85 protein-coding genes and 5 tRNA genes (1 of these 90 cut by a window edge) are annotated in these 99,130 nt (G+C 66.0%); 70 read left to right on the top strand and 20 right to left on the bottom strand.

What is annotated here, in order from left to right; translation table 11 throughout:
- On the top strand, positions 1–1,335 hold a 1,335-nt coding region (locus BSZ40_RS03320), incomplete at its 5' end, for an RNA polymerase sigma factor (RefSeq protein ID WP_073823333.1).
- Positions 1,336–1,417: 82 nt separating this feature from the next.
- Here BSZ40_RS03320 and BSZ40_RS03315 read toward each other — a convergent pair.
- Entirely contained in the window at positions 1,418–1,621 is a 204-nt protein-coding gene (locus tag BSZ40_RS03315) for a DUF7455 domain-containing protein (protein WP_124850926.1), read from the bottom strand.
- Positions 1,622–1,782: 161 nt separating this feature from the next.
- Between BSZ40_RS03315 and BSZ40_RS03310 the strand changes: the two genes are divergently transcribed.
- From BSZ40_RS03310 to BSZ40_RS03300, 3 genes are read left to right on the top strand one after another with little or no spacing between them, the layout of a single operon-like run.
- The gene (locus BSZ40_RS03310) at positions 1,783–4,101 is read left to right on the top strand and encodes a DNA gyrase/topoisomerase IV subunit B (protein ID WP_245793799.1); all 2,319 of its coding nucleotides are present in this window, start codon (positions 1,783–1,785) and stop codon (positions 4,099–4,101) included.
- A gap of 21 nt (positions 4,102–4,122) precedes the next feature.
- Positions 4,123–5,148: a GNAT family N-acetyltransferase gene (locus BSZ40_RS03305; protein ID WP_084542581.1), complete on the top strand. Its 1,026-nt coding sequence runs from the start codon at positions 4,123–4,125 to the stop codon at positions 5,146–5,148.
- Complete coding sequence (locus tag BSZ40_RS03300; protein WP_124850922.1) at positions 5,145–6,131, top strand: GNAT family N-acetyltransferase; 987 nt, start codon at positions 5,145–5,147, stop codon at positions 6,129–6,131. Before BSZ40_RS03305 ends, BSZ40_RS03300 begins: the two co-directional genes overlap by 4 nt.
- 18 nt (positions 6,132–6,149) lie before the next feature.
- Here the strand turns inward: BSZ40_RS03300 and BSZ40_RS03295 are convergent, their stop codons facing one another.
- Positions 6,150–8,579: a DNA gyrase/topoisomerase IV subunit A gene (locus tag BSZ40_RS03295; RefSeq protein WP_245793796.1), complete on the bottom strand. Its 2,430-nt coding sequence runs from the start codon at positions 8,577–8,579 to the stop codon at positions 6,150–6,152.
- A 67-nt stretch (positions 8,580–8,646) separates the two neighbouring features.
- Between BSZ40_RS03295 and BSZ40_RS03290 the strand changes: the two genes are divergently transcribed.
- Positions 8,647–9,198, top strand: coding sequence for a DUF5998 family protein (locus BSZ40_RS03290; protein ID WP_073823251.1), 552 nt, complete (start codon positions 8,647–8,649; stop codon positions 9,196–9,198).
- On the top strand, positions 9,195–10,364 hold the full coding sequence (locus tag BSZ40_RS03285; RefSeq protein WP_084542580.1) for an alkaline phosphatase family protein: 1,170 nt from the start codon (positions 9,195–9,197) through the stop codon (positions 10,362–10,364). The genes BSZ40_RS03290 and BSZ40_RS03285 overlap by 4 nt, the downstream gene beginning before the upstream one ends.
- A 9-nt stretch (positions 10,365–10,373) precedes the next feature.
- Here the strand turns inward: BSZ40_RS03285 and sepH are convergent, their stop codons facing one another.
- A complete protein-coding gene (gene sepH / locus BSZ40_RS03280) occupies positions 10,374–11,318 on the bottom strand; it encodes a septation protein SepH (protein WP_073823250.1) in 945 nt (314 codons plus the stop codon).
- Positions 11,319–11,496: 178 nt separating this feature from the next.
- Between sepH and BSZ40_RS03275 the strand changes: the two genes are divergently transcribed.
- The 4 genes from BSZ40_RS03275 to BSZ40_RS03260 are packed head-to-tail and all read left to right on the top strand — an operon-like array spanning position 11,497 to position 13,564.
- A complete protein-coding gene (locus BSZ40_RS03275; protein ID WP_073823248.1) occupies positions 11,497–11,796 on the top strand; it encodes a DUF4193 domain-containing protein in 300 nt (99 codons plus the stop codon).
- 48 nt (positions 11,797–11,844) lie between these two features.
- Positions 11,845–12,543, top strand: a complete 699-nt coding sequence (locus tag BSZ40_RS03270; protein WP_073823246.1) for a DUF3710 domain-containing protein — start codon at positions 11,845–11,847, stop codon at positions 12,541–12,543.
- A complete protein-coding gene (locus BSZ40_RS11825; protein ID WP_073823244.1) occupies positions 12,540–12,899 on the top strand; it encodes an OB-fold nucleic acid binding domain-containing protein in 360 nt (119 codons plus the stop codon). Before BSZ40_RS03270 ends, BSZ40_RS11825 begins: the two co-directional genes overlap by 4 nt.
- Positions 12,896–13,564 (top strand): DUF3159 domain-containing protein, encoded by a 669-nt coding sequence (locus BSZ40_RS03260; protein WP_073823242.1) that lies wholly within the window; start codon positions 12,896–12,898, stop codon positions 13,562–13,564. The genes BSZ40_RS11825 and BSZ40_RS03260 overlap by 4 nt, the downstream gene beginning before the upstream one ends.
- Here BSZ40_RS03260 and BSZ40_RS03255 read toward each other — a convergent pair.
- Together BSZ40_RS03255 and BSZ40_RS03250 are read right to left on the bottom strand one after the other, a co-directional pair.
- Positions 13,517–14,203 carry a potassium channel family protein gene (locus BSZ40_RS03255; protein ID WP_073823240.1) on the bottom strand — a complete coding sequence of 229 codons (687 nt, stop codon included), beginning with the start codon at positions 14,201–14,203 and terminating at the stop codon, positions 13,517–13,519. The two genes, BSZ40_RS03260 and BSZ40_RS03255, sit on opposite strands and share 48 nt — an antisense overlap.
- Positions 14,203–14,868: a potassium channel family protein gene (locus tag BSZ40_RS03250; RefSeq protein ID WP_073823238.1), complete on the bottom strand. Its 666-nt coding sequence runs from the start codon at positions 14,866–14,868 to the stop codon at positions 14,203–14,205. Before BSZ40_RS03250 ends, BSZ40_RS03255 begins: the two co-directional genes overlap by 1 nt.
- Before the next feature lie 65 nt (positions 14,869–14,933).
- Here BSZ40_RS03250 and BSZ40_RS03245 point away from each other — a divergent pair, with 65 nt between their 5' ends.
- The 6 genes from BSZ40_RS03245 (at position 14,934) to BSZ40_RS03220 (ending at position 23,804) form a co-directional block, all read left to right on the top strand.
- Positions 14,934–17,741, top strand: a complete 2,808-nt coding sequence (locus BSZ40_RS03245; protein ID WP_143180863.1) for an APC family permease — start codon at positions 14,934–14,936, stop codon at positions 17,739–17,741.
- Positions 17,738–18,988 carry a class I SAM-dependent RNA methyltransferase gene (locus BSZ40_RS03240; protein ID WP_073823234.1) on the top strand — a complete coding sequence of 417 codons (1,251 nt, stop codon included), beginning with the start codon at positions 17,738–17,740 and terminating at the stop codon, positions 18,986–18,988. Before BSZ40_RS03245 ends, BSZ40_RS03240 begins: the two co-directional genes overlap by 4 nt.
- 87 nt (positions 18,989–19,075) lie before the next feature.
- Positions 19,076–21,757, top strand: coding sequence for an aconitate hydratase AcnA (gene acnA / locus BSZ40_RS03235; RefSeq protein WP_073823232.1), 2,682 nt, complete (start codon positions 19,076–19,078; stop codon positions 21,755–21,757).
- Between the two features lie 105 nt (positions 21,758–21,862).
- A complete protein-coding gene (locus BSZ40_RS03230) occupies positions 21,863–22,726 on the top strand; it encodes an ABC transporter ATP-binding protein (protein ID WP_073823230.1) in 864 nt (287 codons plus the stop codon).
- Positions 22,723–23,577: an ABC transporter permease gene (locus tag BSZ40_RS03225; RefSeq protein WP_073823228.1), complete on the top strand. Its 855-nt coding sequence runs from the start codon at positions 22,723–22,725 to the stop codon at positions 23,575–23,577. The genes BSZ40_RS03230 and BSZ40_RS03225 overlap by 4 nt, the downstream gene beginning before the upstream one ends.
- Positions 23,574–23,804, top strand: coding sequence for a helix-turn-helix transcriptional regulator (locus BSZ40_RS03220; protein WP_073823226.1), 231 nt, complete (start codon positions 23,574–23,576; stop codon positions 23,802–23,804). The genes BSZ40_RS03225 and BSZ40_RS03220 overlap by 4 nt, the downstream gene beginning before the upstream one ends.
- A 51-nt stretch (positions 23,805–23,855) precedes the next feature.
- On the opposite strand, the gene BSZ40_RS03215 is transcribed toward BSZ40_RS03220, so the two are convergent.
- On the bottom strand, positions 23,856–24,587 hold the full coding sequence (locus tag BSZ40_RS03215) for a winged helix-turn-helix transcriptional regulator (RefSeq protein WP_073823224.1): 732 nt from the start codon (positions 24,585–24,587) through the stop codon (positions 23,856–23,858).
- A gap of 54 nt (positions 24,588–24,641) precedes the next feature.
- On the opposite strand from BSZ40_RS03215, the gene BSZ40_RS03210 reads away from it, so the two are divergent.
- Positions 24,642–25,343, top strand: coding sequence for a maleylpyruvate isomerase family mycothiol-dependent enzyme (locus BSZ40_RS03210; protein WP_222842734.1), 702 nt, complete (start codon positions 24,642–24,644; stop codon positions 25,341–25,343).
- Between the two features lie 98 nt (positions 25,344–25,441).
- Here the strand turns inward: BSZ40_RS03210 and BSZ40_RS03205 are convergent, their stop codons facing one another.
- From BSZ40_RS03205 to BSZ40_RS03195, 3 genes are all read right to left on the bottom strand, one after another.
- Positions 25,442–26,329: a hypothetical protein gene (locus BSZ40_RS03205; RefSeq protein ID WP_073823222.1), complete on the bottom strand. Its 888-nt coding sequence runs from the start codon at positions 26,327–26,329 to the stop codon at positions 25,442–25,444.
- Positions 26,330–26,468: 139 nt separating this feature from the next.
- On the bottom strand, positions 26,469–27,317 hold the full coding sequence (locus BSZ40_RS03200; protein WP_084542578.1) for a MerR family transcriptional regulator: 849 nt from the start codon (positions 27,315–27,317) through the stop codon (positions 26,469–26,471).
- A 124-nt stretch (positions 27,318–27,441) separates the two neighbouring features.
- Positions 27,442–29,433 (bottom strand): alpha/beta hydrolase family protein, encoded by a 1,992-nt coding sequence (locus BSZ40_RS03195; RefSeq protein ID WP_073823220.1) that lies wholly within the window; start codon positions 29,431–29,433, stop codon positions 27,442–27,444.
- Positions 29,434–29,573: 140 nt separating this feature from the next.
- On the opposite strand from BSZ40_RS03195, the gene dxs reads away from it, so the two are divergent.
- The 5 genes from dxs (at position 29,574) to BSZ40_RS03170 (ending at position 35,721) form a co-directional block, all read left to right on the top strand.
- On the top strand, positions 29,574–31,457 hold the full coding sequence (gene dxs, locus BSZ40_RS03190; RefSeq protein ID WP_073823218.1) for a 1-deoxy-D-xylulose-5-phosphate synthase: 1,884 nt from the start codon (positions 29,574–29,576) through the stop codon (positions 31,455–31,457).
- Between the two features lie 184 nt (positions 31,458–31,641).
- Positions 31,642–33,732, top strand: coding sequence for a pyruvate formate lyase family protein (locus BSZ40_RS03185; protein WP_073823216.1), 2,091 nt, complete (start codon positions 31,642–31,644; stop codon positions 33,730–33,732).
- Between the two features lie 28 nt (positions 33,733–33,760).
- Entirely contained in the window at positions 33,761–34,012 is a 252-nt protein-coding gene (gene grcA2, locus BSZ40_RS03180; RefSeq protein WP_073823214.1) for an autonomous glycyl radical cofactor GrcA2, read from the top strand.
- A 116-nt stretch (positions 34,013–34,128) separates the two neighbouring features.
- Positions 34,129–34,962, top strand: a complete 834-nt coding sequence (gene pflA / locus BSZ40_RS03175) for a pyruvate formate-lyase-activating protein (RefSeq protein WP_425425637.1) — start codon at positions 34,129–34,131, stop codon at positions 34,960–34,962.
- Positions 34,963–34,989: 27 nt separating this feature from the next.
- Complete coding sequence (locus tag BSZ40_RS03170; RefSeq protein WP_143180862.1) at positions 34,990–35,721, top strand: hypothetical protein; 732 nt, start codon at positions 34,990–34,992, stop codon at positions 35,719–35,721.
- Here BSZ40_RS03170 and BSZ40_RS03165 read toward each other — a convergent pair.
- The 3 genes from BSZ40_RS03165 to glgX all read right to left on the bottom strand — a co-directional run bounded on the left by BSZ40_RS03165 (position 35,718) and on the right by glgX (position 39,733).
- Complete coding sequence (locus tag BSZ40_RS03165; RefSeq protein ID WP_084542576.1) at positions 35,718–36,983, bottom strand: HRDC domain-containing protein; 1,266 nt, start codon at positions 36,981–36,983, stop codon at positions 35,718–35,720. The two genes, BSZ40_RS03170 and BSZ40_RS03165, sit on opposite strands and share 4 nt — an antisense overlap.
- Positions 36,984–37,004: 21 nt before the next feature.
- Positions 37,005–37,550 (bottom strand): DUF3000 family protein, encoded by a 546-nt coding sequence (locus tag BSZ40_RS03160; protein WP_073823206.1) that lies wholly within the window; start codon positions 37,548–37,550, stop codon positions 37,005–37,007.
- A 74-nt stretch (positions 37,551–37,624) separates the two neighbouring features.
- On the bottom strand, positions 37,625–39,733 hold the full coding sequence (glgX, locus tag BSZ40_RS03155; protein WP_073823204.1) for a glycogen debranching protein GlgX: 2,109 nt from the start codon (positions 39,731–39,733) through the stop codon (positions 37,625–37,627).
- Between the two features lie 116 nt (positions 39,734–39,849).
- Between glgX and BSZ40_RS03150 the strand changes: the two genes are divergently transcribed.
- Together BSZ40_RS03150 and BSZ40_RS03145 are read left to right on the top strand one after the other, a co-directional pair.
- Complete coding sequence (locus BSZ40_RS03150) at positions 39,850–41,091, top strand: carboxylate--amine ligase (protein WP_073823202.1); 1,242 nt, start codon at positions 39,850–39,852, stop codon at positions 41,089–41,091.
- A 9-nt stretch (positions 41,092–41,100) separates the two neighbouring features.
- A complete protein-coding gene (locus tag BSZ40_RS03145; protein WP_073823199.1) occupies positions 41,101–42,129 on the top strand; it encodes a lipid II:glycine glycyltransferase FemX in 1,029 nt (342 codons plus the stop codon).
- Positions 42,130–42,272: 143 nt separating this feature from the next.
- On the opposite strand, the gene BSZ40_RS03140 is transcribed toward BSZ40_RS03145, so the two are convergent.
- Together BSZ40_RS03140 and BSZ40_RS03135 are read right to left on the bottom strand one after the other, a co-directional pair.
- Positions 42,273–42,343: transfer RNA gene (locus BSZ40_RS03140), tRNA-Cys, on the bottom strand.
- 17 nt (positions 42,344–42,360) lie between these two features.
- Positions 42,361–42,436: transfer RNA gene (locus BSZ40_RS03135), tRNA-Gly, on the bottom strand.
- A gap of 97 nt (positions 42,437–42,533) precedes the next feature.
- Here BSZ40_RS03135 and BSZ40_RS03130 point away from each other — a divergent pair.
- Positions 42,534–42,605, top strand: a tRNA-Val gene (locus tag BSZ40_RS03130).
- A 301-nt stretch (positions 42,606–42,906) separates the two neighbouring features.
- Here the strand turns inward: BSZ40_RS03130 and BSZ40_RS03125 are convergent.
- Positions 42,907–43,464 carry an NADPH-dependent FMN reductase gene (locus BSZ40_RS03125; protein ID WP_073823197.1) on the bottom strand — a complete coding sequence of 186 codons (558 nt, stop codon included), beginning with the start codon at positions 43,462–43,464 and terminating at the stop codon, positions 42,907–42,909.
- Positions 43,465–43,989: 525 nt separating this feature from the next.
- On the opposite strand from BSZ40_RS03125, the gene BSZ40_RS03120 reads away from it, so the two are divergent.
- The 25 genes from BSZ40_RS03120 to BSZ40_RS03000 all read left to right on the top strand — a co-directional run bounded on the left by BSZ40_RS03120 (position 43,990) and on the right by BSZ40_RS03000 (position 67,750).
- The gene (locus BSZ40_RS03120; RefSeq protein WP_124850882.1) at positions 43,990–44,220 is read left to right on the top strand and encodes a hypothetical protein; all 231 of its coding nucleotides are present in this window, start codon (positions 43,990–43,992) and stop codon (positions 44,218–44,220) included.
- A 217-nt stretch (positions 44,221–44,437) separates the two neighbouring features.
- Positions 44,438–44,510 (top strand) — tRNA-Gly (locus BSZ40_RS03115).
- A 1-nt stretch (position 44,511) separates the two neighbouring features.
- Positions 44,512–44,583 (top strand) — tRNA-Val (locus tag BSZ40_RS03110).
- Positions 44,584–44,635: 52 nt separating this feature from the next.
- The gene (locus BSZ40_RS03105; RefSeq protein ID WP_073823193.1) at positions 44,636–45,238 is read left to right on the top strand and encodes a hypothetical protein; all 603 of its coding nucleotides are present in this window, start codon (positions 44,636–44,638) and stop codon (positions 45,236–45,238) included.
- A gap of 166 nt (positions 45,239–45,404) precedes the next feature.
- Complete coding sequence (thrS, locus tag BSZ40_RS03100) at positions 45,405–47,387, top strand: threonine--tRNA ligase (RefSeq protein ID WP_187343205.1); 1,983 nt, start codon at positions 45,405–45,407, stop codon at positions 47,385–47,387.
- Positions 47,384–47,929, top strand: coding sequence for an HIT family protein (locus BSZ40_RS03095; RefSeq protein ID WP_073823190.1), 546 nt, complete (start codon positions 47,384–47,386; stop codon positions 47,927–47,929). The genes thrS and BSZ40_RS03095 overlap by 4 nt, the downstream gene beginning before the upstream one ends.
- On the top strand, positions 47,929–48,561 hold the full coding sequence (pgsA, locus tag BSZ40_RS03090) for a phosphatidylinositol phosphate synthase (protein WP_073823189.1): 633 nt from the start codon (positions 47,929–47,931) through the stop codon (positions 48,559–48,561). Before BSZ40_RS03095 ends, pgsA begins: the two co-directional genes overlap by 1 nt.
- Positions 48,562–48,563: 2 nt before the next feature.
- Positions 48,564–49,508, top strand: a complete 945-nt coding sequence (locus BSZ40_RS03085; protein WP_073823188.1) for a phosphatidylinositol mannoside acyltransferase — start codon at positions 48,564–48,566, stop codon at positions 49,506–49,508.
- Positions 49,505–50,683, top strand: coding sequence for a glycosyltransferase family 4 protein (locus BSZ40_RS03080; protein ID WP_073823187.1), 1,179 nt, complete (start codon positions 49,505–49,507; stop codon positions 50,681–50,683). The genes BSZ40_RS03085 and BSZ40_RS03080 overlap by 4 nt, the downstream gene beginning before the upstream one ends.
- Positions 50,680–51,231 carry a hypothetical protein gene (locus BSZ40_RS03075; protein WP_073823185.1) on the top strand — a complete coding sequence of 184 codons (552 nt, stop codon included), beginning with the start codon at positions 50,680–50,682 and terminating at the stop codon, positions 51,229–51,231. The genes BSZ40_RS03080 and BSZ40_RS03075 overlap by 4 nt, the downstream gene beginning before the upstream one ends.
- Positions 51,232–51,233: 2 nt before the next feature.
- Entirely contained in the window at positions 51,234–52,421 is a 1,188-nt protein-coding gene (locus tag BSZ40_RS03070) for a PrsW family intramembrane metalloprotease (protein WP_084542574.1), read from the top strand.
- An 86-nt stretch (positions 52,422–52,507) separates the two neighbouring features.
- Positions 52,508–53,590, top strand: a complete 1,083-nt coding sequence (locus BSZ40_RS03065; protein WP_084542573.1) for a PASTA domain-containing protein — start codon at positions 52,508–52,510, stop codon at positions 53,588–53,590.
- Positions 53,587–56,040 (top strand): VWA domain-containing protein, encoded by a 2,454-nt coding sequence (locus BSZ40_RS03060; RefSeq protein WP_084542572.1) that lies wholly within the window; start codon positions 53,587–53,589, stop codon positions 56,038–56,040. The genes BSZ40_RS03065 and BSZ40_RS03060 overlap by 4 nt, the downstream gene beginning before the upstream one ends.
- Before the next feature lie 36 nt (positions 56,041–56,076).
- A complete protein-coding gene (gene pdxS, locus BSZ40_RS03055) occupies positions 56,077–56,973 on the top strand; it encodes a pyridoxal 5'-phosphate synthase lyase subunit PdxS (protein WP_073823179.1) in 897 nt (298 codons plus the stop codon).
- On the top strand, positions 56,967–57,620 hold the full coding sequence (locus BSZ40_RS03050; protein ID WP_245793793.1) for an NUDIX hydrolase: 654 nt from the start codon (positions 56,967–56,969) through the stop codon (positions 57,618–57,620). Before pdxS ends, BSZ40_RS03050 begins: the two co-directional genes overlap by 7 nt.
- A gap of 38 nt (positions 57,621–57,658) precedes the next feature.
- Positions 57,659–58,282, top strand: a complete 624-nt coding sequence (gene pdxT, locus BSZ40_RS03045; protein ID WP_073823177.1) for a pyridoxal 5'-phosphate synthase glutaminase subunit PdxT — start codon at positions 57,659–57,661, stop codon at positions 58,280–58,282.
- A 53-nt stretch (positions 58,283–58,335) separates the two neighbouring features.
- On the top strand, positions 58,336–59,094 hold the full coding sequence (locus BSZ40_RS03040) for a YebC/PmpR family DNA-binding transcriptional regulator (RefSeq protein WP_073823175.1): 759 nt from the start codon (positions 58,336–58,338) through the stop codon (positions 59,092–59,094).
- Between the two features lie 2 nt (positions 59,095–59,096).
- Positions 59,097–59,729: a crossover junction endodeoxyribonuclease RuvC gene (gene ruvC, locus BSZ40_RS03035; RefSeq protein WP_073823173.1), complete on the top strand. Its 633-nt coding sequence runs from the start codon at positions 59,097–59,099 to the stop codon at positions 59,727–59,729.
- Positions 59,730–59,759: 30 nt separating this feature from the next.
- Positions 59,760–60,362, top strand: coding sequence for a Holliday junction branch migration protein RuvA (ruvA, locus tag BSZ40_RS03030; protein ID WP_073823171.1), 603 nt, complete (start codon positions 59,760–59,762; stop codon positions 60,360–60,362).
- On the top strand, positions 60,355–61,392 hold the full coding sequence (gene ruvB / locus BSZ40_RS03025) for a Holliday junction branch migration DNA helicase RuvB (RefSeq protein ID WP_245793791.1): 1,038 nt from the start codon (positions 60,355–60,357) through the stop codon (positions 61,390–61,392). The genes ruvA and ruvB overlap by 8 nt, the downstream gene beginning before the upstream one ends.
- A 9-nt stretch (positions 61,393–61,401) precedes the next feature.
- On the top strand, positions 61,402–61,800 hold the full coding sequence (locus tag BSZ40_RS03020) for a preprotein translocase subunit YajC (RefSeq protein WP_245793789.1): 399 nt from the start codon (positions 61,402–61,404) through the stop codon (positions 61,798–61,800).
- A gap of 24 nt (positions 61,801–61,824) precedes the next feature.
- The gene (gene secD / locus BSZ40_RS03015) at positions 61,825–63,540 is read left to right on the top strand and encodes a protein translocase subunit SecD (protein ID WP_073823167.1); all 1,716 of its coding nucleotides are present in this window, start codon (positions 61,825–61,827) and stop codon (positions 63,538–63,540) included.
- Entirely contained in the window at positions 63,540–64,751 is a 1,212-nt protein-coding gene (secF, locus tag BSZ40_RS03010; RefSeq protein ID WP_073823165.1) for a protein translocase subunit SecF, read from the top strand. The genes secD and secF overlap by 1 nt, the downstream gene beginning before the upstream one ends.
- The gene (locus BSZ40_RS03005) at positions 64,748–65,299 is read left to right on the top strand and encodes an adenine phosphoribosyltransferase (RefSeq protein WP_425425635.1); all 552 of its coding nucleotides are present in this window, start codon (positions 64,748–64,750) and stop codon (positions 65,297–65,299) included. The genes secF and BSZ40_RS03005 overlap by 4 nt, the downstream gene beginning before the upstream one ends.
- Before the next feature lie 102 nt (positions 65,300–65,401).
- Positions 65,402–67,750: a RelA/SpoT family protein gene (locus BSZ40_RS03000; protein ID WP_073823163.1), complete on the top strand. Its 2,349-nt coding sequence runs from the start codon at positions 65,402–65,404 to the stop codon at positions 67,748–67,750.
- On the opposite strand, the gene BSZ40_RS02995 is transcribed toward BSZ40_RS03000, so the two are convergent.
- Both BSZ40_RS02995 and BSZ40_RS02990 read right to left on the bottom strand, forming a co-directional pair.
- Entirely contained in the window at positions 67,747–68,259 is a 513-nt protein-coding gene (locus BSZ40_RS02995; RefSeq protein WP_073823161.1) for a hypothetical protein, read from the bottom strand. The two genes, BSZ40_RS03000 and BSZ40_RS02995, sit on opposite strands and share 4 nt — an antisense overlap.
- Positions 68,260–68,325: 66 nt before the next feature.
- Entirely contained in the window at positions 68,326–69,879 is a 1,554-nt protein-coding gene (locus tag BSZ40_RS02990) for a DUF349 domain-containing protein (protein WP_073823158.1), read from the bottom strand.
- Positions 69,880–70,021: 142 nt separating this feature from the next.
- On the opposite strand from BSZ40_RS02990, the gene BSZ40_RS02985 reads away from it, so the two are divergent.
- The 4 genes from BSZ40_RS02985 (at position 70,022) to BSZ40_RS02970 (ending at position 75,742) form a co-directional block, all read left to right on the top strand.
- A complete protein-coding gene (locus tag BSZ40_RS02985; RefSeq protein ID WP_073823155.1) occupies positions 70,022–70,744 on the top strand; it encodes an MBL fold metallo-hydrolase in 723 nt (240 codons plus the stop codon).
- 77 nt (positions 70,745–70,821) lie between these two features.
- Entirely contained in the window at positions 70,822–72,162 is a 1,341-nt protein-coding gene (gene hisS, locus BSZ40_RS02980) for a histidine--tRNA ligase (RefSeq protein WP_073823153.1), read from the top strand.
- Positions 72,159–74,141, top strand: a complete 1,983-nt coding sequence (locus BSZ40_RS02975) for a GTPase family protein (RefSeq protein ID WP_158020856.1) — start codon at positions 72,159–72,161, stop codon at positions 74,139–74,141. Before hisS ends, BSZ40_RS02975 begins: the two co-directional genes overlap by 4 nt.
- Positions 74,138–75,742, top strand: coding sequence for a GTPase (locus BSZ40_RS02970; protein ID WP_073823149.1), 1,605 nt, complete (start codon positions 74,138–74,140; stop codon positions 75,740–75,742). Before BSZ40_RS02975 ends, BSZ40_RS02970 begins: the two co-directional genes overlap by 4 nt.
- A gap of 60 nt (positions 75,743–75,802) precedes the next feature.
- On the opposite strand, the gene BSZ40_RS02965 is transcribed toward BSZ40_RS02970, so the two are convergent.
- Entirely contained in the window at positions 75,803–77,677 is a 1,875-nt protein-coding gene (locus tag BSZ40_RS02965) for a DEAD/DEAH box helicase (RefSeq protein ID WP_073823147.1), read from the bottom strand.
- Positions 77,678–77,859: 182 nt separating this feature from the next.
- On the opposite strand from BSZ40_RS02965, the gene BSZ40_RS02960 reads away from it, so the two are divergent.
- Both BSZ40_RS02960 and BSZ40_RS02955 read left to right on the top strand, forming a co-directional pair.
- The gene (locus BSZ40_RS02960) at positions 77,860–78,480 is read left to right on the top strand and encodes a DUF3885 domain-containing protein (protein WP_073823145.1); all 621 of its coding nucleotides are present in this window, start codon (positions 77,860–77,862) and stop codon (positions 78,478–78,480) included.
- A 327-nt stretch (positions 78,481–78,807) separates the two neighbouring features.
- Positions 78,808–79,788, top strand: coding sequence for a LacI family DNA-binding transcriptional regulator (locus tag BSZ40_RS02955; RefSeq protein ID WP_073823143.1), 981 nt, complete (start codon positions 78,808–78,810; stop codon positions 79,786–79,788).
- Between the two features lie 13 nt (positions 79,789–79,801).
- On the opposite strand, the gene BSZ40_RS02950 is transcribed toward BSZ40_RS02955, so the two are convergent.
- Positions 79,802–81,292, bottom strand: coding sequence for an MFS transporter (locus BSZ40_RS02950; RefSeq protein WP_158020855.1), 1,491 nt, complete (start codon positions 81,290–81,292; stop codon positions 79,802–79,804).
- 81 nt (positions 81,293–81,373) lie between these two features.
- Between BSZ40_RS02950 and aspS the strand changes: the two genes are divergently transcribed.
- Together aspS and BSZ40_RS02940 are read left to right on the top strand one after the other, a co-directional pair.
- Positions 81,374–83,149 (top strand): aspartate--tRNA ligase, encoded by a 1,776-nt coding sequence (gene aspS, locus BSZ40_RS02945; RefSeq protein ID WP_073823139.1) that lies wholly within the window; start codon positions 81,374–81,376, stop codon positions 83,147–83,149.
- A gap of 111 nt (positions 83,150–83,260) precedes the next feature.
- Positions 83,261–83,884: an L-threonylcarbamoyladenylate synthase gene (locus BSZ40_RS02940; protein ID WP_073823137.1), complete on the top strand. Its 624-nt coding sequence runs from the start codon at positions 83,261–83,263 to the stop codon at positions 83,882–83,884.
- A 51-nt stretch (positions 83,885–83,935) separates the two neighbouring features.
- Here the strand turns inward: BSZ40_RS02940 and BSZ40_RS02935 are convergent, their stop codons facing one another.
- Positions 83,936–86,206, bottom strand: coding sequence for an MMPL family transporter (locus BSZ40_RS02935; RefSeq protein WP_222842733.1), 2,271 nt, complete (start codon positions 86,204–86,206; stop codon positions 83,936–83,938).
- Between the two features lie 121 nt (positions 86,207–86,327).
- Between BSZ40_RS02935 and BSZ40_RS02930 the strand changes: the two genes are divergently transcribed.
- The 12 genes from BSZ40_RS02930 to nusB form a co-directional block, all read left to right on the top strand.
- On the top strand, positions 86,328–87,725 hold the full coding sequence (locus BSZ40_RS02930) for a replication-associated recombination protein A (RefSeq protein WP_073823133.1): 1,398 nt from the start codon (positions 86,328–86,330) through the stop codon (positions 87,723–87,725).
- A 109-nt stretch (positions 87,726–87,834) separates the two neighbouring features.
- Positions 87,835–88,458 carry a 30S ribosomal protein S4 gene (rpsD, locus tag BSZ40_RS02925; RefSeq protein WP_073823131.1) on the top strand — a complete coding sequence of 208 codons (624 nt, stop codon included), beginning with the start codon at positions 87,835–87,837 and terminating at the stop codon, positions 88,456–88,458.
- Between the two features lie 121 nt (positions 88,459–88,579).
- Positions 88,580–91,273, top strand: a complete 2,694-nt coding sequence (gene alaS / locus BSZ40_RS02920; RefSeq protein WP_073823129.1) for an alanine--tRNA ligase — start codon at positions 88,580–88,582, stop codon at positions 91,271–91,273.
- 25 nt (positions 91,274–91,298) lie between these two features.
- On the top strand, positions 91,299–91,757 hold the full coding sequence (ruvX, locus tag BSZ40_RS02915; protein ID WP_245793787.1) for a Holliday junction resolvase RuvX: 459 nt from the start codon (positions 91,299–91,301) through the stop codon (positions 91,755–91,757).
- Positions 91,754–93,352, top strand: coding sequence for an endolytic transglycosylase MltG (gene mltG, locus BSZ40_RS02910; protein WP_143180860.1), 1,599 nt, complete (start codon positions 91,754–91,756; stop codon positions 93,350–93,352). The genes ruvX and mltG overlap by 4 nt, the downstream gene beginning before the upstream one ends.
- A 9-nt stretch (positions 93,353–93,361) precedes the next feature.
- Positions 93,362–94,261 (top strand): shikimate dehydrogenase, encoded by a 900-nt coding sequence (locus BSZ40_RS02905; RefSeq protein ID WP_084542568.1) that lies wholly within the window; start codon positions 93,362–93,364, stop codon positions 94,259–94,261.
- Complete coding sequence (gene aroC, locus BSZ40_RS02900) at positions 94,239–95,447, top strand: chorismate synthase (RefSeq protein ID WP_073823123.1); 1,209 nt, start codon at positions 94,239–94,241, stop codon at positions 95,445–95,447. The genes BSZ40_RS02905 and aroC overlap by 23 nt, the downstream gene beginning before the upstream one ends.
- A gap of 2 nt (positions 95,448–95,449) precedes the next feature.
- Entirely contained in the window at positions 95,450–97,078 is a 1,629-nt protein-coding gene (aroB, locus tag BSZ40_RS02895) for a 3-dehydroquinate synthase (RefSeq protein WP_073823121.1), read from the top strand.
- On the top strand, positions 97,075–97,602 hold the full coding sequence (locus tag BSZ40_RS02890; protein ID WP_073823120.1) for a shikimate kinase: 528 nt from the start codon (positions 97,075–97,077) through the stop codon (positions 97,600–97,602). Before aroB ends, BSZ40_RS02890 begins: the two co-directional genes overlap by 4 nt.
- Before the next feature lie 65 nt (positions 97,603–97,667).
- On the top strand, positions 97,668–98,300 hold the full coding sequence (locus BSZ40_RS02885) for a hypothetical protein (RefSeq protein ID WP_143180859.1): 633 nt from the start codon (positions 97,668–97,670) through the stop codon (positions 98,298–98,300).
- A gap of 86 nt (positions 98,301–98,386) precedes the next feature.
- Positions 98,387–98,950 carry an elongation factor P gene (gene efp, locus BSZ40_RS02880; protein ID WP_073823309.1) on the top strand — a complete coding sequence of 188 codons (564 nt, stop codon included), beginning with the start codon at positions 98,387–98,389 and terminating at the stop codon, positions 98,948–98,950.
- A gap of 1 nt (position 98,951) precedes the next feature.
- Positions 98,952–99,130, top strand: the start of a protein-coding gene (gene nusB, locus BSZ40_RS02875) for a transcription antitermination factor NusB (RefSeq protein ID WP_073823118.1). The gene runs 250 nt beyond the window's last position; only the first 179 of its 429 coding nucleotides appear in the window; it begins with the start codon at positions 98,952–98,954; its stop codon lies beyond the right edge, outside the window.

The following is a 99,130-nucleotide window of genomic DNA, read 5'->3' as shown; positions in this document are numbered from 1 at the left end:
GAGGCGGCGGTGGAGGGTGAGGACAAGCCCGCCAAGAAAACGACCAAGCGTGCCACCAAGAAGACCGAGGCGGCGGTGGAGGGTGAGGACAAGCCCGCCAAGAAGACCACCAAGCGTGCCACCAAGAAGGCCGAGGCGGCGGCTCCCGTGGAGGCGGAAGACCAAGACGAAGAACTCACCGGTGAGGTGGACGACGAGGACATCGACATAGATGACCTCGACGTCGACGACCTCGAAGACGAAGACATCGACAAGGACGAGGCGGAACCCGAAGAGGAAGAACCCGAGACCGAGGAACCCAGCCCGGGCAAGGCCCGCCTGCGGCTGTCGAAGGAAGACCACGAGAAGGACGAATCCAAGACCGGTTTCGTGCTGTCGGACTCTGAGAGCGACGAGCCAGTGCAAACCGTGGTGACGGCGGGAGCTACCGCCGATCCCGTTAAGGACTACCTCAAGCAAATCGGCAAGGTCGCGCTGCTGACGGCTGAGCAAGAGGTCGAGCTGGCCAAGCGCATTGAGGCCGGACTGTTCGCCGAGGAAAAGCTCAACAACGAGTCCGATGAACTGCCCCGCCTGCTGCGGCGGGAGCTGCACATGATCATGTTGGACGGCAAGCAGGCCAAAGACCACCTGCTGGAAGCCAACCTCCGTCTGGTGGTGTCGCTGGCTAAGCGCTACACCGGCCGAGGCATGTTGTTCCTGGACCTGATCCAGGAAGGCAACCTGGGGCTGATCCGGGCAGTGGAGAAGTTCGATTACACCAAGGGATACAAGTTCTCCACCTACGCCACGTGGTGGATCCGGCAGGCCATCACCCGCGCCATGGCAGATCAAGCCCGCACCATCCGCATCCCGGTGCACATGGTGGAGGTCATCAACAAGTTGGCGCGCGTGCAGCGGCAGATGTTGCAGGATTTGGGCCGTGAGCCCACCCCAGAAGAGCTGGCACGTGAGCTAGACATGACCCCTGAGAAGGTGGTCGAGGTGCAGAAGTATGGGCGGGAGCCCATCTCGCTGCACACCCCGCTGGGGGAGGACGGCGACAGCGAGTTCGGTGACCTCATTGAGGACTCCGAGGCGGTAGTGCCTGCGGACGCGGTCAGCTTCACCCTCCTGCAGGAGCAGCTGACGCAGGTGCTGGAGACGCTGTCAGAACGCGAATCTGGCGTGGTCTCGATGCGGTTCGGGTTGCTGGATGGTCAGCCCAAGACGCTCGACGAAATCGGCAAGGTCTACGGGGTCACCCGGGAGCGGATCCGGCAGATCGAGTCGAAGACGATGAGCAAGTTGCGCCACCCGTCGCGTTCGCAAGTTTTGCGCGACTATCTCGACTAGTTCGTCGTCGGTTCGCGCGAACAGGCAGTAAGAGGGGCGGGATGCGTTCGAGCATCCCGCCCCTCTTACTGCCTGTTAGGGGTTAAGACACGGGGGTCAACTGTGCCGTCAGTTGGGCCCGCTCATCGATCTCCAGCGTCCCTACCTCCGCCAAGCGGGACTCGTGGCGCCGCGCGTGGTGCGCACAGAAGAACAGCTCTCCTTGCCCGATCCGGAACCGGACATACGCCTGCGCCCCGCAGGCGTCACAACGATCTGCGTTGGTCAACTTTTCCATCTCTGCCATGGCTCCATGTCACCACACTTCGCGCGGCGCCGACGCCAAAATCTGCCTACTTCGCCCCAGGCGCAAAGCGCTGCGAGCTGTGGCACAGGCTAGGCCTGCGATTAGGGGCCCGTGCGGCGGTGCTGATTGGCCTGCGGCGTGCCTGCCCGTACCATGCTCGGGTGCCACAGACATCTGACTACTCCGCCCGCCACCTGCAAGTCCTCGAAGGACTAGAGGCGGTGCGTAAGCGTCCCGCGATGTACATCGGGTCCACCGATGAACGGGGAGTTATGCACTGCGTGTGGGAGATCATCGACAACTCGGTCGATGAAGCACTCGAGGGGCACGCCACCACCATCCGTGTCACGGTGCATCGCGACGGCTCGGTCGAGGTCATCGACGACGGCCGCGGCATTCCCGTTGACATTGTGCCGTCTGTGGGGCTAACCGGCGTAGAGGTGGTTTACACCAAGCTGCACGCCGGGGGAAAATTCGGCGGCTCATCCTATGGCTCAGCCGGCGGTTTGCACGGAGTGGGGGCCTCGGTCGTCAATGCCCTCTCGCAGCGGGTCGACGTGGAGGTCACCCGCGCCGGAAAAGTGCACGCCATGTCTTTCCGACGCGGGGAGCCAGGCATCTTCGCTGATAGCGGCGCGCCGCAGCCAGATGCCCCCTTCACGCCGTTTGAGGAGCGTTCGGAACTGCGCATCATCGGCAAGGCCAAACGCGGTGTCAGCGGCACCAGAGTGCGGTTTTGGCCGGACCCACAGATTTTCCCGCAGGCCGACGCCATTGATCTGCAGCGGCTAGTGGACCGGGCGCGACAAACCTCGTTCCTGGTTCCCGGCTTGACCATCGTGGTGCGCGACGAACGCCCAGGCGCGGCAGCCACCATGCAGCCCTCCCCGACCACAGCAACACCGTCTGCGATGGCTGTGGATAGCGCGCGAGCGGACGCGGGCATAGCGGAAGACTCGCCCGTCCCCACCGACCTCACTGACTACCCATTTGACGCCGCAGCAGACGACCTTTTTACTGACCTCGCCCCCGGGGAAGGCGTGGCCCTAGCGGCGAGCGCGCAGACGGTGCCGCTGGCCGACGACGCCTACGAAGAAACCTTCCGCAACGACGGTGGCGTGGTGGACTTCGTCGACTATCTCGCCCCCGACGCGGCAGTCAGTGACACCTGGCATGTGGTGGGACAGGCCACGTTCACGGAGAGTGTCCAGCAGCTGGGGGCCGACGGAAAACTGCGTGCCGTCGACGTCGAACGCACTTGCCGCGTCGATTGCGCCGTGCGGTGGGGAGTCGGATACGACACCACTGTTCGCTCTTTCGTCAACATCATTGCCACCCCGAAGGGCGGCACCCACCTGACTGGTTTTGAGCAGGGGCTGGTCAAAGCGGTGCGATCCCAGCTGGAGGCCCAGCCCCGACGTTTTGGGATTAAGCCGAAGGATCCGCGCATCGAGAAGGACGACATGCTGGCAGGCTTGACCGCCGTGGTCACTGTTCGTCTCGCGGAGCCGCAATTCGAGGGGCAGACCAAGGAGGTCTTGGGCACTCCGCAGGTCCGTGCCATCGTGGCCAAGGTGGTGACGACCGCCCTGGGCGAGTATCTCGGAGCCACCAAGGGGCAGCAAAAGACCCAGGCGGGGGCCGTCCTGGAGAAGATCGTTGGGGAGATGCGGGCGCGTGTTTCTGCCCGCACGCAAAAAGAGATCTCCCGCCGCAAGAATGCCTTGGAAAATTCGTCGCTGCCGACGAAACTGGCTGATTGTCGAGCCAACGATGTGGAGGGCACCGAGCTCTTCATCGTCGAAGGTGACTCGGCGTTGGGCACCGCCAAGCTTGCGCGGTCGTCAGACTTCCAGGCGCTGCTGCCCATTCGCGGCAAGATACTGAACGTACAGAAGTCCAGCCAAGCAGACATGTTGGCAAACGCCGAATGTGCGGCCATCATCCAGGTGATCGGCGCCGGGGCGGGCCGGTCCTTTGACCTGAGCGCGGCCCGCTACGGCAAGGTGATTTTGATGACCGACGCCGATGTGGACGGCGCCCACATCCGGACCCTGCTGTTGACACTGTTCTTCCGCTACATGCGTCCCCTGATAGAGGCGGGCCGGGTCTATGCCGCCGTGCCGCCGCTGCACCGGTTGGAGGTGCCAGGTGCCGGGCGGCGCAAGACCGAGTACATCTACACCTATTCCGAGGCGGAACTACACCAGCAAATCGCCCGGCTCAAGCGCCTGGGACGGGCTTTCAAAGAACCCATTCAGCGCTACAAGGGTTTGGGAGAGATGGACGCCCACCAGTTGGCCGAGACCACAATGGATCCGGCACATCGGACATTGCGGCGTATCACCATCGCCGACGAGGCGGCCCTTATCGCCGCCGAACGCACCTTCGATCTGTTGATGGGATCGGTGGTGCCCCCCCGGCGTGAGTTCATCATCGAAGGGGCGGCCAGCCTGGATTATGAGCGCATCGATGCCTGAGCTGCCCCTAAACTGGCTGCCATGAGCGACCTTGTTGGGCGTCTTGCCGCGCCCTCGACTTGCCAGGTGCCGTCGCCGCACCTGGGCCTGACCTGGCGGCAGGTACAGGACAGCGACCGCACGCAACTAACCCGGCTAGTGGTGGAGTGCGAGCGGTTCGACAAGTCATTGCACCCCCTCGGCCCGGAGGCTGTGCACGGCCTGCTAGCGGAGCTGCACGACGGCACCGCCGAGGCACTGGCGGGCTTTGACATGGTAGGCACGTTGCGGGCCTTCGGTAGTTGCTCGCTGTCCCCTGCGGTTGGTGAGGTCTTGGTGGCCAATCTGGCCGCCCACATCACCCCGAGCTGGCGCGGGCGCGGCATCGGCAAGGAACTTTTCGCCTGGCAGGACGCGCGGGTGCGCCAGCTGTTGGCCGCGGCCGCCCAGGCCGCCCCCAGCGTCACGGCGGCTTTAGTGACTTCCTTGGTTGACGAGCACTTGACGGACCGACGGCGACTGTACGCTGCGGCGGGTTTCGCCCCCGTGCGCACTTTTCGGGACATGCGACGCTCCCTGGCCGAGCCGCCGCCCGTCGCGCCGATGCCGACCGGGGTGCGGATAGTGCCCTGGGAGCCAGCGCGCCTGCCAGATGCCCGGGCCGCCCACCTGGTCGCTTTCGCTGATCACTTCGGCAATCCTGCCCTGTACGAACAGTGGTGGCGCGAGGCCACCGAGGCCCTGGAGCCCGCCTGGAGCTTCCTGGCGGTGCAGGACGACGAGACGGCGGCAGTATGCGGCTACGTCCTTTCGTCGGCCCGCCCGTGGAGCTGGAGCGCCCGGTCGTTGGAGGGATATACCGAACTTATTGGCGTCACGCCCGCTGGGCGGGGCAACGGGACCGCCCGGGCCCTGATCGTGGCCAGCCTGGCGGCGATGCGACAGGCTGGCATGGAGTACGCCGCCCTTGACGTGGACACCGCCAACCAGTCAGGCGCTGGGGCGTTTTACGCCCGGCTGGGGTACGTGCCAGAACAGTCCCAGATCCTGTACGCCCTCGAACTATGAGCTGGGCGGGACAAGCACAGTTAGCGCCGGGCAGCCGGGTGGCGGACCTAACCTGGCGCGACCTGGCGGCGGGGGACGTCGAGCAAGTGGCGGCCCTGATCGCCGTGTGCGAGGAGACAGACAATCCGGCCTACCGAACGTCGCCCGCTGAGGTGCACCGCATGTTTGCCCAGCCCGCCGACGTCGTGTCCTTGGGCGGCTTCGATGCGCGGGGGCAACTGCGGGCCTTTGGGCACGTCAGGTTGCGCGGCGGAGACGACCTGGAGGCGTTGACCAAGGGAGCGGTACATCCGCAGTGGCGGCAGCGGGGGATCGGGCTGGCCAACCTTCGTTGGCAGGTGCAGGCCGCTCGTGCCGCCCTGCTGGCCCGGCCAGCCACCAGCCGCCGCATCTCCATTCACGTGGAAGACGATCGCGTAAACATGATCCGTCACCTGGAGGAGTTCGGATACAAACGCACCGCCTCGTTCGTGGAATGGCGCCGCTCACTCAACCAGGCAATCCCGACGGTCGCCACCGGCCAGTATTTGACGATCGAACCGTGGACCGACAAGCTCGACATTTTGGCCCACTCCGCCTATAACGAGATGCAAGCCGATGCCGGGGCCTCAGCGCTTGACCAGACAGAGTGGGAACAGGTGCGGGGGGAATTCATGCCCGCTTGGTCTTTTGTGGCCTTGGATCGGTCACGTGACCGCACGCGCGTGGCGGGCTTCGTGCTCGTCTCCCGCTACGAACAAGACTGGGACGCCCTGGGCTGGACCGAGGGCTACATCGACTTCCTGGTGGTTTTCTCGGCGTGGCGACGCACCGAGGTGGGCACCGCCCTGGTGTGTGCGGCGATGCAAGCCTGCGCCGATGACGGCATGGATGGCATCGCGCTAGATGTCGAGGAAGGCACCACGGAGACCCTCACCGATGAACTGCACGATCTAGGTTTCCGGGCCGGGGCCGCCAGCTCGGTCTACACGATGTACTTATAGCCCCGGCCGACGCGTCCCTCAGCCGACGGCCGCCACGGGGGTGTCGATAGCCACCCCGGAGGCATCGCGGCGCTCGTCGACCGGCGGCAACTCGACCGGCTGGCCGCCCGCACCCACCGCCCGGGCCGGCCCCAGTCCCGTCCAGCCAAGGACCAAGGAATCCTGGCCGCGCAGGAGGCGCTGCACCCGCACCCCACCGGTGGCCCGCCCCTTGACGGGGTAGCGATCCAGCGGCGTCACCTTGAGGGCGGCAGGCCCGGACTCCGGCAAAGCCCCGGCTGCGCCCGCGCCAGTGACCACCACGGCGGCGGACACCAGTTCGCTGGCCACGATCCCACCGCCCAGCACGTGCGCACTGTCCTTCACCGCGATCCCCGCCATGCCCGCCGCGCTGCGTCCCTGCACCCGCACCCGCGCCGCGTCGAAGCGCAGCAACTGCGCATCGGAGGTAATGGCGACAAACTGGGAGTCGTCCGGGGCACTGGCGGCCACCACCACCGCGTCGCCCTCCTCCAAGGTGATGACCTCGTAGCGGTCGCTGCGCGCCGGCCCGTCGGCCCCCACCCGCTTGACCCGTCCGGAGCGCGTCAGCAGTCCGAGCGGCGCTGCCGCCGCAGTGAGTTCGGCTAAACCGACCGGTTCGGCGGGCGACTGCCCGCTGGGCAGCAGGAGGCGAGCCGGGGTCCCCCCGGCCAGGGAGACGGCCCCCTCGGTGCGGGGTAGCGCCGGAATCTCCACCACGTCGATGCGTGCGACAGTGCCGTCGTCCAGGACGATGCCGACCTTGCCGCGGGTGGTAGCCGCCACGTCGCCGAGGAGGGCGTCGTGGGCGGCTCGGGGCCCCTCCCGGGTCATGACGTCTGTTCCCGCCACGCGCGCCAACAAACCGGTGGCGCTTAGCAACACTCGGCAGGGCTCGTCGGCCACCTCCAGCGGGGCCGCCGCGTTGGCCTGACTGCCCACCGGTGCCGCTCCTTCGTCCTCCAACAGCACCGTGCGACGGGGGGTGGCAAATTGTTCGGCGGTGGCCGCCATCTCGCCGCTCACTACCTCCCGCAGGACGGCTGGGTCAGCCAATATGCGCTCCAGCTCAGCAATTTCCCGTGCCAGCTCGTCCCGCTCGGCCTCCAGCTCCAAGCGGGAGAACTTCGTCAGGCGACGCAGCCGCAGGGCCAGGATGTACTCCGCCTGCACTTCCGTGATGTCGAAAACAGTTTGCAGGCGCGCTCGCGCGGCCGCCGCGTCGTCTGAGGTACGGATGACGGCGATCGCTTCATCAATGTCGGCTAGCACCAGCAGCAAGCCTTCGATCAGGTGCATGCGTTCCGCGCGTTTGGCCAAGCGGAACTCGCTGCGGCGCCGCACCACTTCCAACCGGTGGTCGACGAATACCTGCAGCAGCTCCAGTAGCCCCAGGGTGCGCGGTTGGCCCTCGACCAAGGCCACGTTGTTGATCGCAAAATTGTCTTCCAACGGGGTGTGCTTGTAGAGCTGGGCCAGGACCGCCTCCGGGTTGAAGCCTGCCTTGACCTCTATCACTAGCCGCATGCCCTTTGTGCGGTCCGTGTGGTCCTCGACCTTGGAGATACCAGAGAGCTTTCGGGCGTTGACCCCGTCCTTGATTTTTTCAATGACCCGCTCGGTTCCGACCAGGTACGGCAGCTCGGTGACCACGATGCCCTGCTTGCGGGCCGTCAGCCGTTCAATGCGGGCCGTGGCCCGGGTCTTGAAAGCCCCGCGGCCGGTGCGGGCAGCCTCCCGTATCCCTGCCAGCCCGACGATCATGCCGCCTCCCGGCAGATCCGGCCCCGGAATGAACCGCTCCAAATCCTCGACGGTGGCCTGCGGATGGGCGAGCAAGTAGCGGGCGCCGGCTAACACCTCTCCCAGGTTGTGGGGTGCCATGTTGGTGGCCATGCCGACGGCGATCCCTGCGGCACCGTTGACCAGCAGCGCGGGAATAGCGGCAGGCAGCACGGCGGGCTGCAGCAGCTGATTGTCGTAGTTCGGCACCAGATCAACGACGTTTTCGTCGAGATCGGCGATCATCGCCATCGCCGCCGGGGCTAGGCGAGCTTCCGTGTAACGGGGGGCTGCCGGGCCGTCGTCGAGCGACCCGAAGTTGCCGTGTCCATCGATGAACGGCAGCCGCAGGGAGAACGGTTGGGCCATGCGCACCATGGCGTCGTAGATTGGGGCATCGCCGTGCGGGTGCAGCTTACCCATCACGTCGCCCACCACCCGGGCGGACTTCACGTGCCCGCGGTCGGGGGTCAGATTCATTACCCCCATCTGATGCAAAATGCGCCGCTGCACCGGCTTTAGCCCATCGCGGGCGTCGGGCAGGGCCCGGGCGTAAATGACGGAGTAGGCGTACTCCAAGAAGGAAGATTCCATCTCTCGCGAGACGTCGATCTCCACAATTTCGCTGTCTTCGGGCGTGCGCATGAGCGACATTCTCACCGATCACCGGGCAGGGGAGAAAACGTCCACGCCGGGGTGAGACAATAGCCGGATGAATCAGCGGTTGCTAAGCGAGCTGGCGAACTTCGACTACTACCCGCGGGCGGCGGCCCGCATGCTGGACCTGGCTTTGGCGGGGGAAAGCGTCGCAGACATGCTCGTACAGCAAAGCACCTCCATCGACGACGAAGCGGTGCGCCGCCACCTCAACGCCATGGTGCTTACCCCCACCCGGTTGCTGCTGTTACACGTCGACGACCTCGATGACGAAGCCGGGGCGATCGTCGTCAGCACTGACGCGGTGGCCCTCAGCGAGATCTCGGCGCTGCGGGTTTCGCACGGCCTGCGCGATCCGGAAGGGCCACACGGTGGCGAGTTGACTGAGGTGACGCTGTCGATCGGATGGCGCAGCACTCGCCAGATCGAAGTGCAACCGAAGTCCTGCGGCGATCCGGAGTGCGTCGCCGAACACGGCTGGGGCGGGGTTCTGCTGAACGAGGACGTCATGGTGCGGGTGACCGCCGCCGCCGACGGAGCGGCGCAGGTGCGTCGCACTAGCGAGTTCGCCGCCCAGCTGGCACGCGCCACGGCAGGCAAACGATGAGCGAGCTCTTTGCCCGGCAGGCACAGCCCGCGGCGGCCCCGCCCAGCGCACAGTGGGTGGCGCCCAGTGCCACCCTCGGACAGATCCTGCCCGCCGCGGCGCATGCGGTCGGGCTGCCGGTGGGTGACCCGGGGGACTTGCGGTTCCCGGCGGCGCGGGCGGCGGTCGTGGTGCTGCTCGACGGTTTGGGCGACCAGCTGCTGCAGCAGCGAGCCGGGCACGCCCCCCACCTGCGGGCGCTGCGGCAGCAACCGACCGCCCAGGTGCTGACCACCTGCGCTCCTTCGACGACGGCCGCCGGCATTAGTCTGCTGGGCACCGGCCACCAGGGGGGCGCCACCGGCATGCTCGGTTACAGCGTGCGCATGGTGGATGGTCCCTTGGTGAGCTTGTTGACCTTTGCCGACAGCCCGATCGCGCCTCAGGATTTCCAGACGGTCCCCACTTTCGCGGAGCACTACTTGGCCACGACGGGGCAGGCCTTGCCTGCTATCGGTCTGGCTCACTTCGCGGGCTCCGGCCTCACCGAGGCAGCTTTGCGAGGCAGTGCCCACCACAGCGGGCAGACCATCGCCGCGCGCGTGACCGAGGCACTGCGGTTGATCAGTTCCGGCCACCGTGTCGTCTACCTCTACATCGGGGAGATCGATAAAGCCGGGCACGCCCACGGTTGGGGGTCGCCGCCCTGGTTGGCGGCCCTAGAAGAAGCAGATCAAGCGATCGGGCGATTACTTAGCGACCTGCCTTCGCACACCCTAGTGACGATGACGGCCGACCACGGCATGGTCAACCCGGATCCCGCCCAACGGGTGTGGGTGGAAGCGGAGGGGCTCGCCGACGGGGTGGCCGCCCTGGGGGGTGAGCCGCGGGCCACCCACGTCTACGCCGAGCCGGGGGCGGCCGCCCAGGTGGCAGCCTGCTGGAAGGAGACGTTGGGAGAGCGGGCTTGGGTATTTACCCGCGCTGAGGCAATAGCGGCGGGCCTTTTCGGCCCGGTGCACCCTGCCAACGAGGCCATCATTGGGGACGTGGTGGCGTTCGCGCGGGACGCGGTGACCATTGTTGACCCGCGGTTTCACAGCGCGGCCTTCATCGAACTGCCTGGCGTGCACGGTTCGCTGACCGCGGCCGAGATGGAGATTCCGCTGCTGACGGCGCGCACGTAGGTCCAGGAGCTACTTAGAGCGCGAGCCGAAGACGATTTCCTCCCAGGTGGGCATAGTGCGGCGGGCCTTTTTCGCGGGCTTAGTCTCCGGGGTGTGGCCGGGCTCCTCCGCGGCCGCGGCAGGGGCCTGCGGCGCCGTGTCCACCGCCGCGCTCTCGTCCGGGTGCTCCTGCGGTCCGTCGTCCACCGGAGGGGTGCTGTTTGGTGCGTCTTCCTCGCCGTCTTCTTCCACTGGGTCGGGCGCCGGGGCCAACACCGGGCGCACCGGTGGGGTGGCGGTGTCGGCTTGCCGCCGCGCGAGGCGCTGATGCCGCTGGCGATCCAGATCGTCCAATATCGCCTCAGTAATACTGACGGCGGGCGTGATCTCTGGGCGGCGCGGCCGCGGCGGGGCCGGGGTGGACATCTCGGTCAGCCAGCGGGCCTGCTCGTCGAGACCCCGCACCGTCCCCGCCGCGACATCTACGGCCCAGCGGGCCTCCCGTTCCTCGGCACTTTGCACAAACGTGACTACGACCTCCCACGGCTCACCGGGACGCCGTACCGCATCCCAAGTCAACGACTCCGGGTCCACCCCCCGAGCCGCCAACCGGTCGACCACGAGGTCGCCCAATGTGGGGGAGTCCCCCTCGTGCCCCACCCGGCAGGCTTGGGCTCGTTCTACCGTCCACCGCCGCTCGCCGAGCACCGGACTTTCAAACTTGCGGACGTGCTCCAGCGACAACCCCGCCGCCTCCGCGACCTCCGCCGCCGACGCCCCGGCCCGAATGAGGGCCTGCAGATCTTTCGGACGCAATTCGCCGAGCACCTCTTTGGTTTCGAGCTTGGGGCGATCGCGCCGCACGGCCCCGCGCAGGGAGTCGTCTATCTGCAGCGTGAACCGCTCTCCGCCCTCGGAGACCAGAACCAACCGTTCACCCGTGCTGTCCACTCCGAGGAGCTCAAGCTCGATCATCGATAGTCCTCCCTCGCCCTGTGATGCCCCCAGGTTGCCACGCGCACCTGGCAGGGGCCTGGAATGACGCGCCCATCCGGCATTTCCGGGTGCCGACGCGACGTTGACGCCTTTCGGGTGGTAGTATCCCCGCGCCATACGCCGGACATTTGGGAACGCGGCCCGTGAGGAGAAACTAATGGCTACCGATTACGACGCCCCCCGCAAGACCGACGACGAAGTTGCTGAGGACTCCCTGGAGGAGTTGAAGGCCCGCCGCAACGAGGCGGGTTCGTCCTCAGTCGATGAGGACGAGACCGAGGCAGCGGAAGGATTTGAACTTCCCGGGGCGGACTTGTCCGGGGAAGAACTGACAGTACGAGTATTGCCCCGCCAGGTGGACGAGTTCACCTGCTCGGAGTGTTTCCTGGTGCATCATCGCTCGCTGCTGGCCTATGAGCAGGATGGCCAGCCGGTGTGCGTGGAGTGCGCCGAATAAGGTCCAGCCGATAAGCTGGCGGCCACGGAGCGAAAGTAAGGAAGTTCGATGGGGTTGTTTTCCAGAAGGCAAACCGACACCACCACACCGGCTCGGCCACAGCCCACGCCGCGGCCGCCGAAAAAGCACGGCCCCTACGATATTTCCGAGCGCAAAGTGCGGCCCGGTTATCTTGACTTGGGGGCGTTGAAGCTGCCCCAGATTCCCGGGATCGGCATCCAAATGAACGTCACCCCCGATAGGCGGTCGATCCTGGGGGTGACCTATCAGCTGGGCAACTCCGTGATGAGCGTGGCGGTATTCGCCGCCCCGCGCTCGCGGGGACTGTGGGAAGAGATTCGGGGCGAGATTGCCGCGTCCATCGAGAAGGACGGCGGCCGGGTAGCCGTCGGGCAGGGGCCGTTTGGTCCCGAGGTGCAGGCCACCGTGATGGTGCCCGGGCCAGATGGGCGACAGGGCGTGTTGCCGGTGCGGGTGCTGGGGATCGATGGGCCACGGTGGTTTGTGCGGGCCATGCTCCGGGGCCCCTTGGCCGCGCAGGCCCCTAACCCCGACAAGTTGAATGCGGCGGAAAACATCCTATCCGCCATCATCGTCGAGCGCGGGAAGGATCCGATGCCGCCCCGCGCCCCCCTGGAGTTGCGGCCGGTGGGACTGGAGGGAGAAGGCGTGAATGTGGATGCCTCCGCCTCGCCCCTCTTGGACCCCAACGCTAGCCGGGGCCCGTCGATGACGGAGACCCGATGAAGGAAAAACGAGTCGACCTGGAGTACTCCTACCGCGACGCTCTCCAGACCGCCCAAATTGAGGAGCTGCGCCGGGACTTTGGGGCCAGCCGCATCAGCGATTTGGTGCCGCGGCAGCCCGCGGTCACCTTCGGGGTGGTGCGGTCGGTGACCTACCCGGGCCACGGCAGTGCCCGCCTGTTCAAGGTGGCCTTGGGGGATGGCACGGCGGTCGTCGAGCTGATCTGGCCCGGCCGCACCGAGGTACCCGGCCTGGAACCGGGTCGCCTGTTGTTGGCCGGTGGACTAGTGGCCGAGACGGCCGACGGGCTGGCCATCATGAGTCCGGAGTATCAGATCGTGGAGGACGACGCGTGAAGCCAACGCCACGCGGTAAGGCTGGCTGGTTGGGCCAGGTGGGGTCCTCGGAATTTTCGGTACAGCAGGCCGTCGGTGGCTGGCGCGGGGTGGTGGACAGTCTGGCGCCGACCTTGGCGTTTGTGGTGCTGTTCCTAGTGTGGCGTGACCTGCGCCTGGCGCTAGTAGTGGCTGGTGTGGTGTGCGCGGTGCTGGTGGCGGCCCGGCTGGTGACTCGCTCTCCCCTAACCCAGGCATTCTCCGGTGTGGTGGGGCTCGGCATTGGCGTGGTTTGGGCCTGGCGCAGCGGCCAAGGCACCGATGTTTTCCTGCCCGGCATTTTGATCAACGCCGCCTACGGGGGTGTCATCGCCTTGCTAGCGCTCGCGCGGCTACCGGTGGCAGGCGTCGTCCTGGGGGTAGTGCACGGCCGGTCGCCACTGTGGTTCCGCTCCGCTAGCGCGGGGCTGCAACGCGCCTGCAAGCAGGTGACGTGGCTGTGGGTCGGGGTGTTCGCGTTGCGCATCGTGGTCAAATTGCCGCTGTACCTGGCGGGCGCGGTGGGCCCCCTCGGGGTGGCCCACCTAGCCCTCGGGCTGCCACTGATGGCGCTCGCCAGTTGGTTTACCTGGGTGTGGCTACGCGTCTGGGCGCAGGAGGCGACGCAACCCGGCCAAGCGGTCTGAGGCTTCATTCGTTCCGGCCTCGAAGGAGGTCAGCACGATGATGGCGTCACCTGCCTCCAGCGTGCGGTCAGGCCCCGGCTCGAACGGTTGCGAGTCACGCACGACCGCGGTGATGACGACGCCGTCCGGCAGGTCGACCGCGTCACAACGCACCCCGGCGAGGGCCGCGCCGGGGGCGATAGTGCCCTCGTAAAGGCCGGCTCCGGTCATCGGGAAGGCCATCACCCGGACGAGGTCGCCCACCGAGACTGCCTCCTCGATGATCGCCGTCATCAGCCGCGGCGTGGAGACCGACACGTCCACGCCCCAGGTGGAGTCAAAAAGCCATTCATTGCGGGGCTCGTTCACGCGGGCCACGACGCGCGGCACGCCGAACTCGGTCTTCGCCAGGAAGGAGATGACCAGGTTGGCTTTGTCGTCCCCGGTGGCGGCCACCAAGACGTCGCACTCGGCAGTGCCTGCGGCCTCTAACGCGTCCGGGGAGGCGGCGTCGGCCTGCACCCAGTCGGCCTGCGGTACGGTGGCCACCTTCATCTTGGCGGGGCGGTTTTCGATCAACGTGACCTCGTGCCCCGAGGCCACGAGCCCCGCGGCGATGGTGCGGCCCACTGAGCCTGCGCCCACGATTACTGCCCGCATTAGTCCTCCTGTTGTGGGATCTGGCCCAATATGCGTGAAACTTGCTCCACCCGTTTGACTGGCACCAGGAGGTGGAGGTCGTCTCCCTCCTGGAACACTTCGTGGCCCGCCGGCAAGTGCGCGACTGAAGCCCGCGTTACGAACGCGATCCGGACGCCGGTGGCCGCCTCCAGCTGGCTGAGGGGAGTGCCGATCCACGAACGGTGCACCGACGGGTTGCACAGCGAGATACTGCCGGTGTCGTCCCGATAGACCTCACCAGCAACGTGCGGCAGGAGCCGGTGCAATATCCGATCCGCACTCCACCGCACGGTACCCACGGTGGGGATGCCGAGCTTGGCGTATAGGTCCGCGCGCCGTGGGTCGTAGATCCGGGCCACCACCTGTTGGACCCCAAAAGTCTCCCGGGCCACGCGGGCGGCGAGAATGTTGGAGTTGTCCCCGGACGTGACCGCAGCTAGCCCGTGGGCCTGTTCGATACCCGCCCGAATCAGGGTGTCGCGGTCGAAAGCCATGCCGGTGATACAGGAGCCGGAGAAGTCATCCGGTAGCCGTTCAAACGCCTCCGGCGACCGGTCGATGATCGCCACGGAGTGACCTATTGCCTCAAGAGTTACGGCCAGAGTGGCGCCTACGCGCCCGGAGCCGACAATCACGATGTGCACCTGGCAGACACTACTCCTATTGCAGCGGCGGTGCCGAGAACGCGCTGAGGCGCTACCATCGCCAGGTGCGATCCGTGATAGAGCGTAGTAGGCGCCTGCTGTTAGGTAACCCGGTTCCCGAACGACGCCAGGGGGAGCAGCTCCTTCCCAAGTCGCTGGCGTTGCCTACGTATGCGGCCGATGCGCTGTCATCGGTTGCCTACGCGCCGGACGAAATATTGCTGACGTTGGCGATTGCTGGACCGTTGCTCCTGGGACTGAGCGGCTGGGTGGCGCTCGCCGTCATCTTGGTGCTGCTCGTCGTGGTGATTTCCTACCGGCAGGTGGTAAAGGCCTACCCGCAGGGGGGAGGCGCCTACGCGGCCGCCACCCACAACCTGGGGCCGGTGGCTGGGCAAACGGTGGCCTCGGCGCTACTGGTGGACTACATCCTGACGGTGGCCGTCTCGACATCAGCCGGGTCTGCCTACCTCGCTGCCGCGATTCCTGCCTTGAAGTCGCACGCGGTGCTGGTGGCAGTCGGGCTGATCGTGCTTCTCATGCTGGTGAACCTGCGCGGCGTGCGGGAAAGCGCCCGTCTGATGGCGTTGCCGGTCTACCTCTATATGGGGGCAGTGGGTGGCATGGTGATCAGCGGGGTGCTGCAGTATTTCGCTGGGCGCCTGCCGCAGGCCGCCTCGGCGGGCCTGGAGTTTGCCGCCACGGACGCCGAACACGCTGTGACCGGGCTGGGGGCGGCCTTCCTGGTGCTGCGGGCCTTCTCCTCCGGGGCTGCGGCCCTCACTGGGGTGGAGGCCATCGCCAACGGGGTTCCCAACTTCGCCCGCCCCAAGGCCCGCAATGCCGCGCGCACCCTCAGCGTGTTGGGCGCAATCTCCGTATCGATGCTGGCGGGCGTGGTGTGGTTGGCAAACCGCACGGGGGTGAAATACGTCGAACACCCGGAGGCGCTGCTGGCGCAGGGACGCCCCGTCGGGGAGGAGTATCACCAGTTACCGGTCATCGGGCAGCTGGCCGAAGTGGTCTTTGCCAACCAGTGGTACGCCCGCCTGGGGGTGACGGTGCTCACCGGTTTCATCCTAGTGTTGGCCGCCCACACGGCGTTCTCTGGCTTCCCGGTGTTGGCGGCCCGCCTCGGCAAGGACAGCCTGCTGCCGCGGCAGTTGAAGCGGGTGGGTGACCGCTTGGTGTACTCCAACGGGGTCCTGTTGTTGGCCCTGCTGGCCGGGATACTGGTGGTGGCCTTTTCGGCGTCGGTTACGCGCCTAATCCAGCTGTACGTGGTGGGAGTGTTCACCTCGTTCTCCCTGGGGCAGTTGGCGATGGTGCGGCACTTTAACCGAGTGTTGTCGGTTTCCGGCGACCCCCGAGAACGGCGCCAAGCCTCGATTGCCCGCGTGGTAAACATCGCGGGGGCGACGTGCACCACGGTGGTGCTGCTTGTGGTGCTAATCACGAAGTTCACCCACGGAGCGTGGCTGTCGGTGCTGTTCATGGTGCTGGCGTTTGTGCTGATGCGCTGGACGTGGACCTCCTATCGGCGAGCAGATGCGGAGCTGGAGATTCACGACATTGAAGAAGAACGTCTGCTCCCGCCGCGTGTGCACGCAGTGGTGCTCGTCTCGCGTCTCAATCGCCCAACAATGCGCGCCATCTCGTATGCGCGGTCGACTAGACCGTCGTCGATAACGGCCCTGCATGTGGGAATCGAAACTGAGGCCGCGCGGCAACTGCACCGCACCTGGCAAGCCAACAAGGTGGCTATCCCATTGACGGTCCTGTATTCGCCTTTCCGGGACCTGGTGGGGCCGGTCGAGCGCCATATTCGGACTATTCGGCGTGCCAGCCCCCGGGACCTCGTAGTGGTGTACCTGCCGGAGTTCATTGTGCGAAACAGCGCCGAGAACGTGTTGCACAACCATTCGGCATTTCTGCTGCGACGGGTCCTGGCCACCACCCCTGACATCGTGGTGGCGTCGGTGCCATGGCAGCTGGGGCAGGAAGATGACGAACCGTCGACGGATGCGCCATCCGTCGTTGAGGCAGACGACTCAGTTCCGGCCGCAGTAGCCCCGGCGGTTGGCGGCGTGGCGGCGGTACCCAGCGCACGGGAACCTGCGCCGTCGCCGCACCCCGCCCCTGCTGCCCCGGGGCCGCAGGACACGGCTGCGGCCGTCGAGCCCGGCCTGGCGGTGCCTGCCGCCCAAGCGGAGCCGCAGCTCGGCCAGGTGCCCGCTTTGCCAGCGGTGGCCGGGCAGGAACCATCCGCCGCTCCGGAAGAGAGCGCCGAGCTGCCACCGCCTCCCGCACAAACGCAGTTCGAGGAAGTACCTGCCCCGGCGGCCGACGTTGCACCAGACCTACCCGTACGAGCGGTCGCGGACTTGCTCGCCGAGGAGCCCAGCGTTCAGCCTGCGACCCCGACCGGGCTGCCCGAGCCCGACCCGGTGACGGACGCGGAGGCGCTTGTCGCGCAGGCTGCCCCGATGGTGGCGGACGAGCCGGAGGCTTCCGGCGAACCAGGGGGCGCCGCCCCGGCAGCGAGCGAGGTGCCGGTGTCCAGTGCTACGGCATTGGCGGACGGGGCCCTGCCGGAGGAGACACCGGAGGAGGAGACACCGCAGGATGCCCAGTTAACGGTGGCGGCAACGCCAGCGCTGGTGGAGCGCGCCAAGACACCGGCCCCCGCGGACGAAGCGAGTGCACCCGTGTCGCCCGCGGCCGAGCCGCAGGCGACAGCGGTGCCCTCCCGCGCGGCCGCCGAGCCGCTCCCGGCGCTGGAGGAACCGACAGAGAGCCCACAGTCCCCGCAGGGAGAAGAAGACGTGGAGGCGGTGGAGCGGCCGCGACCTGACTCGGAGTCGGGCTCGTGAAGCTGACGCTCGACATCGGGCCGCTGGCACACGGCGGGCACTGCGTCGCCCGCACCGAGGTCGACGGCAAGCGGCGCACGGTGCTGGTGCGCCACACCGCGCCTGGCGAGAAAGTAACCGCGCGTGTCACCGCTCGTCGCTCCAAGGTTTGGTACGCCGATGCCGAGGAGGTGTGGGAGCCCAGCCCGCACCGCGTGGCCAGCAGCTGGCCGGAGGCCGGACCCGGTGGGGTGGGCGGCGGCGAGCTTGCCCACCTGACACTGGCGTATCAGCGCCAGCTGAAGGCGGAGGTAGTGCGAGACGCCTTGCGGCGGGTGGGCAGCGCAGCCTTGGCCGAAGCGGTGGCCGAGCAGGCAGCCGCTTTCACCGTCCGGCCGGTTGGCGACGGGCAGGCGCGCCGCACGCGCCTCGAGTTGACGGTAGCCCCGCACGGGCGGGCGGGCATGCATCGTTATCGGTCGCATGAAGTGCTGGCGTTGACGGAAATGCCGCTGGCAGATCCGCGGATAACGGCGCTGGGACTGTTAGGGGACTCTGCCTGGCAGGCGCATTTTGCGCCGGGGCAGCGGGTGCGCGCCGTGGCCCCCAGCGTGGGCAGCGCCTTGGTGGGCATTGCGGGACAGTGGTTTAGCGCCCCGGGGCAGCGGGCGGCACCGTTGGTGCACGAGGTAGTCGCTGCGGCGAGCGGCAGCTGGCGCTACCAGGTAGCGGCGGACGGCTTCTGGCAGGTGCAACGCGGGGCCCCGGCCGCCCTGGTGGATGCGGTACTGGCCGCGGCCCAGCTGCAGGCGGGGGAGAAGGTCCTGGAACTGTTCGCGGGGGCTGGGCTTTTCTCCGCCCCGCTGGGCACCCGCGTGGGGGCAGGTGGGCAAGTCGTCACCCTAGAGGGGGCGCGCTCCGCGGTGGACAATGCCGCCCACAACGTGGCAGGGCTGCCAGTGCGGACTTTGGCGGGCACCGTTGATCCGGCGGGGGTGGAGGCTGCCGGACAGCTGTTGCCGAGGGTGGACGTCGTCGTCCTCGACCCGCCACGTGCCGGAGCGCACCCGGCCACTATGGCGGCGGTGGCGGCGTTGCATCCGCGTTGCATCGTGCTGGTGGCGTGCGATCCGGCGGCCCTTGCCCGCGACTTGGAAGCGGCGCGCACGGCGGGCTACGACGTGGAGTCGCTGGTGGGGCTGGATCTTTTTGCGCACACGCATCATGTGGAAGTCGTGGCAAGCTTGGTCCCGCGCAGCGCGCAGTAGCGGCCGGTTTGCAACGTTTGGTGGCCCGGCGCTCCAACTCTGGTATATATCTCGACATCAAGATATCTCCCTGTGAATAGGAGCGCCGTGAGCACTGTCAACTCCTTCGACGCTCGGGCCACCCTGCCCGTCGGCGACCAGACCTACACCATCTTTCGGCTGGCAGCGGTGCCGGGCCTGGATAAGCTGCCCTACAGCTTGAAGGTGCTCGCGGAAAACCTCCTGCGCACCGAGGACGGCGCCAATGTGACTGCCGCCCACATCCAGGCGCTAGCCAATTGGGATCCCACCGCCGAGCCGGACACCGAAATCCAGTTCACGCCCGCCCGCGTCGTCATGCAGGACTTCACCGGGGTGCCCTGCGTGGTGGACCTGGCCACCATGCGCGAAGCGGTGGCGGAGCTCGGTGGCGACCCGACCCGCATTAACCCGTTAGCGCCCGCGGAGATGGTCATCGACCACTCGGTGCAGATCGACGTGGCCGGCCGCCCGGATGCCTTCCAACGCAACGTGGAGCGCGAGTACGAGCGCAACAACGAGCGCTACCAGTTCCTGCGCTGGGGGCAGGGGGCTTTCGACAACTTCCGGGTAGTGCCGCCCGGCACCGGCATCGTCCACCAGGTCAACATCGAGTACCTGGCCCGCACCGTCTTCGCCAAGACCGAGGCCGACGGCTCCCTGACCGCCTACCCCGACACCTGCGTGGGCACCGACTCCCACACCACCATGGTCAACGGTTTGGGGGTCCTCGGATGGGGAGTCGGGGGCATCGAGGCCGAGGCGGCGATGCTCGGCCAGCCGGTGTCCATGCTGATTCCCCGCGTGGTTGGTTTCAAGCTGACCGGTGAAATTCCGGCCGGGGCCACGGCCACCGACGTCGTGCTCACTATTACCCAGCTGCTACGCCAGCACGGAGTGGTGGGCAAGTTTGTCGAGTTCTACGGCGAGGGCGTGGGGAAGGTGCCGTTGGCCAACCGGGCCACCATCGGCAACATGAGTCCCGAGTTCGGTTCAACGGCGGCGATGTTCCCGATCGACGACATCACGTTGGACTACCTGCGGTTGACCGGCCGCTCCGCGGAGTCCATCGCCCTCGTGGAGGCCTATGCCAAGGAACAGGGGCTGTGGCACGACCCAAGTCGCGAGGTGGCGTACTCGGAGTACCTTGAGCTCGACCTGTCCACGGTCGTCCCCTCGATTGCCGGGCCCAAGCGGCCGCAGGATCGGGTGGAACTGGCCGCGGCGAAGGAAGAGTTCGCCAAGGTCATCGGCACCTACGCCCCGGCCGGGCCGCGCCCGGACGTGCCGCTCACCCTGGCCGACGGCACCGCCACCCGCCTGAACCACGGGGATGTGGCGATCGCGTCGATTACCTCGTGCACCAACACTTCCAATCCGTCGGTGATGCTTGCTGCGGGGCTGTTGGCCCGCAACGCGGTGGCGCGAGGCTTGACGGCTAAACCGTGGGTGAAGACCTCGATGGCGCCTGGCTCCCAGGTGGTGACCGACTACTACGCCAAGGCTGGACTCTGGCCCGCGCTGGAAGCGCTCGGCTTCCACTTGGTGGGGTACGGCTGTGCCACCTGCATCGGCAACTCCGGGCCTTTGCCGCCGGAGGTCTCGGCGGCGGTCAACGAGCATGACCTGGCGGTGGCCGCCGTGCTGTCCGGCAACCGGAACTTCGAGGGGCGGATTAACCCGGACGTGAAGATGAACTACCTGGCCTCCCCGCCGCTTGTGATCGCTTACGCGCTGGCGGGAACGATGGATTTTGACTTCGCCACGGAGCCGTTGGGGCAGGATCCGCAGGGTAACGACGTGTTCCTGGCGGATATTTGGCCCGCGGCCGACCAGGTGCAGCAGGTCATTGACTCCACGCTGGATCGGTCCATGTTTGAAAAGGACTATGCCGACGTCTTTGCGGGGGACGAGCGGTGGCGCGGGCTGGAAACCCCGCAGGGGGAGACCTTCACGTGGGATCCCCAGTCCACCTACGTGCGCCGGCCGCCGTACTTCGAGGACATGCCCGCCCAGCCGACGCCGGTGGAGGACATTGTGGGGGCACGGGTGTTGCTGAAGCTCGGCGACTCGGTGACCACGGACCACATCTCACCGGCAGGCTCCTTTAAGCCGGAGACGCCCGCCGGGCAGTACCTGCTGGCCAACGGGGTGGAGCCGCGCGACTTCAACTCCTACGGTTCACGGCGCGGCAACCACGAGGTGATGATTCGCGGTACTTTTGCCAACATTCGGATCCGCAACGAGATGGTGCCCGGGGTGGAGGGCGGCTTCACCCGCGACTTCACGCAGGCCGCTGCGCCGGTGACGACGGTCTACGACGCCGCGCAGCACTATCTGGCGGCCGGGGTGCCCCTGGTGGTGCTTGGGGGCAAGGAGTACGGTTCCGGTTCGTCGCGCGACTGGGCGGCCAAGGGGACAAGCCTGCTGGGCGTGCGGGCAGTCATCACCGAGAGCTTCGAGCGCATCCACCGCTCCAATTTGATCGGGATGGGGGTGCTGCCCTTGCAGTTCCCAGCGGGCCAGGATCGCGACTCGCTGGGGCTGACCGGGGAGGAGACGTTCGACATTACGGGTATCACCGCCCTTAATGACGGGGTCGTGCCCGCCACCGTCCAGGTGGTGGCGCGTCGGGAGGGGGCCGAGCCGATCGAGTTTGCCGCCGTGGTGCGGATCGATACCCCGGGGGAGGCGGACTACTACCGGCACGGGGGCATCCTGCAGTACGTGCTACGGCAGTTGGCTAACTGATTCCCGGGGGCGGGCGGGCGCGCAGTGCCCGCCCGCCCCTCTCGCCCCAACATGTAGTACATGTGCTATCTTCTGTAGTGTTAGCGATACGGAGAAGGAGGGGGAGTGGGAACTGCACCGGTCATCGACGTGACAGGGCTTAACAAGTCCTACGGCAGCACGCCTGTGTTGCGCGACCTGCATTTGCAGGTGCAACCGGGAGAGGTGCTGGCGCTGCTCGGGCCGAATGGGGCGGGGAAAACCACCCTGATTGAGATAGTGCTCGGCCTAGTGCGGGGCGACAGCGGCTCGGTGCGGCTGCTGGGGGAGGTGCCGGGCCCGCGGGCAGGCCGCGACTGGCAGCGGCAGCTGGGCGTGGTGCTGCAGTTCGGGCATGACCGGGCCAAGTGGCGGGTGGCGGAAATGGTCGCCTGGGTGGCTAGCCACTATCCCCACCCACGCAACGGTGAAGAGCTGTTAGCCCGGTTTGGGCTGTCTGCCCATGCCCGCAAGCCGCTCGGCAAGCTCTCGGGCGGGTTACGGCGCCGCCTCGACCTGGTACTGGCCCTCCTCGGCCGCCCCGGGGTGCTGATCCTGGACGAGCCCACTACCGGCCTGGACCCGGCGGCCAAGCGCGCGGTGCACGACCTGCTGGCCGACGAAGTGGACGCGGGCACCACGATGCTCCTCAGCACCCACGATCTGGCGGAGGCCGAGCGGCTGGCCAGCCGCGTGGCGATCCTGGCGGGCGGGCGCATCGTGGCCGACGGCTCCCCGGCAAGCCTGCGCCACGCCATCGCCTCCACCGTGGAGATCACCTGGCAGGTGCACGGCAAGCATTTCGTCCACGCCACTGACCAAGCCGAAGACTACGTGCGGCAACTGTTGCGCGACTCGGCAGTGACCAACTTAGAAGTCCGCCGCACCACCCTGGAAGATGCCTACCTCCAGCTGGTGGGGGTCGGAGCCGAACAAGGAGCAACGAAATGACACAGCAACTCCGTGCTGCCTGGCGGGCAGGGCGTCGGCAGGCCCGGGCTGAGCTGCGGGTGTACTTTCTCACTCCCGCCTTTGTGGCCACTCTGGCCGCCCCACTCGTGCTGGTGGCGTGTGTGTGGTTCTTCCTGCGGGACAAGGCCTTGGCCGACTCCGTGGTCCAGCTATCGGCCTTCGGACTCGCGGGTTGTCTGGGCGCTATCGGGCTGCTCGGGGCCTTCCAGCTCCTCAGCGAGCAGTGGGCTGAGCGAAACGACGGCACCCTGTTGCGGCTGCGCACCCTGCCGGACGGAGTGGGAGGCTGGGTGACGGGCAAGACCCTGTCGGTGGGGCTCTTTACCGTGTTCACGTTCGCAACGGTGCTGGTCTCCTCCCTGCTGGTCGTGCCCTCCCTCGCGCCCGCGTCCACCGTCCGTCTCCTGGCCCTCCTGGCCACCGGGGTGCTGTCCTTCTTTGTCTTCCTTCCCCTCGGCGTGATCATGGGGTCCTACGTGCGCTCAACTTGGGGCATGCTGTTAACCATGCTTGGGTGCTATTTGTTGTTGGGGCTAACCGGGTCCGTTGTTCCCGTTACCTGGCTTCCCAGTGCCGCACAATGGCTGGCCGCCCTGACCCCGTGCTACTGGACTTCCCACCTGGCCCGCTGGGCCCTGCTGCCCGAGGCCGCCGGGCAGGTGGAACTGGCCGGGCGCTTCCAGCCGCTGGTAGCCCTGGGGGTGCTGGCGTTGTGGGCGATCGTTGGCTACGTGCTGGCGCCGCGGGTGCTGCGCCGCCGCATCGGGCGGGAAACCGCCCACTCCTTGGCGAAGATTCGCAGCAACATCTCCACGCGAGGCTACGCGTGAGCGGAAAGGATGAGCAGCTCTACAACCGGCTGGCGGTGCTGCGCGCCGACCGTGGACTCAGTCGGCGGCAGCTGGCCGACGCCCTCGGCATTCACTACCAGACCATGGGCTATCTGGAGCGCGGTGAGTACGCCCCGTCGCTGCAACTGGCGTTGCGTATCGCCCGCTATTTTGCGGTGCCCGTTGAATCAGTCTTTAGTCTGGAGGAGTTCGCGCCGCTGCAGTAGCGCTCCATGACCCTAGGCAGGGTGGCGGAAGTGCGGGGACAGGGAAGCTAGCTATGCAATTTCTTGGTTGGTTGGTGCGGGGGCCGATGATAGATGGGCGTCCTGGTTGCCTGCGAGATTAGTTGTCGCTATCAGTGCTTCAACGGCGAAACCGCTTCCCGTTACCCGTATATCTTCTAAATCGTCTAGCTTCACCCCGCCTATTAGGCAGGACTTCCAGGCTGCTGTCGTGGCGTGCACTTGGGCAGCGGCGCTGGGCGGTGTTGGTGCTTTCTCAATGAGCGTGTCCTGCCTAGTCATGATTGCCGAGTAAGCAACGGGCTCCGGATCTGGCCTGCGCGAGTCGCACAAGTGCAGATTGACGCGCACAGGTGAGCGCAGGGAGGTGTTGGCGCGGGCGTGGGCGCGCATTGCCAGCACCAGTGCATCTGGGCTCATATCGGCCTCCCAGGGAAAGTTGGGGGAGGCAACCGCCCACATGGAGAGGGCCTTGTTGACAGCTTCTAGGCGCAGCCCCCACGGAGTGAGTTCGTACACCTCGACTTTTGCCGGGGCAGGCAGCGTCGACCGAACAACGATCCCGCGTGATTCCAGGTCCCGCAATCGACGGGACAATAACGTGGGACTGATCCCGAGCACGTCACGTTGCAGCTCGGCAAATCGCTTCGGGCCCAGGAGGAGTTCGCGCACCACAATCAGCGACCAGCGCTCTCCGATGATGTCCAGGGCATGGGCGGCAGCGCAGCCATCGTTGTAGGAGCTGTAGGAGCGTCTTGAGCTCATGCCGCCATGTTACTCCTTGCTACTTGAAGGCAAGTGTGCGCTACAGTTAGTGTAGTGACAACTACTGCATTGAAAGTAGAGGTGCTGGCTGTGTCGCTCTCCAAAACCGAGGTTTGGGCGCTTGTGCACGCCGAACGGCGTCGCCTACTGGAAGACCTCACTACCCTGCGCGACGAGCATTGGAACACTCCGTCACTGTGTCGCAACTGGACGGTGCACGACGTATTAGCACATATCGTCGACACTGCTAAGACAGGAAAACTTGCTTTTATTTGGAGCATGTTGCGTGCGTGCGGAGATTTTGATCGGGCTAATGAGCGCGGTGTGCAACGATGCAAGCGCGGCAATCCGCGCGACACCTTGGCCGACTTTCGGCGAGCGTTAGCCTTAAGAAGAATCCCGACCGCGCACCGAGCGACCCGCCTGGTGGAAGCGATTGTCCACGGAGAGGACATCCGTCGGCCTTTAGGAATCGCAAGTAGCTACCCTAGCGTCGCTGTGCACGAAGCCATCGCCTATCAACTCCGCACCCCGGCAGCGATCGGGGGTAGTCGTGAGCAGGCCGCAGGGTGCCGACTCGTCGATGTAGACACCGGAGAGAGCTGGGGAGAGGGGATGGAAGTGTCTGGCAAGGCCATCGATCTCCTCCTGGCTCTAACGGGTAGGAACCTCGCTCCGCGTCTGCTATCCGGACCGGGGGCGCAGCGTCTGCTTAAAATCGCCGCGGATACGCCGGAGCGGAGTCGCGACACCTGACCACGCCGACGCGGTCAATCGCGACGCATTTACGTTGCCCGGGGTGCCGGGCGAGTGTTCCTGCGTCTGCCTTAGTCGGCAGCAACAGGGGGCGGCGGCTACTGGGGGGAGACATACCGGGCCATTGTTGGCGGCACGTACAGCAGCTGCAGGTCGGGGCGGGCCCGGCCTAGCTCGTGCACCTCGGCCGCGGTCAGGCGCGTGCCCCGGAGAACGAGGCGGGTGAGTCGGCGTCCGGCGGAGGAAGATAACAAGCGGCGAAAGTCGGTGACAGCGGTGTAACGCTCGGCCAGCTCGGCCTCGTCCAGATCCGCCGCATCCGCCAGGCATAGCTCGGCGTAGTCCAGGGTGGTGAGGGCCTCGAAGCGGTCGCTGGCCGCCAGATTGGTGATGAAGTCCGCGTGCGTCAGCCCGGACTGCAGTTGTAAGTGCGTCAGCGGGTGGAGCGGACCGGCGAAGAAGGCCGCGGTGGGGGCGGAGGGAGCCTGCAACACCCGCAGCTGCGGCATCTTGGCTAGCAGCGCCCCCAACGTACCGTCCTCGCAAAACTCATCCGTCGGCCCCGCGACGACACTGGTGTTGTGTGCCGCCGGGTCGGTCAGCTCGACGGCGAACGTGTGCAGACGCGGGAAAGTCACGGGCGCGGCCACCAACCGGGCGAACTGCCAGGCCCGCAACCCGTTGGCCCCCTCGTCGGGCCCGGTAAACCGCAGCGACCGCACGCAGGCGGCCGCCGCGGGACGGGCCAACCACTCCAGGAAGGCAAGGAACGGGTAGTTGCTGTCCTCGTCCGTCGGGTCGGCGGGCGCGAGCGGATCGTCGTCGTAGGCCTCGCCCCAAAAGGTCACGTCCACGCCGTCGGCGGCCAGGGAGAACTCCACCCGCGGCCCGGGGGCGGCAAGAACCTTGGGCTCGGACCCGCAGACCAACCGTTCGTGCTCCGCGAGGCGGCGCTGCAGCGCCAGCAGGCTCTCGACGACGTCCACGCTTCCTCTCCCTCCTGGCGCGGCGCACCAACACTGTGCGCCCGGTTGCTTCCCGCTGCGGGCAGTTTAGAGACCGCGCGGTGGCGGCGTCGCCGCAACGACACCGCCACCGGTTGAAACAGGTTCCGGACCTGGGGCGCTAGGCCCACTGCGCCTGCGCGGGATCGATACCCTGCGCCCGCGCGTTGGCGTTAATGACCTCCACCAGCCAGGCCGCCAACCCGGGTGCCACCTGCTCGTAGTGGGCGGCAAATCGCGGATCGGCCGTGTAACCGCGCGCAATCAGCACCTGCTTGGCGACGGTCACGTCGAACCAGCGCGCCAGTTCCTGCCGGTGCGCCTCCGCCAGGCCGTTCGCCTCCGCCGAACCGGGCACCACGCCGCGGGCGAGCGCGTCGGCCAGGCGCGCCTCCAGCGCGGTCACCTCCTCCTTGGCGCGCCTCCAGTCCGCCGCCGTCATACGCGCCTGGCGGCGCTGGGCCTCCGCCCAATCGGGGGTATTGCCCCAGTGTTGCTCCGCCTCCACCTCGTACTCGGCCGACCAGGCCTCGCCGAACAGGGCGGCCTTCTCCTCCGTGGTCAACGGCGTTTCGCTCATTGTCATCTCCTCTAGCAGGGTGTGGACACATTCCATGAGCGAATGCAGGTGCGCGGCCTTGTCCCGCAATAGCGCTAGCTGCGCTCGCAGGTGCGAGCGGGCGTCGCCCGGGCGTTCCAGCACCTGCCGGATCCGCTCCAGACTCATGCCGGTCTCCCGGTACACCAAAACGTCACGCACCCGATCCACGTCGGCATCGGTATAGATCCGATGCCCCGCCCAGGTTCGTGCTGATGGACTGGCCAGCCCGATGGCATCCCAGTGGTGCAGTGTGCGCACCGTGAGGCCGTATAGGCGGGCCACCTCGCCGCTGGTGTAGGTACGCCCGGACGCAGGCCGCGTTCCATCTGGCGCCTCGACAGGCAGCTGGGGGCCGTGCTTTTCGCTCATGTCCGCTACCCTCCTGCCTCACGTCGCGTCAGGTGCAAGCGCCCAAGCCACCCGCCTGCCTGTGGGGTTAGTCACAGGCGGGCGGGTGGCGGGGCCGGGCGCCTCCCCGTTCAGCCCCATGACGTCACATGTTGACGATGTCTAACCGGTGCGCGTGTTCGACCGGCAGCGCGAATACCTGCTCGTAGAACGATTGCTCGGCGGCGTAGGCCCGACGAATGGATTCAGCTCGCTTAAAGCCATGCCCTTCCCCCTCGAATAGCACCATGGCGGTGGCCAGCCCCGCCTCCGTGCGCAGCGAGAAGAGCAGCTCACTCTGGTTGGGGGGAACGATGGTGTCCGCGGTGCCCTGGAGCAGGAGCAGGGGCACGGCTGCCTGCGTGATGTGCTGCAGTGGCGAACGCTGTGCAAACTCGGCCTGTCCTTCCGCGGTGTCGCCATCCACCCCGCACAGGTCGTCCAAATAACGGGCCTCAAACTTGTGGGTCTCGGCCCGCAACTTGTTCAAATCTGTCACCCCAAACAAGGAGGTGGCGGCGTGGAACACGTCAGTGCCCTCCACGGCCCGCAGGGCGGAATACCCGCCGGCGGACGCCCCGCGCACCGCCACCCGCTGCGGATCTACGAAACCACGGTCGATCACGTGGCGTACCCCGGCAATAATGTCGGCTACATCTACCTCGCCCCAATGGCCGGTCAAGGCCTCCCGGTAGGCCCGCCCGTAGCCCGTCGAGCCGCGATAGTTCACATCCAAGTAGGCGTAGCCGCGCGAGGTCCAATATTGCACCGCGAGGTCCAATCCCGGGCGGGCGGCCGCCGTCGGTCCTCCGTGCACATTAACGATCAGGGGCGGCAACTCGCCCTCCAACCCCACATAGTCGGGGGAGTGGGGCGGGTAAAAGTAGCCGTAGACCGTTGCCCCGTCGGCCGACTGCCAGTCGATGAACTCCGCGCGCGCCAAGAGGTCGGTATCCAGCTTGGCGTCCCCGGAACGCCGCAACACCACGGCCTGGCCATCGACCACCTCGATCACCGCCGGCCGGTCGGTCGGGCTTTCGGCAAGCAGCACTACCCGTCCGTCAGCTACCGCCACGTTGCCCGACGGCTGCCAGCCCAGGTCCCACTCTTCGGCTTGCCCGTTGGCCAAGCGCAAAGTGCCTAACCGCCACAGGCCATCCTTGATCCATGAACACACCAGGTGCTCGGCGTCCAAGAAGTCGTAAGTGTGCAGCCCAAGAATCCACATGGCCACCGAGAAGTCGTACGGTGCCGGGTGCAAGGGGCGGGTGCGGCGAGCCGAAAAATCTTCACCCGCCAGCCCTTCGGTGCGGTAGAAGTTCCAGTAGCCCGACGAGTCGTCGATGTGGATTAAGTCACCGTTAGGAGCCCACCGCGGCTCGATCGCCGAGACCCCCGGTCCGCCAGCCACCAGCGTGCGCTCGCCCACCTGCCCCTCGAACGTAAGCGGGGCAACGTACAGGCGGGTTGCGGACCACGGCATCTCGCCCTGATCCCACTCGATCCAGGCCAAGGCCGTGCCCGCGGGATTCATCTCGGGGGCCGCCACGAAGTCCACCCCATCAACGATCACCCGGATCGCGCTCAACTCCCGCGCGGCGGAACCGTCGAGCGGGATGGCAACCAAATCGTTGACCACCCCGCTAGCGGTGTGGCGCTCGCGCACCGCGTAGACGAGGCCACGCACATTGTCGATCAAGAAGTCGCCGTAGCGGTGCCCCACCGCTGGCGTTAACGGGTGCAAGCGAGTGATGCGCTCCTCGGGCACCAGCTTGTAGACCCGGCCGTCGCCCGCGTGGGAGACAATGATGACGCCCTCACTAACTTGGTAGGCCTTCCCACCGTATTCGTGGATGCGGGTGCGCACATCGACCAGCTGGTCCTCCGGGGTCATCGGGAGCACCTCTTGTACTGTGCCGTCCCCCGACCGGCGTAACAGGATCTGGCGGCCAGCCTGCATCGGCCGGGATTCCACCCAATAGGTGTCGCCGTTGTCCACCCGCACCTGGGACAGCTTGATGCTCCGCGCCGTGATCAGATCCGCGTCGACCGGCGAAGGCCACGTGCCAAATGGGGCGACAGTGGGTGCTGTGCGCATGATTACTCCTTCAGCGAGGTTTTGTCTCATCGTAGTGGCAGGAGCGGGCGCGCGGAGGGGAGGTTTGCCCGCTGTTTTCGGTCTGGTGTCGTCCACCTGCCGTAGGATCAGGGGGTTACCTCGGGAGGATTAAGGACACAATGACCCTGCTCGCATCGCTTCAGCAGCCCGCCGACTTGCGGGGACTAACCAGCGTGGAGCTCACCGCCTTGGCCGCCGAAATACGCCAGAGTCTCGTGGAGAGCGTGTCCAAAACCGGGGGACATTTAGGGCCAAACCTCGGGGTGGTCGAATTGACTATCGCCTTGCACCGGGTTTTCGACTCCCCGCACGACTCCATCATTTTCGACACCGGTCACCAGGCCTATGTGCACAAACTGTTGACCGGGCGGCAGGACTTTTCCCAGCTGCGGCGCGCGGGTGGGCTCTCGGGCTATCCGGCGCGGGATGAATCCCCCCACGACATCGTGGAGAACTCGCACGCCTCCGCCTCGCTGAGTTGGGCTCACGGTGTCGCGCTCGGCTATTCCCGCAGTGGACAGCCCGATCGGCACACCGTGGCCGTCATCGGGGACGGGGCGCTCACGGGGGGCATGGCCTGGGAAGCGTTAAACAATATTGCCGACCATCCAGACCTGCCGCTGGTCATCGTCGTGAACGACAACGGTCGCTCCTATGCGCCCACCATCGGTGGACTAGCCCACCACCTGGACGCCCTGCGCACCAATCCCCATTACGAGCACCTGCTCGATTGGGGCAAGCGCACCCTGCACGCGGTCGGGGCCCCCGGACGTGTGGCCTACGACGCGTTGCACGGACTGAAAAAAGGCATGAAGGACATGCTGGTGCCCGGCGCGCTCTTCGAGGGGTTGGGCATCAAGTACACCGGTCCGGTAGATGGGCACGACATCACGGCCCTAGAGTTCACCCTCGCGCGTGCCAAAGAGTATCGGCGGCCGGTCATCGTGCATGTCATCACCGAAAAGGGACGCGGATATACCCCGGCCGAGGAGGATGTGGCAGACCGTTTTCATGCCGTCGGGGTCATTCACCCCGAGACGGGCCTGCCGGTGACCCCCAGTCGTTTCGGGTGGACCAGCGTCTTTGCCGAAGAGATAGTAGAGATCGCGCGTGCTGACGAGCGAGTGGTGGGGCTGACGGCCGCGATGTTGGCGCCGGTCGGGTTGGCGCCCTTCGCCGCCGAATTTCCCACGCGGGTCATCGACGTGGGGATCGCTGAGCAACACGGGGTCACCGCCGCTGCGGGGCTGGCCTTCACTGGCCAAAAGCCGGTATTCGCCCTCTACGCCACGTTCCTGAATCGCGGCATCGACCAGTTGATCATGGACGCGGCACTGCATCGGGCGGGCATAGTCTTTAGCCTCGACCGGGCCGGGGTCACCGGCGATGATGGTGCCAGCCACAATGGCATCTGGGATATTGCGCTGCTGCGGGGGGTGCCGGGGGTTCACATCTACGCCCCCCGGGACGAGAACTCCTTGCGGCAGGCCTTGCGCCGGGCCGTTGCCCGTACTGACGGTCCCAGCGTGGTGCGCTACCCGAAGGGGGAGTTGCCGCCCAACCTGGCGGCGGTGCGGCACGACGGAAGTTTCGAGGTGCTGTACGAACAGCGGGGGGCCGGGTTGCGTCTCCTCATTGTCGCCATGGGCCCCTTGACACACTACGCGGTGGCTGCCGCCCAACAGCTGGCGGAGGAGGGGGTGGCCGTGACCGTCGTGGATCCGGTGCGGCTGGCCCCCCTGGCCGACGACCTGCGGCAGTTTGCCGCCCAGTTCCCCGCCGTCATCACGGTGGAGGACGGCCTAGTGGAGGGCGGGGCCGGGCAGGCGCTGGCCAGCGCCCTAGCTGGCGGTCCCACCCGGCCGCAGGTCACGTGTGTGGGGGTGCGGCCGGGGTTCCTGGCACACGACACGCGGGCAGCCATCCTGGCCCGCATGGGGATGGACACTGCGGGGCTCGTGCGCACCGCGCGGGCCATGCAGCAGGCAGCGACCGGGACTTAAGTCCACGTGGGACAAACGTCCCGGTCCGCTGGGGTGATTTTTCCCGCGGGCGCGTCAGACGGCCAAAATTGTGGGGCATGCCACGAACTATCGGTGCGGTGGGCCGACACTGATTGCCCGAAGGGCCTAGGCTGGGGGCATCACAGGGCGGCAACAGGCGCTGTCCACTAAGGAGGCATTCATAATGTCGGAAACGACGACCGCTGGTGACCTCACCGAGGCCTGGGAGGGCTTCGTCGACGGGCCATGGCGGGACTCCATCGATGTGCGCGACTTTATCCAGCGTAACTACGCCCCGTACGAGGGGGATGCATCGTTTCTTGCGGGTCCCACGGCGAAGACCACTGGACTGTGGGAGACGCTAGAAAAGCAATACCTATCGGTGGAGCGGGAGCGGCGGGTCTACGACGTAGACACAAAGACCCCGGCAGACATTGACGCCTTCCCGGCTGGTTACATCAGTGGTGACGACGATGTCGTCGTCGGGTTGCAGACCGATGTGCCCCTTAAGCGCGCCATGATGCCTAACGGTGGCTGGCGCATGGTCGAGACCGCCATTCGGGAAGCAGGCAAGGAACCCGACCCCGAAGTCAAGAAGATTTTCACCCAGTACCGCAAGACGCACAACGATTCGGTCTTTGACATCTACACGCCTCGCATCCGCGCGGCGCGTTCCTCCCACATCATTACCGGCCTGCCGGACGCTTACGGTCGCGGCCGCATCATCGGTGACTACCGACGGGTGGCCCTGTACGGGGTGGATGCCCTCATCGCGGCGAAGCAGCGGGACAAGGACCGCTACGCTGACCAGCCGTTCAGCGAGCACTGGGCTCGCTACCGGGAGGAGCACGCCGAGCAGATCAAGGCACTGAAGAAGCTCAAGGTCATGGCGGCTTCGTACGGCTTCGACATTTCCGGCCCCGCCAAGACCGCGCAGGAAGCGGTCCAGTGGACCTACTTCGGCTACCTGGCCTCGATCAAGTCCCAGGATGGGGCGGCCATGAGCATCGGGCGGCTCTCGGGCTTCTTCGACATCTACTTCGAGCGGGACCTGGCGGCCGGCCGCCTGACGGAGGCGGAGGCCCAGGAGATCATCGACCACCTGGTCATCAAGCTGCGGATCGTCCGCTTCCTGCGCACCATCGACTACGACCAGATTTTCTCCGGCGACCCCTACTGGGCCACCTGGTCCGACGGCGGTTTCGGCACCGATGGGCGCACCCTGGTAACCAAGACCTCGTTCCGCCTGCTGCAGACCCTGATCAACCTGGGACCGGCCCCGGAACCGAACATCACGATCTTCTGGGACGAGAACCTGCCCAAGGGCTACAAGGACTTCTGCGCTTTCATCTCGATCGAGACGTCGTCCATCCAGTATGAGGCGGACGAGCAGATCCGCTGCCACTGGGGCGACGACGCCGCCATCGCCTGCTGCGTTTCGCCAATGGAGATCGGCAAGCAGATGCAGTTCTTCGGGGCGCGCGTCAACGCGGCTAAGGCCCTGCTCTACGCCATCAATGGTGGCCGCGACGAGGTTTCCGGCAAGCAGGTCATGGAGGGCTACGAGCCCATTCAGGGAGATGGCCCGCTGGACTTCGACGAGGTGTGGCGTAAGTACGAGGAGATGCTGGACTGGGTGGTCGGCACGTACGTGGAGGCCCTCAACATCATCCACTACTGCCACGACCGTTTCGCCTACGAGGCGATGGAGATGGCGTTGCACGACTCCGAGATCGTGCGCACCATGGGCTGCGGCATTGCGGGCCTATCCATCGTGGCCGACTCCTTGTCCGCCATCAAGTACGCCAAGGTCACCCCGGTGCGGGACGAGACGGGGCTCGTGGTGGACTACGTCACCGAGGGCGACTTCCCGATGTACGGCAACGACGACGACCGGGCCGACGACATCGCCGCCACCGTCGTGCACACCGTCATGGACAAGATCAAGTCCATCCCCATGTACCGGGACGCCATCCCGACCCAGTCGGTGCTGACGATCACCTCCAACGTCGTCTACGGCAAGGCCACCGGGGCCTTCCCCTCCGGACACAAGGCTGGCACCCCGTTTGCTCCCGGCGCTAACCCGGAAAATGGTGCCGACACGCACGGCATGGTCGCCTCCATGCTGAGTGTGGGCAAGCTCGACTACGACGACGCGCTGGACGGCATCTCGCTGACCAACACCATCACCCCCTCCGGCCTGGGACGCACCAAGCAGGAGCAGGTGGAAAACCTCGTGGGCATCCTCGATGCCGGCTTCATTCCCAAAGACTGACCAGCCAGACAACTGCAAGGAGAAAACAATGGCGACCCCCACCTTTGAAGAGCGCCTCGCGAGCATGCGGGCCAAGCGGGCTGAGCGCGGTGGCGTGAAGGGCCTGTACCACGCCAACATCAACGTGCTCAACCGTGACACCCTCTACGACGCGATGGAGAACCCGGAGAAGTACCCCCAGCTGACCATCCGGGTCTCCGGGTACGCCGTCAACTTCGTGCGCCTGACACGCGAGCAGCAGCTCGACGTCATCTCGCGCACCTTCCACGAGGGCATGTGAGTAACCACAGCACCACGCACGGGGCGGGGGAACTGACGGAGACAACCGTCGTCGTCCCCGCCCCGCGCGGTGTCCCTGCCGCCGATGGCACTACCGGGGAATACGCCCCCGCTCCCATCGAACTGGATGTCCCGCGGGTGCGGCCCGCAGGCCGGGGAACCGCAGGCATCGAGCGGGCAGCCGCCCTAAGCCGGGCAGAACATCTGGCGGCGGTGCGGGCGGGCGAAGTCGGCTCGATGCACTCTTGGGAACTGGTTACGGCGGTAGACGGCCCCGGCACCCGCATGACTGTTTTCCTGGCAGGCTGTCCATTGCGGTGCCTGTACTGCCACAACCCTGACACCTGGAAGATGCGTGACGGGGAGGCAGTGACCGCAGAGGAGCTGCTCGGGCGTATCAAGCGCTACCGGCCGATTTTTCGGGCTACCGGTGGGGGCGTGACCTTCTCAGGCGGCGAGCCACTAATGCAGCCCGCCTTCTTAGGGCGCTTGCTGGCCGGGGCCAAAGAAATGGGCATCCACACGACCGTGGATACCTCGGGGTTTCTGGGTGACCACGCCAGCGATGAACTTTTGCGCAATATCGACCTGGTGCTTTTGGATATCAAGGCGGGGGATGACGAGGCCTGTCTGCGCGCCACCAAGCAGCCTCTGGCGCCGACGTTGCGATTCGCCGAGCGATTGGCGCAGCAGGGAATTGAGGTTTGGGTCCGTTTCGTGCTCGTGCCGGGGCTCACCGACGCGCCAGAAAATGTCGAAAAGGTGGCCGACATTGCCGCTTCCATCGCCACCTTGACCCGGGTGGAAGTGTTGCCATTCCACCAGATGGGGCGCGATAAGTGGGACGAGCTGGGGGAGAAGTACGACTTGGAGAACACCAGTCCTCCGAGTAAAGAACAGACAGAGGCGGTGCGGGAGGTATTCCGTCGCCGCGGATTGACCACCTACTAACCGTGGGCTTCGTGGGAGACTGAGGCAGTGAGATTGCAAAGCTTGGGGCGCCTAGCTACGGCTGTGGTGTTGGCGCTGACGTTAGCAAGTTGTGGTGACCAGGCCGCCGAGCCGGTGCCATCCTCCGCCCCCTCCAACGACATGGGGGTCGCTCCGACCGGGGCGCCGCCGCCGGAACACACCGCCGCCCCGCTGACAGTGCCGCCCTCGGATAATCCTGACGGGGAGGACGTCACCTACGAGCCGCTGGAGAAACCCGAATCGGCGATCGCGGTCGGCGGGGGAGCGGTTGGCACCATCGAGTTGCCGGTTGACGGCACCGAGCTGCACACCTCCATGAGCGCGCTTTATGGCTTGGAGGGCAATCTGCTGCACTCGGCTGGCTGCCAGGTGGCGGGCGACGGTGCCCGCCGCGTGGAGGTGCAGTTCGGACCGCTGGTGTTTGCGGGCGAGAGCTACGACGGCAGTGCTCCGCTGCTCTCCGGGTGGCACATCTCCGACAAGTTGCCGCCCGAGTTCTTTCCGCCCGGCGGCGTACAGGTTGGTGACTCGGCCGCTTCCCTGGCCGCCCGGGTCGAGGGGGTGATTCGGGACGACACACCACTGGGTGCTCTGTATGGTCCCGAAGTGTATTGGGTGCCGCGGTACGAGGACGACGAAGAACCTGGGCCGGAGGCGGACGTGCGCTGGCGTGTCACCAACGGCCGGGTGGATGCGATCTTCTATGGCTGGCCTGTCTGCCAGCAGCCGACCCCCTAAGAGTGCGCTGCCTCACCTAAAGCCTGAGCTATTTCCGCAGCGGTTTGGGCGGCCTGCCAGCCGCGGCCCCCGCAGCGACCGATAAGTTCGGCGACCTCGGCGGCGGTGGGGGCGGCGGCCCGGCGGCGGTAGTGCTCGTAGGCGTACCAAGCCACGCGCCGCTGGTCGGCGGGCCGCAGCAGTAGCTCTTGGGGCACGCGCAACTCTTCGGCGCGCCGCAAAACGGTGGCCCGCAAAGCGTCGTACATGTCTGCTGCCAGTGGATCCTTGCGGCGCCACAGCTTGGGGTCGCCGACCGAGCCGGGGCTGGCCGGTCCCCGTTTGGCGGGCAGCTCGTCCGCGGGTAGTTGCCAGGCCCGGTCTAACGCGTCGACGATGAAGTCGAGATTCTCGCGTACTCGGGAGTTGCGGCACGCCTTGAGGGAGAGGACCTCCTCGGCAGTACGTACCTGCTGCTCGGCCATCGCCACTAGGGAGTGGTGCGGGATGATGCGCCCCGGTGTGAGGTCGACCGCACTGGCCAGCTCGTCGCGGGTGGTCCACAATTCCCGCAAGATCGCCAGTCCCCGCGGATCCTTGATGGTATGGGCCTTTGGCACGCTGCGCCACGGATCCAACTTAGCGGGCGTGGGGGGAGCCAGCCGCAGGTGCTCGAACTCTTCCTCTGCCCAGGCCAGTTTCCCCGCCTGCGTGAGTTGTTCGACCTGCCGCTCCCGCAGTTCTATCAGCAGTTCGACATCGAGGGCGGCGTAAGCCAAGTAAGAAGCTGGCAGCGGTCGAATCGACCAGTCAGCAGCTGAATGCTCCTTGGCCAAATGGATAGCGAACTCGTCCTCCAGCAGCGGTCCCAGACCTATCCGCTCGAATCCGAGTAGCCGGGCCGCCAAGGCGGTGTCCCACAGGCGGGATGGGCGCATGCCTTCTAAGGCCAGGCAGGGGAGATCCTGGTCAGCAGCGTGCAGTATCCACTCCGCGTCCAGTAAGGCAGCCTGTACGGGAGCTAGGGAGGGAAAACACGTCGGATCAATGAGGAATGTGCCCGCCCCCTCCCGGCGTACCTGCACCAGGTAGGCCCGTGGATGGTACTTAAAGCCCGCCGCCCGTTCCGTGTCGAGCGCGACGGGACCGGTGGCGGCCGCCAACGCCGCGCAACAAGCGTCTAGCTCGGCGGCGGTGGTGATAATTTCCGGTACCCCGGCGCGCGGGACGTCCAGGGTGACCAAATCCAGGTTGGTGGGGCAGGCGGAAGAAGGATTGCTCATCGGGGGCAATTGTGCCGCAATTTATCGGTGAATGCTTACCACGCCGTCGGGGTCGATGCCGGCCGCCTCGCGGATGACTTCGAGCCAGGCCCACATGTCGCTGGAGATATCGAAGCTGGTGGGCGTCCAAGATGCCCGCAGCTCAATGCGGGTCGAGCCGCCGGAGAGGTGCAGTCCGCCGAAGGTCTCCGACAACACCCGGGTGACGGTGCCGGCGAGGTTTATCGGGGGAGGTTCGCATTCGCCCAGGGCGCCGGTGAGCCACGACCAGGCCACCTCCCCCAAGAGCGGATCTGCGCCAAGTTCGTCATCCAATTTGGCCGAGACCATGGCCACCAGCCGCAGCACCCCCTCCCAGCCCTCTTGGCCGGCGGGGTCGTAGAGCACCACCAGCTTGCCCGAGCCAAGCGGGGCCAACCCGTCGCGCGCCACGGTCTGCGCGCTGACCGCGGCCGTGAAGGGCGCCAGCGTGGCGGGGGCGGGCATCTCCTGCACCGTGAGGGTGGCAGGCACCCTGACATCCCGCAGGGATAACAGGGTGGCACCGAACTGGGTTGGAGCATCCACCCCACCAGGCTACGGATTTCCTCAGGGTTACCTGAGCGGCACGCCGAAGCGGCTGAGAGAAAACTGGAGAAATCCTATGGCAGGGGGCCGACGAGGGTCAGGAAGCTGCGTCCGGGCACCAACACGGTGGCGGTGGCCGGGTAAGTGCCGTTGTCGTCGTCGGCTGCCGTGTTGATTGCCACCTGCCACTGCGGCGCATAGGACGCGTCGGGCAGCGTGAAGTTGATGTCTTCTGCCGCCGCGTTTATCAACAGCAGAATGTGGTCATCAATGATCCGGTTGCCGCGCGTGTCGGGAGATAGAATGCCGCGTCCGTTAAGGAAGACCATCATGGCGCGGGCATAGGACTCGTGCCATTGCTCGTCGGTCATCCGTTGGGCATCCGGCGCGAACCATTCGATATCGCCCAGCTCCGACTCGCCCCCGTGCTCGGGGTCGCCGGCGAAGAAGCGGCGCCGGTGGAGCACTGGGTGCGCGCTACGCAAGGCGATTAACCTGCGCGTGAAGTCCAGGAGCCGCTGCTCGGCGTCGTCCAAGTCCCAATCCATCCAGGTGATCTCGTTGTCCTGGCAGTAGCCGTTGTTGTTCCCACCCTGGGTGCGGGCCAGCTCGTCGCCGTGGCTGAGCATGGGCACCCCCTGAGACAAGAAGAGTGTGGCCAGGAAATTGCGGTGTTGGCGCTCCCGCAGGGCGACCACCGCCGGATCAGCGCTCGGGCCTTCGGCCCCACAGTTCCACGAGCGGTTGTGATTCTCGCCGTCGGCATTGCCTTCGAGGTTGGCTTCATTGTGCTTGTGGTTGTAGGACACGAGGTCCCGCATCGTAAAGCCGTCGTGGGCGGTGATGAAGTTGATCGACGCTACCGGGCGGCGGCCCGAATGGGCGTAAAGGTCGGCCGAACCAGTTAGACGGGAGGCGAACTCTCCCAGCGTGGAGGGCTCTCCCCGCCAGAAGTCGCGCACGGCGTCGCGGTACTTGCCGTTCCACTCGGTCCACAGCGGTGGGAAGCCTCCCACCTGGTAGCCGCCGTCTCCCACATCCCAGGGTTCAGCGATGAGCTTGACCTGCGAGATCAACGGATCTTGCTGGATGATGTCGAAGAAAGCCGACAGGCGGTCTACCTCGTGGAACTGCCGTGCCAACGTGGAAGCCAGGTCGAAACGGAAACCGTCCACATGCATCTCCTCCACCCAGTAGCGCAACGAATCCATGATGAGTTGCAGCACGTGGGGCGAGCGCATGAGCAGCGAGTTGCCAGTGCCCGTGGTGTCGAAGTAGTGGGCTTGGTCCCCGTCCACCAGGCGGTAGTACTGGGCGTTGTCGATGCCGCGGAAGCTCAAAGTCGGGCCCAGGTGGTTGCCCTCGGCGGTGTGGTTGTAGACCACGTCCAAAATGACCTCAATGTCCGCCTCATGGAGGGTCTTGACCATCGCCTTGAACTCCTGCACCTGCTGGCCATCGGTGCCCCAGGCGGCGTAGGCGTTGTGCGGAGCAAAGAAGCCGATCGTGTTGTATCCCCAGTAGTTGGACAGGCCCTTTTCCTGCAGGTGTGGATCTTGCACGAACTGGTGGATGGGCATCAGTTCTAGGGCGGTGACCCCCAGCGACTTCAGGTGATCAATGATGACTGGGTGAGCCAGCCCGGCGTAGGTGCCGCGCAACTCGGGCGGCACCCCGGGATGCTGCATCGTCAGGCCCTTGACGTGGGCCTCGTAGATGACGGTCTCGTGGTACGGATGGCCAGGCGGCCGGTCGTGGCCCCAGTCGAAGTAGGGCGAGGTGACCACGGAATAGAGCGTGTGCCGCAAGGAATCGTCTTGGTTGCGTTGGCTTGGATCGGCAAAGCTGTAGGAATATAGTGACGGATCTGTCCCCACCTGCCCCTTGATGGCCTTGGCGTAGGGATCGAGCAGCAACTTGGAGGGGTCGCACCGGTGCCCGTGGGCGGGTTCGTAGGGTCCGTGCACGCGGTAGCCGTACATCTGCCCGGGCTGAATGCCGGGCAGGTAGGCGTGCCATACTCCCGCATCCACCTCGGTCAAAGTGATGCGTTGCTCCTCCAGCTCCCCAGAGAGCAGACACAGCTCCACCTGGGAGGCCACCGACGAAAAGAGCGCAAAGTTCGTCCCGGTGCCGTCGAACGTTGCGCCCAGGGGATAAGCATTACCGGGCCAGATTTCCATGCCTCCAGATTGCCACCACTTGGCCGTCACTGGGGGAAGTAACGGGAAATTCTCAGCGGATTGGCAGGTTACGCCCAGTAGGATTACGGCGTTGTGTCCCTGCCAAAGGAGAAGAATTGAGCATCACCCGCATTGTGCCAGTCGTGTTAGGTGGGGACGTGGGGGCGTACGCCATCGGTCGTTCATTTCACGAGGCGTTTGGCACCCAAGTGGTGTGCGTGGCCTCGGCCCCCACTGAGGTAATCACCCGCTCACAGATCTTCTCCGTGCACCCGGTGCCGAGCGGGACCCGGGACCAGGCCCTCATCGACGAACTCTTAGAAATCGCCCAGGGGCACCCAGGGGCGCACTGTGTCCTGATGGCCAACACCGACATGCACGTGGATTTGATCACTCGCTACCGGGAGCAGCTGGAGCCCCATTACGTGCTGCCCTTCCCGCCCGCCGACGTCGTGGCCACGGTGTCCGATAAGCAGTCGTTTGCCGAGGTCTGCGATTCCCTTGGCATTAAGACGCCCAAGTCGGTGACCGTGAGTCTGGCTGATCCGGCCGAGGGACAGTGGCAGGCGCCGCCTATTGCTCTTAGCTATCCGGTGGTGGCCAAGACCGCGAAGGGGGCGCCGTACGACGCCGTCGACTTTCCAGGCAAGCGCAAAATCTATTTCTTTGAGACGGCGGCAGAGCTAGCGGAACTGTGGCAGCAACTGCGGCAGGCAGGCTTCCGGGATGACTTCATCGTGCAGGAGTTGATCCCGGGCGATAACTCGGCCATGCGCTCGATCACCGCCTACGTCGATTCGCACGGCGAGGTCACCCTGCTGGGCAGCGCCCACGTCTTGCTGGAGGACCACGCCCCCACGATGGTGGGCAACCCGGTGGCGATGATCACGAAAGAGATGCCGGAGTTGTGGGACGACGCCCGGCGGTTTCTGGAGGCCACTGGCTACCGCGGCTTTGCCAACTTCGATGTCAAGATCGATCCCCGGGACGATACCCCCTATTTCTTTGAGGTCAATCCTCGTATCGGGCGCAACTCCTACTACATGACTGCGGCGGGGCACAATCCGTTGACGGTCATGGTGGCGGATTTGGTGGGTGGGGAAAGGGTGCGGCCGCGTACCGTGACCCGGGAGATTCTCTACTCGCTCATTCCCATCCGGCTGCTCAAGCGCTACTTGCGTGACCCGCGCCTAAAGCGGGAGGTCTCCGCCCTGGCTCGGGCGGGCCGGGTGGTGGATCCGTTGCGCTACCCAGCCGATCGGCCCGCCAGGCGTCGACTCATGGTGGAGCTGCAGCGCCTGAATCATGTCCGCAAGTTCTTGAAGTACTACCCGAAGCCGACGCAGTCGTCGTTCTGAGAGGTCACCATGTCGATTACGGTGCGGCCCCTAGAGCCGCTGGAGTTTAAGCGTGCCCTGGCGGGGGTACGTCCCATCCCGATTGAGCAGTCGGAACACTGGCAGCGCCTGGACGATGCCTCCCCGGACCGGCAGCACTGGGGCCGCTTGGTAGCTGAGGAGGACGGCAAGCCGGTGGCCTACGTCTCGTTTGCGGCGTTCGAGAGCAGGGGGCTGCGCTACCTGTGGGCCCGCTCGGGGCCCATCTGGGTGAAGGAACAGTCGCCGCAGCGCGAGGCGCAGGTGCGCCGGGCCCTAGTGGACCACGTGCGGCGCAGCGACCCGAAGGTTGTCTTTCTGCGTCTGCACGCCCGCTACCGAGCGGAGGATCTGCACGAACCGCTGCAGATCATCACCTACGACCGCACCGTCGTCATTCCGCTGGCCCCCCGCAGCGAAGAAGAGATCCTCGCCACTATGACCAAGGACGGGCAGCGCTCCATCCGCCGGGCGTTGAAGCGCACCGAGGGATTAGGGGCGGAGTTCCGGGAGGACACCGGCTTGACCCGGCAGGAATTCGCCGAGTTTTACGCGGTGCTGCAGGAAACCGCGCAGCGGGATGGGTTCCACTCTCACCCGGCGGAGTATTACTGGCGCATGCTCAGCGCCATCGGCCCGGATAACGCGCGCCTGTTCTCGCTGCGGCTAGACGGGCAGGTGGCCTGCTGGGACCTGGTGCTCGTCAACGACAAGCAGGCGGTGGCGTTCTTCGGGGCCTCCAGCGCGCAGGGCCGCAAGAACATGTGTCCTGACGCCCTGGACTGGCTGGTGTGCCGTCAACTGGCCAGCGAAGGCGTGGAGAGCTTCGACCTCATGGGGATCGATTCGCCCCGGGTGCCGGAGCTGTACAGCGTGGGACGCTACAAACGCAAGTTCACCCACGTGCCCACCGACGTCGACGGCGCCTGGGATGTGGCGGTGCGCCCGCGCCTGTACGCCGGGCTGCAGGCGGCCCTCGCGCTGCGGCGCGGCGTAAAGAGGGTGTTGCGGCGCGCCTGAGTGCTCGGCGCGTGCGGCGGGTCTGGCGCGAGGTGGCCGGGCCCGCCGTGGCCGTTATGCCAGCGGAGTGCGTAGCGGACGTTAGCGCAGGCATGCTGTTGGCGGAAACAAAAAATGCGCAGCCACTGTTGCTGCGCACCCTGAGGTGGGTACGGGATTCGAACCCGTGTATACGGCTTTGCAGGCCGCTGCCTCGCCTCTCGGCCAACCCACCGTTGAGGCTCCTGCCTCTGGAGCGGATGACGGGACTCGAACCCGCGACCCTCACCTTGGCAAGGTGATGCTCTACCAACTGAGCCACATCCGCATGCTCGCTGTTGCGAACGAGGAAGAGCTTAGAGCAAGGCGGCGAGGGAGGCAAATTTGGCATCGGGGGCTGATGTGTTGTACTGTTTCCAACCGCAGGGCGATTGGCGCAGTGGTAGCGCGCTTCGTTCACACCGAAGAGGTCACTGGTTCGAACCCAGTATCGCCCACTGCAGCGGGCCGCCGGAGGGCGGCCCGCTTTTGTGTGTCCCTGCGTCTGCGCCTGGCGCTAGAGCTCTCCAATGCCGGGGGAGCGGCAGGAATGTTGTGCAGACGGGGGTGGGCTCGGTGGATCGTGCCCGGCCCTCCCGCCTGTGGTGCAGCATCTCGCCCTTAATCCGTCATCTCGCCCTTATTTCGGAGTTTTAAGGGCGTGGTGGTTACACCAGGGCGTGATGGCGGACTAAGGGCGAGATGGTTACACGAGAGCGTGATGGTGGACTAAGAAGATGCGCCTATCCGCGCGCCCTCTCAGAGTTGACCGCGGCTCCGCGTGGCCAGGGCCGTCACGACAGCCACCACCCCGTCCTTGATCTCCGGGTTGCTGAGTTCCCCCGCCGCGTCGAGCTGCTGGTAGGCCCGGGCTACCGAGAAGGTCTCCTCGATCACCGTCGCCCCAGCTCGGGTGAGGATGCGCTGGGCATCTGCGATGGAGGAGCGGGCCCCACCCCCACCAGGGCTGGCCCCGACGACGGCGACATTCTTGCCGCGCAGCGGGTTGGTGGCGAAGGGGCGCGAGGCCCAATCGATGACGTTCTTCAACTGCCCGGGCACGGAGCTGTTGTACTCCGGCGTCACGACGAGTACCGCGTCGGCAGCCTCGATTCGAGCCCACAGGGCCTTGACGGCCTGTGGAACCTGCGCCTCGTCGTCCTCGTCAAAGGGCGGGATGCCCTTGAGGTCTTCGAAGATCTCGATCTCGGCCTGTTCGGCGGCTCCTTGCTGGGCGACAAGCGCCAGTTTCCGGTTCACCGAGTCCCGTCGCAAACTCCCCACCAACGCGAGGATCCGAACGCGATTGTCACTCATGTCCACTCCTTTGGTTGAAATTACAATCAAGATAGCCGATGGTTCCAACCTCCGCCGTCAGCCGCACGATCCGCAGCCCATCCGCGTCGTGTCACCCCGGTGGCTCAACGACTGCCCTGGGCAGCCGTCGTCGGTGCGGCCTCGTGCCGACTGTGTGAGCCGGGGCCCAGGCCCGCCCACCTCGAGATTGTCGCCCGCCAGGCGTGGTCGAGGCGACCGCAGAATCGCGACTGCGGGTTTAAGTGGGATTCGGTTACAGGAGCGAGGCTTCGCCGCGCGGGGGATGCTTGGCCACTGCGTCGGCTGTACGCTTCAGGGCTCCTGTTGGTCATCCGTGCTGGCATGGTCGCCCCTGCGGACTTCGTCGGGGGAGGCGTGTCTGGCTCCGCAAGCAAAACCCTGTGATTATCCCTAGGTGGCAGGTGGCGGTAGTGCTCCAGCGGAAGCTACGGTTCGACATCCCCACTCAAGTAGGAGACAGGTTTATTGATCTGGCCGAGCGCGGCACTGTGCGTCCCGTGGGGCATGATTGCAAAATGTGCCGAGTGGGCCTCGCAGTGCAATGACTTGACGTTGCGCGGATATGCGGACACTTCCCGCAAGCGCGTTGTCCTGGAGATCGTGGCCTTCGACTCGCAGGCTTGGGAGGTGCCGGTGCACGACTTCTCGCGTTTTGCCTCCGTCGACCTTCTACCTTGGGGGACGGGTGGGTATGGGGGGACGAGCTGGGGCAAACCTTGGGGCCAACCGCGCTAAGTGATCCGTCCGCGCCCGCACCGTCGGGATTCGATGCGGACCGGGCGGTCCGCCCGCGAAACGATCCCGGCGGCACGGCCGCCTAACGGTGTCTGGCCGCCGTTGCGCCACTTTTCGGCTCTCAACCCCAATGCGATGCGGCTCACGTCGACCAGATTTGGTGCTGGGCGGGGGAGTTGCTATGCTTGCTTCTCGTTGCCGCGGGATGTGGCAGCATGCGGATGTGGCTCAGTTGGTAGAGCATCACCTTGCCAAGGTGAGGGTCGCGGGTTCGAGTCCCGTCATCCGCTCGGGCGATTGGCGCAGCGGGAGCGCGCTTCCCTGACACGGAAGAGGTCACTGGTTCGATCCCAGTATCGCCCACTGGATTTCAGGCGTGCCGCACGGCGCGCCTGCTTTGTTTTTTGGAGGCGGCTTGGGGTTCTGGGAAATCGTCGGTTGGGGCGGCTCTGCCCTCGTGGTGTTAGCCATGATGCAGCGTTCGATCCTGCGCCTGCGCATGCTGGCTTTCGTCGGCGGGGTAGTGTTGGTGATCTACAACGTCGTCATCGCGGTGTGGCCGATGGCGGCCCTCAATACCGCGCTGTGCACCATCCACGTGGTGGCGATGATCGGCCTGGTACGCGAGGCCCGCAGTCAGAAGAATTACCAGGTTGTGGCGCTGGCCCCAGACCACGCCCTGGTGGACTACCTGCGGCAGGTGCACGCCAGCGACATCGCCCGCTTCTTCCCGCGCTCTCATACGCAGGCGGCCACCCACGCCTTCTTGGCTATGCGAGGCGACGCGATCGCCGCCCTGGTGCTGGCGCGCCTGGAGGGCCAGGAGCTGAACCTGACCGTGGACTACGCGCCCGAACGTTTCCGGGATCTCTCGCCCGCTAAAGCCCTGCTCCATGCCGATTCGCCCCTGATGGCCCTGCCCTGGCGCACGTTGGTCACGGCCGACGGCGGGCCCAGCTTCTACGCCCAGCTTGGTTTCACCCGCACCGGGACTCATTTCACGTTCCAGCGCCCCTAGCCCGCTGTCCCGCTGAGCGCGTGGCCATTCGCGGTCGGCCGTATGCGTACGGTGAGTGCCGAAGTAGGAGTGCGCCACAGTCCCAGAGGAAACGCGCGGTAACGCAGGGCGGGAGCTAGCATTAGCCCTGCTGATCTATCCCGAAAAGGAGACTGAAGTGTCCGAGATGAACCTCGTCGTTGCCGGTGTACCTACTGCCGTGGCGGTGGGCACGACGGGGACGGACCTCTTCGCTGAGCGTAGCGACGTGGTGGCGGTGCGGGTCGATGGCCAGCCCTGGGACCTGGCGCGCCCACTGCCCGCCGGGGCACAGGTCGAGCCGATCCTGGCCACCGAGTCGGACGGGCTGGACATCATCCGGCACAGTGCCACCCACGTGTTGGCGCAGGCCGTGCAGCAGGTCTTCCCCGACGTCAATCTCGGGGTCGGGCCCTACATCACCGACGGCTTCTACTATGACTTTGGCAACATTGACCCCGTTACCCCGGAGCTGCTGAAGGACCTGCACAAGCGCATGGTCCGCATCGTCAAGGAGGGGCAGACCTTCCGGCGCCGCGTGGTTAGCGAGGAGGAGGCCCGCAGTGAACTGGCCGACCAGCCCTACAAGCTGGAACTAATCGACTCCAAGGGGTCGGGGGCTGATGGCGCCAGCGTTGAGGTAGGTGGCGGCGAGCTGACCATCTACGACAACGTGCGCCGCAACGGCGAAGTGGCCTGGAAGGATCTGTGCCGCGGTCCGCACGTGCCCAGCACCAAGATTCTGGCGGGGGTCTTCGCGCTGACCAAGGCCTCGGCGGCGTACTGGAAGGGAGACCAGGCCAACGATGCATTGCAGCGCATCTACGGCACCGCTTGGGCCAGTAAAGAAGACCTAGTCGCCTACCAGGAGCGCATCGCCGAAGCCGAGAAGCGTGATCACCGCCGCCTGGGGGCCGAGCTCGACCTCTTCTCCTTCCCGGAGGAGATTGGCTCGGGCCTGCCAGTCTTCCACCCTAAGGGGGCGCTGGTGAAGATGGAGATGGAGCAATACTCGCGCCGCCGCCACCTTCAGGCTGGTTACTCGTTCGTCTCCACCCCGCACGTGACCAAGGCCGATCTGTTTAAGACCTCCGGGCACCTGGACTGGTACGCCGAGGGAATGTACCCGGCCATGCGGGTAGATAGGGAGGTGGCCGACGACGGCACCGTGGTGCGGGAGGGGCACGACTACTACCTCAAGCCCATGAACTGCCCCATGCACAACCTGATCTTCGCCTCCCGGGGGCGTTCCTACCGCGAGCTGCCGCTGCGCCTGTTCGAGTTCGGAACCGTCTACCGGTACGAGAAGTCCGGCGTCGTGCACGGCTTGACCCGCGCCCGCGGCTTCACCCAGGACGACGCCCACATCTACTGCACCCGCGAGCAGATGAAGGAAGAGCTGACGACGCTGCTGACCTTCGTGCTCGACCTGCTGAAGGACTACGGATTGGATGACTTCTACCTGGAGCTATCCACCAAGAACCCCACCAAGTTTGTGGGCGATGACGCCACCTGGGAGGAGGCCACCCGCACCCTGGAGGAGGTGGCGACGGCCTCGGGACTGACGCTGGTGCCCGACCCAGAGGGCGCAGCCTTCTATGGACCGAAGATCTCGGTGCAGGCCAAGGATGCCATCGGCCGCACCTGGCAGATGTCGACCATTCAGTTGGACTTTAACCTGCCCGAGCGTTTCGACCTGGAGTACACCGCGGCCGACGGCTCCCGGCAGCGGCCCGTCATGATCCACCGGGCCCTGTTCGGCTCCATCGAGCGCTTCTTCGGGGTGTTGACCGAGCACTACGCGGGTGCCTTCCCGGCATGGTTGGCGCCGGTGCAGGTGTTGGCCATCCCGGTGGCCGAGCCGTTCGAGGGGTACGTCAACGAGGTAGTGGCCCAGTTGCGGGCCCGCGGCATCCGCGCCGAAGCCGACCTGTCGGCCGACCGCTTCGGCAAGAAGATTCGCAACGCGGCCAAGGAAAAGGTGCCCTTTGTCCTCATTGCGGGTGGCGACGATGTCGAGGCTGGAGCCGTGTCTTTCCGCTTCCGGGGCGGCCAGCAGGAAAACGGCGTGCCGGTGGCTGCGGCCATTGAGCGGATAGTCGCCGCTGTCGAGAAACGAGAAGCGGTGTGAACCAAGTAGTAGACCCGACCGAGCTTGGGGGCGTGCCCGACGGCTACGAACGCTTATGGACTCCCCACCGCATGGCCTACATCCAGGGGGAGAACAAGCCCGTCGACGCTTCGGACCAGGCCTGCCCGTTTTGCGCCATGGCGCCCCGCAGCGACGACGAGGCCCTCATCGTGGCCCGGGGCGAGCACTGCTTCGTAGTGCTCAACCTCTACCCCTACAACTCGGGCCACCTGCTGGTCGTGCCGTGGCGCCACGTCGCCGACTACACCGACCTCACGCTGGCTGAGCGGGAGGAATTGGCGACCATGACGCAGCAGGCCATGCGGGTTAGCCGCGCGGTTTCTCAGCCGGCAGGTTTCAACATTGGCATGAACCAGGGGGAGGTGGCAGGCGCCGGGATCGCCGCCCACTTACATCAACACGTCGTGCCGCGGTGGTGGGGAGATGCGAACTTCCTGCCCATCATTGCGCGCACCAAGGCCTTGCCCGAGCTGTTGGCCGACACCCGGCGGCGGCTCGCCGCTGCCTGGAAGGAGCACTGATGCTGGGCACGCACGGGCGCGGCTTTACCCGCGCGCTTTTTACCGCTCCGGCGCGTCAACTGGCCAAACTGGGCGTCAGCCCGGATGTGATCACCTGGTCCGGCACCGTCGTGACCTGCGCCTTGGCATTGTGGCTGATCCCGACCGGGCACATCATCATCGCCCCGCCCGTGCTGGGGCTGGTCACGCTCCTGGACTCTTTGGACGGGACGTTGGCACGGCTGACAGGCAAGTCGTCCCAGTGGGGCGCCTTTCTCGACTCGACCCTGGACCGGATAGCCGACGGGGCGGTGTTCGTGGCATTGACCCTCTACAGCCTGTGGCACATCCCGGGGGCGGTGGGGGCGTGGGCCACCACCGTCTGCCTGGCGAGCACAGTGCTCGGCGGTGTGGTTCCCTACGCGCGGGCGCGAGCCGAGGCGATTGGGGCCACTGCTGCGGTGGGGCTGACAGAGCGCACCGATAGGCTCATTATCTCCCTGGTGGCTCTCTTCGCCGTCGGCGTGGGCGCCCCCGCCTGGGTGTTCGCTGCCGCCATGACGTTCCTGTGCCTGGCGGCGGCGATAACCATTGGGCAACGGATGGCCACCGTCTACCGGCAGGTCGCCGGTCAGCCGCTGGGGGAGGGCTAGGCGTGAGCTTGCTGGCCGCGGCCCTAAAGTATTGCCCGCTGCTACCCGAGTCGGTACTGCGCGGGCTGTTCGCCGTTGGCGCGCACGCTGCCGTGACCGCGCACCAGCTCGGCTTTGGCCCGCGCGGTATCCGCCAGCTTGAGAAAAACCTGCAACGAGTGGCGCCGCTGACGTCACCGCGGGCCCGGCGCTCCCGCACCCGGCGAGCCTTCGGACACTACATGCGCTACTACGCCGAAACCTTCAAGGTGCCGGGGCTCACGGGCAGTCAAATAGATGCCCGCATGCGCTTGGAGGGTGATACCCAGATATTTGCCGACATTCAGGACCAATCGGTCATCCTCGCATTAACCCACTCCGGCAACTGGGATCTGGCCGGAGCCTGGGCGGCCCGCAACCTGCAACCGGTCCTGACCGTGGCGGAACGCATCCAGCCCGCCGACGCTTTTGCTGCCTACCTGGAACTGCGCCAAAAACTGCAAATGACCATCCTGCCGGTCTCGCGGGACGACAAGCCTTTCCCGCAGTTGGTCCGCCTGGCGCGGCGGGAACTGCACCTCGTACCCCTGCTGGCGGATAGGGACTTGTCCGCCTCCGGTCTCTTGCTACCCTTTGCAGGCCACGAAGCCCTGTTCGCGGCGGGCCCTGCTGCGCTGGCCCTGGCCACCAAGCTGCCGTTGTATGTTGGCTCCATCCGGCACGTACGTTTGTCCGGGCACCGCCGCCGGGCGGCGGGCAGCAAGTGGGGCGTGGTGATCGACGTGCAGGGCCCCTTGACCACGCCGCTGCGGGGACCGGAAGGGGTGGAGGACCTCACTCGGCAATGGACAGCCTGGTTTGCGGCCTGGTTGGCGGACCACAGCGAACACTGGCACATGCTCCAACCCGTCTTCGTCGAAGATCTTGATCCGACCCGGTTAGCCAAACGACGGCAGGTAGTACCGTGAAGATCGGCATCGTCTGTCCCTACTCCTTCGAGGTGCCCGGCGGCGTGCAGTTCCACGTGCGCGACCTCGCCGAGGAACTAGGCAAGCGCGGCCACACGGTCTCCGTGTTGGCGCCCGTGGATGATGCAACGGAGAGCTATCCGTGGTTGGTCGACGCTGGCCGTTCGGTGGCGGTGCCCTACAACGGTTCGGTGGCCCGCCTGAACTTCGGCGTGCGCGCCACCCGTGCGGTGAACCGGTGGCTGGAGCAGGGCGACTTCGATATCGTCCACATCCACGAGCCCATTACTCCCTCCATTGGGATCCTCGCTTTGCGGGCCGTTACTGGTCCCGTGGTCGGCACTTTCCACACCGCGATGGACACCTCCCGGGCCCGCCAGCTCGCCACCCCGCTGGTGGCGCCCCTCATGGAGAAATTCGGGGCCCGCATAGCCGTCTCGGCCGAGGCCCGGCGGACCCTCATCCAGTACCAGGGTGGTGATGCCGCCATCGTTCCCAACGGTGTCGTCGTCGACGATTTCGCTTCCGCGGCGCTGCTGCCGGCCTGGCAAGGAACCCCGCAGCGCCCCGTGGTGGCGTTTCTCGGGCGGTTGGACGAGCCACGCAAGGGTCTGGCGGTGTTGGCCGGGGCCATCGAACCGGTCTTGCGCACTCACCCCACCACCCGCTTCCTCATCGCCGGGCGCGGCCAGGCCAGCGAGATTCGGGCTGCGCTGGGCCGCTGGGGCGACAACGTGGAGTTCCTGGGGGGGATAACTGATGCCGAGAAGGCCGCCCTTTTGAAGGGGGCAGATCTCTACATTGCCCCGCAAACTGGTGGCGAGTCTTTCGGCATCGTGCTGGTAGAGGCCATGGCGGCAGGCACGCTAGTGGTGGCTTCTGACATTGCAGCTTTCAGCGCCGTGCTCGGTGATGGCCGCTACGGTCTGCTTTTCTCCACCGGCGACAGCGCCGCCCTGGCGCGCCAGATTCAGGCCGCCCTCACTGATCGCCCCGGGAGCGCCAAGCTGGCGGCCGCCGGGCAGGTAGCCGCCGGGCAATACGACTGGTCGGTGGTCACCACCAAGGTTCTAGACGTCTATGAGCTGGCCATCCAGGCCCACCAAACTCCCGTGGCGCCCGCTGAGCGGGATGCCACCCTGGTCGGCCGCCTGCGCTCCCGGAGGCAGCGATGACCCCATGGATCGGCGCACTGGCGTTCGTGCTGGTTGTTGTTGCCTGGCGGCTGATCTCTGTAGCGCGCCGAGTTGATCGCCAACACGTTAAGGTCCTCGGCTTGCGGGCGACGTTGGAGGTAGCTTTGCTGCGGCGCGCGCAGGCGGCCAATGATCTGGCCACCTCCCAGCTGCTCGACTCGGCCTCGTCCCTGCTGCTGACGGCGGCCGCTGCTGACTGTTTTGCGGCAGCCGAAGCAGCGGAAGGGCTGCCAGGCCGGAGTGCCGCCGGTCCTGATCGCTCCACCGTAGAGTCCGAATTGTCCGCGGTCCTCGCGGAGGTGCTTGACAGTGAGACCCGCCGTTCGCTGGCAAATAGCCTGGCAGGCCAACGATTAGTCGAGCAGTTGGATAAGAGCTGCTACCGGTTGACCCTGGCCCGCCAGTTTCATAACGACGCGGTCGCGGAGGTGAGGCTCTTACGGTCTCGGGCGTGGGTGCGTGCGTTCCGGTTGGCGGGCCGCGCCCAACTCCCTGAACCCTTTGACATGAACGAGGAAGGTAGGTAGGCGTGCACCACGGTTACCGCCCCGCGCCCCATCTGCGGCCGGCGCAGCACGCTGCGCCCGCCGCCCCCGGCATGCCGATCCCCAACTGGGGCGCGCCCGCAGTAGGCGCCATCCTGCGCCCCGGCGGGGTGCTGGGAGTCTTCGAAGTGGTGGTCGGGATAGTGGCTTTCCTCGCCATGCTGGGGGCCGTCGGCATCGTGCAGTCCAGCACCAACATCTCCCTGCTGGTGCCCACCGTCTTGGCACTCATTCCCTTGTTGGTGGTTTTGCGGGTAGTTAACTGGGTCGATAGGTGGGAACCAGAACCCCGCAGTCTGCTTATAGTGACCTTCGCCTGGGGGGCCGGGGTGGCCGTGCTCGTCTCCCTGTTTCTCAACACGGCGGTCGCCATTTCCGTGGCCGAGAGTACCGGTAGTCGCACTGAGGGGGAGTTTGTCTCGGCGGTCATCTCGGCTCCGATTGTGGAGGAAGCGGCCAAAGGCTTCATCCTGTTACTGCTGCTGTGGCTCCGGCGCGGCGCGATCGGCGGGCCCGTGGATGGCGTGGTCTACGCGTGTACCACCGCGGCAGGTTTTGCCTTCATGGAAAACATTGCCTATTTCGTGCGGTATAACGAACAGCTGGGTGAGGTTTTCGTGCTGCGCGCACTGCTTTCCCCCTTCATTCACCTAGTTTTTACCTCGATGACGGGCATAGCTATTGGGTTTGCGGCTGCCCACTGTTCCCGGAGCGCCTGGGTGCGGATCGCCCCCGTCGGCTACGTGCTGGCAGTCAGCCTGCACGCGGCGTGGAACTACTCGGCAACAATCTCCACCGGCATGCTATTGGTCACCCAAGTCCCGATTCTGCTGATCCTGCTGGGGCTTATTCATTGGCTGCAAAACCGGGAGATGGAAGTTGTCGCGCAGCAGCTGCAAACGTACGTGCGGGCCGGGTGGGTTGCTCCCTGGGAAGTGGCACTCACCACCTCGGCGCCCCATCGCCGGGCCGCCTCCGCGTGGGCGCGTTTGCACGGAAAGCGCGTCGCCCAGGAGCTGGGGGAGTTTCGCGCCAACCTCATCAATTTGGCCTTGTTGAGTCGAACGGCAAACAGCGGCCAGATTCCCGCCAACTTCCGAGACATGGAATCAAAATACTTGGCGACGGTGGCGGCCAAGCGGGACATACTGGCCGCCGTGCGGCAGCGGTAGTTTCCAGTACCTACGGAGCTGTCTAACATTCCCAAAAGTGGCTGACTGCAATAGACTGTTGGTGTCCTAGCCTCCCAGGAGCCACAATGAGCAAAGAAGCTACCGGTCCTATCTCCATCCCTCTTGCTAAACCGTCCTCGTTGCCATTGCAATTACCGCCTCCGAACACCTCTCGTCCGACAGGCAAGTCTCGCAAATCACGTTCGCTGCGGGCAGTGGCGCTAGGGTTAACAGTCTGTGGATTGGTTGGTATCGGATTTGTGGCCGGGTGGGAAGCCAACATTCGCTTCGGCCCGCAGGCGGAGCGTACCGAACCGCAAATCGTTGAGGTTCCTGCTCTCCAGGAGCAAGCTGACTTACTGATGCCTGACGTACGTGGATTGTCCCTGGCGGAAGCGAAGCAGGTTATGGCAGACCTTCAACTCGATCCTGCAGGTATTAAGCTCACCGAGCAGGAGTGGGCGGGGGAGCCGGGGGTGGTGATTGCCCAGGATCCGGTGGTGGGTGAGAAGAGTAAGCCTGTGGTGCACTTGACGGTAGCACGATCGGCCGTGGTGGGTAACTACGTTGGTTTGCCCCAGGAAGAGGTAGTCGAGGCGTTGCATGCCCTTGGTAGCGACGCTGTTATAAAATTCGCTTTCGACCTCACGCAACGGTCAGGAACGGTGCTGGCAGTTGAGCCAGCGCCGGGGGAACCGCTCCCACCGTTGGTGGAAGTAACTGTCGCACAGGCAGGTTCCTCAGCCGCTTTGCACACATTGCAGACAGCGGAGGTCACGGGCAGTCGTAGTGACTGCCGCAAATCTGAAGTTACAATTGAAGGCAGGGGCTATCCTGACGCTCTTCGTTGCAGCACTGCTAGAGAGGGAGAGCCCACCAGCACCGTATGGTTAGTGGGGAAACACGGTAGTGTCTTGTCCGCGGGTGTCGGCTTAGCAGATACAGGCAAAGCTGACAGTACGGCCCGGGTGCAGGTGTTGGCTGATGGGAAAGAAGTTGCGGCTCTCGACGTATCGTATGGCAAACTAGCGCCGGTCAGTGTAGATATATCTGGTGTCTTGCGACTGGAAATAGTGACATCGTCCGCTACGGGGGCTGATGTCTATCTAACGGATGCAATCGTAAAGGGCACCGATAGTGACATCGATCAGCTGGTGACGGAAAAATGACGCGCGTTTGGCAGCGGCGAGCGGTTCTCGGGCTGCTGGTGGGGGCCCTGAGCTTGAACGGTCTAGCCGCGTTGGCTGCCCCAACTCCCACCCCTTCCCCTGAGATTCCATCTGCTGTCGCAGGAACTGCTCGCAGCTCAGGTGAGCCGCTCGTAATCGTCTTCGATATTTCCGGTTCGATGAACGACAAGGATGGGCAGGGGAAAAATAAGCTGGATGCAGCTAAGGCCGCGATGACAGACCTGCTGCGAAACAGCAACAGTGCGGTCAGTCTATGGACATACCCCGGTGGACTTACTGATGAGTCTGGCTGTAGTCCAGGAGGATGGTACGGGGGGCTTCATCCTGCCAACAATCCGGACCCAACTGATGTTGACGCCTCTATTAGAGTGCTCACTGCTAACGGAGACACTCCAACTGGACCTGCGCTCCAACAGGTAGGGGAGGAATTGCAGAAAGCTGGGCACAGATCGGCCACGATTCTGCTCGTCTCCGATGGCGAATCAAACTGTGGCCCACCGCCCTGTGAAATAGCGCGCCAGTTGGTGTCGACCGGTTTTGATGTGCGTATTCCTACCGTCGGTTTTGATATTTCTGCCCAAGGGCGGGAGGAGCTGGAATGTGTTGCCTCGGTTACCGAGGCTCAATACGTAGATGCGGCGGATACAGAAGCGCTGCGAACCGAGATTGGTCGCTATCAGGCTGCCACATTAGAGCTTGAGGTCAAAGGGCCGACAAAGATAGTAGCTGGACGGGCTGCCACCTTGACTGCCGTGGTTACCAACCCTAGCAATGTGGCTGTCAGTGCGGGGCAGGTCTCCTTGTTGCTCGTGGGACACGATAACAGGCGGATCGTACCCACTATTTTGGCGCCCCGGCGGCGGCTGCCAGCCCTCGCTCCCGGGCAGAGCAGGGAGCTTACCTGGACTATGTCCACAGCGCCGCAACAAACCGGGACGGTGGAGTGGCGAGTGGTGGCCAGTGCTCCGACGAGCCGAGCGGTAGTCAGTGACGGGACATTCAAGGTTGTGAACAGTGGGTTAGCAATTGGCGACGCTGGAAAGATTCTGCGACAGCCCGCCGGAGTGACTGTGGTGCTGGGTGACTCCTTCTCCTCCGGCGAGGGGATAGGTAAATACGAAGACGAGTTGCACGCTTGTCATCGCTCACCGCAGGCTTACGGCATGTTGCTCGGGGGGCAGGGCGCGCAGATGGTGGCTTGCTCAGGTGCCACGACAAAAGAAGTTACTGCATCCCCGCAGCACGATACGCCGCCGCAGCTAACTGCGCTGGATGCGTTGCCGCAGGTGCCCGGACTTGCGTATATTACGGTTGGGGGAAATGATATTGGGTTCGCCAATATTGTAAAGGGCTGTATGATGGGGGACTGCGTTGCCGATGGCCAAAAGGTAACGGATGCCTTTGTTGATGCAAAAGAGGCGAAGGGTATGCTCGTTGATACGTACCTGCAGGTGCTCGACGAGATAAACTCCGCAGATAAGGTGTCCGCCCGTAAAGGCAAGCTGGCACCGCTGATTGTTTCCCCTTATCCTGATATGTTATGGGGAGCTAATCGGGGAGCGTGCATGTCGCCGGTGGCGGGCACTGATTTAGGATTTTCTGCTAAAGAGCTCACATTTGGAAAGCAGTTACTTGGGTTGCTGAATGGTTCGGCCCGCAAAGCAGTCGAAGAGCTGCAGGGGCGAGGGTATCCCATATATTTTGCCGAAGATGTGGTGGACTTCGCGCAACCGTTGCACACTATTTGTGATAAGAGTCCCTATTTTGTGCCCATCGCAGCACTAGACGCCATACGCAGGTACGCCGATGACGTTACCTTCGCGAACGCTCACCGGCTTAATGAGCTTGCTCATCCGAATCAAGACGGCCACTACGCCTGGGCTGAAGCGATCGTGGCCTGGTCGCAGCGCGTGGAGCCGCAGCTGCCCGTCTCTTACCCCGAGCGGCGATCCAATAGTGGTTTAGGTGCGTTATTGAAAAAAATCTTTGGGTGGAGCGCGCCAAGCGAAGTTGTGGTACGCCACGACTTGTCAACTTCAGCTGGTGCTGAGCCCAGCGAGATGGAAATTACAGCGAAGGCGGGCGACAAAATCCAGCTTGATCTCAGGGGATTGGCCCCTAACAGCCGCATTGTCGTCCGGGTTCATTCGCATCCGGTGACCCTAGGCAGCTTGGAGGCCGATGCGGAGGGACAAGTCCGGGGGCAGGTGAATCTACCCCCGGAGCTGTTGCCTGGTGAGCATCGGCTGGTCATCCTTGGATCGGCAAGTGACTGGGCCTTCAAACGGGTCGAAATGCCGTTGCAAGTTGGTGCACCCGTGAACCTTACCCGCCTGCTCTTGTTGGTGCTGAGCCTTGGGGCCCTGCTGGCGGGTGGAGTGTTGCAGGTGTCTGCCAGGCGCCGAGGGCAAGCGGCACGCAAAAGGTAAGATGACAAGTCCCAGATACCTCTAGCGGAGTGCAAAGTGAACAACATTGAGCCCCAAGTCGGGACGGACCGCGTCAAGCGCGGCATGGCGGACATGCTGAAGGGTGGCGTCATCATGGATGTCGTCACCCCCGAACAGGCCAAGATCGCCGAGGATGCCGGGGCGGTGGCCGTCATGGCCCTGGAGCGGGTGCCGGCAGACATCCGCGCCCAGGGTGGGGTCTCGCGCATGAGCGACCCCGACATGATTGCCGGCATTATCGACGCTGTGTCGATCCCGGTGATGGCCAAAGCTCGCATCGGACACTTCGTTGAGGCCCAGGTTTTGCAGTCGCTGGGTGTCGACTACATCGACGAGTCCGAGGTGCTCACCCCGGCCGACTACACCAACCACATCAACAAGTGGGACTTTACGGTGCCGTTCGTCTGCGGGGCGACGAATCTGGGGGAGGCGCTGCGGCGCATCAACGAAGGAGCGGCCATGATCCGTTCCAAGGGTGAGGCCGGTACCGGCGACGTCTCCAATGCCGTGACCCACATGCGCACCATTCGGGCCGAGATTAACCGCCTGCGTTCCATGGCCCCCGACGAACTGTACGTGGCAGCCAAGGAACTGGCCGCGCCGTACGCCTTGGTAGCCGAGGTCGCCGCCACTGGCAAGCTGCCGGTTGTGCTGTTCACCGCGGGGGGCATCGCCACCCCCGCTGATGCCGCCATGATGATGCAGCTGGGGGCCGACGGGGTCTTCGTCGGCTCCGGCATCTTCAAGTCTGGGGACCCTGCCAAACGCGCAGCGGCCATCGTCAAGGCCACCACGTTCTTCGACGACCCGGCGGTCATCGCCGACGTCTCGCGCGGCCTCGGTGAGGCCATGGTGGGCATCAACGTTGACGACATCCCGGTGCCCCACCGGTTAGCCGAGCGCGGATGGTAGCTTCACCACACCACCCGGCGGGGGCCAGCGAGCAGGCGGCCCCCGCCGGGCGGTTTACGGAGCCAGCGGCCGAGGGGCAGCCCCCCGCCCGAGACTGCCTCGCAGCGCGCTTGCAACGCCAGCAACTGTCCGCCGAGTGGGTGCCCGACGCCGACGGGGTGCCGTCTCGGCGGGCGGCACGAGTAGTGGTGTTCGACGAAGACGGGCGGGTGCTGCTGGCGCGCGGACATGACGCGGTGCGCCCCGAGCGCACCTGGTGGTTCACTATCGGCGGCGGCATCGAGGTAGGGGAGAGCCCCCGGGCCGCGGCGGCGCGGGAACTACGGGAGGAAGTCGGCATCGTCGTCCCTCCCGTGCACTTGGTGGGACCAGTGCTCACGCGTTCCAGCGAATTCGTTTTTGCCACCATCACGGTACGGCAGGACGAGGTTTTCTACCTCTACCACCTATCCTCCTCTGCCCCGCGGCAGGCCGCCAACTGGACGGAGCTCGAGCGGCAAGTCGTTGATGAGGTGGCTTGGCTGAGCGTGGCGCAGCTGCGGGCCAGCAGCCATACTTGTTATCCCCGGCAGCTTCCTGACCTCCTGGAGGTTTGGCAGGCGGGCTGGGATGGTTCTTGCCCCCACGTGGTTGAACTCGGGCAGTAGTGCCAGTCCACCACCCACACAGACGATCAAGAGGCAAAGTGACTGCAAACATTGGGGTACTAGCCCTGCAAGGTGACTTTCGGGAACACGCCCGCATGCTCGGTCAGCTTGGCGCGCATGTGCGCCTGGTGCGGCGGCCGACGGAACTGGCGGGCCTGGACGGCATCGTGCTGCCGGGCGGCGAGTCGACCACGATCGGCAAGTTGCTGGTGACCTGCCAGCTACTGGAGCCGCTGCGTGCCGCCCTGCGCGACGGCTTGCCCGCCTACGGCAGCTGCGCCGGCATGATCCTGCTGGCGGATCGGGTGCTCGACGGGGTGGCAGGCCAGCCCACCCTGGGAGGGCTGGACGCAACCGTGCGCCGCAACTCGTTCGGTCGGCAAATCGATTCGGCGGAGGCGTGGCTGGCTGCTCCCGCTCTCCGGGCCGACCCAGCGGCCGGGCAGGAACCGCTCCACGCCGTGTTTATCCGGGCCCCGTGGGTGGAGGAGTACGGGCCGACGGTACAGGTGCTGGCCGCCGTCGAAACCCCCCGAGGCAGGCGGGCTGTGGCCGTCCGCCAGGGGCACCTGCTGGCTACCTCGTTTCATCCGGAGGTCAGTGACGACACCCGGGTGCACGAGGCCTTCCTGCGGCTAGTCGCTGAGGTGCACGGCACGTAGCGTTACAATCTGCGCGGAAATTACTTATGGATTCTCTCGGAAGGCAGGCTTAGATGTCCGGTCACTCTAAATGGGCCACCACGAAGCACAAGAAGGCGGTCATCGACGCCAAGCGCGGCAAGCTCTTCGCCCGCCTGATCAAGAACATTGAGGTTGCGGCCCGCACCGGTGGCGGGGACCCAGCAGGCAACCCGACGCTCTACGACGCCATCCAGAAGGCCAAGAAGTCCTCCGTGCCCGCAGACAACATCGAGCGCGCAGTCAAGCGCGGCTCGGGGGCCGAAGCCGGGGGCGCGGACTGGGAGACCATCATGTACGAGGGCTATGGCCCTGGTGGCATCGCGGTGCTGGTGGAGTGCCTGACCGACAACCGTAATCGCGCCGCCTCTGATGTGCGGGTCGCCTTTTCCCGGAACGGTGGCTCGCTGGCCGATCCCGGCAGTGTCTCCTACCTCTTTTCCCGCAAGGGCGTGGTCGTCGTGCCCGCCGCCGAGGGGGTGGATGAGGACCGCATTATGGAAATCGTGCTCGAGGCCGGGGCAGAGGATGTGACGAACCAGGGTGAGGTCTTCGAGATCGTCTCCGGCCCGTCCGAGGTCGTGGCGGTGCGCACCGCGCTGCAGGACGCCGGGGTCGAGTACGACTCGGCCGAAGTGCAGTGGGTGCCCGCCACCGAAGTTGAGGTCGACGTGGAGGGAGCCCGCAAGATCATGCGCCTCATCGACGCGCTTGAGGACAGCGACGATGTGCAAAACGTCTTCGCCAACTTCTCCGCCACCGACGAGGTGATGGCCGCCCTCGACGAGGAGTAGGGTTGCGGGTTTTAGGTGTCGACCCCGGGCTCACCCGCTGTGGGCTCGGGGTCGTCGACGTCGATGCGCGGCGGCGGGCCACCCTGGTGGAGGTCGGGGTGGTGCGCTCCGATCCGCACCTGGCCGCGCACTTCCGGCTCCTTGCCATCGAACGCGGCATCGAGGAGTGGATTGAACGCTTAGCCCCTGAGGTGGTGGCGGTGGAAAGGGTTTTTGCCCAAGACAACCTGCGTTCGATCACCGGTACCTCCCAGGTGGCGGGTATCGCGATGCTCGCCGCGGCGCGCCGCGGCCTACCGCTAGCCCTGCACACCCCCAGTGAGGTCAAGGCGGCCGTTACGGGTTCCGGGCGGGCGGGCAAGGCCCAGGTGCAGGCCATGGTGACCTCCATTCTGCGGCTACCGGGCCCGCCGCGGCCAGCCGACGCTGCCGACGCCTTGGCCCTGGCCATCTGTCACGGGTGGCGGGGGACCGGTATTGAGGGCACTGGTAGCGACGGGACCGTGAATATCACCCATTCCGGGGCGGTGCGCGCCCGCACTGCGCTGACCCCCGCCCAAGAGCGGTGGGCGGCCGCCGCGGCGGCGGCGCGCCGAACAGGGGCAGTCGATCCACGGCGCCGTCGCCCGCGCTAGAATCGCACACATGTTCGAAAGGCCTACTTCATGATTGCCTGGCTGGCGGGCACCGTTTGCGCGGTGGGATTGGACCACGCCGTGGTCATGGTCGGCGGGGTAGGGCTGACGGTGCGCGCCACTCCCACCACGCTGGCGGCTTTGCGGGTGGGCGAGTCAGCTGAGTTGGCCACCTCGCTGGTCGTGCGGGAAGACTCCTTGACCCTGTATGGCTTCGCGGATGCTGACGAACGCAACATTTTTGAGGCCATGCAGTCAGTTAGCGGCATCGGCCCGCGTATCGCGCTGGCCATGCTCGCGGTGCATACCCCGGACGCCTTGCGGCGTGCGGTGGCCACCGAGGACCTCTCCGCCTTGACCCGGGTACCGGGCGTGGGCAAGAAATCTGCCCAACGCATCGTGCTGGAACTGGCCAACAAGCTGGGGGCCCCGGCCCAGGCCGACGCGCCGAGCGCCCCGATCGGCAACCTGGAAACGGAGGAGCAGCTGGTGGCAGCCCTGACCGGCTTAGGCTGGCCAACCGGTCCCGCTCAACAAGCCGCCCAGGCCGCGGTGGCAGCGCAACCGGCTGCCGACGTCGCCACCCTGTTGCGCGCTGCCCTGCAGAGCTTGGGGAGTGCCCGCCGTGGATGAGTTTCGGGTGGTGGCGCCCGACGCCGACGAATTAGAACGGGCCGCCGAGGCGGCCCTGCGGCCCAAGCGCCTGGACGAATTTGTCGGGCAGGAGACGGTGCGCCGCCAACTCGGGTTGGTGCTGGCCGCTGCGCGCGCCCGCGGGGCTAGCCCAGACCACGTCCTGCTCTCCGGTCCGCCCGGCTTGGGCAAGACCACGTTGGCGATGATCGTGGCGGCCGAAACCGGCGGCGCACTCAGGTTAACTTCTGGACCGGCCATCGCCCACGCGGGCGACCTCGCCGCCATCTTGTCCGCCCTCCAGGAAAACGACGTCCTCTTCATCGACGAGATTCACCGGCTGGCCCGGACCGCTGAGGAGATGCTGTACCTGGCGATGGAGGATCGGCGGGTGGATGTGGTGGTTGGCAAAGGTCCGGGGGCCACCTCAATCCCGCTGACGCTGCCACCGTTCACGGCGGTGGGCGCCACCACCCGGGCCGGGCTGTTGCCCGCGCCTTTGCGGGACCGCTTCGGATTCACCGGGCACCTGGATTACTACTCGCCGGCAGAACTGACCCAGGTCCTGGCCCGCTCCGCCCGACTACTCGGGGTCAGCCTGACGGCGGACGCCGCCGCTGAGCTAGCAAAGCGCTCCCGCGGCACCCCGCGCGTGACGAACCGGCTGCTGCGGCGGGTGGTCGATTTTGCGCAGATACACGGCACCGGCGTCTGCGACCTGCCCGCTACCCTGGGGGCGCTCGAACTTTTCGAGGTCGACACCCTCGGGCTGGACCGGCTGGACCGGGCGGTACTGCACGCCCTGTGCACCCGGTTTGCGGGCACCCCGGTGGGCCTTACCACCCTGGCGGTCAGCGTCGGCGAGGAACCGGAGACCGTGGAGACTGTGGCCGAACCCTACTTAGTGCGCGAAGGGCTGATCGTGCGCACCCCGCGCGGTCGCACGGCCACCGCTGCCGCCTACCGGCACCTCGGCCTCGCCGCGCCGCCCACCAGTCCGGGAGCCTGGCCGCAACTGGACTTGAACTAGACTGGTCCGGTGCCCACCCGGGGCGCCACGACCACTAGGGAGAACATTTTGGATCCGCTCCTACTCTTGTTGGTGATGCTGTTGCCGCTACTGCTTTTGTCGATCTTCGGCAAGAGAAGTCAGGCGCGGCGCCAGGCGGAACTGGACGCGTCGTTGACCCCCGGTGTGTGGGTGATGACAATGTCCGGTTTCTACGGCAAACTCGTGGAAATTGACGGCAAAACGGTCACGCTTGAGTCGCCTTCGGGGGACGAAACTTTGTGGTCCCGCCGGGCGATAGACCGAGTGCAGAATCCGCCGTTCGCCAATGCGCTGCTCGACGAGGAGGCTGAGGCGGCGACCGACGAGCAGGCCGCGCTCGACGATACGCCCGAGACCTCCGAGTCGAACGACGAGCGTCAACCCTAATCCCTCAAACCAGAATCGCATCTCATGCCCAACACATCTTCGCGGGCAGGCGCCGTGCGCCCATCCCGCCCCGAGCCGCGCCCAGGGCGCGCCTTGGTGCTTTTTTGCATCACCTTGCTGGCCCTGGCAGGCATCCTCGGCGTCGGCAAGTGGCGTTCCGACGCCGACTTCACCCCGGACCTCGCCCTCGACCTGCAGGGCGGCACGCAGCTGATCCTCACCCCCAAGTCGACGGACGGTTCTGCGGTTACGGAATCCGACGTCGAGCAGGCCATTAGCGTCATCCGCAAACGGGTGGACGCCTCCGGTGTCAGTGAGGCTGAAATCACCAGCCAGGGGGGCTCCAACGTTGTGGTAGCGCTGGCAGGCACTCCCAGCCAGGAAACCTTGGACCTGGTCCGGACATCGGCTGTCCTGACTTTCCGCCCCGTGCTGGCCATCGGCGCCCCGCAAGCGCAAGCGGCCCCCGGGGCCGGCGGCCCAAGTGCGACGGCCACGCCGAGTCCGTCACCTGCCCCGACCGAGCTGTCTGACGAGCCGACAGCCAAACCGACCGATCCTTCCGACCCGGCGTGGATTACCGACAAGGTGGCAGCGGATTTCGCGGCACTGGACTGCACCCAGGTGGCTAATCTGAAGGGTTTCGGGGACGCCGATCCGCAACGTGCCTTGGCCACCTGCGCGGTGGACGGACGCGAAAAGTACATCCTCGGCCCGGTCGAGATCGAGGGGGTGCGCATCCAAAGCGCCTCCTCGGGGATGGGGCAAGACAATCTCGGCAACCCCAATGGCGAGTGGCAGGTGGGGCTGGAGTTCGACTCCGAGGGGACCGACCAGTTCCTCGCCATCAGTCAGCGGCTCGTGCAGCTGCGGGCTTCAGACCCGGTACGTAACCGTTTCGGCATCGTGCTAGACGGCCTGGTTATCTCCGCGCCGTCCATGAATGATGTCATTCCCAGCGGCCAGGCCTCCATCTCCGGCAACTTCACCGCCCAGAGTGCGGCCACCCTCGCCAACCAGCTGAACTTCGGCGCGCTGCCCCTGAACTTTGAGGTCCAGTCCGAGGAGCAGATTTCGGCCACCCTCGGCTCGGAGCAGCTGTCTAAGTCGATCCTCTTCGGCCTGGTCGGCTTAGGGCTTGTGGTGCTCTACCTGCTGCTGCAATACCGGGGCCTGGCAATCGTGGCCACGGGTTCGCTGGTGGCCGCCGCCGTCCTGACCTATTTGCTGATCACGTTGTTCTCCTGGCTGCTGGGTTACCGCCTGTCGCTGCCGGGCGTGGCGGGGCTGATCGTGGCGGTCGGGGTGACAGCGGACTCCTTCATCGTGTACTTCGAACGCATCCGCGACGAGATTCGCGACGGCTACGACATTCCGCAGGCCGTGAACGTGGCCTGGAAGCGGGCCAAACGAACGATTGTTATTTCGGACTTCATCAACATCATTGCCGCCAGTGTGCTGTACGTGCTGGCCGTTGGGGGAGTGCGAGGCTTTGCCTTCACACTTGGGCTGACCACCTTCATCGACCTGCTGGTCGTCTTTGGGTTCACTCACCCGCTGATGACACTGTTCATGAAGTTTGACTTCTTCCGGTCCGGCCACCGGTTGTCCGGTATTAACCCGAAACTGCTGGGCAGCAAAGCCCCGGTTTACACGGGGCGGGGAACAACCCGCAGCCCCGGGATTGCGCGTCGCAAGGCGCAAGCAGAAGCCGCGGCAGCCGAGAAGGAGGCGGAGTAATGTTTTCTTATGAGCAGTGGGGTAACGAGCTATACCGCGGGGAGCGGACCTACCAGATAGTTGGCAATCGCCGTTGGTATATGGGCATCGGCCTGGCCCTCATGACTGCTATGGCCTTGGTCATCGCCGTCCTCGGCTTCAGCCTCGGTATCGAGTTCCGTGGGGGCTCCCAGTTCACCGTCTCGGGGGCGAGCAACACCAGCCAATCTGCCGCCTACGACGTGCTCGGTGCCGTCGGTAAAGCGGAGGGAGCCCGGGTGTCCAATGTGGGGCAGGACTCGCTGCGGATCCAAAGCTCCACCCTCAGTGATGCGCAGACCCGGCAGGTGCGGCAAGAACTAGCCAAGGCCTACCAGGTGGAAGAAAGCCAGGTAGCCTCCAGCTTCGTGGGGCCATCGTGGGGAAAGGAAGTGTCGGCCAAAGCCCTGCAGGGGCTGATTGCCTTCCTGGTCTTGGTCGGACTAGTCATGGCCGTCTACTTCCGCCGGTGGACAATGTCTGTGGCGGCACTTTTCGCGCTGCTGCACGACATTCTCATCACCATGGGAGTTTTTGCGCTAACGCGCGTAGAGGTTACCCCGGCCACCGTAATTGGCTTCCTAACCATCCTCGGCTACTCGCTCTACGACACGGTGGTGGTTTTCGACAAAGTCCGGGAGAACACCCGGGGATATGCGGGGCAGCAGCAACACACCTACGGGGAACTGGTCAACCTCGCCGCCAATCAGACCATGGTGCGGTCGATCAACACTTCGATCGTCGCCGTCTTGCCGGTGGCCTCGATTCTGTTCCTAGGCATCCTGCTGTTGGGCAGCGGGACGTTAACCGATATCGCCTTGGCGCTCTTCGTGGGCATGATCGTGGGGACCTTCTCGTCGATCTTTATTGCCTCGCCGGTGCTGGTGGCGCTGGAGGAATGGCGGCGGGGTCCGGTGCGCAGCCACAGTGAGGCAGTGTGGAGGTCTCGTGGTTCGCGGCAGCCGCAGCCGGTGCATGCCACCGCGGTGCCACGCGACGATGTCCGCCCCGTTAAGCGCGAGCGCAAGCGCGACGTGACTGTGGAAAGTGAGCCGGAGGACCTTTGGGGTCCGGTGCGGTCGCGCCCCCGACGAGACGAGACAGAGACTGCCCCCACCCCCGCCCCGGCGGTACCCGGCGGACACCGGGGGCAGGCAGCCCAGCCGAAGAAACGAAAGCGGAGGAACCGATGAGCCTGATGATTCGCCCGAAGGTGCGCGCCGAGCTGGCCGAGCTGGTTCAATCCCACCTGCGAGAGATTCCAGACTTTCCCGAGCCGGGGGTGCTGTTCCGGGATATCACGCCACTGCTGGCCGACGGCCCGGCCTTCCGGCGCCTGATTACGTTGTTGGCCCGCCTGGTGGGCGACGACGTCGATGCGGTGGCGGGCCTGGAGTCGCGCGGTTTCATTTTGGCCGCTCCGCTGGCCACCACCCTGGAGGTCGGCATGCTGACCGTGCGCAAGGCGGGCAAGCTGCCGGGACCCGTAATCGGGGTGGAATATTCGCTGGAGTACGGTACGGCGAAGGTTGAGTTGCGGCCGGAGACTGTGGCACCCGGGGACCGCGTGCTGATCATTGACGATGTCCTGGCCACCGGTGGCACTGCCCGAGCGGCCATCGAGCTGGTGGAGCAGGCCGGCGGGGTGGTTGCCGGGGTGTTGGTGCTGTTGGAATTGTTGGAGTTGGAGGGCCGTAGCAAGCTCACCGGTTACGACGTGCAGTCGATCGTCCAGTTCTGAGCTGACAGCGAGGCGGGGCCGCGCGTGAGCGCGGCCCCGCCTTCCGTGTTCGCTGCGCAAAACTGCGTCAAGAGGTGCGCTTGGCAGCGCTACAATTCGAAAATGGCTGATGTGCGTGACATGTCCCGGCATCGTGGACGGGGCCGGAGCTGGTTGGAGACATTCGGGCTAGGGTCTTCAACCAAGTCGGTGGTGCCCGTCGCCTCCACGCCTGCCCTGGTGCCTATCGCCAACGCGGTAGCGGAACACAGTGATGGCAGCCCGATCGACTTCGCGCTGATCGAGCGCGCCTATCAGGTAGCGGAGAAAGCCCACCGCGGGCAATTTCGGAAAAGCGGGGAACCGTATATCACGCACCCGGTGGCGGTGGCCACGATTTTGGCGGGCATCGGGCTGACTCCGATCACGATTGCCGCCGCGTTGTTGCATGACACCGTGGAGGACACGGACTACTCGCTGGAACAGTTGCGAACGGATTTCGGTGACGAGATCGCACTGCTGGTAGACGGGGTGACGAAGCTCGACAAGGTCGAGTTCGGGCAGGCAGCCAAGGGCGAGACGGTGCGCAAGATGGTCATCGCGATGGCCAAGGACATTCGGGTCCTCATGATCAAACTGGGGGACCGGCTCCACAATGCACGGACGTGGAAGTACATGGAGGCGGGCCGGGCCAAAGCCAAGGCCGAAGAGACTTTAGAAATTTACGCCCCCCTGGCGCACCGGTTTGGGATGAACGCCATCAAATGGGAGCTGGAGGACCTATCCTTCAAACAGCTCTACCCAGGACGCTACGAGGAAATTGAAGATCTCGTGAAGCGACGGGCCCCAGAGCGGGAGGCCTACCTGGAGCAGCTATCGTCGCGGATTAAGGAGCAGTTGACCGCCCTCGGTATCACCGGCGTGGTGACCGGCCGCCCGAAGCACTATTACTCGATCTATCAGAAGATGGTGGTGCGGGGCCGCGAGTTCGATGACATCTATGATTTGGTGGCGCTGCGGGTCTTGGTCGATACCGTGGGGGAGTGTTACGCCGTACTGGGCAAGCTGCACGAAGCGTGGAAGCCGGTGACGGGGCGATTCAAGGACTACATCGCCCTGCCGAAGTACGGGGTCTACCAATCATTGCACACGACGGTGATCGGGCCAGAGGGCAAACCGGTAGAAATCCAAATCCGGACGCACGAGATGCATCGGCGGGCCGAATACGGCGTTGCCGCGCACTGGAAATACAAGGCGAATCCGACGGCAGCCAAGCGGGAGGCGCTGCGAACACAAAGCGGCAAGGCAGGGGACCTCCCCCCTGGAGCGTCGGAGATGACGTGGCTGAAAGGGCTCTTCGAATGGCAGCAGGAGACCGGCGACCCGAACGAGTTCCTGGACTCGCTGCGATACGAGATGAGCGGCAACGAGGTCTATGTCTTTACACCGCAAGGTGACGTGATCGCCCTGCCGCGGCAATCCACTCCCGTGGACTTTGCGTACGCGGTGCATACCGAGGTGGGGCATCGCACCGTCGGGGCCAAGATAAACGGCCGCCTAGTGTCCCTCGACACACAGGTGGATAACGGTGACACTGTTGAGGTCATTACCTCTAAGGCCCAGGACGCCGGTCCCAACGAGGACTGGCTGGCGTTCGTGGCCTCCCCGCGGGCGCGTTCGAAGATCAAATCCTGGTTCACCAAGGAACGGCGTGAAGACGCCATCGAGGAGGGAAAGAACAGGGTCGCGAAGATGCTGCGGCGGCAGAACTTGCCGATTCAGCGGTTGATGACCCACCACTCGCTCCTGGCGGTTGCGCAGGAGATGGGCTATCCCGACGTGTCGGGGCTGTATGCAGCCATTGGCGAATCGCATGTTTCCGCTGAGTCGATCACCACCAAGCTGATGGCGATCCTGGGTGGTGATGCGGGCACGGAAGAGACCCTAGCCGAGGCGACGGTTCCGCGGCCCCGTAAGCGTCACGGTTCCAAAGCCGGGGCAGGCATCATCATCGAGAACATGAAACCGGGGGAAATGTGGACGAAGATCGCCCAATGCTGTACTCCGGCGCCCGGTGATCCGATCTGCGGCTTCATTACACGGGGCAACGGCATATCCATCCACCACGCGGATTGCGAGAATATTGAGGCGTTGGCCAACCAACCCGAGCGTTTGGTGCAGGCCCGGTGGGACTTGGAGCGCCCAGGTGGCTTCATTGTGCAGGTAGTCGTGGAAGCGTTGGACCGGGCGGGCCTGCTGAACGACATTACCCGCAGCTTGCTGGAGAACCGCGTCGACATAGTGAGCGCCTCCTTCACCGCCGAAGACGATCAAATCGCCATCGGCCGTCTGGCGTTCGAGGTCGGGGATCAGTCCCACCTGGAGCATGTGCTGAAGGTAATGCGCAAGGTTCCCGGCGTCTACGACGTGCGTCGCGCTTTCGCGGGGCGGCGGGAAGCCGACGAGAGTTAGAGTTCCGCCAGCAGCCTGTCGAGACGCTGCAGGCCGAGGTAGGCCGGGCGACGACCCCGCAGGGCCTGGCGGGCCTGCGTGCGGCAGGCAGCGGGTCCCTGCTCGGCCACACAGCTAACAGCCAGGGCGCGGGCCCAGGAGGTGGCCTCCAACCCCGCCACACATAGGTCGGCTAGCGTCTGCAGGGGAGTGGTGCAGCGCCCGTACGGGCCCGGGATAATCCCACTGGTGGGCACTCGCCACTTATGCAGGTATGCCTGCGGTGGTCTGCCATCGGTGCTGCTAAGGACGTGGAGTGGAAAGGGGCTGCCGTAGCCAGTTAGTGCCCACCCGGCGGTGCCGAGGACGGCGACCGCGTTGCCCACTAGCTGCTGCAAAGCCTGCATGCGAATGCTGCCCGAGCCGAGGAGGTCCAACGGCAGGGCGTGTTGGGGGCCGATAGGGATGGCCACACCGTCGCGAATCGCACCGTGGGCGGCGCTACCGTGCAGGAGGGGAGCAAAGTGCATGGACTCAGCTCACAGAGACCACAACGGGGGCGCTATCCCTGTGGATAACGCCCCCGCTGCTAACCGTTAGCGAATTTGGTCCAACCAGCTACGCCGGGCCGCCAAGGCCTCCTCAGCCTGCGCCACGGCCTTGCTGTCGCCAGCCGCCCGGGCGTGCGCGAGCTCGGCTTCTAGCGCCTCGATTGCCTCCTCCAACTGCCCGACCAGGCCGGCGCGCCGGGCCTTCTTCTCCGGGTCTGTGTCCCGCCAACGAGCGTTTTCTGCCTCGGCCACGGCCCGCTCGACAGCCCGCATGCGGTCCTCGATGCGCGCCTTGTGCTCACGCGGCACGCGTCCGGCCTCTTCCCAGGCGTCCTGGATCGGGCGGAGGGCAGCCCGCGCGGCGTCGGGGTCGGTGATCGGCAGCAGCGCCTCGGCATGCGCGAGCAACTCCTCCTTCACCGCCAGGTTCTCCGCATACTCGGCATCGATCGCCCGGTTGGTGGAGTTGCGGTTGTCGAAGAATGCCTGCTGCGCGGCCCGGAAACGGGCCCACAGGGCGTCGTCCTCCCGGCGGGAAGCCCGGCCGGCACGCTTCCACTCGTCCATCAGCTCCCGCATCTTGGCTGACGTCTCCCGCCATTCGGTGGAGGTGGACAGCTCTTCCGCCCGCGCAATCAGCTTTTCCTTCAGGGCCTTGGCCGCTGCCTGCGCCTTGTCCAGTTCGGAGAAGTACTGGCGGCGGTGCCGATCAAAGGCAGTGCGGGCAGCCGCAAACCGCTTCCACAAGGCGTCTTCCTCCCCCTTGGGGATGCGGGGGCCGGACCGTTGCGCTTGCTTCCACTCGTCCAGCAGGGCGCGGAGGGCTTCCCCGGACTGCTTCCACTGCGTCTTGGCGGGATCCTTGGCGGCGATTGCTTCAGCGCGCTCAACAATGGAGGCGCGCACCGCCAAGGCCTCAGCCTTGGCCTGCTCCCGCCGCTGCCTTTCGGCCACCTTGTGGTCCTCCGCTGCTTGCCGCAATTGCTCCAGGCGGTCTCGCAGCGAGTCGAGGTCACCGACCGCCTTGGGTGCCTGCAGCGCTTCGGTCAGCGAGGCCAGGGTCTGATCAATCTCCCGCTCGGAGATATTCATCAAGCGGGCAGAGAACAGCTCCACCTGGGCTGCGATGTCGAGGTAGCGGCGTACGTAGAGCTCCAATGCGTCGGCTGGCACGCCCTCGGGGTACTGGCCGATGGCCCGCTCGCCGCCCTTTTCCCGCACGTACACCGTGCCGTCGTCTCCCACTCGCCCGAACTGGGAAGCACGCACCACCGCGGCAATATCCAGGGGCTGTTCCGCCAGATGTGCCGGAATGGCGGGGGTGGTGCGCCGCAGCGGGCGCAGTTGGGCGGGCGAAGGGCTGGCGTCGGCCTCTGGCTGCTGCACTGGGCCGTCCGCTGGGGCGGGGGCAGCAGAGCTTTCCGCAAGCGCCTCGGTGGCATCGGCGGGCTGCCCAGCCTCGGTGGGGTCAGCGTCCGCGGTCGGCGGAACGGGGCTTGCTGACTCGTCGGTCACGGGGGCAACTGGCGCGGCAGGGGACTCGACGGGGGACTCGGCCGAGGTGGCCTGCTCGTCGCGTGCGTCGGCGTCGACGTTCACGGTAACTCCTTAACGAATAGGGCGCACGGAAACCGTACGCCGGGTCACGGCATAAGCCATGGGCGCGTGACCCGAAACACGGGCCAATACCAGTCTAGAGGTAATCGAGGGACCCGTGGTGACACTACGGTAATCTGCCCGCATGCTTTTGCACCGTTTTGTCTCCCCGGCGTTAGCTGCAAACACCTATGTCTTGGCGCAGGCCGGGCAGGCACTGATTTGCGATCCGGGCGCCGCCACGGCCCCCCAAATCGCTGAGTTCCTGGCTGAACACGAGTTGCAGGTGGCGGCCGTTATCTTGACTCACGGCCATCCCGACCACGTGTGGGATGCTGCCGCGGTGGCTGGGGATCAGCCGGTGTACGTGCCCGGCCCTGACTTGTATCGGCTGGACGACCCGCTGGGCACGGCGGGGTTGCCAGCGGGAGCAAATGTCTTTGCCACCGAGTTCGGGGCCTGGCAGCGGCCACAGCAGGTGGTGGCCATGGGGTTCGAGTGGTTTAGCGGCGGGGTGCAGCTGGCGGGGATTCCCCTGGTGGCGGTGCCTGCGCCCGGCCATACCGAGGGCTCGACCGTATTGCTAAGCGCGGGGCAGTGCACGCTGACCGGGGTGGAGGATGCTGCCGGGCAACCCGTTACGACAGCCCAGCAACTGGCGTTGACCGGCGACGTGATCTTTGCCTCCAGCGTCGGGCGCACCGACTTGTTAGGCGGAGACGAGCGCACCATGTTGGCCACCCTTCGCACCCTGCAGATGGTCATTGACCCGGCCACCTGTCTATTGCCGGGGCACGGTCCGGCCACCACGATGGACACAGAGATAGCTACCAACGCCCACCTGCGCTATGCCAGGCGGGTGGGGTGAGTTTTCGGCCGCTTTAGTGGCCACGTAGGGGTGTCGTCTCCTACCGGGGCACGCTGCCGTGTGACAATCCGAACATGATGATCGCCCACACTTCTCTGTCTGGTTTTCCCGAGTGGCTCCCCGCGGGGCGGATCGTGGAAAACCACGTGCTGGACACCCTGCGCCGGGTGTTTGAACTTCACGGCTTTGCGGCGGTGGAGACGCGGGCGGTGGAACCACTGCGTGACCTACTCCGGAAGGGAGAGACCTCGAAAGAGGTGTACGTCCTGTCCCGGTTGCAGGCGGAAGCGGGCCAGGACCAGAAAGAAACGGACCGCCTCGGTCTGCACTTCGACCTGACAGTGCCTTTTGCCCGCTACGTGGTGGAAAACGCGGGGAAGTTGGCCTTCCCCTTCCGGCGTTATCAAATGCAGAAAGTCTGGCGAGGAGAACGGCCGCAGGACGGTCGCTTCCGCGAATTTCTGCAGGCAGACATCGATGTCGTGGGGAACGGCGAGTTGGCCTTCCACCACGAGGTAGAGGTCCCGCTGGTGATGGCCAGTGCGCTGCAAGCGTTAGGCATTGGTGCGTTCGAAATCAGGGTCAATAACCGTAAGGCGGCGCAGGGGGCCTATCAAGCGCTCGGTATCGACGACGTGGAGGCGACCCTGCGCGCGGTAGACAAATTGGCCAAGATAGGGGCGGATGGTGTGCGCGCCGAGCTGCTCGAGCTGGGCAACAGTCCGCAGGCGGCCGACGCGGCTCTCGCTTTGGCAAAAATCCGCGGCACGGCGGATATCGGGGCGCAGGTGCACGCTGTCTTGTCCCAGGCCGGGGCGCAGCCCAACGACTTGCTGGCAGCAGGATTGGCCGAGCTGAGCGCGCTGCTCACGCAAGCGGCCCAGCAGTTCCCGGGGGTGGTGGTGGCTGACTTGTCGGTGGCCCGCGGCTTGGACTACTACACCGGCAGCGTCTACGAAACGTTCTTGGTGGGCCACGAATCCTTGGGGTCTATCTGCTCAGGTGGCCGTTACGATTCCCTGGCCGTGGCAGGCAAGCGCACCTTCCCGGGGGTGGGAATGTCCATCGGGGTCTCCCGCCTGGTGTCGCGGCTCCTAGCCGCTGACCTCGTCACCGTCAGCCGCAGTGTTCCCAGTGCTGTATTGGTGGCGGTCACCGAGGAGGAGTCTCGCAACGAGTCCCAGCAGGTGGCGGCCAGCCTGCGTGCACGCGGAATTGCCTGTGAAGTTAGTCCCACGGCAGCCAAATTTGGCAAGCAAATTAAGTACGCTGACCGACGGGGTATTCCGTACGTGTGGTTCCCCGCCACACAGGAGGTCAAGGACATCCGGTCAGGTGAGCAGGTTCCCGCCGATCCGGCGCAGTGGTGCCCGCCCGCTGGCGACTGGTGGCCGACAGTAAACGCGGTGGAAAAGTGACGAAAGAGCCAGAGGAAACGGACGTGCCAGCAGCGAGCGGCGCGGAGCCGAGCGCTCCTGCTGCACCTGAGGTTGAGCCGTCGCAGGCGGAGACTGCCGATGAGGCGGCCCCGGAAGCCAGCGAGCAGGCGCCGCCAGCCGACGCGTCGGCAGCGGTGGAGCCGAGCCCGGCGGAGGATACGCACACACCGGTGGGACAAGCCGCCGCGCCGCAGCCCACCCCGGTGGAGGCAAGCAGCGACGAGGAACTGGTGGAAGCGGAGGAACCACCTGCCGATCCGCAACAGGGGGAGACCAAGGAATTGGAGCGCCTAGCAGAAGCAATTTCTGCGCTGGCGTTCCCGCTGCCTTTGCCGGACGTCACGGAAGCGCGCACCGCGCAAGACCAAACAACCGGCCAGCTGCGCAACTACATCATTCCGCGGTTTGCCCGCCTGGATGCTCCGTTACTGGCGGTAGTGGGAGGATCGACGGGGGCGGGTAAGTCGACGATCGTCAACTCGCTGGCAGGCCGGGTCGTGAGTCTGTCCTCGGTGATCCGCCCCACCACCCGCCGTCCGGTGCTGTTGCACGCCCCCGGGGACGGGCAGTGGTTCGCTGACGACCGCATTCTGGGCGACCTGCGGCGGGTCCACGGAGAGGATAGTGATGTCGGCACCGGCACCACCTCGGAGCTACGCCTGCGGGAGGTCGATAGCTTGCCCGCGGGCTTGGCGATCCTTGACGCCCCCGATATCGACTCGGTGGTTACCGAGAACCGTGAACTGGCCGGGCACCTGCTCGCCGCGGCAGATCTGTGGGTGTTTGTCACCACGGCGGCCCGCTACGCCGACGCGATTCCGTGGGATCTGTTGCACGCGGCGGCCGAGCGTAACGTGGTGGTGGCCGTGGTGCTCAACCGGATCCCCGTGGGGACCACCGAGTTGGTTCGGGATGATCTCGCCGCCCGGCTGGTCGAGGCTGGTTTGGGGGGTGCCCCGCTCTTCGTCATTCCCGAAACCACGCTCGACGACGATGGTCTGCTCAGCACCAGCGATGTGGCGGGCCTGCGGGAGTGGCTTGATGGCCTGGTCAGTGACGCCAACCTGCGGGGTGGGGTGGCACGGCAGACCTTGCGGGGGGCGATCATGCAGCTGCAGGACGTCACTACGCGGTTGGCTGCCTCCGGACAACTCCAAGTGGAGGCGATTTCCACCGCCCGCACGGAGGTGGAGCGGGCTTTTGCGGGCGCGCACGCCGAACTCGGGCAGGCCCTCAACGACGGGGCGTTGCTGCGGGGCGAGGTCCTCAGTCGCTGGCACGAGTTTGTGGGTACCGGCGAGTTCTTCCGCCAAGCGGAGGGGTTCCTGAGCCGCACCCGCGACAAGCTGACCTCGTTGTTCCGTGCTAAACCGCAGCCCCAACAGGCCGAGGAGGCGCTGGAGGACTCGCTGCAGTTGGCGCTGGTGGCGGCCGCCGAGCGCGCCACCGAACAGGCGTTGGCTGCCTGGCGGCGACAACCAGGACTGCAGGAGCTGGGCAAGCAAGTGGCCAAGGAGGTGCCAACCGCAGAGATGCGCCTGGCGTTGGCGACGACCGAAGTGCGCGGCTGGCAGCGCGGCATCGTCGAACGCATCCGCAGCGAGGCGGGGGACAAGCGCGCCGCCGCCCGTGTCCTGTCGCTGGGCATCAACGCGGTCGGCGTGGCCCTCATGGTGGTGGTATTTGCCTCTACGGGCGGGCTCGTGGGAGGCGAACTGGCGGTGGCCGGCGGCACGGCCGTGGTGGCGCAGAAGGTACTGGAGAGCATCTTCGGCGATCAGGCGGTCCGCAAGATGGCAAAGGATGCGCATGCCGATCTCGTGGCGCGGGCCGACAGGTTTTTTGGGATCCAACAGTCGCCTTTTTTGGCGCGGTTGGACGACCTAGACGATCCGGCCCCTGCGCTGGGTGAACTCAGCGCGGCCCGCGCCGGTATTTTTGGTGAGGAGACCTCATGAAGTGGCGACGCGGCAGACCAGACACGCACACGTTGGATGACCAGTTGGCGATCTTGCGGCAGGTGGACAAGGTGGCCGGGACCCTGTTGCACCAGTCCACCCGGGCGGCAATTGCCGACGTGCTGCGGCGCAGCGAAGAACGCCGGGCCGTGGCACCTGACCACACGGTGGTGGCGCTGGCAGGGACCACCGGTTCTGGCAAGTCCTCCCTCTTCAACGCGTTAACGGAGTCGACGCACGCCAAGGTTTCCGTCAAACGACCAACCACGTCCCAGACTTTGGGAGGGGCCGTCGACTCCCCGGCGGTGGCCGGTCTCTACGACTTCCTGGGGGTCAGCCGGTCAGTGGCCTTGCCGTCCTCACCGTTGCAGGGCCGAGACGAAGTCGTCTTGCTCGACCTGCCCGACATCGATTCGGTGGCACAAGCCAACCGCCAGGAGGCTGCCCGCCTGACCGAGGTGGTGGACGTCCTGGTGTGGGTGATGGATCCGCAAAAATACGCCGACTACTCCCTGCACGCTGGCTTCCTCACCCCCTTGGCGCGGCACGCCGACGTTTCCCTCGTGGTGCTAAACAAGATCGACCAGGTCCCGGTAAACGAGCAGGAACAGTTGCTGGGCCACCTCCGGTCCCTGTTGCCCGCCGATTCCTACCAGGTGATCACCACCTCGACCCAAACCGGACAGGGTATCGCCGAGGTACGGGAGGTCTTGGACAACCTGGGACGGCAACGCAACGCGGCAACCGCACGCCTGAACGCTGACGTCGCCCAGGTGCTGCACGCGGTGCGCGGTGAGTTGTCGCTGGCGGGAGCAGGCCCCGCCGAGGTATCGGCTAACGCGCGTGCCAAGCTGCAAAACGCGGTGGCCCAGGCGGCAGGTATTCCCCTCATCGAGACCGCCGTGCAGCGTTCCTACCTGCGGCGGGCCGCTCGGCATTACGGCATGCCGGAAGTGCGGTGGCTCTCCCGCCTGCGGCCCGATCCCGTCGATCGCCTGCACCTCGGGCAACGCGGTGCGGCCACCTCGCTGCCTGCCCCCAGCCATTTGGCCGTTGCCAGTGTGGAACGGGCAGCCCGGCAACTGGTCGAGGCCTCCCGGGTGGGAGTGGCCCCCGAGCTGGTGGAGGAAGCGCGGGTGGCGGCCATGGCCGGGGTAGTGCCGGTGGCTGACACCTTGGACGGGGTGATCGCCGCTGATCCGCTGCCCGACGTGGAGCCCGGCGGTGGGTGGCGCGCACTCGGCACCTGGCAGTGGTTGTGCTTCCTGGCGGTGCTGGGCGGGGTGGGTTTACTCGTGGTGGGAGCCATTACCCGGGCCCTGGGGCTGCCGTGGGACCCCACCACGCTCGGTCACCTGGGAGCCGCTGGTTCCCTCGGGAACCTGCCGCTGGCCACCGCTTTGCTTGGCGTCGGCGTGGGCGGAGGGCTACTCGGATGGATCGCGGGCAGATTGGTGGCCGCCCCTATCGCGCGGCGACGCGCCCACCAGGTGGGTAAACGGCTGCGGAGGCACGTCGTAGAGGTCACCGACACGCACCTGGTGGAGCCGGTCGAACAGCGCCTCGGACGCTGGAACGAAATCCTGGCGCTATTGGTCTAGGGCGATAGCCGCTGCGAAGAAGGCGGGCACCCGGTACGGGCGCCCGCCTTCTTCACTGTCCTACCGGTCTGCGTAACGGGGGCGCCGGGCCCCCACCCGGGGTCGGCGCACCGGGGCGCCCTCGTCTTCCCGCAACCGCAGGGGGCGACCCGCCACGTGCGCCTTCGCCAATTTCCGGCGTACCTCCGGGCTGAGATCGCCCGCGATCTCCACCAAGGAGAAGGCCGGGAAGATATCAATCTTGCCGACAGCCGAGCCGGGCAACCCGGACTCCCCGGTGATGGCTCCAACGATGGCACCTGGCTGGGCGCGGTCCTTGTGCCCAACTTCGACGCGGTAACGTTTCATACCGCGCGTCGGCACGCGTCGGCCACCCCGTTCGGCGGCCGAGCGGTGGGAACGCGAGGCCTTGGCGGGCTTGTCACGCCCCGGCTCGAAGGAGGCGGCCAGGAATTCGCCATCCTCGTCTACCTGCTCCTCTAGTCGCACGCGACGCTCTGTACGGCGCACGGCGGGACCGTCGTCGCCGATAGCCAGGGCCATGAGCGCCGCGGCGACGTCTGCCAGCGCCAGGTCCGTGGTCGCCAGCTGGTCCGCCAGCAGTTCCCGGTAGACATCCAGCCGCCCGGCCTGCAAACGGGCGGAGGTGCGGTCCAGCAGCTGGCGGGCTCGGTGCAAGGACACGTCACGCGGGCTCGGCAACTCCACCTCCCGCAGCTTAGTGCCGGTCAGCCGCTCGATCTGCCGCAAGCGTGACTTCTCGCGGGGAGTGAGGAAAGTCAGGGCCCGGCCGGTGCGTCCGGCGCGGCCGGTACGCCCGATGCGATGCACGTATGCCTCGGCCTCGCGGGGCACGTCAAAGTTCACGACCAGGTCTAGTCGTTCGACGTCCAACCCGCGCGCAGCCACATCGGTGGCGATGAGGACGCTCAGCGAGCCTTCCCGCAGCCGCTCCACGATGCGCTCGCGCTCCCGTTGCGGCACGTCGCCCGAAATAGCGGCGGCGGTTATCCCGCGGGGGGCCAGCTCCAGGGCAACTTCCTCTGCGGCCGACTTGGTGCGCACGAAGACAATGGCGGCCCGGGCGTCGGCGGTGGCTAGGACCCGCGCCAGCGCCCCGACCTTGTGGCGGAAGGGCACGACCGCGTACTGCTGCTCTACGGTGTCGACCGTAGAAGACTGGCGCGCCACCTCCACCCGCACCGGGTCGGTTAGGTGGGTGGCGGCAATCTGTTGGATGGCTGGCGGCATAGTGGCGGAAAAGAGAGCGGTGCGGCGACCACCCGGGATGCCAGCGGCGATGGTCTCCACATCCTCCGCGAAACCCATGCGCAGCATCTCATCGGCCTCGTCCAGCACCAGGAACCGCACGGTGTCCAGTTGTAGCGCGCCCCGTTCGATCAGATCGATGACCCGACCAGGGGTACCGACCACGACGTTCGCCCCCTCCTGCAAGCCCCGCAGCTGTGGCACGTAGGACGAACCACCGTAAACCGCCAGGATGCGGGCGTTGCGCGTGGTGGCGGCAAACGTTTCCAGCGCGTCGGCGGTCTGCATAGCGAGTTCGCGGGTGGGTGCCAGGACGATGGCTTGCACGCCTCGATCCTTGGTGAGCCCGGCCAGCAGAGGCAAACCGAAGGCCGCGGTCTTGCCGGTGCCGGTCTGGGCGACCCCCACCACGTCGCGGCCCGCGAGCAGCGGCGGAATCGCTTCCGCCTGAATGGGAGTGGGGGTGTGAAAGCCCAGCTCCGTCACCGCCCGCAAGATGTGGGTAGGCAATCCGAGATCGGCAAACGTGGGGACGACCGTTTCTTCTTCATCTACGGGGAAGGCGGCGGCGTCCCAGTCGAGCTCGGCCTCTGCGTCCGCCAGGGCGTAGGCGGCCATAACCGCGGCATCGGCAGGCTCGCTAAAGGACATGGATTCGTCAGTCATTACTGTAAGGGCTCCCATCATGCGCATATCTAGCCCCCGAGCGCGGTTGCCCCTGGGCCGCCACTGTGCGCTCCGTAATTGCCTAGTCAGCCTACGGGCAGTGTCCTATTTTCGGCAGACATATACGGCGTGAAAGGCACCACGTGCCGGTAGCCTGAGAGCGGTCAGCGGGAGGGGAAACAGTGGAGCTTGAGGTGGCGCGGTGGCAGGCGGCTTGGAGCAGCCAGTGGGCGGATCTGCCGCCGGTGCCCTTCCGGTTGCGGCTACATAGGCCGCGCAATTGGGTACGTTTTCACGCGCTGCCGCAGTCGCAGCGTTACCCGGAAACGGCTGCCCAGTACGCCACGGTGTGGCAGCGACACCGCCGACTATTGACGGAGCTGTGTGCGCACGGCGGGGATAGCCCGCAAGACCTGGTGGTGGTGGCGCAGGGAGGCTTTGCGTTCGGTCCTTCGCGGCAGGGCGAGCTGGGGGACCTCCTGTACGAGCAGATAGCGGACCGGTGGCGGCAGTGGTTCGCCCAGGCGCGGTTTTGGCGAGAGCATGTGGAGATGGACGGGGCGGAGGCGGTGACCTGGCAGTTCGTGCTGGCCCCGTGCCCGCTTGGGGCGGCGCGGACGGCGGCGCTGCTGCGGGCGGTGGCCGATGAGGAGATGTACTCCCTCTTTCTGGCTCCTCCCGACGCGCGCTGGCTCTACCACCCGTATGCCGGCGGTGCCGATGTCATTGCGGCACCGGAAGTAATTGCCCAGCTGCGCGCCGCCCATCCGGACTGGCTTCCCACAAATGCAACCGGATTGTGACAAAAAATAGTGGCCGCAAGACGTGCGGGAAAAGCGGCGAAAACAAAAGGGAAACTGTCCCTGGTGGTGCGCTGTCTGGCAGCGAGGATCGGGGGCGCTAGAGGCTGTGTAACGTTTCAATTCGCTGGCAAGGCGCCGAAACTTGCTGCGCGCCACTTCGATTCAGGCCTGTATCAGGTTTTGGGGGTATATTTCACTCCGGCCTGCTCCAGGGGCTGTGAACTTGGGGTGGCTACCAGGAATAGCATTTCCGGCTGGAACGGGGCCAGGCGGAAAGAAACTACGACCGCCCGCTAATGCCCAGTGAATATCCGTACACGCCCTTCGATGAAGGATGTCGCCGCCCGTGCGGCAGTGTCTATTGGCACGGTTTCGCACGTGCTCAACCACCCAGAACGGGTCGCCTCCACTACCCGGGCGCGGGTAGAAGCGGCCATCGTTGAGCTGGGCTTCGTGCCCTCTGAGGCCGCCCGGCGCCTGCGACGCGGGAGCTCGCCGCTGGTCGGGGTAATCGTCTTGGATCTCGGCAATCCCCTGTGTGCTGCGACCGTGCGCGCCATCGAAGATGAGCTGCGGCAGCAGGTGGGTTGCCTGCCCATCATTTACTCCTCCGACGGGCGGGCCGAATCTGAGGCGGAGATCATGCGGACCTTGGCCGCCCAGGAGGTGCGGGCAGCCGTCGTCTGGGCCAGTGAAGCTACCGCCGCCAACCTGCCCATCCTGACCGCCCGCAACATTCACACCGTGCTCATCGACCATCCGCCGCTGCCGACCACCTCGACGGTGCAGGTCGACGACGAAGCCGGGGCGGCAACCGCCGTGGCGCATTTGCTGGCCCAGGGACACCGCCGTATCGGTCTGATCAACGGTCCCACCTGGTCACCCCAGGCGCAAACACGCCGGGCAGGTGCCGTGCGCGCGCTGCAGGAGGCCGACCTAGCGCCCGCCGAAGCGCTGGTGGAGGTATCGCCCTCCGTGACGGGGCGAGGTTTTACAGCCGCGGACGGCAGCGCAGCGGCCGCCGAGTTGTTGTCTCTGCCTGCCCGCCCCACCGGCATATTTTGTGCCGGTGACCTGCTGGCCATCGGCGCGATGCGGGAAATCAAACGGCGGGGTCACCGGGTGCCAGACGATTTCGCCGTAGTCGGCTACGACGATATTTTCGTGGCCGGAGAGTTAATAACCCCACTGACCACCGTGCGATGGCCTGCGCAAGAGCTGGGCCGGGCGGCCGCCCAGCTCATCGAACAGCAGACCGTGGGGCACGTCAGCTTTACCCCCCAACTGGTGATACGCGAATCAGCCTGAGGCGACCAGCGGGTTAGGGCCGGGCCCGCAGGCCGGCGACCAGTGCCGTCAGCGTTAACAATCCACACAAGGTGTAGACCCCCACGAACTGTCCGGGTGTGCCCAGATGCAGCAAGAGGGTGTGGGCGGCGCCCGCTCCGGCCAATGCCAGGGCGTTCATAACACCTTCCGACATTTGCAACGCCGAAGAGACTTTCCCGTGTTGCGCTGTCTCTACCCGGGCTAGGCAGGTTACCGCCTGCGTCGGGTAGGTCAGCCCTACCCCCACCCCGGCCACGAACCACCCCGTCACCAGCAGCCAAGTTTGGGCCAGCTGCATCCCCCCGAAGGCCACCCCGGCCACGCCGAGTGTCATGACCACCGCGCCCTGCCACAGCAGTTGCGGCTGCCGCCCGGGAGCGAGCCGGTCGGCCAGGAATGCCCCGACCGCCCAGGCGGCCGACCCCACCGTCAGCAACAGGCCCGCCTGCGATGAAGACCAGCCGTTCTCCGTCAGCATCAACGGAATATAGGCCTCGGTGGCGATGAAACCGGCGTTGATTAAGCCACGTTGGGCCACCAGTGCCGGCAGGACGGGCCGCATGGTCCAAGTGCCGGCTGGCAGGAACCGCACCGCGCCGATCCCTACCGCCCCCAAAGCCAGTCCTGCGATCAGCAACCTCACCGGGGCGGGCACTGTCAGCGCCGCCGGGCCCGCGTCTTTCAACATGGTTGACAGCACCAGCAGGGCCCCTGCCCCAATTCCCGCCGCCAGGGCCGCCGGGGCCACGCGTCGCGCGGACAGGCGTGCGAACAAAGCCGACTCTTCCGCGCGCGGCCGCAGTCCCGGTGGCAGTTGCGGCTCCGTCGCGGCGCCTGGCGCCGCCGCTTCTGTGGGCTGAGCAGGTGGTTCTTCCAGGTCGAGCTGGGAAAGGAAGGCGAGGAATGCCAACGCGGCGACCGCAAACAGTGGGGTGATGCCGAGGAAAATCCAGCGCCACCCGAGCGAGTCTGCGATAACGCCCGCCACCCAGGGGCCTACCAGGGACGGCACCACCCAGGCTGCCGAAAAGGCGGCGAAGAATCGGCTGCGCCGCGCGGGCGCCACTAGTTTGCCGACCAAGACATACAACGGCACGATCAGCAGGCCCCCGCCCAGCCCTTGCAAGGCACGGCCGACGACCAGCATCGGCATATTGGGAGCCAAACCGGCCAGCGCCAAACCCGCAGGCAAGAGACAAGAGCCCACCAAGAGCGGGGAGCGGGCACCGAAGCGGTCGGCCCACGGCCCCGCAATCGCCGTCGACATCAGCTGGGTAGCGATCGGCACCCCTAACGGCACCGCATACCAGGTGGGGGCAGCCAAGTCCCGTGCCACCGTCGGCATCGCCGTGACGACCGCTAAGTTCTCCAACGCCACGATGGTGATGACAGCCACCGCGCCCAACAACAGCAACCGCTCATTGCGGGGCAGGGCCGCGCGAGCCGGGGAGGTGGAGGAGCGAGAGGGAATTTTCAGTGGCACTAGCCCATGGTGCCATGCCAGTAGGCTGTCTGCTGCACCCGCTCGTCTCGCGGGGAGGCACATATCTCAAGGAGGATCTCCATGCATCGCACGCACGGCGCAGGCACTCTGCGCGCCAGCCACGTCGGCACCACCGTTACGCTCGCGGGCTGGGTTGACCGCCGTCGCGACCACGGCGGGGTGGCATTTATCGATCTGCGCGACGCCAGCGGCATCGCGCAGGTGGTAATCCGCGACGAGGACGTGGCGCACGAGCTGCGCAGCGAGTTCGTGTTGAAAGTCACTGGTGAGGTGACCGCGCGACCGGAGGGCAACGCCAACCCGAACCTCCCGTCCGGCGAAATCGAGGTGATTGCCACCGAGGTGGAGGTCCTGAACGCGGCCGCCCCGTTGCCGTTCCAAGTCTCGATCCATGCCGAGGACTCCGGCGCGGTGGGGGAGGAGGCCCGGCTGCGTTACCGCTACCTCGACCTGCGGCGCGCGGCCCCACAGCACGCCATCCGCCTGCGCTCTAAGGTCTCCCAGGCGGCGCGGCGGGTGCTTGCCGGGCACGACTTTGTCGAGATTGAAACCCCGACCCTGACCCGTTCCACCCCGGAAGGGGCCCGCGACTTCCTGGTGCCCGCTCGCCTGGCGCCCGGCTCGTGGTACGCCCTGCCGCAGTCCCCGCAGCTCTTCAAGCAGCTGCTGATGGTGGCTGGCATGGAGCGCTACTACCAGATCGCCCGCTGCTACCGCGACGAGGACTTCCGTGCTGACCGCCAGCCGGAGTTCACCCAGCTCGATATTGAGATGAGCTTCGTCGAACAGGACGACGTCATCGCCGTCGCCGAAGACGTCCTGGCCGCCGTATGGCAGCTCATTGACTACGAACTGCCCCGCCCCATCGCACGGATGACCTACGCCGAGGCGATGGAGAAGTACGGCACCGACAAGCCTGACCTCCGCTTCGGTCTGGAGCTGACCGACCTGACCGAATACTTTGCGGACACCACCTTCCGGGTCTTCCAAAACCCATACGTGGGTGCCGTCGTTATGCCGGGCGGTGCCAGCCAACCGCGCCGTCAATTTGACGCCTGGCAGGAGTGGGCCAAGCAGCGCGGGGCCAAGGGCCTGGCCTACGTGACCATCGCCGAGGACGGCACCCTCGGGGGGCCGGTCGCCAAGAACCTGTCCGAGACCGAGCGCGCGGGCTTGGCGGCCGCCGTCGGTGCCGTCCCCGGGGACGCCATCTTCTTTGCCGCCGGGGCCCGCGAGGCGGCCCGCGCACTACTGGGCGCCGCCCGCCTGGAGATCGGCAAGCGTGTCGGACTGATCGACGAGAACGAGTGGAGTTTCGTGTGGGTGGTGGACGCCCCCCTGTTCAAGCCCTCCGGGCAGGACGACGACGTCGACCTCGGCTCGTCGGCTTGGACGGCGGTGCACCACGCCTTCACCTCGCCCACCCCGCAGTGGCTCGACCGCTTCGAGGAGGACCCAGGCAACGCTCTGGCTTATGCCTACGACATTGTCTGTAACGGCAACGAGATCGGGGGTGGCTCCATCCGTATCCACCGTCGCGATGTCCAGGAGCGGGTCTTCGCCGTCATGGGTATCGGAGAGGAGGAAGCCCGCGAGAAGTTCGGCTTCCTGCTGGACGCCTTCCAGTACGGCGCGCCGCCCCACGGCGGTATCGCCTTCGGCTGGGACCGGATCGTCTCCCTGCTGACCAAGTCCGAGTCTATTCGCGATGTCATCGCCTTCCCGAAGTCCGGGGGCGGTTTCGACCCGCTGACCCAGGCCCCCGCGCCTATTACCGCGCAGCAGCGCAAGGAGGCCGGCGTCGACTTCAAACCTGAGGCGGCCCCCGCCCAGTAGCGGCGAGCGTGAAGCGGCCCGGCGGCGACCTCAAGGTCACCGGCGGGCCGCTTCGCTGCCAGGGAATCTTCGGACCGACTCGACGACTGCGGCGCGGGCCACAATGGGTTCATGAGCGCATACGTGGAATTGCACCCGGTTAACCCGCAAGCTCGTCTGATCGACAAGGTGGTGCGGCAACTGACCGCCGACGGCCTGATCGCCTACCCCACCGATTCCGGTTACGCCCTGGCCTGCAGGCTGGGCAACAAGGAAGGTCTCGACCGCATCCGGCAGCTGCGGCAATTGGGGGAGAAGCACAACTTCACCCTGGTGGCGCAGTCGTTTAACCAGCTGGGGCAGATGGTCATCGTCTCCAATGCCCATTTCCGGCTAATCAAGTCGCTGACCCCTGGCCCGTACACGTTCATCGTCAAGGGGACCAAGGAGATTCCGCGCATGACGCTGCATCCCAAGAAACACACGGTGGGATTTCGGATTCCGCGCCACACCATCGCCCAGGCGATCGTGGCGGGCCTGGGCGAACCGGTGTTGTCCTCCACCCTGTTGCTGCCCGGGCACAGCGAGGCCATGAGCGAGGGCTGGGTGGTGCGAGACGAGCTGGGCCACCTGCTGGACATGGTGGTCGAAGGACCAGTGGACTCCACGGAGCCGACGACCGTGCTGAACCTCACCGACGACGTTCCGGTGCTGGAGCGGCAGGGCAGTGGCCCCGTGGACGGCATCCTGGCCTAGCGGCCAACCTGCCGCGCTTGGGGGCGGGCCAGTCCGGCCCGCCCCCAAGGCTTAGTGCCGCAGCCCGAGGCGCTGGTAGAGGCGGACCAGCGGCTTTGGCGCCCACCAGTTCCATTTCCCCAGCAGCGTCATGGTGGCGGGCACCAGAAGCATGCGCACCACGGTGACGTCGATGATGACGATTAGTGCCAGCGTCACCCCCACCTGCTTAATGACGAGCAGGTCGCCGAAGACAAAACCGAGGAAAACCACGCAGATGATGAGGGCCGCCGAGGTGACGATCCGGCCGGAGCGCTGCAGCGCCAAGGCCACCGCATCATTGTTGCTATAGCCCTGATCCCAATACTCCCGCATACGGGCCAGCAGGAAGACTTCGTAATCCATGGCCAGGCCGAAGCCGAACGCCACAGACACCGCCAGCACGGTCGCTTCCAGGCCGCCGGTCGCGGTGTACCCCAGCAATCCCTCGCCGAGCCCCCGCCCGAAGATCAACGCCGCCAACCCCAGAGAGGCAGCCAAGGACAGCCCATTTGTCAGCAGCGCCTTTACCGGCACCAGCAGGGAGCCGGACAGGAGGAAGAGCAGCACGAACGTGCTGAGCACTACCAGTGCCAAGGCCAGCGGGAAGCCCTCCCACAGGGCGTCGACGAACTCCACCTGGATGGCGCTTTGCCCCGTCAGTCCGATCTCGGTGGGGGCATTGGCGGCGTAGAGGGCCCGCACGACGCCGTCCGCCTCAGTGGAGCCGGATGGGCTCGTCAGATTTAGGCCGTAGACCGTGTGGGCGGGCAATTGTTGGCCCGGCAACACCTCGGCTACTCCCGGCAGGCGCGCTACCGTCTCTTGGACCCACTGCTCGCTGGCCGCGGGGGCACCAGCCGCCACCAACACCAGATCAGTGCTGGCGGAAGCCGGATACTGCTTCACCACCTGCGCCAAAAACTGGCGTTGCGGGGAGGAAGGGGGGAGCAGATCCTCCGTGGAGACCTTTACCTGCATCTGCGCCAGCGGCACACACATGGCCGCCAGCGCCGCCAGCGAACCCACCAGGTAGACCCACGGGCGTTTTTGTACCTGGCGGGCCAGCCGCGAGAACACCCCTTCCGTGTGCGAAACATCGGACATGGTGGCCGCCAGCCTGCGGATGAGCGGGAGGCGGGTTAGCACACTGGGCTGGGCCAGGCGTCGTCCCAGCAGCACGAGTACCGCGGGCACCAGCGTGATGGACGCCGCCAGGGCCAGCAGGATTGTGGCGATGGCACCGAACCCCATGTAGCGCAGAAGCTCCGGCCGCATCACCACGAGCGCCAACGTGGACAACGCCACCGTCAAAGCAGAGAAAAACACGGTGCGGCCCGCCGTCGAGACCGCCGCCACCAGGCTGTCAGCCACCAGGGCATCGTTGCCCCCGCGGGGCGAGCGCCGCTCCCGCCGCAGTTGCACGCCATCGGGATTAGTAACCGCGCGGGCCTCTGCCTCCAGGTACGAGTCGGCGCGGGCGGCCAGCTCCTCCCGGTAGCGTGACACCAGCAGCAGGCCGTAGTCGATCGACAGTCCGAGACCAATTATCGTCACCACATTCACGACGTAGGCCTCAATAGTTAAAAAGTGGGAAAGAATCCACATCGCCCCCAGGCCCGACACGATGGAACTGACCGCGCCCAGTAGCGGCATGCCCGCAGCCAGGAAACCACCAAAAACCAGCACCATCACCACGAGGGATGCGGGCAGGCTAATGGCCTCACCCGTAACCAGATCTGCCTTGACCTGGCCGATCAGTTCGTCGATGAACATGGTCTTTGACGACAGCAAAACAGTGGCAGCGGGGGCGGTGGCAGCCAGACGCTCCGGAATCTGTTGCAAGACAGACAAGACCTCAGCGTGGACCGTGCGTTGCGTGGCTTCGTCCACGTCGGCAATGTCCACCGCCACCAGGAAACCTTGCCGGTCAGTGGCGACAATGGAAGCCGCCGCTGGGTTGTCTACCGCGTCAGGAAACGCGAAGGGCGAGACCACCTGCACCACGTCCGGAATAGCCGCCAGCTCGGTCTCCAAGTCCCTCAGCACCTGTCCGATTGGGGCAGCAGCCTGCGCGGAAGAAACATCGACCCCCTGCACCAAGGCGGTCACCGTCAACTGACCCCCGCCAGCTTGTTGCAAGACCTCCTGCGCAGCGTGGGCGCGCGAGTGAGTATCGAAGGTGTCGCCGGGGCCGAGACGCGCAAAGAGAGAATCGCCGGTCAACCCCAAAACAGAGGAAGCCAAGGCGCCGAGAAGAATAACGACCCAAGCGGTGACTATCCAGCGCGGATAGCGCACCACTGTCCTAGCTAATGCCTTAAACACGTAGTAATCATCTCACCAAAATGCGGCGCGCGCGCCCGCTTCCTTTGGGGGCGGGCACAGGCCAAGCGGGCGGCCGATTACTGGTTAGGCTGAAGACATGGACCTGTTCGAATCCCAGGGGGTCGACGCGGTCGGAGTCCCCACCGCGGCCGCCCACTCGCCGCTGGCGGTGCGCATGCGGCCGACGACAATCGCGGATGTCGTCGGGCAGGAGCATCTGCTGGCCCCCGGGATGCCGCTCTGGCGACTTCTCCAGGAGCAAGACCAGGCAGGTCCCTCGGTGGCCTCGGTAGTGCTATGGGGACCGCCGGGCACAGGCAAAACTACGCTGGCCTACCTGGTGGCGCGCGCGAGCAAGCGCCGCTTTGTGGAGCTATCCGCCGTCTCCGCCGGGGTGAAAGAAGTGCGGGAGGTGGTCGCAGCCGCGCGCCGACGCCTAGCGACCTCTGGCGAGGAAACCGTCCTCTTCGTGGACGAGGTGCATCGTTTTTCCAAGTCACAGCAGGACGCGCTCCTGCCCAGCGTGGAAAACCGGTGGGTCACCCTGGTGGCGGCCACTACCGAGAACCCCAGTTTCTCGGTGATCGCGCCCCTCCTGTCCCGCTCGCTGCTGCTCACCCTGCAACCGCTCGGCACAGAGGCGCTGACCACCCTGCTGCAGCGGGCCGTGACCGCTGAGGAGGGCTTGCGGGAGGCGATCACGCTGCCCGCCGAGGTGGCTGAGGCCATAACCCGCCTGGCCGGGGGAGACGCGCGCCGCAGCCTCACCCTGCTTGAGGCGGCGGCAGGGGCCACGTTGCAGCGCTGCCCCGGTGTGCCCCGACCCACCCTAGAACTGGCCGACCTGGAAGCGGTGATAGACGCCGCCGTCGTGCGCTACGACCGTGACGGCGACATGCACTACGACATTACGTCCGCCTTCATAAAGTCGATGCGGGGCTCGGACGTCGACGCCGCCCTGCACTACCTGGCGCGCATGCTGGTGGCCGGGGAGGATCCCCGATTCATCGCCCGACGCATCGTTATCGCCGCGAGCGAGGAAGTCGGCATGGCTGACCCGGGCGCACTCCAAGTAGCAGTCGCCGCCTTTCACGCCGTGTCGTTCCTTGGCATGCCGGAGGGCCGCATCCCACTGGCCCAAGCCGTCGTGCACATAGCCACCGCTCCCAAATCCAATCGCGCCTATCTGGCCATCGACAAGGCGATCGCCGATGTGCGGGCCGGCCGCACCGGTCCGGTGCCGCTGCCTCTGCGGGACGGCCACTATGCCGGGGCAAAGGACCTCGGGCACGGCGTGGGCTACGTCTACGCGCACGACGCCCCACACGCTATCGCCCCGCAGGTCTACGCCCCGGCCGCGGTGCGAGGACAGCGCTACTACGAGCCGAGTGAGCGCGGCTACGAGCGGACTGTCGCCCCCCGCCTGGCAAGAATCCGCGACATTCTGGCGGGTGGGACAGCTCACGGCGACACGGAAGCCGACGGACAGCCCTAGCTGCTAGGCTGGCGCGGTTGCTTATGCGACCACTGGGGTCTTAGCCAACAGGTTGACCCCATCTCGAAGAGAGATGACGTTACAAGACGACAGAAAGGTGTGAACGAGTATGGCTCTGTCCCGTACCCGTCGCCAGGTGCGCCTCTCGCGTGCCCTCGGTATTCCGTTGACCCCGAAGGCCCAGCGTTACTTCGACAAGCGGCCCTACGGCCCGGGTGAGCACGGCCGGGCCCGCCGCAAGCAGGACTCCGACTACTCGGTGCGACTGAAGGAAAAGCAGCGGCTGCGCGCCCAGTACGGCATTCGGGAAAAGCAGCTGCGCCGCACCTTCGAGCTGGCGCGTCGCGAGCAGGGGCTGACCGGTGAGGCCCTGGTCGAGCTGCTGGAGATGCGTCTGGACGCCCTGGTGCTGCGTGCCGGGTTCGCCCGCACGATCGCCCAGGCCCGGCAGGCCGTGGTTCACCGTCACATTCTGGTGGACGGCAAGATTGTGGACCGTCCGTCCTTCCGCGTTAAGCCCGGCCAGGTGGTGCAGGTCAAGCCCAAGAGCCAGACCATGGTGCCGTTCCAGGTGGCTGCCGCCGGTTCGCACCGGGATGTGCTGCCCGAGGTGCCCGGCTACCTGAAGGTGGAGCTGGAGAAGCTGCGCTTTGAGCTGGTGCGCCGCCCGAAGCGGGACGAGGTCCCCGTGACGTGTGAAGTTCAGCTCGTCGTTGAGTTCTACTCGCGCTAATCTGCCCTCCTGGCCCGGCCCCAGCAGCTCAGCTGCTGGGGCCGGACCATTTCAGATTCCCCACCAGCGCCCCGTATCCTTGACGGTGGCCCGCCTGCCCTAGCTTTTGGAAGGACTTCCCATGCGCACTAGCGAGATTCGCCAGCGGTGGCTCGACTATTTCGCGAGCCAGGACCACGCCATCGTGCCGTCGGTTCCGCTCGTCTCGCCGGATCCGTCGATCCTGTTCACGATCGCCGGGATGGTGCCTTTCATTCCCTACATCCTGGGCACTGAACAGGCACCGTGGCCGCGCGCAGCCAGCGTGCAGAAGTGCATTCGCACCAACGATATTGACAATGTGGGGCGTACCACTCGCCACGGCACCTTCTTCCAGATGAACGGGAACTTTTCGTTCGGGGATTACTTCAAGGAAGGAGCGATCCGCTACGCCCACGAGCTGCTTACTGGCCCGGTGGCTGACGGCAAGTATGGGATCGACCCGGACAAGCTGTGGGTGACTATCTGGGAAGAGGACGCCGAGAGCTACGACGTCTTGACCCGAGGGGTGAACCTGGATCCTGATCACATCGTCAAACTGACACGCGAGCAGATCTTCTGGGACACGGGGCAGCCCGGTCCGGCGGGGCCGTGCGCCGAATGGCACATTGATCGGGGGCCTGAGTTCGGCCCCGACGCACTCGGCGGCACCGTCGACCCGGGCGGTGACCGCTACGTCGAGGTGTGGAACCTGGTGTTCGACCAGTACCTGCGGGGTGAGGGCACGGGGAAGGATTACCCGCTGCTGGGCGAGCTGCAGGAAAAGGCGATTGATACCGGGGCGGGGCTCGAACGTTTGGCCTACATCCTGCAGGGCAAGGCCAATATGTACGAGATTGACGAGGTCTATCCCGTCATCGCGGCCGCCGAGGAAATGTCTGGGCTGTCCTACGCCGCTAAGCAGCACTCCGAGGACGGGGTCCGCATGCGGGTGATTGCTGACCACGTGCGCAGCGCCATGATGCTGGTGGGCGACGGCGTCCGGCCGGGCAACGATGGGCGCGGCTACGTACTGCGGCGCCTCGTGCGGCGGGCGGTGCGTTCGATGCGGTTGCTCGGCGTGGACGAAGCAAGCCTGCCGGTGCTGCTGCCAGCATCGATGAATGCCATGAAGCAGTCTTACCCTGAGCTGGAGACTGACTTTGCGCGCATTAGCGAGGTGCTGTACACGGAGGAGGACGCTTTCCGGCGCACCCTGGTGGCGGGCACCTCCATCCTGGATTTGGCGGTTGGGCGCGCTCAGGCGCAGGCCCGCACCGGGCGGCAGCCGCGCCTGACCGGCCAGGACGTCTTCACGCTGCACGACACTTACGGCTTTCCCGTTGATCTCACCCTGGAGATTGCGGCGGAAGCTGGCGTGGAGGTGGACCGGGCGGGCTTCGACACGCTCATGGCGGAGCAGAAGGCCCGGGCGCGGGCGGACGCGCTTGCCAAGAAGTCTGGTCACGTAGACGCCCGCGTCTACAACGACTTGCTGCAGGCCGCCGGGGGGCCGATTCCTTTCCTCGGCTACACCGACACCCAGGCGGCGGCGCAGGTGGTCGGCATTCTGGTGGATGGCGAGACTGTGCCGGTAGCCACCGCCCCGGCGGACGTCGAGGTGGTGCTCACCCAGACGCCTTTCTACGCGGAGGCCGGCGGGCAGCTGGCCGACCACGGTGTGATTCGCTTGGCGGGAGGAGGCATCGTCGAGGTCGACGACGTGCAGAAGCCCGTGGCGGGCCTGATCGTGCACCGGGGACGTTTGATTGAGGGCGATATTCATCTGGACGAGGCAGCCAGCGCCGAAATCAATGTGGTGCGGCGGGGCGCTATCGCCCGTGCCCACACGGCCACCCACATGGTGCACCAGGTGTTGATGGAGGAGTTTGGCAAGGAGACGACGCAGGCGGGCAGCGAGAACGCTCCCAACCGCATGCGGTTTGACTTCCGTTACGGTCAGGCCCTGTCCGCGGACGCGCTGGCCACCGTCGAGGGGCGGGTCAACGAACGCCTCATCGATAATCTGGAGATCACCGACCAGATCATGGACCTGGACGCGGCTAAGGCCTTGGGGGCCCAGGCGCTATTTGGGGAGAAGTACGGTCGGCAGGTGCGGGTGGTGTCGATCGGTGGGGACTGGTCGCGGGAGTTGTGCGGGGGCACCCACGTGGCCGCCACCGGGGCGATCGGACGGGTCTCGGTACTCGGCGAGTCCTCCATCGGCTCCGGGGTGCGGCGCATTGAGGCCCTGGTTGGTGCGGGTGCCTACCTCAAGCACGCCCAGGAATCCGGCGTGATCAGCGAGCTGGCAAGCGTGCTGGGGGGCACCCCGGAGGAGCTGCCCGGGCGGGTGGCCAATTTGGTGACCCGCCTGAAGAGCGCGGAAAAGGAACTGGCCCGTTTGCAGGAAAGCGTGCTGCGGGCGCTGGCGCCCCAGATTGCGGCGGAGGCCGAGGAGATAGCGGGCGCGCGGTTGGCGCGCCGGGCCCTTACCGAAGCCCCGAGCGCGGACGCGGTGCGGGCCTTGGTGCTGGCCGTCCGCGAGCAACTGGGCGACGAGGCCCCCACCGTGGTGGCTATCACGGCAGTGGTCTCCGAGCGGCCGGTGGTGGTGGTGGCCACGAACGCGCAGGCACGTGAACGCGGCATGAAGGCCGGGGACTTGGTGCGCCGTGCCGCCCAGGTGCTGGGTGGCGGCGGAGGCGGTAAGCCCGACCTCGCCCAGGGCGGTGGGCAGGACGCCAGCCAGATCGGGCAGGCGCTGGACGCGATTGCCGCCGATCTGCGCAATTAGGGCAGTTGTGCGTCCCGGAGTGCGGATGGCATTCGACGTTGGCACGGTGCGCACCGGCGTGGCGCGCACCGATGCCGGGCCGGTGCTAGCGGTGCCGGTGGTGACCTTGCGGCCCGCCAACGACGACGACCTCGTCGACCAGGCACTGGACCTGATTGAGGAGTACGAGCCGATCGAGATTTACGTGGGTTTTCCCCGGCATCTGTCGGGCGCGGCCGGCGCATCAGCGAAACGGGCTCGCTGGTTCGCGAGAGAGCTGGCCCAATGCACTAGCATGGCGGTCAGACTGATCGACGAGCGGCTCTCGACGGTGACGGCCGAAGCAGTGCTCCGGGACGCTGGTCGTGCCAGCCTCCACCAACGGGGGGTGGTCGACCAGGTAGCGGCCACGGTGTTGCTTGACCAGGCACTCGAGACGGAACGGCGTACCTCGTCCCCGGCGGGGGAGTTGGTGCGCAGTAGACGGAAGGGACAGCGCACGTGAGTTACGACAGTAGGACCCCTGAGGTGCCTGGAGCCGATGGGACTGGCAGGCCGCTGACGCGGCGGGAACTGCGGGCGTTGGAGCGGGCGGCGGCAGCCGAGCAGGGCCGCGGACAGGCCGACGCTGCGTTGTCAGCCACCGGGCAGTTCGAAGTCCCGCCGGAGGTGGCTTCCCCGCCGGGCACGCGCCCCACCGGTATTTCCACGGGTCTGCCCTTTGCGGCGGTGCGCTCTGGGGCCCCCGCCTCGCAGACCACCCCGCGTCCCGACAGTGACTCCGCGGAGGGCTACGCCGCTGCCCCCGCGGTGGCCTCGGTCTTCCCTAAGGTGTCGACGGGGGCGACGGCAGCCGTCGACTCCCCCAGCGCGGCGGGGGAGGGCGGGCGTTCCCCGTTTGCCCCGGTGCGCGGGCAGGTGGCAGCGGAGGCGGACAGCGCAGCTGGCGAGGGGACGGAGGACTCCCTGGACCTGCTCACGCAGGCGCCTGCCGATGGTAAGAAGCGGGGCCGACACCCGGTGCGTACGTTCTTCGTGCTGGTGCTGGTGGTCGGTATGGTGGCCGGCATCGGCTACTTCGCCTCCCGGGCGGTGATGGCGATGGGACTTTTCGATTCCAAAGAGTCCGCGAGTGTGGAGGACTATCCGGGGCCGGGCGGCGAGAGCGTCACGATCACGGTGGCTCCGGGCGCTACCGGTAACGACATCGCCGAGAGTTTGGTCAACGCCGGGGTCACCGCGAGTCTGACCCGCACCCTGGGGGCGCTGAACGAGAATGCCGATGCCCTGAAGATTCAGCCCGGCACCTACGCGTTGCGCAAGGAGATGCGGGCGGCGGACGCCGTGGCGATGCTGCTGGACCCGGCGGCCCGGGCGGACACGAAGTTGACGATCCCGGAGGGCTGGGGCAAGAAGGCGATCGCGGACAAGCTGGCGGAGATCGGTGGTTTCCCCCGCGAGGAGGTGGAGGCGGCGCTCACCGATCCGGCCCTGGGATTGCCCGCGGAGGCCAAGGGTAACGCCGAGGGTTGGCTGGCCCCCGCCACGTACACCATCGATCCGGGTGCCAAGCCGTTGGATGTGCTCAAGCAGATGGTGGAGCTGCAGATTCAGCGCCTGGATGCCCTGCAGGTGCCGGCCGACAAGCGGCAGGAGGTGCTTATTAAGGCCTCCATCTTGGAAAAGGAGGGCAAGTACGAGAAGGACTACCTGCGGGTGGCCCGGGTCATCGAAAATCGTCTGTCACAGCCGGATGAGGAGACGCAGGGCAAGCTGCAGATGGACTCGGTGGTTTGTTACGGCCTGGGCAAGGTGATTTGCGAGCTCGATGATCCAGAGATCGCGGATCCCAGCAATGCCTACAACGTCTACCAACACCAGGGGCTGCCCCCGGGGCCGATCGCCAACGCGGGCGAGCCCGCGCTGCAGGCGGTGCTGAATCCGGAGCCGGGGCCGTGGCTCTACTTCGTCACCATTGATCTGAACTCGGCGGAAACGCGTTTTGCCAGCACCTATGAGGAGCACAAGAAGAATGTTGCTCTCCTGGCGACCTGGTGTGAGTCCCACCGGGATGTCTGCAATGAAAAAAAGAAGAACTAGGTCGCATTGATGAGTAGCCGGGCGGCGGTGGTCGGGCAGCCGATTAGCCATTCGTTGTCGCCGTTGCTGCATCGCACCGCCTACCGCGGGCTGGGCCTGGATTGGCACTACGATGCTCGGGAGCTGGCGGCGGGGCAGCTTGGCGCGTTCGTGCGCCAGCTGGATGACGATTGGGTGGGGCTCAGCGTCACCATGCCGCTCAAACCGGAGGCGGTGGCGGTGGCCGACGCCGTGGATCCCCTGGCCGCGGCCCTGGGGGTGGCAAATACCCTGGTGCGGCTGCCCAGCGGGGTACTGACGGCCTTCAACACTGATGTCGGCGGCATTGCGGCGGCGTTGCGCGAGGTGGCGGGTGAGGACTGGCGCCCCCAGCGCAGTTTGCTCCTCGGCAACCGGGCCACCGCTTGCTCGACGATGGCAGCGCTGGGGGAATTGGGCTGCACCCACCACAGCGTGGTGGCCCGCCGGCACGGCGGCCCCGGCTCCACTGCCCTGGTGGCGCACGCCTTGGGGGTGGAGCACCGCCCGGTGCTGTGGCGGGCCACCGACGCCATTGCGGCGGCCGTGGCCGCGGCCGACGTCGTCGTCTCCACTGTGCCAGCCGGGGTGGCCGACGGCCTCGCCCCGCTACTCGCCGCCCACCGGCGGCCTACCGCCGTGTTGCTGGACGTTGTCTACCATCCCTGGCCGTCCGCGCTGAATGCCGCCTGGCAGGCCGCCGGGGGCACGGTGGTGCCCGGCTGGCTCATGCTCCTGCACCAGGCGGTGGCCCAGGTGCGTCTCTTCACGGGACGAGAACCCGGGGTGGCGGCAATGCGTCAGGCTCTGCGTGCCCGCCTGCTGGGCGAGCCAGCCGCAGGCCGCCCGGTGTGGGAAGATGCGGAGCATGCAGTGGACGACCGCAGGTGAATCACACGGGCCGGCGTTGGTGGGCATGCTTGACGGCATCCCAGCCGACATAGCAATCACGACGCAGGACATTGCGGCGGCCTTGCAACGCCGCCGCCTGGGGTATGGGCGCGGTGCCCGCATGAAATTTGAGGCCGACGAGGTACGGATTCTCGGCGGGGTGCGGCACGGCCGGACCATTGGCGGTCCGGTGGCTATCGAGGTGGCCAATTCGGAGTGGCCGAAGTGGCAGACGGTCATGTCTGCCGATCCGGTGGCGCCCGCAGCGCTGCTGCGCGATGCAGGCACGGGGGATGAGCGGGAGATCGCCCGCAACCGCCCCCTCACCCGCCCGCGTCCGGGACACGCCGACCTCACAGGCATGCGCAAGTACGGTTTTGCCGAGGCGCGTCCGGTGCTGGAGCGGGCCTCGGCCCGGGAGACGGCGGCGCGCGTGGCGGTGGGGGCGGTCGCCGCCGCCGCCCTGCGGCAGATCGCCGATATCGAACTGGTCAGCCATGTCACCGCCATCGGTGGGGTGGCGGTGCCCCCGGACTCCGCCGTGCCCACAGTGGGGGACGTAGCAGGTCTGGACGCCGATCCGGTGCGCTGCTTTGACACCGCCGTCTCGGCGGCCATGGTTGCTGAGATCGATGCCGCCAAGCGTGACGGAGACACCCTCGGCGGTGTGGTGGAGGTGTTGGCCTACGGCGTGCCTGCGGGTTTGGGATCCTACGTGCGGGCCGAGGCGAAACTGGATGCCCAGTTGGCGGCCGCGCTGATGAGTATTCAGGCGATCAAAGCGGTAGAAATCGGCGACGGTTTTCGTACCGCGGCGCGGCGTGGCTCGGTAGCTCACGACGAGATTCACCCGGGTCCGCACGGTCCCCAACGCCAGACCAACCGGGCGGGTGGGATTGAAGGAGGCATGTCAAACGGCGAGACGATCGTCGCGCGGGCCGCCATGAAGCCCATCTCGACGGTGCCCCACGCGCTGGCCACCATCGATGTGACTACCGGGCAGGCTGCCCGGGCCATCCATCAGCGTTCCGACGTGTGCGCGGTGCCAGCGGCGGCGGTCGTGGCCGAGGCCATGGTGGCCTTAACTTTGCTAAAGGCCTTATTAACTAAGACGGGCGGGGACTGCGTGCGCGAATGTCGCCGTAATCTGGAGGCATACCTGCAAGCTGACCCCTTAGGAGGCTAGTCATGAGGCGCGTGCCCGACGTTGTTCCCCGCCAAGCGTTGCCGATTGTCTTAGTGGGTTTGCCCGGCGCGGGTAAGACGTCAGTGTCGCGGGAGCTGGCGCGTTTGACGGGAATGCCAAGCATTGACACGGACTCGGAGGTGCGGCGGCACACAAGGCTGTCCATTCCGGAGATTTTTGCGCAGCGGGGCGAGGCTGGTTTCCGGGAGGTGGAGCATCGGGCCATTGCCCACACCCTGCAGATCGCGCACGGCATCGTCGCCTTGGGCGGGGGAGCGGTGCTGCACCGGGGCACGCGGGAGCTGCTGCGCTCCCACACCGTCGTCCACCTGTTGGTGGAGCCTGACGAGGCTGTCAGAAGGGTCACTGGGGGCGAGGATCGGCCCCTGCTGGGCAACGATCCAGACGCCAAGATGCGGGAGTTTCACGCCCAGCGCGCCGCCCTCTACCGGGACGTGACGACGGTGGCGGTGGAAACCACCGGGCGGGCCCCGGCTGAGATTGCCGAGGAAATAGTGGAGAAGATCCGGCAGGGAATCGGGCGGGTCAGTCAGGTCAAGGTACCGGGTAATAGGCCCTACAGCGTGGTGCTGGGGCACGGTTTGAATGGTCGCATCGCTCACCTAGTGGGGGGGACGGCCCGCCGGGTGTTGCTGGTGCATGCCCCGGCGTTGGCGGACCGCGCCGAGGCCCTGGCTGCCAAACTCACCCGCTCCCGGCACACGCACCACGATGTCAAGGTAATCCGGCATGTCCTGCCCGCGGGAGAGGCCGCTAAATCCTTGACGGTCACTGGGCAGTTGTGGGACGTGATGGGGGCCGAACAGTTGGGACGGCAAGACGTGGTGGTCGCGTTGGGGGGTGGGGCGACGACAGACCAGGGGGGATTTGCCGCTGCCACCTGGTTGCGGGGCATCGATGTCGTCCAGGTGCCCACTACGGTCTTGGCGATGGTGGACGCCGCCGTGGGGGGGAAGACAGGCATTAACACGTCTGCTGGCAAGAATCTGGTGGGGGCCTTCCATCCCCCGCGCGGAGTTATCTGCGACTTGGATAGTCTGGAGACACTACCGCGCCCGGATCGGCGGGCGGGTTTGGCCGAGGTTCTCAAATGCGGCCTGATCGCCGATCCCGTTATTTTGGAGCGGGTAGCGCAGGATCCGCAGGCATTGGTAGACGGCCCGGTCGTGGCGATGCGGGAAATCATGGAGCGCGCGATCGAGGTCAAGGCCAAGATAGTGGGCAAAGACCTGCGTGAGTCGGGCCTACGGGAGCTGTTGAACTATGGCCACACCCTAGCCCACGCCATTGAGCGTCACTCTGATTACCAGTGGCGGCACGGCGATGCGGTGGCAGTAGGGTGCGTGTTCGCGGCGGCATTGGCTGAGGAGCTGGGGGTGGCGGCGGCAGGTATGCTCGACCAGCATCGGGAGATATTTGCTAGCGTCGGATTGCCGGTTACCTATCCCCGGGAGGCATTTGCGGACCTACGGGAGATCATGGCACAGGACAAAAAGGTGCGAGACCGTTCGCTGCGTTTTGTGCTGCTGCGGTGCCTGGCCAAACCCCAGGTGCTGGTGGTGCGCGATGAGGCAGCGCTTCAGCGGGCGTACGCGGCGGTCGCCGAGTGAGACTCATACTTATCGGGGCACCGGGGACCGGCAAGTCGACTCTGGCTGCCCACCTGGCGGCGCGAGGATGGCAGGTGTGGGAATCGGACGACGCGGTGGAGCGTGTCCTCGGCCGTAGTTTGGCTGATTTACATGTCGCGGGTGCGCAGGATGCCTTGCGGCAGGCAGAGCAGCAGGCAGTGTGCGCGCAGCTGTCCGCCCCCCGGGATGGCATAGCGACCCCACAGGTGGTGGTCGTTGGCTCAGGGGCCATTGAGAGTCCGCTGGTGCGCCAGGCGCTCACCCTGGCCCGGCAGGCGGGGGATCCGGTAGTGCATCTGGACGCTGACTTGGCTGCGGTCAGCCGCCGTCTGGCGTTGGGGGCGCCAGGCGGGCTGGCGCCCGTGCTCCCACGGGCGCTGTGGGGGCAGCTGCGGCGGGAGCGGTTGCCGCGCTACCGGGCGGCCGCCAGTCACACACTCGATACCACAGGACTTTCGGCCCGCGACGTGCTTGACAAGGTTTTAGACTTGTTGGGTCGATAACAAGGCAGAGTTAGACAAGGTAGATAGCTTGTGATGGCTTTAACAAGCCCGGGGGAGTGGCGCGCGTGTTCGTGTTGACGGCTGAGGAAGACCAAGCCACGGGGGGAGGCGAACACCTCCAATCGACGATTAGTGCGCTGCGGATCCATTTGGCCGACAGCTCCCACGCATTGGCCCTGCCACCCGAGCGCACGCTGGGGGATGAGTTTCAGCTCGTCAGTCTCACGCCAGCGCCCATCGTGACCGCTTGCCTGTTTTTACTGGCCGAAGGGCGGTGGGCCATCGGCGTGGGCATCGGTCCCGGGCAGTTGGCCTATAGCCCGCGCGCCAGTCGCGGGCCAGCGTTCGTGGCCGCGCGCGCGGCAGTCGAAGCGGCCCGCCGCCGCAGCGCGGTGCGACCAATCGTCATCCACGGTTCTGATCCCGAAGGTGCTAGCCACGCCACCGCCATTGCGCAGGCGCTGGCGGCATTCGTCATGCAACGCAGTGCTGCCGGTCACTCCGCGGTCGCCGCCGTGAGTGCCGCCGCCACGCAACAGGCCGCTGCCCACGCCCTGGGCATCACGCAGCAGGCCCTGAGCCAGCGGCTCACCGCCGCTCATCACCGCGAAGTGCTGGGGCTGAGCGCGGTGCTGGAGCGAGGGCTGAGCGCATTGGACGCTCTCTACCGAGCAGCCGAGCGGGGCGGTGGCGGCTAATGTGGCGCAGGCCTTAGCTGGAATCACCGGGCGTGCGCGGTATCCTGAAGGGCGGTAAGCAACAGACAAGCGGTAAGGACACCTACGTGGCAACGACCAACGACCTGAAGAACGGTATGGTGCTGAAGATCGAGGGCCAGCTGTGGTCCGTCGTGGAATTTCAGCACGTCAAGCCCGGCAAGGGCCCGGCCTTCGTGCGCACCAAGCTCAAGAACGTGCTGTCGGGCAAGATCGTGGACCGGACCTTCAACGCGGGCCTGAAGGTGGAGACCGCCACCGTGGACCGCCGGGACATGGAATACCTGTACCAGGACGGGCAGGACTACGTTTTCATGGACACCCAGACCTACGAGCAGATCACCATCCCGGGCGAGACCGTGGGCGACGCCCGCAACTTCCTGCAGGAAAACCAGCAGTGCATCGTTGCTACCCACGAGGGCGAGGTGCTGTACATCGACCTGCCCGCCTCGATCGTTACCGAAATTACTTACACCGAGCCCGGGCTGCAGGGTGACCGCTCCTCGGCGGGCACCAAGCCCGCCACCATCGCCACCGGCTACGAGATCCAGGTACCGCTCTTCCTGGAGATCGGCACGAAGGTCAAGGTAGACACCCGCACCGGTGACTACCTGGGCCGCGTGAACGACTGACGTGGCCGACGCACGTTCCAAAGCCCGGCGCCGCGCCGTCGAGGTGCTTTTCGAAGCGGAGACAGTGGGGGCCCTTACCAGCAGCGAACTGGCGGCCCTGGCCGCCGCCCGGCGGCAGATCACGGCGGCGCACACGCCGCTGCCCGCGTTCGCGCAGGAGATCCTCGCCGGGGTGGCGGC

The sequence above is a fragment of the Buchananella hordeovulneris genome (assembly GCF_001907235.1).
Classification (GTDB): Bacteria; Actinomycetota; Actinomycetes; order Actinomycetales; family Actinomycetaceae; genus Buchananella; species Buchananella hordeovulneris.
Note: the sequence above shows the minus strand (reverse complement) of the source record. Positions and strands in the feature narration are given on the sequence as shown.

Excerpts from the sequence above, each read along its gene's own strand:
- BSZ40_RS03315 (WP_124850926.1), bottom strand. The coding sequence starts at position 1,621 with ATGGCAGAGATGGAAAAGTTGACCAACGCAGATCGTTGTGACGCCTGC.
- BSZ40_RS03305 (WP_084542581.1), top strand. The coding sequence starts at position 4,123 with ATGAGCGACCTTGTTGGGCGTCTTGCCGCGCCCTCGACTTGCCAGGTG.
- BSZ40_RS03300 (WP_124850922.1), top strand. The coding sequence starts at position 5,145 with ATGAGCTGGGCGGGACAAGCACAGTTAGCGCCGGGCAGCCGGGTGGCG.
- BSZ40_RS03295 (WP_245793796.1), bottom strand. The coding sequence starts at position 8,579 with ATGCGCACGCCCGAAGACAGCGAAATTGTGGAGATCGACGTCTCGCGA.
- BSZ40_RS03290 (WP_073823251.1), top strand. The coding sequence starts at position 8,647 with ATGAATCAGCGGTTGCTAAGCGAGCTGGCGAACTTCGACTACTACCCG.
- BSZ40_RS03285 (WP_084542580.1), top strand. The coding sequence starts at position 9,195 with ATGAGCGAGCTCTTTGCCCGGCAGGCACAGCCCGCGGCGGCCCCGCCC.
- sepH (WP_073823250.1), bottom strand. The coding sequence starts at position 11,318 with ATGATCGAGCTTGAGCTCCTCGGAGTGGACAGCACGGGTGAACGGTTG.
- BSZ40_RS03275 (WP_073823248.1), top strand. The coding sequence starts at position 11,497 with ATGGCTACCGATTACGACGCCCCCCGCAAGACCGACGACGAAGTTGCT.
- BSZ40_RS03270 (WP_073823246.1), top strand. The coding sequence starts at position 11,845 with ATGGGGTTGTTTTCCAGAAGGCAAACCGACACCACCACACCGGCTCGG.
- BSZ40_RS11825 (WP_073823244.1), top strand. The coding sequence starts at position 12,540 with ATGAAGGAAAAACGAGTCGACCTGGAGTACTCCTACCGCGACGCTCTC.
- BSZ40_RS03255 (WP_073823240.1), bottom strand. The coding sequence starts at position 14,203 with ATGCGGGCAGTAATCGTGGGCGCAGGCTCAGTGGGCCGCACCATCGCC.
- BSZ40_RS03225 (WP_073823228.1), top strand. The coding sequence starts at position 22,723 with ATGACACAGCAACTCCGTGCTGCCTGGCGGGCAGGGCGTCGGCAGGCC.
- BSZ40_RS03215 (WP_073823224.1), bottom strand. The coding sequence starts at position 24,587 with ATGAGCTCAAGACGCTCCTACAGCTCCTACAACGATGGCTGCGCTGCC.
- BSZ40_RS03200 (WP_084542578.1), bottom strand. The coding sequence starts at position 27,317 with ATGAGCGAAAAGCACGGCCCCCAGCTGCCTGTCGAGGCGCCAGATGGA.
- BSZ40_RS03195 (WP_073823220.1), bottom strand. The coding sequence starts at position 29,433 with ATGCGCACAGCACCCACTGTCGCCCCATTTGGCACGTGGCCTTCGCCG.
- dxs (WP_073823218.1), top strand. The coding sequence starts at position 29,574 with ATGACCCTGCTCGCATCGCTTCAGCAGCCCGCCGACTTGCGGGGACTA.
- BSZ40_RS03185 (WP_073823216.1), top strand. The coding sequence starts at position 31,642 with ATGTCGGAAACGACGACCGCTGGTGACCTCACCGAGGCCTGGGAGGGC.
- grcA2 (WP_073823214.1), top strand. The coding sequence starts at position 33,761 with ATGGCGACCCCCACCTTTGAAGAGCGCCTCGCGAGCATGCGGGCCAAG.
- BSZ40_RS03165 (WP_084542576.1), bottom strand. The coding sequence starts at position 36,983 with ATGAGCAATCCTTCTTCCGCCTGCCCCACCAACCTGGATTTGGTCACC.
- glgX (WP_073823204.1), bottom strand. The coding sequence starts at position 39,733 with ATGGAAATCTGGCCCGGTAATGCTTATCCCCTGGGCGCAACGTTCGAC.
- BSZ40_RS03145 (WP_073823199.1), top strand. The coding sequence starts at position 41,101 with ATGTCGATTACGGTGCGGCCCCTAGAGCCGCTGGAGTTTAAGCGTGCC.
- BSZ40_RS03125 (WP_073823197.1), bottom strand. The coding sequence starts at position 43,464 with ATGAGTGACAATCGCGTTCGGATCCTCGCGTTGGTGGGGAGTTTGCGA.
- BSZ40_RS03120 (WP_124850882.1), top strand. The coding sequence starts at position 43,990 with ATGATTGCAAAATGTGCCGAGTGGGCCTCGCAGTGCAATGACTTGACG.
- thrS (WP_187343205.1), top strand. The coding sequence starts at position 45,405 with ATGAACCTCGTCGTTGCCGGTGTACCTACTGCCGTGGCGGTGGGCACG.
- pgsA (WP_073823189.1), top strand. The coding sequence starts at position 47,929 with ATGCTGGGCACGCACGGGCGCGGCTTTACCCGCGCGCTTTTTACCGCT.
- BSZ40_RS03075 (WP_073823185.1), top strand. The coding sequence starts at position 50,680 with ATGACCCCATGGATCGGCGCACTGGCGTTCGTGCTGGTTGTTGTTGCC.
- BSZ40_RS03065 (WP_084542573.1), top strand. The coding sequence starts at position 52,508 with ATGAGCAAAGAAGCTACCGGTCCTATCTCCATCCCTCTTGCTAAACCG.
- BSZ40_RS03060 (WP_084542572.1), top strand. The coding sequence starts at position 53,587 with ATGACGCGCGTTTGGCAGCGGCGAGCGGTTCTCGGGCTGCTGGTGGGG.
- BSZ40_RS03050 (WP_245793793.1), top strand. The coding sequence starts at position 56,967 with ATGGTAGCTTCACCACACCACCCGGCGGGGGCCAGCGAGCAGGCGGCC.
- BSZ40_RS03040 (WP_073823175.1), top strand. The coding sequence starts at position 58,336 with ATGTCCGGTCACTCTAAATGGGCCACCACGAAGCACAAGAAGGCGGTC.
- ruvA (WP_073823171.1), top strand. The coding sequence starts at position 59,760 with ATGATTGCCTGGCTGGCGGGCACCGTTTGCGCGGTGGGATTGGACCAC.
- secD (WP_073823167.1), top strand. The coding sequence starts at position 61,825 with ATGCCCAACACATCTTCGCGGGCAGGCGCCGTGCGCCCATCCCGCCCC.
- secF (WP_073823165.1), top strand. The coding sequence starts at position 63,540 with ATGTTTTCTTATGAGCAGTGGGGTAACGAGCTATACCGCGGGGAGCGG.
- BSZ40_RS03005 (WP_425425635.1), top strand. The coding sequence starts at position 64,748 with ATGAGCCTGATGATTCGCCCGAAGGTGCGCGCCGAGCTGGCCGAGCTG.
- BSZ40_RS03000 (WP_073823163.1), top strand. The coding sequence starts at position 65,402 with ATGGCTGATGTGCGTGACATGTCCCGGCATCGTGGACGGGGCCGGAGC.
- BSZ40_RS02995 (WP_073823161.1), bottom strand. The coding sequence starts at position 68,259 with ATGCACTTTGCTCCCCTCCTGCACGGTAGCGCCGCCCACGGTGCGATT.
- BSZ40_RS02985 (WP_073823155.1), top strand. The coding sequence starts at position 70,022 with ATGCTTTTGCACCGTTTTGTCTCCCCGGCGTTAGCTGCAAACACCTAT.
- hisS (WP_073823153.1), top strand. The coding sequence starts at position 70,822 with ATGATCGCCCACACTTCTCTGTCTGGTTTTCCCGAGTGGCTCCCCGCG.
- BSZ40_RS02970 (WP_073823149.1), top strand. The coding sequence starts at position 74,138 with ATGAAGTGGCGACGCGGCAGACCAGACACGCACACGTTGGATGACCAG.
- BSZ40_RS02965 (WP_073823147.1), bottom strand. The coding sequence starts at position 77,677 with ATGACTGACGAATCCATGTCCTTTAGCGAGCCTGCCGATGCCGCGGTT.
- BSZ40_RS02955 (WP_073823143.1), top strand. The coding sequence starts at position 78,808 with ATGAAGGATGTCGCCGCCCGTGCGGCAGTGTCTATTGGCACGGTTTCG.
- aspS (WP_073823139.1), top strand. The coding sequence starts at position 81,374 with ATGCATCGCACGCACGGCGCAGGCACTCTGCGCGCCAGCCACGTCGGC.
- BSZ40_RS02940 (WP_073823137.1), top strand. The coding sequence starts at position 83,261 with ATGAGCGCATACGTGGAATTGCACCCGGTTAACCCGCAAGCTCGTCTG.
- BSZ40_RS02930 (WP_073823133.1), top strand. The coding sequence starts at position 86,328 with ATGGACCTGTTCGAATCCCAGGGGGTCGACGCGGTCGGAGTCCCCACC.
- rpsD (WP_073823131.1), top strand. The coding sequence starts at position 87,835 with ATGGCTCTGTCCCGTACCCGTCGCCAGGTGCGCCTCTCGCGTGCCCTC.
- alaS (WP_073823129.1), top strand. The coding sequence starts at position 88,580 with ATGCGCACTAGCGAGATTCGCCAGCGGTGGCTCGACTATTTCGCGAGC.
- ruvX (WP_245793787.1), top strand. The coding sequence starts at position 91,299 with ATGGCATTCGACGTTGGCACGGTGCGCACCGGCGTGGCGCGCACCGAT.
- BSZ40_RS02905 (WP_084542568.1), top strand. The coding sequence starts at position 93,362 with ATGAGTAGCCGGGCGGCGGTGGTCGGGCAGCCGATTAGCCATTCGTTG.
- aroC (WP_073823123.1), top strand. The coding sequence starts at position 94,239 with ATGCAGTGGACGACCGCAGGTGAATCACACGGGCCGGCGTTGGTGGGC.
- aroB (WP_073823121.1), top strand. The coding sequence starts at position 95,450 with ATGAGGCGCGTGCCCGACGTTGTTCCCCGCCAAGCGTTGCCGATTGTC.